The 115,343-nt window shown below is 56.7% G+C and carries 107 protein-coding genes (1 of these 107 cut by a window edge); 76 read left to right on the top strand and 31 right to left on the bottom strand.

All coding sequences use genetic code 11. The features are described 5' to 3' along the window. Positions 1-270, top strand: the 3' portion of a protein-coding gene (gene sixA / locus ACE3MN_RS07405) for a phosphohistidine phosphatase SixA (protein WP_004870849.1). 216 nt of this gene lie to the left of the window's left edge; the window shows 270 of its 486 coding nt (coding positions 217-486); its start codon lies beyond the left edge, outside the window; the stop codon is at positions 268-270. A 20-nt stretch (positions 271-290) separates the two neighbouring features. Here sixA and smrB read toward each other — a convergent pair whose 3' ends face one another. Continuing rightward, on the bottom strand, positions 291-842 hold the full coding sequence (gene smrB, locus ACE3MN_RS07410; protein WP_004870851.1) for an endonuclease SmrB: 552 nt from the start codon (positions 840-842) through the stop codon (positions 291-293). Between the two features lie 167 nt (positions 843-1,009). Between smrB and prmB the strand changes: the two genes are divergently transcribed. The 6 genes from prmB to ACE3MN_RS07440 are packed head-to-tail and all read left to right on the top strand — an operon-like array spanning position 1,010 to position 5,560. Next, complete coding sequence (gene prmB / locus ACE3MN_RS07415; protein ID WP_024359294.1) at positions 1,010-1,942, top strand: 50S ribosomal protein L3 N(5)-glutamine methyltransferase; 933 nt, start codon at positions 1,010-1,012, stop codon at positions 1,940-1,942. A 37-nt stretch (positions 1,943-1,979) separates the two neighbouring features. Continuing rightward, complete coding sequence (gene aroC / locus ACE3MN_RS07420) at positions 1,980-3,065, top strand: chorismate synthase (protein ID WP_004852905.1); 1,086 nt, start codon at positions 1,980-1,982, stop codon at positions 3,063-3,065. Between the two features lie 3 nt (positions 3,066-3,068). Beyond that, positions 3,069-3,893: a penicillin-insensitive murein endopeptidase gene (gene mepA / locus ACE3MN_RS07425; RefSeq protein WP_004870856.1), complete on the top strand. Its 825-nt coding sequence runs from the start codon at positions 3,069-3,071 to the stop codon at positions 3,891-3,893. Then, complete coding sequence (locus tag ACE3MN_RS07430) at positions 3,893-4,702, top strand: sulfite exporter TauE/SafE family protein (RefSeq protein ID WP_024359293.1); 810 nt, start codon at positions 3,893-3,895, stop codon at positions 4,700-4,702. Before mepA ends, ACE3MN_RS07430 begins: the two co-directional genes overlap by 1 nt. Continuing rightward, positions 4,702-5,250: an elongation factor P hydroxylase gene (locus tag ACE3MN_RS07435; protein WP_004870863.1), complete on the top strand. Its 549-nt coding sequence runs from the start codon at positions 4,702-4,704 to the stop codon at positions 5,248-5,250. Before ACE3MN_RS07430 ends, ACE3MN_RS07435 begins: the two co-directional genes overlap by 1 nt. 31 nt (positions 5,251-5,281) lie before the next feature. Next, complete coding sequence (locus tag ACE3MN_RS07440) at positions 5,282-5,560, top strand: YfcL family protein (protein WP_004870865.1); 279 nt, start codon at positions 5,282-5,284, stop codon at positions 5,558-5,560. A gap of 55 nt (positions 5,561-5,615) precedes the next feature. On the opposite strand, the gene mnmC is transcribed toward ACE3MN_RS07440, so the two are convergent. Beyond that, complete coding sequence (mnmC, locus tag ACE3MN_RS07445) at positions 5,616-7,604, bottom strand: bifunctional tRNA (5-methylaminomethyl-2-thiouridine)(34)-methyltransferase MnmD/FAD-dependent 5-carboxymethylaminomethyl-2-thiouridine(34) oxidoreductase MnmC (RefSeq protein WP_064343416.1); 1,989 nt, start codon at positions 7,602-7,604, stop codon at positions 5,616-5,618. Between the two features lie 158 nt (positions 7,605-7,762). On the opposite strand from mnmC, the gene fabB reads away from it, so the two are divergent. Further along, the gene (gene fabB, locus ACE3MN_RS07450) at positions 7,763-8,980 is read left to right on the top strand and encodes a beta-ketoacyl-ACP synthase I (RefSeq protein ID WP_004123236.1); all 1,218 of its coding nucleotides are present in this window, start codon (positions 7,763-7,765) and stop codon (positions 8,978-8,980) included. Positions 8,981-9,186: 206 nt separating this feature from the next. After that, complete coding sequence (locus ACE3MN_RS07455) at positions 9,187-10,362, top strand: MFS transporter (RefSeq protein ID WP_064343076.1); 1,176 nt, start codon at positions 9,187-9,189, stop codon at positions 10,360-10,362. Positions 10,363-10,402: 40 nt separating this feature from the next. On the opposite strand, the gene flk is transcribed toward ACE3MN_RS07455, so the two are convergent. Then, positions 10,403-11,362 carry a flagella biosynthesis regulator Flk gene (gene flk, locus ACE3MN_RS07460; RefSeq protein WP_004870874.1) on the bottom strand — a complete coding sequence of 320 codons (960 nt, stop codon included), beginning with the start codon at positions 11,360-11,362 and terminating at the stop codon, positions 10,403-10,405. Positions 11,363-11,472: 110 nt separating this feature from the next. Between flk and pdxB the strand changes: the two genes are divergently transcribed. The 15 genes from pdxB (at position 11,473) to hisP (ending at position 25,618) form a co-directional block, all read left to right on the top strand. Further along, a complete protein-coding gene (pdxB, locus tag ACE3MN_RS07465; RefSeq protein ID WP_004870875.1) occupies positions 11,473-12,609 on the top strand; it encodes a 4-phosphoerythronate dehydrogenase PdxB in 1,137 nt (378 codons plus the stop codon). Positions 12,610-12,671: 62 nt separating this feature from the next. Further along, a complete protein-coding gene (locus tag ACE3MN_RS07470) occupies positions 12,672-13,685 on the top strand; it encodes an aspartate-semialdehyde dehydrogenase (protein ID WP_024359288.1) in 1,014 nt (337 codons plus the stop codon). Continuing rightward, complete coding sequence (gene truA, locus ACE3MN_RS07475; protein WP_004870879.1) at positions 13,685-14,497, top strand: tRNA pseudouridine(38-40) synthase TruA; 813 nt, start codon at positions 13,685-13,687, stop codon at positions 14,495-14,497. The genes ACE3MN_RS07470 and truA overlap by 1 nt, the downstream gene beginning before the upstream one ends. A 27-nt stretch (positions 14,498-14,524) precedes the next feature. After that, a complete protein-coding gene (locus tag ACE3MN_RS07480) occupies positions 14,525-15,184 on the top strand; it encodes a DedA family protein (protein ID WP_004123217.1) in 660 nt (219 codons plus the stop codon). A 194-nt stretch (positions 15,185-15,378) separates the two neighbouring features. After that, positions 15,379-16,293: an acetyl-CoA carboxylase, carboxyltransferase subunit beta gene (accD, locus tag ACE3MN_RS07485; protein WP_004870882.1), complete on the top strand. Its 915-nt coding sequence runs from the start codon at positions 15,379-15,381 to the stop codon at positions 16,291-16,293. Between the two features lie 71 nt (positions 16,294-16,364). Continuing rightward, positions 16,365-17,633, top strand: a complete 1,269-nt coding sequence (folC, locus tag ACE3MN_RS07490; RefSeq protein ID WP_024359287.1) for a bifunctional tetrahydrofolate synthase/dihydrofolate synthase — start codon at positions 16,365-16,367, stop codon at positions 17,631-17,633. After that, a complete protein-coding gene (gene dedD, locus ACE3MN_RS07495) occupies positions 17,623-18,312 on the top strand; it encodes a cell division protein DedD (RefSeq protein WP_004870885.1) in 690 nt (229 codons plus the stop codon). Before folC ends, dedD begins: the two co-directional genes overlap by 11 nt. A gap of 199 nt (positions 18,313-18,511) precedes the next feature. Then, complete coding sequence (gene cvpA / locus ACE3MN_RS07500; RefSeq protein ID WP_004104143.1) at positions 18,512-19,000, top strand: colicin V production protein; 489 nt, start codon at positions 18,512-18,514, stop codon at positions 18,998-19,000. Between the two features lie 33 nt (positions 19,001-19,033). Beyond that, entirely contained in the window at positions 19,034-20,551 is a 1,518-nt protein-coding gene (purF, locus tag ACE3MN_RS07505) for an amidophosphoribosyltransferase (protein ID WP_004123211.1), read from the top strand. Positions 20,552-20,687: 136 nt separating this feature from the next. Next, on the top strand, positions 20,688-21,257 hold the full coding sequence (locus tag ACE3MN_RS07510) for a UbiX family flavin prenyltransferase (RefSeq protein ID WP_049088439.1): 570 nt from the start codon (positions 20,688-20,690) through the stop codon (positions 21,255-21,257). Positions 21,258-21,548: 291 nt separating this feature from the next. Further along, positions 21,549-22,331 carry a lysine/arginine/ornithine ABC transporter substrate-binding protein ArgT gene (argT, locus tag ACE3MN_RS07515; protein ID WP_049131203.1) on the top strand — a complete coding sequence of 261 codons (783 nt, stop codon included), beginning with the start codon at positions 21,549-21,551 and terminating at the stop codon, positions 22,329-22,331. A gap of 257 nt (positions 22,332-22,588) precedes the next feature. Next, complete coding sequence (gene hisJ / locus ACE3MN_RS07520; protein WP_004123203.1) at positions 22,589-23,371, top strand: histidine ABC transporter substrate-binding protein HisJ; 783 nt, start codon at positions 22,589-22,591, stop codon at positions 23,369-23,371. A gap of 66 nt (positions 23,372-23,437) precedes the next feature. Next, positions 23,438-24,124 carry a histidine ABC transporter permease HisQ gene (locus tag ACE3MN_RS07525; protein ID WP_004123199.1) on the top strand — a complete coding sequence of 229 codons (687 nt, stop codon included), beginning with the start codon at positions 23,438-23,440 and terminating at the stop codon, positions 24,122-24,124. Beyond that, complete coding sequence (gene hisM, locus ACE3MN_RS07530; protein ID WP_004870894.1) at positions 24,121-24,837, top strand: histidine ABC transporter permease HisM; 717 nt, start codon at positions 24,121-24,123, stop codon at positions 24,835-24,837. The genes ACE3MN_RS07525 and hisM overlap by 4 nt, the downstream gene beginning before the upstream one ends. Positions 24,838-24,844: 7 nt before the next feature. Beyond that, positions 24,845-25,618, top strand: coding sequence for a histidine ABC transporter ATP-binding protein HisP (gene hisP / locus ACE3MN_RS07535; RefSeq protein ID WP_004123193.1), 774 nt, complete (start codon positions 24,845-24,847; stop codon positions 25,616-25,618). 41 nt (positions 25,619-25,659) lie between these two features. Here hisP and ACE3MN_RS07540 read toward each other — a convergent pair whose 3' ends face one another. From ACE3MN_RS07540 to yfcG, 6 genes are all read right to left on the bottom strand, one after another. Next, positions 25,660-26,157 carry a GNAT family N-acetyltransferase gene (locus ACE3MN_RS07540; RefSeq protein WP_074192168.1) on the bottom strand — a complete coding sequence of 166 codons (498 nt, stop codon included), beginning with the start codon at positions 26,155-26,157 and terminating at the stop codon, positions 25,660-25,662. Positions 26,158-26,213: 56 nt separating this feature from the next. Further along, entirely contained in the window at positions 26,214-26,780 is a 567-nt protein-coding gene (locus ACE3MN_RS07545; protein WP_049088443.1) for a hypothetical protein, read from the bottom strand. A gap of 3 nt (positions 26,781-26,783) precedes the next feature. Further along, entirely contained in the window at positions 26,784-27,038 is a 255-nt protein-coding gene (locus tag ACE3MN_RS07550) for a hypothetical protein (protein WP_024359276.1), read from the bottom strand. A 217-nt stretch (positions 27,039-27,255) separates the two neighbouring features. After that, positions 27,256-28,149 carry a TIGR01777 family oxidoreductase gene (locus ACE3MN_RS07555; RefSeq protein WP_024359275.1) on the bottom strand — a complete coding sequence of 298 codons (894 nt, stop codon included), beginning with the start codon at positions 28,147-28,149 and terminating at the stop codon, positions 27,256-27,258. A gap of 23 nt (positions 28,150-28,172) precedes the next feature. Further along, positions 28,173-28,535: a dihydroneopterin triphosphate 2'-epimerase gene (gene folX / locus ACE3MN_RS07560; RefSeq protein ID WP_004104107.1), complete on the bottom strand. Its 363-nt coding sequence runs from the start codon at positions 28,533-28,535 to the stop codon at positions 28,173-28,175. A 65-nt stretch (positions 28,536-28,600) separates the two neighbouring features. Continuing rightward, positions 28,601-29,230 carry a GSH-dependent disulfide bond oxidoreductase gene (gene yfcG / locus ACE3MN_RS07565; protein ID WP_049087139.1) on the bottom strand — a complete coding sequence of 210 codons (630 nt, stop codon included), beginning with the start codon at positions 29,228-29,230 and terminating at the stop codon, positions 28,601-28,603. 208 nt (positions 29,231-29,438) lie between these two features. On the opposite strand from yfcG, the gene yfcF reads away from it, so the two are divergent. The 3 genes from yfcF to yfcD are packed head-to-tail and all read left to right on the top strand — an operon-like array spanning position 29,439 to position 31,304. Continuing rightward, a complete protein-coding gene (gene yfcF, locus ACE3MN_RS07570) occupies positions 29,439-30,083 on the top strand; it encodes a glutathione transferase (protein WP_049087140.1) in 645 nt (214 codons plus the stop codon). A gap of 56 nt (positions 30,084-30,139) precedes the next feature. After that, positions 30,140-30,691 carry a phosphodiesterase gene (gene yfcE, locus ACE3MN_RS07575; protein WP_004123174.1) on the top strand — a complete coding sequence of 184 codons (552 nt, stop codon included), beginning with the start codon at positions 30,140-30,142 and terminating at the stop codon, positions 30,689-30,691. A 58-nt stretch (positions 30,692-30,749) separates the two neighbouring features. Further along, a complete protein-coding gene (gene yfcD, locus ACE3MN_RS07580; RefSeq protein WP_004852867.1) occupies positions 30,750-31,304 on the top strand; it encodes an NUDIX hydrolase YfcD in 555 nt (184 codons plus the stop codon). A 2-nt stretch (positions 31,305-31,306) separates the two neighbouring features. Here yfcD and ACE3MN_RS07585 read toward each other — a convergent pair whose 3' ends face one another. Next, positions 31,307-32,326, bottom strand: coding sequence for a LacI family DNA-binding transcriptional regulator (locus ACE3MN_RS07585; protein WP_004870912.1), 1,020 nt, complete (start codon positions 32,324-32,326; stop codon positions 31,307-31,309). A 236-nt stretch (positions 32,327-32,562) separates the two neighbouring features. Here ACE3MN_RS07585 and ACE3MN_RS07590 point away from each other — a divergent pair, with 236 nt between their 5' ends. The 5 genes from ACE3MN_RS07590 to ACE3MN_RS07610 all read left to right on the top strand — a co-directional run bounded on the left by ACE3MN_RS07590 (position 32,563) and on the right by ACE3MN_RS07610 (position 36,544). Continuing rightward, positions 32,563-33,006 carry a PTS sugar transporter subunit IIA gene (locus ACE3MN_RS07590; protein ID WP_004870914.1) on the top strand — a complete coding sequence of 148 codons (444 nt, stop codon included), beginning with the start codon at positions 32,563-32,565 and terminating at the stop codon, positions 33,004-33,006. Positions 33,007-33,086: 80 nt separating this feature from the next. Then, on the top strand, positions 33,087-33,359 hold the full coding sequence (locus ACE3MN_RS07595; protein ID WP_004870916.1) for a PTS sugar transporter subunit IIB: 273 nt from the start codon (positions 33,087-33,089) through the stop codon (positions 33,357-33,359). Between the two features lie 20 nt (positions 33,360-33,379). Further along, on the top strand, positions 33,380-34,771 hold the full coding sequence (locus ACE3MN_RS07600; RefSeq protein WP_024359272.1) for a PTS ascorbate transporter subunit IIC: 1,392 nt from the start codon (positions 33,380-33,382) through the stop codon (positions 34,769-34,771). Beyond that, positions 34,768-35,598 (top strand): transketolase, encoded by an 831-nt coding sequence (locus ACE3MN_RS07605; RefSeq protein ID WP_004870920.1) that lies wholly within the window; start codon positions 34,768-34,770, stop codon positions 35,596-35,598. Before ACE3MN_RS07600 ends, ACE3MN_RS07605 begins: the two co-directional genes overlap by 4 nt. Next, positions 35,591-36,544, top strand: coding sequence for a transketolase family protein (locus ACE3MN_RS07610; RefSeq protein ID WP_004870922.1), 954 nt, complete (start codon positions 35,591-35,593; stop codon positions 36,542-36,544). Before ACE3MN_RS07605 ends, ACE3MN_RS07610 begins: the two co-directional genes overlap by 8 nt. Positions 36,545-36,590: 46 nt before the next feature. Here ACE3MN_RS07610 and pta read toward each other — a convergent pair whose 3' ends face one another. Both pta and ackA read right to left on the bottom strand, forming a co-directional pair. Beyond that, positions 36,591-38,735, bottom strand: coding sequence for a phosphate acetyltransferase (gene pta / locus ACE3MN_RS07615; RefSeq protein WP_049100290.1), 2,145 nt, complete (start codon positions 38,733-38,735; stop codon positions 36,591-36,593). A gap of 76 nt (positions 38,736-38,811) precedes the next feature. Beyond that, positions 38,812-40,014 carry an acetate kinase gene (gene ackA / locus ACE3MN_RS07620; RefSeq protein WP_004123156.1) on the bottom strand — a complete coding sequence of 401 codons (1,203 nt, stop codon included), beginning with the start codon at positions 40,012-40,014 and terminating at the stop codon, positions 38,812-38,814. Positions 40,015-40,350: 336 nt separating this feature from the next. Between ackA and yfbV the strand changes: the two genes are divergently transcribed. From yfbV to ACE3MN_RS07640, 4 genes are all read left to right on the top strand, one after another. Beyond that, positions 40,351-40,806, top strand: coding sequence for a terminus macrodomain insulation protein YfbV (gene yfbV, locus ACE3MN_RS07625; protein ID WP_024359269.1), 456 nt, complete (start codon positions 40,351-40,353; stop codon positions 40,804-40,806). A gap of 86 nt (positions 40,807-40,892) precedes the next feature. Further along, positions 40,893-41,387 carry a YfbU family protein gene (locus ACE3MN_RS07630; protein WP_004123152.1) on the top strand — a complete coding sequence of 165 codons (495 nt, stop codon included), beginning with the start codon at positions 40,893-40,895 and terminating at the stop codon, positions 41,385-41,387. Positions 41,388-41,398: 11 nt separating this feature from the next. Beyond that, positions 41,399-42,058: a sugar phosphatase gene (locus ACE3MN_RS07635; protein ID WP_024359268.1), complete on the top strand. Its 660-nt coding sequence runs from the start codon at positions 41,399-41,401 to the stop codon at positions 42,056-42,058. A 76-nt stretch (positions 42,059-42,134) separates the two neighbouring features. Then, positions 42,135-43,967 carry an SLC13 family permease gene (locus ACE3MN_RS07640; RefSeq protein WP_004870932.1) on the top strand — a complete coding sequence of 611 codons (1,833 nt, stop codon included), beginning with the start codon at positions 42,135-42,137 and terminating at the stop codon, positions 43,965-43,967. 53 nt (positions 43,968-44,020) lie between these two features. Here the strand turns inward: ACE3MN_RS07640 and yfbR are convergent, their stop codons facing one another. Together yfbR and alaA are read right to left on the bottom strand one after the other, a co-directional pair. Beyond that, on the bottom strand, positions 44,021-44,620 hold the full coding sequence (gene yfbR / locus ACE3MN_RS07645) for a 5'-deoxynucleotidase (RefSeq protein WP_004870934.1): 600 nt from the start codon (positions 44,618-44,620) through the stop codon (positions 44,021-44,023). Between the two features lie 87 nt (positions 44,621-44,707). Beyond that, positions 44,708-45,925: an alanine transaminase AlaA gene (gene alaA, locus ACE3MN_RS07650; protein ID WP_024359267.1), complete on the bottom strand. Its 1,218-nt coding sequence runs from the start codon at positions 45,923-45,925 to the stop codon at positions 44,708-44,710. A gap of 889 nt (positions 45,926-46,814) precedes the next feature. Between alaA and ACE3MN_RS07655 the strand changes: the two genes are divergently transcribed. The 21 genes from ACE3MN_RS07655 (at position 46,815) to ACE3MN_RS07755 (ending at position 70,566) form a co-directional block, all read left to right on the top strand. Then, entirely contained in the window at positions 46,815-47,741 is a 927-nt protein-coding gene (locus tag ACE3MN_RS07655) for a LysR family transcriptional regulator (protein WP_131930686.1), read from the top strand. A 652-nt stretch (positions 47,742-48,393) separates the two neighbouring features. Further along, positions 48,394-48,840, top strand: coding sequence for an NADH-quinone oxidoreductase subunit NuoA (gene nuoA, locus ACE3MN_RS07660; protein WP_004870939.1), 447 nt, complete (start codon positions 48,394-48,396; stop codon positions 48,838-48,840). 15 nt (positions 48,841-48,855) lie between these two features. Further along, positions 48,856-49,530, top strand: coding sequence for an NADH-quinone oxidoreductase subunit NuoB (nuoB, locus tag ACE3MN_RS07665; RefSeq protein WP_002913178.1), 675 nt, complete (start codon positions 48,856-48,858; stop codon positions 49,528-49,530). 86 nt (positions 49,531-49,616) lie between these two features. After that, a complete protein-coding gene (gene nuoC / locus ACE3MN_RS07670; RefSeq protein ID WP_004104077.1) occupies positions 49,617-51,425 on the top strand; it encodes an NADH-quinone oxidoreductase subunit C/D in 1,809 nt (602 codons plus the stop codon). 2 nt (positions 51,426-51,427) lie between these two features. Next, on the top strand, positions 51,428-51,928 hold the full coding sequence (gene nuoE, locus ACE3MN_RS07675; RefSeq protein ID WP_004104075.1) for an NADH-quinone oxidoreductase subunit NuoE: 501 nt from the start codon (positions 51,428-51,430) through the stop codon (positions 51,926-51,928). After that, positions 51,925-53,262 carry an NADH-quinone oxidoreductase subunit NuoF gene (nuoF, locus tag ACE3MN_RS07680; RefSeq protein ID WP_004870941.1) on the top strand — a complete coding sequence of 446 codons (1,338 nt, stop codon included), beginning with the start codon at positions 51,925-51,927 and terminating at the stop codon, positions 53,260-53,262. Before nuoE ends, nuoF begins: the two co-directional genes overlap by 4 nt. A 32-nt stretch (positions 53,263-53,294) precedes the next feature. Continuing rightward, positions 53,295-56,021 (top strand): NADH-quinone oxidoreductase subunit NuoG, encoded by a 2,727-nt coding sequence (gene nuoG / locus ACE3MN_RS07685; RefSeq protein ID WP_375364326.1) that lies wholly within the window; start codon positions 53,295-53,297, stop codon positions 56,019-56,021. Next, the gene (gene nuoH, locus ACE3MN_RS07690; protein ID WP_004870946.1) at positions 56,018-56,995 is read left to right on the top strand and encodes an NADH-quinone oxidoreductase subunit NuoH; all 978 of its coding nucleotides are present in this window, start codon (positions 56,018-56,020) and stop codon (positions 56,993-56,995) included. Before nuoG ends, nuoH begins: the two co-directional genes overlap by 4 nt. 14 nt (positions 56,996-57,009) lie before the next feature. Continuing rightward, a complete protein-coding gene (nuoI, locus tag ACE3MN_RS07695) occupies positions 57,010-57,552 on the top strand; it encodes an NADH-quinone oxidoreductase subunit NuoI (RefSeq protein ID WP_004104066.1) in 543 nt (180 codons plus the stop codon). 10 nt (positions 57,553-57,562) lie between these two features. Further along, the gene (gene nuoJ, locus ACE3MN_RS07700) at positions 57,563-58,117 is read left to right on the top strand and encodes an NADH-quinone oxidoreductase subunit J (protein ID WP_004123127.1); all 555 of its coding nucleotides are present in this window, start codon (positions 57,563-57,565) and stop codon (positions 58,115-58,117) included. Continuing rightward, on the top strand, positions 58,114-58,416 hold the full coding sequence (nuoK, locus tag ACE3MN_RS07705) for an NADH-quinone oxidoreductase subunit NuoK (RefSeq protein ID WP_004104062.1): 303 nt from the start codon (positions 58,114-58,116) through the stop codon (positions 58,414-58,416). Before nuoJ ends, nuoK begins: the two co-directional genes overlap by 4 nt. Beyond that, positions 58,413-60,254, top strand: coding sequence for an NADH-quinone oxidoreductase subunit L (gene nuoL / locus ACE3MN_RS07710; protein WP_004870951.1), 1,842 nt, complete (start codon positions 58,413-58,415; stop codon positions 60,252-60,254). The genes nuoK and nuoL overlap by 4 nt, the downstream gene beginning before the upstream one ends. A 157-nt stretch (positions 60,255-60,411) precedes the next feature. Continuing rightward, complete coding sequence (gene nuoM, locus ACE3MN_RS07715; protein WP_004870953.1) at positions 60,412-61,941, top strand: NADH-quinone oxidoreductase subunit M; 1,530 nt, start codon at positions 60,412-60,414, stop codon at positions 61,939-61,941. Between the two features lie 6 nt (positions 61,942-61,947). Continuing rightward, positions 61,948-63,405, top strand: coding sequence for an NADH-quinone oxidoreductase subunit NuoN (gene nuoN / locus ACE3MN_RS07720; RefSeq protein WP_024359263.1), 1,458 nt, complete (start codon positions 61,948-61,950; stop codon positions 63,403-63,405). Between the two features lie 202 nt (positions 63,406-63,607). Then, the gene (locus ACE3MN_RS07725; RefSeq protein WP_024359262.1) at positions 63,608-64,159 is read left to right on the top strand and encodes a tyrosine-type DNA invertase; all 552 of its coding nucleotides are present in this window, start codon (positions 63,608-63,610) and stop codon (positions 64,157-64,159) included. Positions 64,160-64,583: 424 nt separating this feature from the next. Next, the gene (locus ACE3MN_RS07730; RefSeq protein ID WP_024359261.1) at positions 64,584-65,111 is read left to right on the top strand and encodes a fimbrial protein; all 528 of its coding nucleotides are present in this window, start codon (positions 64,584-64,586) and stop codon (positions 65,109-65,111) included. 62 nt (positions 65,112-65,173) lie between these two features. Continuing rightward, positions 65,174-65,836, top strand: a complete 663-nt coding sequence (locus tag ACE3MN_RS07735) for a molecular chaperone (protein WP_024359260.1) — start codon at positions 65,174-65,176, stop codon at positions 65,834-65,836. Between the two features lie 30 nt (positions 65,837-65,866). After that, positions 65,867-68,416 carry a fimbria/pilus outer membrane usher protein gene (locus ACE3MN_RS07740; RefSeq protein WP_049100295.1) on the top strand — a complete coding sequence of 850 codons (2,550 nt, stop codon included), beginning with the start codon at positions 65,867-65,869 and terminating at the stop codon, positions 68,414-68,416. Between the two features lie 19 nt (positions 68,417-68,435). Next, positions 68,436-69,479, top strand: coding sequence for a fimbrial protein (locus tag ACE3MN_RS07745; protein WP_024359258.1), 1,044 nt, complete (start codon positions 68,436-68,438; stop codon positions 69,477-69,479). A 12-nt stretch (positions 69,480-69,491) separates the two neighbouring features. Then, positions 69,492-70,001 carry a fimbrial protein gene (locus ACE3MN_RS07750; RefSeq protein ID WP_004870973.1) on the top strand — a complete coding sequence of 170 codons (510 nt, stop codon included), beginning with the start codon at positions 69,492-69,494 and terminating at the stop codon, positions 69,999-70,001. Between the two features lie 34 nt (positions 70,002-70,035). Next, the gene (locus ACE3MN_RS07755) at positions 70,036-70,566 is read left to right on the top strand and encodes a tyrosine-type recombinase/integrase (protein WP_004870975.1); all 531 of its coding nucleotides are present in this window, start codon (positions 70,036-70,038) and stop codon (positions 70,564-70,566) included. A 48-nt stretch (positions 70,567-70,614) separates the two neighbouring features. On the opposite strand, the gene rnz is transcribed toward ACE3MN_RS07755, so the two are convergent. Next, positions 70,615-71,532 (bottom strand): ribonuclease Z, encoded by a 918-nt coding sequence (rnz, locus tag ACE3MN_RS07760; protein WP_024359257.1) that lies wholly within the window; start codon positions 71,530-71,532, stop codon positions 70,615-70,617. 60 nt (positions 71,533-71,592) lie between these two features. Here rnz and ACE3MN_RS07765 point away from each other — a divergent pair, with 60 nt between their 5' ends. The 7 genes from ACE3MN_RS07765 (at position 71,593) to menE (ending at position 79,175) form a co-directional block, all read left to right on the top strand. After that, positions 71,593-72,054, top strand: coding sequence for a GNAT family N-acetyltransferase (locus tag ACE3MN_RS07765; protein ID WP_004870979.1), 462 nt, complete (start codon positions 71,593-71,595; stop codon positions 72,052-72,054). A 97-nt stretch (positions 72,055-72,151) separates the two neighbouring features. Further along, complete coding sequence (menF, locus tag ACE3MN_RS07770; RefSeq protein ID WP_049100302.1) at positions 72,152-73,447, top strand: isochorismate synthase MenF; 1,296 nt, start codon at positions 72,152-72,154, stop codon at positions 73,445-73,447. Positions 73,448-73,524: 77 nt separating this feature from the next. Then, positions 73,525-75,195: a 2-succinyl-5-enolpyruvyl-6-hydroxy-3-cyclohexene-1-carboxylic-acid synthase gene (menD, locus tag ACE3MN_RS07775; protein WP_049100297.1), complete on the top strand. Its 1,671-nt coding sequence runs from the start codon at positions 73,525-73,527 to the stop codon at positions 75,193-75,195. Beyond that, positions 75,192-75,950, top strand: coding sequence for a 2-succinyl-6-hydroxy-2,4-cyclohexadiene-1-carboxylate synthase (menH, locus tag ACE3MN_RS07780; RefSeq protein WP_049100298.1), 759 nt, complete (start codon positions 75,192-75,194; stop codon positions 75,948-75,950). Before menD ends, menH begins: the two co-directional genes overlap by 4 nt. Before the next feature lie 14 nt (positions 75,951-75,964). Next, on the top strand, positions 75,965-76,822 hold the full coding sequence (gene menB / locus ACE3MN_RS07785; RefSeq protein WP_004123101.1) for a 1,4-dihydroxy-2-naphthoyl-CoA synthase: 858 nt from the start codon (positions 75,965-75,967) through the stop codon (positions 76,820-76,822). Continuing rightward, on the top strand, positions 76,822-77,787 hold the full coding sequence (gene menC / locus ACE3MN_RS07790; protein ID WP_024359253.1) for an o-succinylbenzoate synthase: 966 nt from the start codon (positions 76,822-76,824) through the stop codon (positions 77,785-77,787). Before menB ends, menC begins: the two co-directional genes overlap by 1 nt. Next, complete coding sequence (gene menE, locus ACE3MN_RS07795; RefSeq protein ID WP_375364327.1) at positions 77,784-79,175, top strand: o-succinylbenzoate--CoA ligase; 1,392 nt, start codon at positions 77,784-77,786, stop codon at positions 79,173-79,175. The genes menC and menE overlap by 4 nt, the downstream gene beginning before the upstream one ends. Here menE and ACE3MN_RS07800 read toward each other — a convergent pair. From ACE3MN_RS07800 to ACE3MN_RS07815, 4 genes are all read right to left on the bottom strand, one after another. After that, complete coding sequence (locus ACE3MN_RS07800) at positions 79,152-79,775, bottom strand: DUF2238 domain-containing protein (protein ID WP_004133986.1); 624 nt, start codon at positions 79,773-79,775, stop codon at positions 79,152-79,154. The genes menE and ACE3MN_RS07800 overlap by 24 nt on opposite strands. A gap of 105 nt (positions 79,776-79,880) precedes the next feature. Next, the gene (locus ACE3MN_RS07805) at positions 79,881-81,401 is read right to left on the bottom strand and encodes a tripartite tricarboxylate transporter permease (protein ID WP_049087151.1); all 1,521 of its coding nucleotides are present in this window, start codon (positions 81,399-81,401) and stop codon (positions 79,881-79,883) included. 11 nt (positions 81,402-81,412) lie between these two features. Further along, a complete protein-coding gene (locus ACE3MN_RS07810; RefSeq protein ID WP_004133992.1) occupies positions 81,413-81,844 on the bottom strand; it encodes a tripartite tricarboxylate transporter TctB family protein in 432 nt (143 codons plus the stop codon). Between the two features lie 15 nt (positions 81,845-81,859). Beyond that, positions 81,860-82,840: a tripartite tricarboxylate transporter substrate binding protein gene (locus tag ACE3MN_RS07815; protein ID WP_024359250.1), complete on the bottom strand. Its 981-nt coding sequence runs from the start codon at positions 82,838-82,840 to the stop codon at positions 81,860-81,862. 134 nt (positions 82,841-82,974) lie between these two features. Between ACE3MN_RS07815 and tctD the strand changes: the two genes are divergently transcribed. After that, the gene (gene tctD, locus ACE3MN_RS07820; protein WP_024359249.1) at positions 82,975-83,652 is read left to right on the top strand and encodes a transcriptional regulator TctD; all 678 of its coding nucleotides are present in this window, start codon (positions 82,975-82,977) and stop codon (positions 83,650-83,652) included. After that, entirely contained in the window at positions 83,639-85,054 is a 1,416-nt protein-coding gene (locus ACE3MN_RS07825) for a sensor histidine kinase (RefSeq protein ID WP_024359248.1), read from the top strand. The genes tctD and ACE3MN_RS07825 overlap by 14 nt, the downstream gene beginning before the upstream one ends. Here the strand turns inward: ACE3MN_RS07825 and nudI are convergent. After that, a complete protein-coding gene (nudI, locus tag ACE3MN_RS07830) occupies positions 85,046-85,471 on the bottom strand; it encodes a nucleoside triphosphatase NudI (RefSeq protein WP_024359247.1) in 426 nt (141 codons plus the stop codon). The genes ACE3MN_RS07825 and nudI overlap by 9 nt on opposite strands. A gap of 137 nt (positions 85,472-85,608) precedes the next feature. Between nudI and ACE3MN_RS07835 the strand changes: the two genes are divergently transcribed. Continuing rightward, on the top strand, positions 85,609-86,637 hold the full coding sequence (locus ACE3MN_RS07835) for an Rpn family recombination-promoting nuclease/putative transposase (protein WP_082236915.1): 1,029 nt from the start codon (positions 85,609-85,611) through the stop codon (positions 86,635-86,637). Between the two features lie 49 nt (positions 86,638-86,686). Here ACE3MN_RS07835 and ACE3MN_RS07840 read toward each other — a convergent pair whose 3' ends face one another. Then, the gene (locus tag ACE3MN_RS07840) at positions 86,687-88,135 is read right to left on the bottom strand and encodes a catalase (RefSeq protein WP_375364328.1); all 1,449 of its coding nucleotides are present in this window, start codon (positions 88,133-88,135) and stop codon (positions 86,687-86,689) included. Positions 88,136-88,404: 269 nt separating this feature from the next. Between ACE3MN_RS07840 and ACE3MN_RS07845 the strand changes: the two genes are divergently transcribed. From ACE3MN_RS07845 to yfaU, 6 genes are all read left to right on the top strand, one after another. Then, positions 88,405-88,947: a YfaZ family outer membrane protein gene (locus tag ACE3MN_RS07845; RefSeq protein WP_004123076.1), complete on the top strand. Its 543-nt coding sequence runs from the start codon at positions 88,405-88,407 to the stop codon at positions 88,945-88,947. A 96-nt stretch (positions 88,948-89,043) separates the two neighbouring features. Beyond that, complete coding sequence (locus ACE3MN_RS07850; protein WP_154954858.1) at positions 89,044-90,240, top strand: nicotinamide mononucleotide deamidase-related protein YfaY; 1,197 nt, start codon at positions 89,044-89,046, stop codon at positions 90,238-90,240. Between the two features lie 204 nt (positions 90,241-90,444). Then, complete coding sequence (locus ACE3MN_RS07855; RefSeq protein ID WP_004123072.1) at positions 90,445-91,227, top strand: IclR family transcriptional regulator; 783 nt, start codon at positions 90,445-90,447, stop codon at positions 91,225-91,227. A gap of 13 nt (positions 91,228-91,240) precedes the next feature. Continuing rightward, positions 91,241-92,446, top strand: coding sequence for an L-rhamnonate dehydratase (gene rhmD / locus ACE3MN_RS07860; RefSeq protein WP_004134009.1), 1,206 nt, complete (start codon positions 91,241-91,243; stop codon positions 92,444-92,446). Positions 92,447-92,498: 52 nt separating this feature from the next. After that, positions 92,499-93,788, top strand: a complete 1,290-nt coding sequence (locus ACE3MN_RS07865) for an MFS transporter (protein WP_024359242.1) — start codon at positions 92,499-92,501, stop codon at positions 93,786-93,788. A gap of 14 nt (positions 93,789-93,802) precedes the next feature. Then, on the top strand, positions 93,803-94,606 hold the full coding sequence (gene yfaU / locus ACE3MN_RS07870) for a 2-keto-3-deoxy-L-rhamnonate aldolase (protein ID WP_082236918.1): 804 nt from the start codon (positions 93,803-93,805) through the stop codon (positions 94,604-94,606). A 23-nt stretch (positions 94,607-94,629) separates the two neighbouring features. Here yfaU and glpC read toward each other — a convergent pair whose 3' ends face one another. The 4 genes from glpC to ACE3MN_RS07890 all read right to left on the bottom strand — a co-directional run bounded on the left by glpC (position 94,630) and on the right by ACE3MN_RS07890 (position 99,677). Then, on the bottom strand, positions 94,630-95,808 hold the full coding sequence (glpC, locus tag ACE3MN_RS07875) for an anaerobic glycerol-3-phosphate dehydrogenase subunit GlpC (protein WP_024359240.1): 1,179 nt from the start codon (positions 95,806-95,808) through the stop codon (positions 94,630-94,632). Next, positions 95,805-97,064: a glycerol-3-phosphate dehydrogenase subunit GlpB gene (glpB, locus tag ACE3MN_RS07880; RefSeq protein ID WP_102649896.1), complete on the bottom strand. Its 1,260-nt coding sequence runs from the start codon at positions 97,062-97,064 to the stop codon at positions 95,805-95,807. Before glpB ends, glpC begins: the two co-directional genes overlap by 4 nt. Continuing rightward, the gene (gene glpA, locus ACE3MN_RS07885; RefSeq protein WP_102649895.1) at positions 97,054-98,679 is read right to left on the bottom strand and encodes an anaerobic glycerol-3-phosphate dehydrogenase subunit A; all 1,626 of its coding nucleotides are present in this window, start codon (positions 98,677-98,679) and stop codon (positions 97,054-97,056) included. The genes glpB and glpA overlap by 11 nt, the downstream gene beginning before the upstream one ends. A gap of 119 nt (positions 98,680-98,798) precedes the next feature. Beyond that, the gene (locus ACE3MN_RS07890) at positions 98,799-99,677 is read right to left on the bottom strand and encodes a LysR family transcriptional regulator (RefSeq protein WP_024359237.1); all 879 of its coding nucleotides are present in this window, start codon (positions 99,675-99,677) and stop codon (positions 98,799-98,801) included. A gap of 184 nt (positions 99,678-99,861) precedes the next feature. On the opposite strand from ACE3MN_RS07890, the gene ACE3MN_RS07895 reads away from it, so the two are divergent. Continuing rightward, positions 99,862-101,052: an MFS transporter gene (locus tag ACE3MN_RS07895; RefSeq protein ID WP_049131221.1), complete on the top strand. Its 1,191-nt coding sequence runs from the start codon at positions 99,862-99,864 to the stop codon at positions 101,050-101,052. 3 nt (positions 101,053-101,055) lie between these two features. On the opposite strand, the gene yfaE is transcribed toward ACE3MN_RS07895, so the two are convergent. The 4 genes from yfaE to ubiG form a co-directional block, all read right to left on the bottom strand. Then, positions 101,056-101,310 (bottom strand): class I ribonucleotide reductase maintenance protein YfaE, encoded by a 255-nt coding sequence (yfaE, locus tag ACE3MN_RS07900; protein WP_004104002.1) that lies wholly within the window; start codon positions 101,308-101,310, stop codon positions 101,056-101,058. Beyond that, positions 101,310-102,440, bottom strand: coding sequence for a class Ia ribonucleoside-diphosphate reductase subunit beta (nrdB, locus tag ACE3MN_RS07905; protein WP_154954855.1), 1,131 nt, complete (start codon positions 102,438-102,440; stop codon positions 101,310-101,312). Before nrdB ends, yfaE begins: the two co-directional genes overlap by 1 nt. A 103-nt stretch (positions 102,441-102,543) precedes the next feature. Further along, on the bottom strand, positions 102,544-104,829 hold the full coding sequence (nrdA, locus tag ACE3MN_RS07910) for a class 1a ribonucleoside-diphosphate reductase subunit alpha (RefSeq protein ID WP_004123055.1): 2,286 nt from the start codon (positions 104,827-104,829) through the stop codon (positions 102,544-102,546). Positions 104,830-105,173: 344 nt separating this feature from the next. Further along, positions 105,174-105,902, bottom strand: coding sequence for a bifunctional 2-polyprenyl-6-hydroxyphenol methylase/3-demethylubiquinol 3-O-methyltransferase UbiG (gene ubiG, locus ACE3MN_RS07915; RefSeq protein WP_024359235.1), 729 nt, complete (start codon positions 105,900-105,902; stop codon positions 105,174-105,176). 185 nt (positions 105,903-106,087) lie between these two features. On the opposite strand from ubiG, the gene gyrA reads away from it, so the two are divergent. After that, a complete protein-coding gene (gene gyrA / locus ACE3MN_RS07920; protein ID WP_004123050.1) occupies positions 106,088-108,721 on the top strand; it encodes a DNA topoisomerase (ATP-hydrolyzing) subunit A in 2,634 nt (877 codons plus the stop codon). A gap of 131 nt (positions 108,722-108,852) precedes the next feature. Further along, entirely contained in the window at positions 108,853-111,699 is a 2,847-nt protein-coding gene (rcsC, locus tag ACE3MN_RS07925; protein WP_102649894.1) for a two-component system sensor histidine kinase RcsC, read from the top strand. A gap of 43 nt (positions 111,700-111,742) precedes the next feature. Here rcsC and rcsB read toward each other — a convergent pair whose 3' ends face one another. Together rcsB and rcsD are read right to left on the bottom strand one after the other, a co-directional pair. Further along, positions 111,743-112,393: a response regulator transcription factor RcsB gene (rcsB, locus tag ACE3MN_RS07930; RefSeq protein WP_004103995.1), complete on the bottom strand. Its 651-nt coding sequence runs from the start codon at positions 112,391-112,393 to the stop codon at positions 111,743-111,745. A 16-nt stretch (positions 112,394-112,409) separates the two neighbouring features. Beyond that, on the bottom strand, positions 112,410-115,070 hold the full coding sequence (gene rcsD / locus ACE3MN_RS07935) for a phosphotransferase RcsD (protein ID WP_375364329.1): 2,661 nt from the start codon (positions 115,068-115,070) through the stop codon (positions 112,410-112,412). Positions 115,071-115,343: the final 273 nt, after the last annotated feature.

Below are 115,343 nucleotides of genomic sequence, written 5' to 3' on the forward strand. Positions count from 1 at the left end.
GTCGACGTGATGCCGGAACTCACGCCGTGCGGCGATGTTGGCATGGTTAGCGCTTATCTGCAGGCGCTGGCGAATGAAGGTGTGGCGACGGCGCTGGTCGTGTCCCACCTCCCTCTGGTGGGGTACCTCGTCTCAGAGCTGTGCCCGGGGGAAACGCCCCCGATGTTCACCACTTCGGCGATTGCCTGCGTTACGCTTGATGCCAGCGGCAAAGGCGAATTCAACTGGCAAATGAGCCCCTGCAATTTGAAGATGGCGAAAGCTATCTGATCCCCTCCGGGGCTGACGTTTTACGGAAGCTCCGGCGGTTGCCACTCTTCAACTTCAATCAGTACCAGCAGTGCGGCGTCGCCGCCGTACTCTTTTGGTGCCTGATGAAACGCCATAATATGCGGGTGCTGAGCCAGCCACAGCGGCGTCTGCTGTTTGAGAATATGCTTCCCGTGCCCGTGCATCACGCAAGCGCAGAATACATGCTCGCGACGACAGGCGGCAATCAAGGCTCCCAGCTCCTGCTTGGCCTGCTGCTGGGTTAACCCGTGCAGGTCGAGAAACAGCTCCGGCGAATAATCACCCCGACGCAGCTTCTTCAGCTCAAAGTGGCTGACGTCCGAGCGCACGTACTTCACCGAGCCTTCAGTATTCAGCAGCGGCTGAAACTCATCGGAAAAGTAGTGGCTATTGTCAGCCTGTTCCTGAAGCAGCCGCTTGGGTGGGACCTCAGCGATTTTTTTGCGTAGCGGGCGATGAACGATAGTGTCCTGCTTAATCTGACGCGTGCCGGTCATCAGCTGCCGGAACAATGCCTGATCCTCCTCGCTTAGCGATGTTTTCTTTTTCATTACCTGATCTCATTTTTTCTTTGTCGGTAGTTTACCCGACTCGCCACGCATCCAGGCAAGGAAAACCTATTTTTCCCCTTCAGCCTGACGTAAGAATGCTGATTTATCCCCGTCTTCGTGGCAAACTAGCCGCCGAATTTATAGCAGAGCGTGCCCTGGGGGATAGCGTGGATAAAATTTTTGTTGATGAAGCCGTTAATGAGCTTCATACCATTCAGGACATGCTGCGTTGGGCGGTAAGCCGCTTCAGCGCTGCAAATATCTGGTACGGACACGGCACTGATAACCCGTGGGATGAAGCCGTACAGCTGGTGATGCCGTCGCTGTATCTGCCGCTTGATATTCCGGAAGATATGCGTACCGCGCGTCTGACTTCCAGCGAAAAACATCGCATCGTTGAGCGCGTCATTCGCCGTATTAACGAGCGCATTCCGGTCGCTTATCTGACCAACAAAGCCTGGTTCTGCGGCCATGAGTTTTACGTTGATGAGCGCGTGCTGGTGCCGCGCTCGCCGATTGGCGAACTCATTAATAACCATTTTTCCGGCCTGATTGACCACTATCCGCAGCACATCCTCGATATGTGCACCGGCAGCGGCTGTATCGCCATCGCCTGCGCATACGCTTTCCCGGAAGCGGAAGTCGATGCGGTGGATATTTCTCTTGACGCGCTGGCCGTGACCGAGCAGAACGTGGAAGATCACGGCTTAATTCATAACGTGACGCCGATTCGCTCCGATCTATTCCGCGATCTGCCGAAGGTGCAATACGATCTGATCGTGACCAATCCACCGTACGTTGATGAAGAAGATATGTCCGACCTGCCGGGCGAATATCGCCATGAACCGGTTCTGGGATTGGCTTCCGGCAGCGATGGCCTGAAGTTGACCCGCCGGATCCTGGCCTGCGCGCCGGATTATCTCAGCGATGACGGTATCCTGATTTGTGAAGTCGGTAACAGCATGGTACATCTGATGGAGCAATATCCTGACGTGCCGTTTACCTGGCTGGAGTTTGAAAACGGCGGCGATGGCGTCTTTATGCTGACCAAACCGCAGCTGATTGCCGCCCGCGCGCATTTCGGCATCTATAAAGACTAAAACAACACGCAAACATAACGACAAAAACGGAGCCGTGATGGCAGGAAACACAATTGGACAACTCTTTCGCGTCACGACGTTCGGCGAATCGCATGGCCTGGCGCTGGGCTGCATCGTTGACGGCGTGCCGCCAGGCATTCCGCTAACCGAAGCCGATCTCCAGCACGATCTCGATCGCCGTCGTCCGGGAACCTCGCGCTATACCACCCAGCGCCGCGAGCCGGACCAGGTGAAGATCCTCTCCGGCGTATTCGAGGGCGTAACCACCGGGACCAGCATTGGCCTGCTGATTGAGAATACCGACCAGCGTTCTCAGGACTACGGCGCCATTAAGGACGTTTTCCGCCCGGGCCACGCTGACTACACCTACGAGCAGAAATATGGTCTGCGTGACTATCGCGGCGGCGGTCGTTCCTCTGCACGTGAAACCGCCATGCGCGTGGCCGCCGGGGCGATTGCCAAGAAATTCCTCGCCGCGAAATTCGGTATTGTGATTCGCGGTTGCCTGACCCAGATGGGCGATATCCCGCTGGCGATAAAAGCGTGGGATCAGGTAGAGCAGAACCCGTTCTTCTGCCCGGATCCGGACAAAATCGAAGCGCTTGATGAACTGATGCGCGGCCTGAAAAAAGAGGGCGACTCCATCGGGGCGAAGGTTACCGTGGTGGCCGATGGCGTACCGCCGGGGCTGGGCGAGCCGGTATTCGACCGCCTGGATGCCGATATCGCGCACGCGCTGATGAGCATCAATGCGGTGAAGGGCGTGGAAATTGGCGATGGTTTTGAGGTGGTGAAACTGCGCGGCAGCGAAAACCGCGATGAAATTACCAAAGCGGGCTTCCAGAGCAACCACGCGGGCGGCATTCTCGGCGGCATCAGCAGCGGTCAGCAGATCGTGGCGAATATCGCGCTGAAGCCGACCTCAAGCATCACCGTACCTGGACACACGATCAATCGCTTTGGCGAAGAAGTCGAGATGATCACCAAAGGGCGTCACGATCCATGCGTCGGTATTCGTGCGGTACCTATTGCCGAAGCGATGCTGGCGATCGTGTTAATGGATCACTTTATGCGTCAGCGCGCGCAAAACGGCGACGTGACGACATCAATTCCACGCTGGTAATAGATGAAAAAAACCGTTATCGCACTGCTGGCGCTCCTCGCCAGCGCTACCAGCCTGGCGGCAACGCCGTGGCAGAAAATCACGCAGCCCGTTAGCGGCAGCCCGCAGTCCATTGGCGCCTTTGCCAATGGCTGTATCGTTGGCGCCCAGGCGCTGCCGTTAAACGCCACCGGCTATCAGGTGATGCGTACCGATCAGAACCGCTACTTCGGCCATCCGGACCTCGTGCAGTTTATTCAACGTCTGAGCAATCAGGCGCACAATAAAGGCATGGGGACGGTGCTGATTGGCGACATGGGTATGCCGGCCGGGGGACGCTTTAACGGCGGCCACGCCAGCCATCAGTCCGGGCTGGACGTCGATATTTTTCTTCAGTTGCCGCAGGCGCGCTGGAGTTCAGCTCAGCTGCTGAAACCACAGGCTCTGGATCTGGTGGCCCGCGACGGCAAGCGCGTGGTACCGTCGCTATGGAGCCCGCAAATCAGCCAGCTGATTAAGATGGCGGCGGAAGATAGCGAAGTCACGCGTATTTTCGTCAACCCGGCGATTAAGCAGCAACTGTGCCTGGATGCCGGTAACGATCGCGACTGGCTACGCAAGGTCCGCCCGTGGTTCCAGCACCGCGCGCATATGCACGTACGCTTGCGCTGCCCGGCCGGCAGCCTCGAGTGTGAAGATCAGGCCCCGCCTCCGGCTGGCGATGGCTGCGGCGCGGAATTGCAAAGCTGGTTTGAACCCCCTAAACCCGGATCAACCCCTCCTGTGAAGAAGACGCCGCCTCCGCTGCCGCCTTCCTGCCAGGCGCTACTGGATGAGCATATTCTTTAATGGATAGTTTTATCGACGTTTTTATGGTGTCACCGACGGTACTGGTCGTACTGTTCTTCGTGGCCATTCTGGCGGGTTTCATCGATTCTCTGGCGGGCGGCGGCGGGTTATTGACCGTTCCGGCCCTGATGGCGGCGGGTCTTCCCCCTGCGCAGGCGCTGGCCACCAACAAGCTGCAGGCCTGCGGCGGGTCGCTGTCCGCTTCGCTGTATTTCATTCGCCGCAAGGTGGTGAATCTGGCCGATCAGAAGCTGAATATTCTGATGACCTTTCTCGGCTCGACCGGCGGCGCGCTGCTGGTTCAGCACGTTCAGTCCGACGTTCTTAAGCAAATACTGCCCATTCTGGTTATCGGTATCGGCCTCTATTTTCTGTTGATGCCGAAGCTCGGCGAAGAGGACCGGCAGCGCCGTCTGTATGGCCTGCCGTTTGCCCTGATCGCCGGCGGCTGCGTTGGCTTTTACGACGGTTTCTTTGGCCCGGGCGCCGGATCTTTTTACGCGCTGGCGTTCGTCACGCTGGCCGGGTTCAACCTGGCGAAATCGACCGCACATGCGAAATTGCTGAACGCGACGTCTAACGTTGGCGGCCTGCTGCTGTTCATCATCGGCGGCAAGGTCATTTGGGCTACCGGCTTTGTGATGATGGCCGGGCAATTTATCGGCGCTCGCGCGGGATCGCGGCTGGTGCTGAGCAAAGGACAGTCACTGATTCGACCGATGATCGTCGTGGTGTCGGCGGTGATGAGTGCAAAACTGCTTTATGACAGCCATGGACAGGAGATCCTCCACTGGCTGGGGATGAACTAATGAACAGCACGCATAAATACGAACAGCTGATCGCGATCTTCGACGGCTGTTTTGCTGACGATTTTAATACCCGTCTGATTAAAGGCGATGACGAACCGATCTATCTTCCGGCAGATGATGACGTGCCTTACAACCGCATCGTCTTTGCCCACGGCTTTTATGCCAGCGGACTGCACGAGATATCGCACTGGTGCATTGCCGGAAAGGCGCGCCGCGAGCAGGTTGATTTCGGTTACTGGTACTGCCCGGACGGTCGCGACGCGATGACTCAGTCTAAATTTGAAGACGTCGAGGTGAAGCCTCAGGCATTCGATTGGCTGTTTTGCGTGGCGGCGGGATATCCATTTAACGTCAGCTGCGACAACCTGGAGGGGGATTTTGAACCCGACCGCATCGCTTTTCAGCGGCGTGTGCATGCCCAGGTGATGACCTATCTGGAGCAGGGGATCCCCGAGCGTCCCGCGCGTTTCATTAAGGCGCTGCAAGAATATTACCAAACGCCGCCCTTGACGGCAGAACAGTTCCCGTGGCCGGAAGACCTGCATTAAGGCCACGCTTTACATACTATGAGGAAAGAAGATGATCGCGGAGTTTGAATCACGCATTCTGGCGTTAATTGATAATATGGTCGACCACGCCAGTGATGACGAACTGTTTGCCGGCGGTTATCTGCGCGGCCACCTGACGCTGGCGGTGGCCGAGCTGGAAGGAGAGGGCGAGCATACTGCGCAAGCGGTGCATGACAAAGTCGCCCAGAGCCTTGAAAAAGCCATCAGCGCGGGCGAACTGTCGCCGCCGGATCAGATTCTGGTGCAGGAAATGTGGAACAGTCTGTATCAGAAGGCGATGCAGAAATAGTTCTGCTTTCTGCCAAAGCCCGGCGATCGCTCCGCCGGGCCCGATTTTCCCTCGATTATTTCACCGCTTTCCCTTTCAGCAGCTTTCTGACCCATAGCCGGTTAGGGTTCAGCGCCGCCAGCGTTTCTTTATCCATCGGTAATGGCTCATTGCTCATTTGCGACGCCAGAATTTCAGCCGCCAGCGGCGCGGAGCACAGGCCGCGTGAACCCAGCGCGCCCAACATATACAGGTTGCGGTAAACCGGCGCTTCTCCGGCCTGCTCCTGGCGTTCAGCCAGCGAGGCATATGCGCTTAAGGTAGCGTCATAATCAGGCACGTTGCCGACCATCGGCAAATGATCGCGGGTTGCGCAGCGCACGCCGCTGCGTGACTGATTCGCGCTCACGTCTACTTCCCGCGTCCATTCCGCCTGCGGGAAGCAGTCAATCAGGCGCTGCCGATTCTGCTGCTGATCGTCGGCGCTAAACGCGGCATCTGCCTGTCCTCGGTGGTAGCTTGCGCCAATGCAGTGCTGCTGATTATGCGGGTTTTGCGGCGTCAGGTAGCCGTTGTAGCACAGGACCTGGCGCAATTTCGATAGCCCTGGCGTTGTCGGAATATGGCTGACCTGACCGGCAACCGGGTACATGGGAAGATGCTCCGTCTGGCTGAAGCGGGTCAACCGATGGCCGTTGGCCAGTATCACGACCTCGTGGTACTGGCGCTGGTTTAACTGCCAGCCGCTATTGTCTGCGCTGAGAGCCTCTACCGGGTAATCGTAGTGAACGCGGAGTCCGCGAGTCGCGGCGAGGGCCAGCAGCTCAGCGGTTAACTGCTGCGGACAAAGCCAGCCGCCTGCCGGATAGGCGATGCCCCCGCAGCCGGTTTCGACACCGGTTTGTTGCTCTGCGGCCTCGGCGTCCACGGCGACGGCGATTTCCGGCGGCAGATTAAGCTCAATCATCTGAGCGATTTTCTGCGCGCTTTTGACATCCCAGCCCAGCTGCGTCACGCCGCACCATTCATGATCGAACATCACCGGCAGCGTGTCGTACAGACGGCGGGCGAAAGTAAACGCCGCCGGGAAGAAGCGGGCCAGGGCGGGATCGTGCTGGCTGAGCAGCGGATAGAGCGCGCCCTGGCGGTTTCCGGAGGCGCCTTCGGCCGGCGCGCTGTCGGCGCAGTATAACGTCACCTGCCATCCGCGGCGCAGCAGCGCCAGCGCGAGCAGGGCGCTGGCGATCCCCCCGCCGATGATTGCCGCATCGCGCTGTTCCGTACCGCTGCGGGCAAACCACGGCGCGCGTGCGGGGATCTCCAGCGTCTGAAGCATTTCACCGGTGAGCATTTCGCGCTTGCGGCCAAAACCCTTGCGCTTGTGCATGTTGAAGCCGGCTTCCTGCAGCCCGCGGCGCACAAAACCGGCGGAAGTGAAGGTCGCCAGGGTGCCGCCGGGTCTGGCCAGACGGGCCATCGCCGCAAACAGCTCCGCCGTCCACATGTCCGGGTTTTTTGCGGGGGCAAAGCCGTCGAGAAACCAGGCATCCACCTGCCGATTAAGCGAATCATCGAGCTCGTTGGTCAGCTCATTAATATCGCCAAACCACAAGTCCAGCGTGACCCGGCCCTCGTCCAGCAGCAGACGATGGCAGCCCGCGATGGGCAGAGGCCACTGCGCCTGCAGCTGCTCGGCCCAGCTTGCAAGCTCCGGCCAGCGCTGGTGAGCGAGGCGCAGGTCGTCCGCTTTCAGCGGAAATTTTTCGAAACTGATGAAATGTAATCTTTGCAGGGTAGCTTGTGGATTCTCGCGGTGAAAAACGTCAAACGCCTGCCACAGCGTGAGGAAATTGAGGCCGGTACCGAACCCGCTTTCGGCAACCACAAAAAACGGGCGGGGATGCCCTGGAAAGCGTTCATTGAGCCGATTGCCGCCGAGGAAGACGTAGCGCGTCTCTTCCAGACCGTTGTCATTGGAAAAGTACACATCATCAAAATCTCGGGAAACAGGTGTACCCTCAGCGTTGAATTCCAGGTTGGCAGGTTGTATGGCGTTTTGTTTCACGTAAGTTACTCGAATCACAAGGCGTAGAACGATCTTAACGATGTGTGCCTGAGGGCGCAAATTTATACACAAATTGGCTGATCGGACTTGTTCGGCGTACAAGTGTACGCTATTGTGCGACTCGAAACTTACTATAGTGCGACTTACAGAGGTATTGAATGAAACGTGCAGTGATTACTGGCCTGGGCATCGTTTCCAGTATTGGTAATAACCAGCAGGAAGTCCTGGCATCTCTGCGTGAAGGACGCTCCGGGATCACTTTCTCTGAAGAGTTTAAAGATTCGGGAATGCGCAGCCACGTATGGGGCAACGTCAAACTGGACACCACCGGCTTGATCGACCGTAAAGTGGTTCGTTTCATGAACGATGCCTCAATCTATTCCTATCTCTCTATGCAGCAGGCTATTGAAGATGCTGGCCTGAAAGATGAAGTCTATCAGCAAAACCCGCGCGTGGGTCTGATCGCCGGTTCCGGCGGTTCTTCTAAATCTCAGGTTTTCGGCGCTGACGCCATGCGTAGCCCGCGCGGCCTGAAAGCGGTTGGCCCTTACGTGGTGACCAAAGCGATGGCGTCAGCGGTATCCGCTTGCCTCGCAACACCGTTCAAAATCTACGGCGTGAACTACTCCATCAGCTCCGCCTGCGCGACTTCTGCCCACTGCATCGGTAACGCCGTTGAACAAATCCAGCTGGGCAAACAGGATATCGTGTTTGCCGGCGGCGGCGAAGAGCTGTGCTGGGAAATGGCGTGTGAATTCGACGCGATGGGCGCGCTGTCCACCAAATACAACGAAACGCCGGAAAAAGCGTCTCGTACCTATGACACCCACCGTGATGGTTTCGTTATCGCGGGCGGCGGCGGCATGGTTGTGGTTGAAGAACTGGAACATGCCCTGGCGCGCGGCGCGCACATCTATGCTGAAATCGTTGGCTACGGCGCAACGTCCGATGGCGCAGACATGGTTGCCCCGTCCGGTGAAGGCGCGGTTCGCTGCATGAAGATGGCGATGGACGGCGTTGATACGCCGATTGACTACCTGAACTCCCACGGCACCTCTACCCCGGTAGGCGATGTGAAGGAGCTGGGGGCGATTCGTGAAGTCTTTGGCGATAACAGCCCGGCTATCTCCGCGACCAAAGCGATGACCGGCCACTCCCTGGGCGCCGCTGGCGTACAGGAAGCTATCTACTCCCTGCTGATGCTGGAACACGGCTTTATTGCCCCGAGCATCAACATTGAAGAGATGGATGAGCAGGCGGCTGGCCTGAATATCGTGACCGAGCCGACTGAACGCGCGCTGAAGACCGTGATGTCTAACAGCTTCGGCTTTGGCGGGACTAACGCCACGCTGGTGATGCGCAAATACAGCGCATAACGAGCACGCTTTACCAGGGGAGCCCGTTGGCTCCCCTTTTTTGTATTCTTGACAGACCCCTGCGCGAAAAGGCAAACTCCTGCCACAACATTAGTCTCTCAGATAATGCGTAAGCGTTTAACGTCATCCAACGCGCCTTAACCCTGATAATCAGGTGGAGGGGGCGTGGCTATCACCTCGCCTTACTCTGCGAACTGGAGTAAAGCATGTCCGCAGTCACTGAAACAAAACATACCCCTTCAGCGAATGGTTCGCTGTTTCGCATCACTTTCGCCGTTTTTCTGACCTATATGACCGTCGGCCTGCCGCTACCGGTTATCCCCTTGTTTGTCCATCAGGAGCTGGGATTCGGCAACACCATGGTTGGCATCGCTGTCGGTATTCAGTTTCTGGCGACCGTATTAACCCGCGGCTATGCCGGCCGCCTTGCCGACCAGTACGGCGCCAAACGCTCTGTCCTGCAGGGGATGCTGGCCTGCGCGCTGGCGGGGGGCGCCTGGCTGTGCGCCGCGCTGCTGCCAGTGCCGGTGATAGCGAAGTTTGGCCTGCTGGTGCTTGGCCGCCTGATCCTGGGGTTTGGGGAAAGCCAGCTGCTCACCGGGAATTTAAGCTGGGGGATGGGGCTGGTGGGTCCCATGCGATCCGGTAAAGTCATGTCATGGAACGGCATGGCGATCTACGGCTCGCTGGCGGCCGGGGCCCCGCTGGGGCTGCTAATCTACAGCCATTACGGCGTCGCGGCGCTGGCCTGCGTCACCATGGTACTGCCGTTAGTGGCCTGGGCGATTAACGGCACGGTGCGTAAAATTCCTGCTCACGGCGGCGAGCGCCCGTCGCTGTGGAGCGTGGTTGGGATGATCTGGCGGCCCGGTATCGGTCTTGGCCTTCAGGGCGTTGGCTTCGCGGTAATTGGCACCTTTGTCTCTTTGTATTTCGCCAGCAACGGCTGGGCGATGGCCGGCTTTACGCTGACCGCGTTTGGCGGGGCATTCGTGCTGATGCGCGTGCTGTTTGGCTGGATGCCGGATCGCTTCGGCGGGGTAAAAGTGGCCATCGTTTCGCTGCTGATTGAAGCGATAGGCCTGGCGCTGCTTTGGCAGGCGCCCGATGCCTGGATCGCGCTGGCGGGCGCGGCGCTAACCGGCTGCGGATGCTCGCTTATCTTCCCGGCGCTGGGCGTCGAGGTCGTGAAGCGGGTACCGCCGCAGGTACGGGGAACGGCGCTTGGCGGCTATGCCGCGTTTCAGGATATCTCCTACGGCGTCACCGGCCCGCTTACCGGGCTGCTCGCGACTTCGTTGGGCTACTCTTCGGTCTTCCTGACCGCGGCAATATGCGCCGTGCTGGGGATCCTGGTTACCCTGGTGTCGCTGCGTAAGTAGCGCTTTCATTCGGCCCGCGATGCGGGCCGATGAGATGTCTTTAAATCACCAGCCACAGCAGGCCAAGCGCCACGATAGCTGCCAGCGCGATAACCCACGGTTTTTTCAATGCCAGCCACGGTGAGGCGGAAGGCGCCTGAACCGGCGGGATCGCCAGCGTCTCCTGGGCTCTGGCGACCCTGAGCACGAAAATTTTGTTAAGCAGCGTCAGCAGCTGAGCCGCGCTGAGCGGCGTTTGCGCCGTCGCGTGCCAGTGGGTTTGGGCAAAATCCATCACTCTTTGCCATTCCGCGGCTTCAAGCGGCTGTTTTAATGCGGCCTGCAGCGAGGTCAGCGTCGGCGCAGCCTGAGAACTGAGCGTTTGCCGCGCGTGGAGCCAGTAGGAGAGGGGCGTAAAGTGGGTCGCCGGGATCAGCTCTCCGCTCTTGACGCCGCTTAGCTCCAGCATGGATTGCCAGATAAGCTTGCTGGACTCGCCGGTGGCCGCGGCGAGTTTGGTCACCTGCTGATTGAGCGTGTTGTGTTCCGCTGGCAGCAGCGGACGATGCGTTGGCGGGCGCTGCTGCGGCTGAGGAATCGACAGCTGGCCGCTTTGCAGGAGTTGCAGAACATTCTCCAGCTGCGGCTGGGTCAATGCATGCAGCGCGGTTTGACCGTCATGCTGACGAATATAATCGCTGACCGCCTGGCGATTGTTGCCCTGGTTCAGCAGTTCGCTCAGCTGCGCCAGGATTTGCCGACGGTGATGATTTTGCTGGGCGAGGATTAAGCGCTGGTTCAGGCTGTGCTCGGCGGCGGCAAAATGGCTTGCCAGCAGCGGCGCATCGTTTTTCAGGCTAAGATCGTGTTTTACGCAGGCCCACACTTCCGCATTTTGCTGCGAGGTTAAGGCCACCAGGCGCGTAATGAGCCGCTCAAGCGCGGTACGCTGCTGAGTGGTGAGCGGAGGTTCGCCCGATCCCGGAGGGCGTTCGGACATACCTGAAACGGGTTGCGTCATGATTAATCCTTTGCGTATTGCTGTACTAAGGGCCGGGTGATGATGTTCCTGGCGGCCAGATTATGGCACACTTCCCCGGTTTACTCTCGCTCTCAGACAGGTACTGAACCGTGAAAATCCTCGTTGATGAAAATATGCCCTATGCGCGCGAGCTTTTTAGCCGCCTGGGGGAAGTCAAGGCAGTTGCTGGCCGCCCTGTCCCGGTCGATGCGTTGAATGACGCCGATGCGCTGATGGTGCGATCCGTCACCAAAGTTAACGAAGCGCTGCTTTCCGGCAAGGCGATCAAATTTGTTGGCACCGCGACGGCGGGTACCGATCATGTCGATCAGGCGTGGCTGCAGCAGGCGGGAATCGGCTTTTCCGCTGCCCCGGGCTGCAACGCTATCGCGGTGGTGGAATATGTGTTTTCGGCGCTGTTGATACTGGCCGAGCGCGATGGTTTTGCGCTTAGCGACCGTACCGTCGGGATCGTGGGCGTCGGTAACGTGGGCGGGCGCCTGCAAAAGCGCCTTGAGGCGCTGGGAATAAAAACCCTGCTTTGCGATCCGCCGCGCGCCGATCGTGGCGATGAGGGCGATTTTCACACCCTCGACGAGCTGGTGCAGGAAGCGGACATTCTGACTTTCCATACGCCGCTCTATAAGGAAGGGCAGTACAAAACGCTGCACCTGGCGGATGAGGCGCTGATTCGCCGCCTGAAGCCGGGGACGATTTTAATCAACGCCTGCCGTGGGCCAGTGGTGGATAACGCCGCGCTGCTGCAGCGGCTGCAGGCCAATCAGTCGTTAAGCGTGGTACTGGATGTCTGGGAGCCGGAGCCGGACCTGAATACCGAATTGCTCAAGCGGGTGGATATTGGTACGCCGCATATTGCCGGTTATACCCTTGAAGGAAAAGCGCGCGGCACGACGCAGGTTTTTGAGGCCTACAGCGCGTTTATTGGTCATCCGCAGCAGGTGGCGCTGGACACATTGCTGCCGGCGCCGGAATTTGGCCGCATTACGCTGCACGGGCCGCTCGATCAGGCAACGCTAAAACGGCTGGCGCATTTGGTGTATGATGTGCGCCGCGATGATGCGCCGCTGCGAAAAGTCGCGGGCGTTGCGGGTGAATTCGACAAACTGCGTAAAAATTATCAGGAACGCCGTGAATGGTCTTCGCTGTACGTGCAGTGCAGCGATGCGCAGGCGGCGACGCTGTTGCGCCAGCTGGGCTTCAACGCCGTACATCATCCTGTTCGTTAATATCATCTTAATGCTCCTGCTGGATAATCCGGCAGGGCCGCTTTTTTCTGGAGTACACCACCATGTCTGAAGGCTGGAATATTGCCGTACTGGGCGCAACGGGCGCCGTAGGCGAAGCCCTGTTCGAAACGCTTGCCGATCGTCAGTTCCCGGTGGGGGATATTTATGCCCTGGCTCGAAGCGATAGCGCTGGGGAACATCTGCGCTTTTCGGGCAAGTCGGTTGTCGTACAGGATGCGACCGAATTCGACTGGACCCAGGTCCAGCTGGCCTTTTTTGCCGCCGGCGTCGAAGCGACCGCGGCGTATATCGACGACGCTACAAACGCGGGCTGCCTGGTGATTGATTTAAGCGGTCTGTTTGCGCTGGAGCCGGACGTGCCGCTGGTGGTGCCGGATGTCAACCCGTTCGTGCTGGCGGATTACCGCAATCGTAACGTTATTGCGGTACCGAATAGCCTGACCAGCCAGCTGCTGTCGGCGTTAAAACCGCTGATCGATCAGGGCGGCCTGTCGCGCATCAGCGTGACCAACCTGCTGTCCGCCTCCGCCCACGGTAAAAAAGCGGTCGATGCGCTGGCGGGGCAGAGCGCCAAACTGCTTAACGGTGTTCCGATCGATGAGGACGACTTCTTCGGCCGCCAGCTGGCGTTCAATATGCTGCCGCTGCTGCCCGATCGGGAAGGAAGCGTGCGCGAAGAGCGTCGTATCGTCGATGAAGTCCGAAAAATTCTGCAGGATGACGGCCTGATGATCTCCGCAAGCGTCGTTCAGTCGCCGGTATTCTACGGTCATGCACAGATGGTCAGCTTTGAAGCGCAGCGCCCGCTGGCGGCGGAAGAGGCGCGCGATGCCCTTAGCCGCGGCGAAGATATCGAGCTGTCAGAAGAGGGCGAGTTCCCGACGCAGGTCGGCGATGCTTCCGGTAATGGCCGCCTTTCCGTCGGCTGCGTGCATAACGATTACGGGATGCCGGAGCAGGTGCAGTTCTGGTCCGTTGCCGATAACGTCCGTTTTGGCGGCGCGCTGATGGCGGTGAAAATCGCTGAGAAGCTGGTTCAGGAGTATCTGTACTGATGTCTGAGATGGAGCAGCCGCCGGTCTACAAAATTGCGCTGGGCATCGAATATGATGGCAGCAAGTACTACGGCTGGCAGCGGCAGAATGAAGTTCGCAGCGTGCAGGAGAAGCTGGAAAAGGCGCTTTCGCAGGTGGCGAACGAGCCTGTTAACGTTTTTTGCGCCGGCCGTACGGACGCCGGCGTTCACGGCACCGGTCAGGTGGTGCATTTTGAAACGCGCGCGCAGCGTCAGGATGCCGCATGGACGCTGGGCGTGAATGCCAATTTACCCGGCGACATTGCGGTGCGCTGGGTGAAGCCGGTTCCGCAAGATTTTCACGCCCGCTTCAGCGCCACGGCGCGTCGCTATCGTTATGTTATCTATAATCATCGTCTGCGGCCGGCGGTATTGAGCCGCGGCGTAACCCATTATTATCTGCCGCTGGATGCGGAGCGGATGCAGCGCGCCGCTCAGTGTCTGCTGGGAGAGAATGATTTCACCTCGTTTCGTGCGGTACAGTGCCAGTCGCGCACGCCGTGGCGCAACGTGATGCACATCAACGTCACCCGTTATGGTGCATATGTGGTGGTGGACATCAAAGCGAATGCCTTTGTACATCATATGGTAAGGAACATTGTCGGCAGTCTGATGGAAGTAGGTGCCGGTAACCAGCCAGAGAGCTGGATTGCAGAACTTCTGGCGGCAAAAGACAGGACGCTTGCCGCCGCAACGGCAAAGGCGGAAGGATTGTATCTGGTGTCGGTGGACTACCCGGCCCGCTACGACCTCCCGGTCATGCCGATGGGCCCGCTGTTTCTGGCGGACTAACCGGGTTATTAAGGGCTAACGCAAACTATGGACCTGATTCACTTTTTAATTGATTTTATCCTGCATATTGATGTGCATCTGGCTGAGCTGGTCGCGGAGTACGGTATTTGGGTATACGCGATTTTATTTTTGATTCTGTTCTGCGAAACCGGTCTGGTGGTCACGCCGTTCCTGCCGGGGGATTCTCTGCTGTTTGTGGCGGGCGCGCTCTCCGCGCTGCCGACCAACGATCTCAACGTGCATTTAATGGTGCTGCTGATGGTCATTGCCGCGATTGTTGGCGATGCGCTGAACTACACGATTGGCCGGCTGTTTGGTGAAAAGCTTTTCAGCAATCCCAATTCGAAAATTTTCCGCCGCAGCTACCTGGATAAGACCCATAGCTTCTACGAACGCCACGGCGGTAAAACTATCATTCTGGCGCGTTTCGTGCCGATCGTCCGAACGTTTGCGCCGTTTGTGGCGGGAATGGGGCATATGTCCTATCGTCATTTTGCGATGTATAACGTTGTTGGCGCGCTGCTGTGGGTGCTGTTATTTACCTATGCGGGTTATCTGTTCGGCGATTTGCCGATCGTACAGGAAAACCTTAAGCTGCTGATTGTGGCGATTATCGTCCTCTCCGTATTGCCTGGCGTGATTGAAGTCATCCGCCACAAGCGGGCGGCGGCGAAACAGGCGAAATAACGCGGCGACGATCTTCGGGCGGTATGCCGCCGTCCGTAGAGTGAAGTGTGAGCGGTTCGACCACTTTTTTATCCCATGTTACGGGATGTTATGATTTAATGTGCAACATTCATGGTCTGTAAGGGGCAAAAATGGCATTATGCGCCCCTTGCGACAAAACTGGCATCGACCAGGTTCAGGTAGAAAGGTTATCAATGAGCTGGATTGAACGAATTAAAAGCAATATAACCCCCACCCGTAAGGCAAGTATTCCTGAAGGTGTATGGACCAAGTGCGACAGCTGCGGACAGGTATTGTACCGCGCAGAGCTGGAGCGCAACCTGGAGGTTTGCCCTAAGTGCGATCACCACATGCGTATGTCGGCGCGCAACCGCCTGCATAGTCTGCTGGACGAAGGTTCCCTCGTGGAGCTGGGTAGCGAGCTCGAGCCGAAAGATGTGCTGAAGTTCCGCGATTCGAAAAAGTATAAAGACCGTCTGGCGTCCGCCCAGAAAGAGACCGGCGAAAAAGACGCGCTGGTGGTCATGAAAGGCACCCTGCACGATATGCCGGTTGTTGCCGCCGCTTTCGAATTCTCCTTTATGGGCGGGTCAATGGGCTCCGTGGTCGGTGCGCGCTTTGTTCGCGCGGTTGAGCAGGCTCTGGAAGACAACTGCCCGCTGATTTGCTTCTCCGCATCCGGCGGCGCGCGTATGCAGGAAGCGCTGATGTCGCTGATGCAGATGGCGAAAACCTCCGCTGCGCTGGCGAAAATGCAGGAGCGCGGCTTGCCGTATATCTCCGTGCTGACCGACCCAACCATGGGCGGCGTCTCGGCGAGTTTTGCAATGCTGGGCGATCTCAACATCGCTGAGCCAAAAGCGCTGATCGGCTTTGCCGGTCCCCGCGTTATCGAGCAGACCGTTCGCGAGAAGCTGCCGCCGGGGTTCCAGCGCAGCGAGTTCCTGATTGAGAAAGGGGCGATCGACATGATCGTACGCCGCCCGGAAATGCGTCTGAAGCTGGCCAGTATCCTGGCGAAGCTGATGAACCTTCCGGCGCCAAATCCGGAACCCGCTCACGAAGGCGAGGTGGTGCCGCCGGTACCGGATCAGGAACCAGAGGCCTGATAATGGAGAGGGCAGGCCTGACGGCGCTGCCCTTTTTTATACGCGTAGCGATTTAACTCTTGCCGGACATCATGGAAAAACAACCTATTCCTCAGGCCGCGTCGCCCCTGGCTACGTGGCTTTCTTATCTGGAGCATCTGCACAGCAAAACTATCGATCTCGGCCTGGCGCGCGTCAGCGAGGTCGCGAAGCGGATGGCGGTATTAAAACCGGCGCCGTTTGTCTTCACGGTGGCGGGAACCAACGGTAAAGGCACTACCTGCCGTACCCTGGAGTCGGCGCTGATGGCGGCGGGCTACAAGGTTGGAGTTTACAGTTCGCCGCATCTGGTACGCTACACCGAGCGGGTGCGCGTGCAGGGCGAGGAGCTGACGGAGCTGGCGCACACTACCTCTTTTGCCGAAATTGAAGCCGCGCGCGGTGAGATTTCCCTGAGCTATTTTGAGTTCGGCACGCTTTCCGCGCTGTGGCTGTTTCAGCAGGCGCGGCTGGATGTGGTGATTCTTGAGGTGGGCCTGGGCGGCCGCCTGGATGCGACCAATATCGTCGATGCCGACGTGGCGGTGGTGACCAGTATCGCCCTCGATCATACTGACTGGCTGGGGCCGGATCGCGAAAGCATCGGCCGCGAAAAGGCGGGTATTTTCCGCGCCGGCAAAGCGGCCATCGTCGGTGAACCCGATATGCCGTTGACCATGGCTCAGGTGGCGGATGAAAAAGGGGCGCGGCTCCTGCGCCGTGACGTTGACTGGCGGTACGAGGCCGGGGAACAAGGCTGGTCTTTCTACGATCGGCAGGGGGCGTTGACCGACCTGCCGCTGCCGCAGGTTCCGATGCCGAATGCGGCTACGGCGATTGCGGCCTTGCGCGCCAGCGGGCTTAAGGTTAGCGAGCAGGCGATTCGCGACGGCGTACAACACGCGATGCTGCCGGGGCGATTCCAGATAATCAGCGAGGCTCCCCGGACGATCCTTGATGTTGCCCATAACCCGCATGCGGCGGCATATCTCGCGGGGCGTCTCAGAACCTTATCGAAAACGGGGCGCGTGCTGGCGGTTATTGGTATGCTGCATGACAAGGATATCGCAGGTACGCTGGCAAATCTGCAGACGGAAGTTGACGACTGGTACTGCGCGCCGCTGGAAGGGCCGCGTGGAGCCACGGCGGAGCAGCTGCTGGAACATTTGCGCACAGGCAAAGTCTATATTAGCGTCGCGCAGGCGTGGCATGCCGCGATGGCGGACGCCAGACCTGAAGATACGGTGCTGGTATGTGGTTCATTCCACACGGTGGCGCATGTAATGGAAGAAATAGACGCGGGGAGAATCGGTGGCGAGTAAGTTTCAGAACCGTTTAGTCGGGACGATTGTGCTGGTGGCGCTGGGGGTGATTATCCTGCCAGGGCTGCTGGATGGTCAGAAAAAACATTATCAGGATGAGTTTGCCGCGATCCCGCTGGTGCCAAAGCCGGGGGATCGCGATGAGCCGGATATGTTACCTGCAGCGACTCAGGCGCTGCCTTCGCAGCCTCCGGAAGGGGCGGCGGAAGAGGTGCGAGCAGGCGATGCCGCTGCGCCATCGCTGGATCCGTCGCGAATACCGGTGAACAACAACAGTTTTGATGTGGTCCAGGAGCCGGTTGTGACGCCGAAGCCGCAGCCGAAACCTCAGCCGAAGCCTCAGCCTAAGCCGGTAGAGAAACCGCAGACGCAGCAGGTTACGGCGCAGACGCCGCCGCCTAAACCGCAGCAGCAGGCTGAAATTCCGGCACCGACCGGCAAAGCTTATGTTGTGCAGCTGGGCGCGCTGAAGAACGCCGATAAGGTCAACGAAATTGTTGGTAAGCTGCGCGCTTCCGGCTTTAAAGTTTACACGTCGCCTTCGACGCCGGTGCAGGGTAAAATCACCCGTATCCTCGTGGGGCCGGATACTTCGAAGGATAAGCTGAAAGGCCAGCTTGGCGAGCTGAAGCAGATTTCAGGACTTAGCGGCGTGGTCATGGGCTACAGCCCGAACTAACTCTCTCTTTTTTAAAGGAGTAGAGGGCCGGAACCCCTGTCTGACGCGCCCTGAAGAGGCGAAAGGCAGTATGGCGTTGAATGTTTTTTCAGCGCCATTTTTATTTCTGTAGGGCATGGAAATCCCTACGCAAACGTTTTCTTTTTCTGTTAGAATGCGCCCCGAACCGGACGACAGGGCATAAAATCGTGGGACGTATATGGTCTGGATTGATTACGCCATAATTGCGGTGATTGGTTTTTCCTCACTGGTTAGCCTGATCCGCGGCTTTGTTCGTGAAGCTTTATCGCTGGTAACCTGGGGATGCGCTTTCTTTGTTGCCAGTCATTACTACACTTACCTGGCTGTCTGGTTCACGGGCTTTGAAGACGAACTGGTCCGAAATGGGATTGCTATCGCGATACTGTTTATCGCAACGCTTATCGTCGGCGCTATCGTTAACTTTGTGATAGGTCAGCTGGTGGAAAAAACCGGCCTGTCGGGAACCGACAGGGTGTTAGGGATCTGCTTTGGCGCCCTGCGCGGGGTGTTAATCGTCTCAGCGATTCTGTTCTTTCTCGATAGCTTTACCGGTATGGCGAAAAGCGAAGACTGGCAAAAGTCTGAGCTTATCCCGCAGTTCAGTTTCGTTATCAGATGGTTTTTTGACTATCTGCAGAGCTCGTCAAGTTTCTTGCCCAAAGCATAAGCGTTGGGATGTAGCTTAACGAGGAAAAGACGTATGTGCGGTATTGTCGGTATCGCCGGTGTTATGCCGGTAAACCAGTCGATTTATGACGCGTTAACGGTGCTTCAGCATCGTGGCCAGGATGCCGCAGGCATCATCACTATTGATGCGAACAACTGTTTCCGTTTGCGTAAGGCGAACGGACTGGTGAGCGACGTTTTTGAAGCTCGCCATATGCAGCGTATGCAGGGCAATATGGGTATTGGTCACGTTCGTTACCCGACGGCGGGCAGCTCCAGCGCCTCCGAGGCACAGCCTTTTTACGTCAACTCGCCGTATGGCATCACGTTAGCGCACAACGGTAACCTGACTAACGCTCACGAGCTGCGTAAAAAGCTGTTTGAAGAAAAACGCCGCCATATCAACACCACCTCCGATTCTGAAATCCTGCTGAATATCTTCGCCAGCGAGCTGGACAACTTCCGCCACTATCCGCTGGAAGCAGACAACATTTTTGCGGCGATCGCTGCCACCAACCGCCAGATTCGAGGCGCTTACGCCTGCGTGGCGATGATTATCGGCCACGGCATGGTCGCCTTCCGCGACCCGAACGGCATCCGTCCGCTGGTGCTGGGCAAGCGCGATATCGGTGATGGCCGCACCGAGTATATGGTGGCTTCGGAAAGCGTGGCGCTGGATACGCTGGGCTTTGAGTTCCTGCGCGACGTGGCGCCTGGCGAAGCGGTGTACATCACCGAAAAAGGTCAGCTGTTCACTCGTCAATGCGCGGAGAACCCGGTCAGCAACCCGTGCCTGTTCGAATACGTCTACTTTGCGCGTCCGGACTCCTTCATCGATAAAATCTCCGTCTACAGCGCGCGCGTTAATATGGGCACCAAGCTGGGCGAGAAAATTGCCCGCGAGTGGGAAGATCTGGATATCGACGTGGTCATTCCTATCCCGGAAACCTCCTGCGATATCGCGCTGGAAATTGCCCGTATTCTCGACAAACCTTACCGCCAGGGGTTTGTTAAAAACCGCTACGTTGGCCGCACCTTTATCATGCCGGGCCAGCAGCTGCGCCGTAAGTCCGTGCGCCGTAAGCTTAACGCCAACCGCGCCGAGTTCCGCGATAAGAACGTGCTGCTGGTGGATGACTCCATCGTGCGCGGCACCACCTCTGAGCAGATTATTGAGATGGCGCGCGAAGCCGGGGCGAAGAAAGTGTATCTGGCCTCCGCGGCGCCGGAAATTCGCTTCCCGAACGTGTATGGCATCGATATGCCTACCGCCAACGAGCTGATTGCTCACGGGCGTGAAGTGGATGAGATTCGCCAGATCATCGGCGCCGATGGCCTGATTTTCCAGGATCTGGACGATCTGATTGACGCGGTGCGCGCTGAGAATCCGGATATTCAGCAGTTCGAATGCTCGGTGTTCAACGGTATCTACGTCACCAAAGATGTTGATCAGCAATATCTGGACTATCTCGATTCCCTGCGTAACGACGATGCGAAAGCGGTTCAGCTGCAAAACGAAGTTGAAAACTTAGAGATGCATAACGAAGGGTAATCCTTTGATTTGCTGAAAGCCCGCGGTCCGGAGACTGCGGGCTTTTTTATTTTCTCGCGCCAATTGCGGGTCCGCGGTTGCGTCGGGGGCTATAATCCGGCAAAGTCTGCGCCATCGTGGGAAAGGGGCAATCATCGTGAAGCGACTCATTATCGGCATTTCTGGCGCCAGCGGCGCAATCTACGGCGTGCGTTTGCTCCAGGTCTTGCGCGAGGTGCCTGATGTCGAAACCCATCTTATTTTAAGCCAGGCCGCGCGGCAGACGCTGGCGCTGGAGACGGATTTCTCCCTGCGGGAGGTGCAGGCGTTAGCCGATGTGGTGCACGATGCCCGCGATATCGCCGCCAGCATCTCTTCCGGCTCTTTTAAAACCGCGGGAATGGTCATTTTGCCGTGTTCGATGAAGACCCTTTCCGGCATTGTTCATAGCTATACCGATGGGCTATTGACCAGGGCGGCAGACGTGGTGCTCAAAGAGCGTCGCCCGCTGGTGCTGTGCGTAAGGGAAACGCCGTTCCACCTTGGCCACCTGCGTCTGCTGGTCCAGGCGGCGGAAATGGGCGCGGTGATTATGCCGCCGGTTCCCGCGTTTTATCATCGGCCAAAGACCCTTGATGACGTGATAAACCAAACGGTCAACCGCGTTATCGATCAGTTTGATATTTCTCTTCCTGAAGACCTCTTTACCCGCTGGCAGGGAGCGTAAAGCGCACTAAGATAGTGCGCTTTATTCACATCTGCATTGCCGCAGTGCAATTTTGTCGCCTCGATCAAATCCTCAACATTTAATTTGTTTTTTTGCGCTGTGACACTGCGGTTTATCCGTTATTGCTGGTATCTTCCCTTTTAAGACAAACTTGCAACCTTTATTTAACAAATTTAACGCCATTTCCAGCACGCACTGAGAAAATGGCATAAAACGTGCAAGATTTTGTCGGCAGCACAAATAACAAAATAACGCATCGCATAACAACATCACGACACTTAAGGGTAACCTATGAAGAAGACGGTCCTGGCTCTTTCTTTAATGATGGGCATTTGCAGCGCCTCCAGCGCGTTCGCCGCGCTGCCGCAGAGTATTCGCATTGGCACCGATGCCACCTACGCGCCTTTCTCTTCTAAGGATGCGAAAGGGGATTTCGTGGGTTTTGACATTGATTTGGGCAATGAGCTCTGTTCGCGTATTAAAGTAAAATGTAGCTGGGTTGGCAGCGATTTCGACTCCCTGATCCCGTCGCTGAAGGCCAAGAAAATCGACGCTATCATCTCTTCGTTGTCGATTACGGAAAAACGCCAACAGGAAATCGCCTTCTCTGACAAGCTCTACGCCGCCGACTCGCGCCTGATTGCCGCCAAAGGCTCGCCGATTCAGCCGACGCTGGAATCGCTGAAAGGCAAGCATGTCGGCGTGCTTCAGGGCTCTACCCAGGAGGCCTATGGTAATGAACGCTGGCGCAGCCACGGCGTCGATGTCGTGGCTTATCAGAACCAGGATTTGATTTACTCAGACCTCTCCGCTGGCCGCCTTGACGCCGCACTGCAGGATGAAGTGGCCGCGAGCGAAGGTTTCCTCAAGCAACCCGCCGGTAAAGATTTTGCGTTTGCCGGTCCTTCCGTTAAAGACAAAAAATTCTTCGGTGATGGTACCGGCATCGGCCTGCGTAAGGACGATAGCGAGCTGAAGGCCGCGTTTGATAAAGCGCTGGCTGACATGCGTAAAGACGGTACCTACGACAAAATGGCGAAGAAGTACTTCGACTTCAACGTTTACGGTGAGTAAGACGCCCGCTGGCCCGGACTCCGGGCCACGCGTATCTATTTCTGCCCATTATTGGTGCAACTGCGCTTTTTGCGGATCGCTTTGGTGCAAAGAATTCCGCACGGGATGTTAATAAGTGCATAGTTAAGCGTTTCTGATGCGAAAAAATTTGCTTCCCGGCGCGGAATGTTTTGCCTTACCGGGGCGAATAATGGCACGATAACTGCCGTAAGTACTTCTAATAAATCCGTTAGAATGACAGTCTGTTGAGGATAGTTATGAAAAAACTGGCGTTGTCTCTCTCTTTAGCGCTGGCCCTTTCCAGCGTTTCCACTGTATTCGCAGCCATTCCGCAAAAAGTCCGCATCGGCACCGATCCTACTTATGCCCCGTTCGAATCCAAGAATGCACAGGGTGAATTGGTTGGTTTTGACATCGATCTGGCAAAAGAGCTCTGTAAGCGCATCAATACGCAATGTACCTTCATTGAGAACCCGCTGGACGCGCTGATCCCGTCTTTAAAAGCGAAGAAAATCGATGCCATTATGTCTTCGCTTTCAATCACCGAAAAACGTCAGCAGGAAATTGCCTTCACCGACAAGCTTTACGCGGCGGATTCGCGCCTGGTCGTGAAAAAAGGCAGCGATATTACGCCAGACCTCGCGAAGCTGAAAGGTAAACGCGTTGGCGTTCTGCAGGGTACCACTCAGGAAACCTACGGCAACGAGCACTGGGCGCCGAAGGGTATTGAAATCGTTTCCTACCAGGGGCAGGACAATATTTATTCTGACCTGACCGCTGGACGTATCGATGCTGCGTTCCAGGATGAAGTCGCCGCCAGCGAAGGCTTCCTCAAACAGCCTATCGGCAAGGATTATCAGTTCGGCGGCCCGTCGATTAAAGACGAGAAGCTGTTCGGCGTCGGCACCGGTATGGGGCTGCGTAAAGAGGACAACGAACTGCGTGAAGCATTGAATAAAGCCTTTGCCGAGATGCGCCAGGACGGCACCTACGACAAGCTGGCGAAGAAATATTTCGATTTTAACGTGTACGGCGACTAATCATCCCGCGTACCCCATCGCGCGTGATTTCACGCGCGATGGTTGATGACAGACAGGGCAGACAGCATGCTGTACGGGTTTTCACAGGTTATATTTCAGGGCGCGCTGGTCACCCTTGAGCTGGCGTTAAGCTCGGTCGTTCTGGCGGTGCTTATCGGCCTGGCGGGCGCTGGGGCGAAACTTTCTAACAATCGTCCATTAGCGCTGATTTTTGAAGGCTATACCACTTTAATCCGTGGTGTACCCGATCTGGTGCTGATGCTGCTGATTTTCTACGGGCTGCAGATCGCGCTTAACAGCGTGACCGATGCGCTTGGCCTGGCGCAGTTTGATATTGACCCAATGGTGGCGGGTATCATCACGCTGGGCTTTATTTACGGCGCCTACTTTACCGAAACTTTTCGCGGCGCCTTCCTGGCGGTGCCGACGGGGCATATTGAAGCGGCGACGGCTTTCGGCTTTAGCGGCGGGCAAACTTTTCGTCGCATTCTGTTCCCGGCAATGATGCGCTATGCGCTGCCTGGAATAGGCAACAACTGGCAGGTGATCCTCAAAGCGACCGCGCTGGTCTCGCTGCTGGGGCTGGAGGATGTGGTCAAGGCAACCCAGCTGGCGGGTAAAAGCACCTGGGAGCCGTTCTACTTCGCCATCGTCTGCGGCCTGATTTATCTTGTATTTACAACGGTTTCCAATGGTGTGCTGCTGATGCTCGAACGCCGTTACTCTGTGGGCGTGAAGAGGGCTGACCTGTGATTGACATTATTCAGGAGTACTGGAAATCCCTGCTGTGGACCGATGGCTACCGCTTTACCGGCGTCGCGATTACGCTCTGGCTGCTGATCTCTTCCGTGGTGATGGGCGGCATCCTGGCGGTTTTCCTCGCGATAGGGCGAGTGTCGAGCAACAAATTTATCCAGTTCCCCATCTGGCTATTCACCTATATCTTTCGCGGCACGCCGCTGTACGTTCAGCTGCTGGTGTTCTATTCCGGGATGTATACGCTGGAAATCGTCAAAGGCACTGAACTACTGAACGCCTTCTTTCGCAGCGGGCTGAACTGTACGGTGCTAGCGCTGACGCTGAATACCTGCGCCTATACCACGGAGATTTTCGCCGGGGCGATTCGTTCAGTGCCGGCAGGCGAGATAGAGGCCGCCCGGGCGTACGGTTTTTCCTCGGTTAAAATGTATCGCTGCATTATCCTGCCTTCCGCGCTGCGTATCGCTCTGCCTGCGTACAGCAACGAAGTGATTCTGATGCTGCATTCCACCGCGCTGGCTTTTACCGCCACGGTGCCGGATCTGCTGAAAATTGCCCGCGATATTAACTCGGCAACCTACCAGCCGTTTACCGCCTTTGGTATTGCCGCAGTACTGTATTTAATTATCTCGTATGTGCTGATTAGCCTGTTCCGCAGGGCGGAAAAGCGCTGGCTCCAGCACATCAAACCTTCTTCGACGCACTGAGAACGCCATGTCCGACAATAAATTAAATGTAATCGATCTGCATAAACGTTACGGCGAGCATGAGGTACTGAAAGGCGTCTCACTGCGGGCGAAAGCCGGAGATGTGATCAGTATTATTGGTTCATCCGGCTCCGGTAAAAGTACCTTTTTGCGCTGCATTAACTTTCTTGAAAAGCCCAGCGAAGGGACGATCGTCGTTAACGGGCAAAACATTGGCCTGGTTCGCGATAAAGACGGTCAGTTAAAGGTTTCGGATAAGAACCAGCTGCGCCTGCTGCGTACCCGCCTGACGATGGTGTTCCAGCACTTCAATTTGTGGAGCCATATGACGGTGCTGGAAAACGTGATGGAAGCGCCGATTCAGGTGCTGGGCCTGAGCAAACAGGAAGCCCGCGATCGGGCGGTCAAATATCTGGCAAAAGTCGGTATTGACGAACGCCAGCAGATTAAATATCCGGTGCACCTCTCCGGCGGCCAGCAGCAGCGCGTTTCCATTGCCCGCGCGCTGGCGATGGAGCCCGACGTACTGCTGTTTGATGAACCGACGTCGGCGCTTGACCCTGAACTGGTGGGCGAAGTACTGCGTATTATGCAGCAGCTGGCGGAAGAGGGGAAAACCATGGTCGTGGTAACGCATGAAATGGGCTTTGCGCGCCATGTATCTTCGCATGTGATTTTCCTGCATCAGGGCAAGATTGAAGAAGAAGGGCACCCTGACGATGTTTTCGGCAATCCGAAAAGCCCGCGCCTGCAGCAGTTCCTGAAGGGCTCGTTAAAGTAATACTGTCTATGCCCCCGGCGGAATCTCCTCCGCCGGGACGGCTAGCGTTCCAGCCGATACACCCAGTCATCGTAATCCATTCCGTTCAAATGATACGCTTTTTCGAGCACCTGAATGCGGATAAAACCGTGTTTTTCCAGCAGGCGGGAAGAGCCAGCGTTATTGCCCAGCACCCAGGCATTTATCGCGTGAACGCCGAGCTGGTTAAAGCCGTAGTCGCAAATCGCTTTTAACGCTTCGCTGGCGTATCCCTTTCCCTGAGCATCGGGCAGGAGAGCGTATCCGACATCCGCTTCGTGCGGATTTTTACCGCTGATGCGCAGGCCGATATCGCCAACCGCCGCGCCGCTGGCGTCGCGCAGTACGAATACGCCAGGGTCAGCGCAGCGGGATTCAAACAGCGTCCGCAGCGCTGGCTCTTCAAGAACCTCGCCCATATAGCGCATCACTTCCGGGTCTCGCCGTAAGCGCAGGAAAAATGGCCAGTCGGATGCGTGAAACGGCGAGAGGCGCAGGCGCGGCGTAGTGAGTATTATCATCATGCAGTCCATAGAGGTGGATTATTCCGCCACCTTAACATCATAAAGCGCTGAGTCTAACCGACCCTCGGTGAAGCCCGGCGCTGATTTTCGAGCCCGCCGAGATAGCGCAGCACGGTGTTGCTCTCTTGCGTCGCCCTCAACTGCAGCGCCAGGTTGAGGTTGTCCAGCACCTCGGCGTGGGCGACCAGCGGTGAATCCCCGGCAAGCCGTCCCTCCATCACCAGCCAGCCGACGACGGTTTTCCAGCGCCACAGCGGCGAATTGCCTTTCACCCGCTGTACCGGCCCTGGAAACTGGCCCGAGCCTCGTGCGCCATCTTTCAATAAGGCGATGGCCTGTCGCGTCAGGCCGGTGAGTTCAGCAATATCGCTTAATCCAACCAGCGCGGAATCGACGGATTCGACCCGCGCATTCAGGGCCGGGGCGGATTCGATATTGGCAATCGCTGACAAAATGGCCTGTTCGAGAGAATCGCATTCGCGGTCGAACTCCAGATAGACCGCCGTTCCGTAAAAGCAGACCAGGGCATCAGCGCAGCCTGCCGCATGCAGCGCATCCTCTAGTCCCACGGTATGCGCGGTGACGCCGGAGAGGGTGAGCGTAAAGTTATACAGCGCCATGGTTTAATCCTTCTTGTGGTTAATCTGACCCGATACGGGTACCAGACAGCGATCGACCATGCGGATGATTTGCCTGGCATGGTGCATGGGCGCCGCCGGCGTTGACCAGATGCTCATCATGTGTTCCCGATGGTGGGCTGTTCCGCACATCAGTCGCCCAAAACAGTGCGCGCTTTTGCCGCCAGGGAGAAAAATCCAGCCGCGCGCCAGCGCGTAGTCAATAGCGGCTCTGATATGTTTATCCGGATGTTCCTTCATCAATGTGTCCTGCTAATACTGAATATAATGTTGACGGATGTCAACGGCTGGGTAAAGTTAAATCACACGCAGGGGTTATGACAGAGTGAAGGGGAGATCGCTGGAATGAGATTCACAGTTAAGACGCGACAGACGCGGTGGTTTTTACGCGTTGCGAGGAGGGTTCCACAAATAACAGAGCAGGGAGATCGCCGAGACCTCCCTGAAGGCCCCTGAACTATTTCAGGACATCGGCAAGGGCCTCTTCCAGATCGTACCAACGAAAGCCAAATCCGGCGGCTTCCAGGCGTTTTGGCAGCGCGCGCTGGCCGCCGAGTACCAGAACGGAAGATTCTCCCATCAGCAGGCGAATCGCCGCCGCCGGGACGCGGAAAATGGCGGGCCGATTCAACGCATGGCCCAGCGCGTGGGCGAACTGCTCGTTACGCACCGGGTAAGGGGAAACCATATTAAACGGCCCCCGCAGGTCGTTATCCAGCAGCCAGAGGATACCGTTGACCATGTCGTCAATGTGGATCCACGCCAGATATTGCCTTCCGCTACCGATAGGGCCGCCGAGGCCAAGTTTAAAAGCCGGCGTCATTTTGGCCAGAATGCCGCCGCGCGGCGCCAGCACCACGCCGGTACGCAGCAGGCAGACGCGGGTGCGATCGCTCTGTGCTTCACAGGCGATTTGCTCCCAGCGGGCGCAAAGCTTATGGGTAAACTCGTTGTGCGGCGGCTCTTCTTCGGTAACCACGACTTCACCGAGGTCGCCATAGTAACCGGTGGCGGAACCGCTTATCAGCACCGTGGGTGGCGTATCGCTGGCGTTGCACAGCTTGACCAGCTTTTGCGTGATATCCCAGCGGCTGTGGCAGAGACGTTGTTTCTGCTCCGCCGTCCAGCGTTTATCGGCGATCGGCTCGCCTGCCAGATTAATGACGGCATCAATGCCGTTGAGGTTCGCCTGATGCTCGAAATCGCGCCACAGGGTGACGCGTGGGTCGAGGCGGCTTTTGGCCTTTTCCGGGCTGCGCGTTGAAACCGTTACGTGATGCCCCAGCTCCAGTAGCCGGGGGATCAGATGTCGGCCTATCAGGCCGGTACCGCCAGTAAGCAGAACGTTCATAGCGCCTCCCTAAGATGATGCGCCTAACGCCGCCAGCTCATCGTCATGGATACCGAATCGGCGTAGCGCAGCGCATGCAGTTTATCGATCTCTACTTCAGCATAAGTGACCCAGTGATGTTCGCGTGCGATATCGAGCACATCCTGAGTTAATTTTTCCAGCAGAGAGAAGCGGTTATTCTCAATATGGCTAATAATACGCTTGGTGATGGTGCGGTAGTTCAGCGCATCGTTAATGTCTTCGCTGTTGCGTGATTTCTCCGCCGGATAATGGATAGCGACGTTAACCACCACGTCCTGGCGGTTGGCGATCTCTTCCTCTTTAATTCCGATAAAAGTACGCAGGCGCAGGTTCTTAATTCGAATAATGGCGTCTGGTTGAGACATTGCAGGCTTCCTCCGTGTAGTAATTTCCGCCATCATACATCAAAGCTTCCCGGGCGAGCAGGGGGTTAATGGGCTTCTGTTTTCAGCAGCGCTTCAACGGTGGCCGGGCGCTGGCGAATGCGCTCGAACCAGTTATGCACCGCCGGAAAACTGGCGAGGTCGATACGCTGGCGCTGATGGGCATTCACCCACGGCCAGCAGGCGATATCGGCGATGCTGTAGTGATTGCCGCCAAGCCAGGGGCTCTCGCCAAGGCGCCGATTGAGCACGCCATACAGACGCTGCGTTTCCACCTGATAGCGTTCAATGGCGTAGGGCACCGCCTGCGGAGCAAAGTGGTTGAAATGATGATTTTGCCCGAGCATCGGCCCTAACCCACCGACCTGCCAGAATAACCACTGTAGCGTAACGTGGCGTTCGCGGAGTTCGCCGCTCAGTAATTTGCCGGTTTTTTCAGCCAGATAAAGCAGGATCTCGCCGGACTCAAACAGGCTTAACGGGGCGCCGCCGTCGGCGGGAGCATCGTCAACGATCGCCGGGATCTTGTTGTTCGGTGAAATCGCCAGAAACGACGGTTGAAACTGCTCCCCCTTACTGATATCCACCCGGATCAGGCGGTAAGGCAGCTGCGCTTCTTCAAGGAAGAGCGTGATTTTGTGGCCATTGGGGGTGGGTGCGTAGTAAAGATCGATCATGAGAGTCCCTCGCCGTCACAGGTCGCAAACTTTTCGAGTATAGGTGAACTGGCATCATCCGGCAGGTTTGCCTCATTCTGGATGACTTTCGCCGATAGCGTACACCTCAGAGAAGTATGTAAGATCCTGAGGCTAGCGGTCAGTGACATCCTCTGAAAGACAGGATATGTTGGCGTATCGCCCCATTACATTAGCCATTGAGGATGCTATGAGCCAGCCCGCGATTACCCTGTGGTCCGACGCCGATTTTTTCTCGCCATATGTGATGTCCGTCTACGTTGCCCTGCAGGAAAAGAGCCTGCCTTTTACCCTAAAAACCGTCAACCTCGACAGCGGCGAGCATCTGCAAAGCGGCTGGAAAGGCTACAGCGCGACGCGACGCGTACCGCTGCTGGAGATCGGCGAGTTTTTTCTGAGCGAATCCTCCGCGATTACCGAATATCTGGACGAGCGCTTTGCGCCCCCGGAATGGGAGCGGCTTTATCCGCATGACCTGCAAAAGCGCGCGCGGGCGCGTCAGGTACAGGCCTGGCTGCGCAGCGATTTAATGCCGATCCGTGAAGAACGCTCAACGGACGTGGTCTTTGGCGGTGCAAAGAAGCCTCCGCTCAGCGACGCCGGGCAAAAAAGCGCCGCTAAGCTGTTTGAAACGGCTGGCGTACTGCTGTCCCACGGCGGGCAGAATCTATTTGGCGAGTGGTCCATTGCCGATACCGACCTGGCGCTGATGCTCAATCGACTGGTCCTTAACGGCGATGAGGTCCCCGCCGCGCTGGCGGATTACGCCGTCTTCCAGTGGCAGCGGGCGTCGGTACAGCGCTACGTCGCACTCTCAGCCAAACGCGCGGGCTGATAAGCTTCAGCGGTTCCGTTATCATAGACGCATCGTCATGCGTGGAGATAAATTGTATGAAGCTGATGTTTGCCTCGGATATCCACGGCTCTCTGCCTGCCGCTGAACGCGTGCTTGAGCTGTTCGCGCGCAGTGGGGCGCAGTGGCTGGTTATCCTCGGCGATGTGCTTAATCACGGGCCGCGTAACGCTCTTCCAGAAGGCTATGCCCCGGCCCAGGTCGCGGAAGCGCTCAATAGCGTGGCGGAGCGGGTGATTGCCGTACGCGGCAACTGCGACAGCGAAGTCGATCAGATGCTGCTCCATTTCCCCATTACCGCCCCCTGGCAGCAGGTTTTGAGCGAGCGAACCCGCCTGTTTCTGACCCATGGACATCTGTATAGCCCCGATAATTTGCCTCCCCTCGCCGCTGGCGATGTGCTGGCTTATGGTCATACTCATATTCCGGTTGCCGAGAAACGCGGTGAGATTTTCCTCTTCAACCCCGGCTCGGTCAGCATCCCTAAAGGGGGATTTACCGCCAGCTACGGTCTGCTGAACGAGGGGCAATTGCAGGTTTTAGCACTCGATGATAATCAGGTTATTGCAGAGGTCGCAATTTACCCGTAATTTACCCCTCAACCGTATAGACGCGCCGCAAGAGCGCTTTAAAAAGTAAGGTTTCCTGATGGCGGAACAGAATCATTTGGCAAGCACAGAATGGGTCGATATTGTTAATGAAAACAATGAGGTGATAGCACAGTCCAGCCGCGAACAAATGCGTGCGGAGTGTTTGCGTCATCGTGCGACCTACATTGTTGTTCATGATGGGATGGGCAAAATCCTGGTACAGCGCCGTACCGAAACAAAAGATTTCCAGCCTGGCATGCTGGACGCTACCGCCGGCGGCGTGGTGCAGGCTGACGAGCAAATGCTGGAGTCCGCGCGCCGGGAGGCGGAAGAAGAGCTCGGTATTGCCGGCGTGCCTTTTGCTGACCACGGGCAGTTTTACTACGAAGATAAACACTGCCGCGTCTGGGGCGGCCTGTTTAGCTGCGTCTCGCACGGGCCGTTCGCCCTGCAGGAAGAAGAAGTGAGCGAAGTGTGCTGGCTGACGCCGGAAGAGATCACCGCCCGCTGCGATGAGTTCACCCCGGATTCATTAAAAGCGCTGGCGCTGTGGATGACCCGCAATGCCAATAATGAGTCAGCAAAAAGCGAAAAGCAGGAAGAGGCCGAGTAGTTTTAACAGCTATCCCTCATGCATAAACTGGATGCGATGGGTCTTCTGTCGCTCCAGTTTCCCTCGCTAAGCCGCTCCAGAAGAGCACGGCCGGCTTCGATGCCAATCTTGTGATGCGGTACCGCCATCGTCGTTAACGGTGGCTGGCAGACCCGACTTACGTCACTATCCCCAAAGCCGACGACGGCTAAATCATCAGGAACTTTGATGCGCCGACGCTGGCATTCATACAGCGCTCCGCATGCCAGCTCATCGGAAACGCAGACCAGCGCATCGAGTTCCGGCCATGCCAGCAAAAACTCCGGCAGCTGTGAAGCGCCGGTGGAAAAGTTGGCGGGCAGCGCGGCGTTAATCACCCGGTTTGGCGACATGTGATGGCGCAGCATGGCTTTATACCATCCCTGTAAATGCTGCTGAAAAATCCACTGTTCCTGATTGGCGCACAGCAGACCGATATTCTGATAGCCGCGGTGGATAAGCATCTCCGTCAGCTCGAACATCGCCGCCACGTTATCAATGCCGATATTCATGTCGATAGGATCGGCGCGCATTGCGCCCATCTCCACCACCGGAATCGAGGCGTTCTGCAGCCAGTGGCGTACGGTATCGCTGTGCTCAACGCTCAGTAGAATGGCGGCGGCGATATTAGAAGCCAGCAGCGTTTCCAGTAGTTTCTCTTCCTGCTCCAGACGGTGCTGCGATTCCGCCAGCATGATTTGATATCCTGCCGGCTGTAATATCTGCTGAAGCCCGGCAAACATCGCCGAGCAGCCCGCTTCCGCAAGATTTGGCACCACCATGGCGATGGTTCGTGAGGAGGCTGACGCCAGCGCGCTGGCGGCAAGATTAGGCATGTACCCCAGCTCCTGCACCGCCGCTTCGATTTTTTCACGTAGCTTATCGGAAACTTGTTCCGGCGTGCGAAGGGCGCGGGACACGGTCATCGTTCCTACGCCAGCCAGTTGCGCAACGTCGGCGATCGTGACTTTACCGGTACTACGCCGTTTTCGGGTTAGAGACATACACATTCCTGCTAAACAGACGTTTTTTATTATCATCCATTACTTCACGTGTCAGGAGTATACGCCTTAAACGGGCCTTTTTGCTGCGTTTTGATGGGATGATTGCGAATTGATAGCGCTATCACAAATCTGAATGTTCAACGTTGGTAGCGCTATCTTTGTGATCGCTCTCGCAGATAACTCTTGGCTGCTTGCATAAAGTTTGCCCATCTTTTGCTAAAAGTGGGGGTGACAAAATGCTCAAAACATGGCTCTCGGATGCCACCATCATGCTGCGGCAGAGCGTGGAAACCTGGCCACAGGCGCTGGACATCTGTGCCCAACCGCTGCTCAAGGCCGGTGTGATAGAACCTGCGTACGTAAAGGCCATCGTGGAGCAGCATCAAAGGTTGGGGCCCTACTATGTACTGGCTCCGGGTCTGGCGATGCCGCACGCGCGACCGGAGGAGGGAGCGAAAGGCTTAGGTCTGTCGCTGCTGAAGCTGGGGCAGGGCGTGTCCTTTGGCTCGGAAGAGTTCGACCCGGTTGATATTGTCATTATGCTTGCGGCCCCGGATAAGCATAGCCATATCGAAACAATCTCTGCGCTGGCGGAATTATTTTCCAGCGATGAAGATATGAATAAATTACATCAGGCAACCAACCTGGAGGAGATAAAAACTATCATCGCGCGTTTCTGATTTAATTTTATTATCCGACTTATAACCCATTACGCACCTGCGTGATGCGGACGTACTCTACCCAAAAAAAGGTGATAACAATGAAAATTATGGCAATTTGCGGTTCTGGCCTGGGCAGTAGTTTTATGGTTGAGATGAATATTAAAAAGGTGCTGAAAAAGCTCGATATCGAGGCTGAGGTTGAGCACTCCGATCTGTCGTCGGCAACGCCGGGCGCGGCAGATTTATTCGTGATGGCAAAAGATATTGCCGCCAGCGCCAGCGTCCCGGAAAGCCAGCTGGTGGTGATTACCAACATCATCGATATTAACGAACTCGAAGCGCAGCTGCGCGCGTGGTTCGCCAGACAATAACTATTTATAGCGAGGTGGATATGTTTATCCTTGAAACGCTGAATTTTGTTGTTGATATACTCAAAGTACCCTCGGTACTGGTCGGTTTAATTGCCTTAATTGGTCTGGTAGCGCAAAAGAAATCTTTCTCCGATGTCGTCAAGGGAACCATTAAAACTATTCTGGGTTTTATTGTTCTCGGCGGCGGCGCGACGGTATTAGTCGGTTCGCTGAATCCGCTGGGGGGCATGTTTGAACACGCATTTAATATTCAGGGCATTATTCCTAATAACGAGGCGATTGTTTCTATTGCGCTGGAAAAATACGGTGCTTCAACCGCGCTTATAATGGCGTTCGGGATGGTAGCGAATATTGTAGTCGCCCGGTTTACGCGTCTGAAGTATATCTTCCTGACCGGCCACCACACCTTCTATATGGCCTGTATGATCGGCGTGATTCTTACCGTGGCGGGTTTTGAAGGTATCGGGCTGGTCTTTACCGGTTCCCTGATCCTCGGCCTGGTGATGGCGTTCTTCCCGGCGCTGGCCCAGCGCTATATGAAGCGTATTACCGGCACGGATGACATCGCTTTCGGCCACTTCGGCACCCTGGGCTATGTCCTTTCGGGATGGATCGGTAGCGTCTGCGGTAAAGGCTCGCGTTCAACCGAAGAGATGAACCTACCGAAAAACCTGAGCTTCCTGCGCGACAGCTCCATCTCCATTTCGCTGACCATGATGATTATCTATTTGATTATGGCGGTGAGCGCGGGGCGTGAATATGTTGAAAACACCTTCAGCGGCGGCCAGAACTACCTGGTATACGCCATCATCATGGCGATTACCTTCGCCGCCGGGGTGTTCATCATCCTGCAAGGGGTACGTCTGATCCTGGCGGAAATCGTCCCGGCCTTTACCGGATTTTCGGAGAAGCTGGTGCCTAATGCCCGTCCGGCGCTGGACTGCCCGGTGGTCTATCCCTATGCGCCCAATGCGGTACTGATTGGCTTCCTGTTCAGCTTCCTCGGCGGCCTGGTCGGGCTGTTCCTCTGCGGGCAGTTCAAGTGGGTGCTGATTCTGCCCGGCGTGGTGCCGCATTTCTTTACCGGCGCGACCGCCGGCGTATTTGGCAACGCCACCGGTGGGCGGCGCGGGGCGATGATCGGGGCGTTTGCCAACGGCCTGCTGATCACCTTCCTGCCGGTACTGCTGCTGCCGGTGCTGGGCGCGATTGGCTTTGCCAACACCACTTTCTCGGATGCGGATTTCGGCGCCGTCGGTATCGTGCTGGGTAACCTGGCCCGCTATTTGTCGCCGTTTGCCATTACCGGACTTGTGGTGGCGTTGTTCGTACTGCTGGTGGTGTACAACGTTTTTGCGAAAAAGAGATCTGCGGGCGGCGGCGCGCAGGAGAACAGCGGAGCTAAATCATGAATGTGAAAGAAGTGACCCAACTGGCGCGGGATATTCGCGTCGCCACCCTTAAATCGCTGACGGATCTCGGTTTCGGCCACTACGGCGGCAGTATGTCGGTTGTTGAGACGCTGGCGGTACTGTACGGCGCGGTGATGAAAATCGACCCCGCCGATCCGGACTGGCCCGAGCGCGACTACTTTGTGCTGTCGAAAGGTCATGCCGGCCCGGCGCTATACAGCACGTTAGCGATTAAGGGATATTTTCCGCTAGAGGAGCTGAGTACGCTAAACCAGAACGGTACGCGGCTGCCAAGCCACCCGGACCGGCTGAAAACGCGCGGGGTGGACGCCACTACCGGCTCGCTGGGACAGGGGATTTCCATCGCCGGCGGAATGGCGCTGTCGCATAAGCTGGCGGGGCGGGCGAATCGGGTGTTCTGCATCGTTGGCGACGGCGAGCTGAATGAAGGCCAGTGCTGGGAAGCGTTCCAGTTTATTGCCCATCATCGCCTGAATAATCTGACCGTGTTTGTTGACTGGAACAAGCTACAGCTTGACGGCAGGCTGGACGAGATCATTCGCGCCTTCAATCTGGAAGATAAATTCCGCGCCTTTGGTTTTGACGTCGTTACCGTCAAAGGCGATGACATCCCCGGACTGCTGGCGGCGGTGCAGCCCGTTCCTCCCGTCGATGCGCGCCCGCGGGTAGTCATTCTCGATAGCGTGAAAGGCCAGGGCGTGCCGTATCTCGAGAATCTCAGTAACAACCATCACTTGCGCCTGACGGACGAGATGAAAGAGACGCTAAACGAGACGATTCGCCAGCTGGAGGCCGAACATGATTAAAGTTGCACCTGCAGGACAAAAAGATGCCGTAGAGATGCGTAAAGTCTATGCCGGGTTTGTCGCGCAGCAGATTGAAGCCCATAGCCCGATTATCGCCCTGGAAGCGGATCTGATGAGCTCTATGGCGATGGACGGCGTTGCGCGGCAGCATCCACAGCACGTCATCAATTGCGGCATTATGGAAGCGAACGTGATCGGCACCGCAGCCGGGCTATCGTTGACCGGGCGCAAGCCGTTTGTCCATACCTTTACCGCTTTCGCCAGTCGCCGCTGCTTCGACCAGCTGTTTATGGCGCTGGACTATCAGCGGAATAACGTCAAAGTGATTGCCTCTGACGCGGGGGTGACCGCCTGTCATAACGGCGGAACCCATATGTCATTTGAAGATATGGGGATTGTGCGCGGCCTCGCGCATTCGGTGGTGCTGGAAGTGACCGATGCGGTGATGTTCGAGGATATCCTGCGGCAGCTTATCGATCTCGACGGTTTTTACTGGGTACGCACGATCCGCAAACAGGCGCCGAGCGTCTACGCGCCGGGTTCGACGTTCACGATTGGCAAAGGTAATGTGCTGCGCGAAGGTGACGACATCACCCTGATAGCCAACGGGATCATGGTGGCGGAAGCCCTTGAGGCAGCGCGTCAGCTTGAGCAGGAAGGGGTCAGCGCTGCGGTGATTGATATGTTTACCCTGAAGCCCATCGACCGCATGCTGGTGAAAAATTACGCCGAAAAAACCGGGCGTATCGTGACCTGTGAAAATCACAGTATTCATAACGGGCTGGGATCGGCGGTGGCGGAAGTGCTGGTGGAGACCTGCCCGGTTCCGATGCGTCGTGTGGGGGTGAAGGAGCGCTATGGCCAGGTGGGAACGCAGGACTTTCTGCAGAAGGAGTATGGCCTGACGGCGCATGATATTGTCTCGGCGGCGCGAGAGCTGCTGTAAATAAAAAGGCGACCGTGAGGTCGCCTTTTTTCATCCAGCGGGCAGATTATGCTTGCTGCTGGGACGACTGAATCGCGGTCAGGGCGATGGTATAGACGATATCGTCAACCAGCGCGCCACGGGACAGGTCGTTCACCGGCTTACGCATCCCCTGCAGCATCGGCCCAATAGAGATCAGGTCGGCAGAACGCTGTACGGCTTTGTAAGTGGTGTTACCGGTGTTCAGGTCCGGGAAGATGAACACGGTAGCGCGGCCGGCAACCGGAGAGTTCGGCGCTTTGGATTTCGCTACGTCAGCCATGACCGCAGCATCGTACTGCAGCGGGCCGTCGATCATCAGGTCAGGACGTTTTTCCTGCGCCAGACGCGTCGCTTCGCGTACTTTCTCTACATCGCTGCCGGCGCCAGAGGTACCGGTGGAGTAGGAGAGCATGGCTACGCGTGGTTCGATGCCGAAGGCAATCGCGGAGTCTGCGGACTGGATAGCGATTTCAGCCAGCTGTTCAGCGGTCGGATCCGGGTTGATCGCGCAGTCGCCGTAAACGTACACCTGTTCCGGCAGCAGCATAAAGAATACGGAAGAGACCAGAGAGCTACCCGGCGCAGTTTTGATCAGCTGCAGCGGCGGACGGATGGTGTTGGCGGTGGTGTGAACCGCGCCGGATACCAGGCCGTCGACTTCGTCTTGTTCCAGCATCAGGGTGCCGAGAACCACGTTGTCTTCCAGCTGCTCGCGGGCAACCGCTTCGGTCATGCCTTTGCTCTTACGCAGCTCGACCAGGCGAGCAACGTAGCTTTCGCGAACCACTTCCGGGTCAACGATTTCAATACCGGCGCCCAGCTCTACGCCCTGAGAAGCGGCAACGCGGGTGATTTCATCCGGGTTACCCAGCAGTACGCAGGTCGCGATACCGCGCTCGGCGCAGATAGCCGCGGCTTTAACGGTACGCGGTTCGTTGCCTTCCGGCAGCACAACACGCTTGCCTGCTTTACGCGCCAGCTCGGTGAGCTGATAGCGGAAGGCTGGCGGAGAGAGACGACGGCTGCGCTCGGAAGTCGCGGTCAGGGATTCAATCCAGTCGGCGTTGATATAGTTAGCCACGTATTCCTGAACTTTCTCGATGCGCTCGTGATCGTCAACCGGCACTTCCAGGTTGAAGCTCTGCAGGCTCAGAGAGGTCTGCCAGGTGTTGGTGTTAACCATGAATACCGGCAGGCCGGTAGCAAACGCGCGTTCGCACAGCTTGCTGACGCGCGGGTCCATTTCATAGGCCCCGGTCAGCAGAATGGCGCCGATTTCCACGCCGTTCATCGCGGCCAGGCAGGCGGCGACCAGTACGTCAGGACGGTCCGCGGAAGTGACCAGCAGAGAACCTGCGCGGAAGTGTTCCAGCATGTGCGGAATGCTACGCGCACAGAAGGTGACGGACTTCACGCGGCGGGTATTGATGTCGCCTTCGTTGATGATGGTGGCGTTCAGGTGATGCGCCATATCAATCGCGCGGGTGGCGATCAGATCGAAGCTCCACGGCACCGCGCCCAGAACCGGTAATGGGCTACCGTCCTGCAGCTGAGCCGGATCGATCTTCACGACTTTTGCTTTGGAAGAGTCGTCGAAGATTTCCGACAGGTCCGGGCGAGTACGGCCCTGTTCGTCAACCGGCGCATTCAGCTTGTTGACGATGACGCCGGTGATGCTGGTGTTTTTCGCGCCGCCGAAGCTGCTGCGGGTGAGCTCAATGCGCTCTTTCAGCTGTTCCGGGGTATCGGTACCCTGGGACATCACAAAGACGATTTCAGCGTTCAGCGTTTTCGCGATTTCGTAGTTCAGAGACTGGGCAAACTGATGTTTGCGGGTCGGGACCAGACCTTCAACCAGCACCACTTCAGCATCCTGCGTGTTGGCGTGGTAGTTGGCGATGATCTCTTCCATCAGCACGTCTTTCTGGTTGCTGGAGAGCAGCGACTCAACGTGGCTCATTTTCAACGGCTCTGCGGCCGGAAGGTCGGAGTTCGCGCGAATGATGGTGGTGGTCTGGTCTGGCGCATCGCCACCGGCACGCGGTTGAGCGATAGGTTTAAAGACGCTCAGGCGAACGCCTTTACGTTCCATAGCACGGATAACACCGAGGCTGACGCTGGTCAGGCCTACGCTGGTTCCGGTAGGGATCAGCATGATTGTACGGGACACGATATATCCTCTTTCGTTACCGCCAGTATCAGGCGGGATACAAAACAGCACCGCCAGCTAGGCTGGCGGTGTGGAATCAGGCGGTCAGACGGTTGGCGTCCTGCGCGATGACCAGCTCTTCGTTGGTCGGAATGACGATAGCCGGGCGAGTGCCTTCTTTGTTGATGAAGCCAGACTTGCCAAAACGGGCAGCCAGGTTACGCTCGTGATCAACTTCAAAGCCCAGTACGCCCAGTTTGCCCAGAGACAGTTCGCGAACCATCGCGGCGTTTTCACCGATACCACCGGTGAACACAACGGCGTCCAGACGACCGTCCATCAGCGCGGTGTAGGAGCCGATGTATTTTGCCAGGCGGTGGCAGTAAACGTCCATTGCACGTTTAGCGTCAGCTTTTTCCTGGTAGTTGTCTTCAACATAGCGACAGTCGCTGGTCACTTCGGTCAAACCGAGCAGGCCGGACTCTTTAGTCAGCATTTTGTTGATGGCGTCTACGCTCATGCCCAGGGCATCGTGCAGATGGAAAATGATTGCCGGGTCGATATCGCCAGAACGCGTACCCATCACCAGGCCTTCCAGCGGAGTCAGACCCATGGAAGTGTCAACGCATTTACCGTTGCGGATAGCGGAAACGGAACCACCGTTGCCCAGATGGCAGGTGATGATGTTCAGCTCTTCAACCGGTTTGTTCAGAACTTTCGCGGCTTCCTGAGTCACATAGAAGTGGCTGGTGCCGTGCGCGCCGTAGCGACGTACGCCGTGTTCTTTGTACAGGCTGTACGGCAGGGCATAGAGGTAAGATTCTTCCGGCATGGTCTGATGGAACGCGGTGTCGAACACGGCAACGTTCTTGTCTTTCAGATTAGGGAAGGATTTCAGGGCTTCTGCGATACCGATCAGGTGCGCCGGGTTGTGCAGCGGGGCGAAAGACGCGGAGTCTTTAATTCCCTGAATAACGGAGTCATCGATAACGACGGAGCTGGTGTATTTTTCACCACCGTGAACGATGCGGTGGCCGATTGCGGTCAGCTGAGCAGACAGTTCTGGTTTTTGTGCCAGAATAGTGTTAACGATAAAGTTCAGCGCTTCACTGTGAGCAGCGCCAGCGCCTAATTCGGCTTCTTGCTTGCTGCCATCCATTTTCCATTTGATACGGGCTTCAGGAAGATGGAAACATTCTGCTAAACCAGACAGGTATTCGTCACCGTTGACGGCATCAAGGATAGCGAATTTCAGAGAGGAGCTACCGCAGTTCAGAACCAGTACTAACTTACTCGACATGGAAGTACCTTTTATGATACGTGGCTAAAAAAACGTCAGTGTGTCACAAAGCGTAGCGCAGGATGACATTGACATTTATGATTAACATCATGCCTTGTACTGTTTTCGGGCACGATGAGAGAAGTACATTTGATTTTATGTCATTTTGCATAATTTTCAGCCAGTGGCAGAATATGCGATAATTTGACTAACCTGGTAAAAGGGTCTAACCGCCCCTCAGGTGCGCACAGAATACCTGATTGAGTGCGCCATTGCCAAAATCTTTTGAACGTTGTCATGCACAGTTGGTGTTTTGCACAAATTTTTTAAGTTTTATATGTAAAGTTGAGGTAAGCCATGTCCGGTCCCGAGAATCGCTCTGTGAGTTTTTTTGGCTTGTTTCGCCACGGGCAGCATTATGCAAAGACCTGGCCTCTGGATAAGCGCCTTGCTCCGGTGTTTATTGAAAACCGCATTATTCGCGCCACGCGTTATGCGATTCGTATCATGCCGCCGGTGGCGATTTTCACGCTGTGTTGGCAAATCGCCCTCGGTGGCCAGCTGGGCCCGGCCGTCGCCACCGCGCTGTTTGCGCTGAGCCTGCCGATGCAGGGTTTATGGTGGTTGGGCAAGCGTTCAGTGACGCCGCTGCCGCCGTCGATACTGAGCTGGTTTTATGAAGTGCGCGGTAAACTGCAGGAGGCCGGGCAGGCGTTAACGCCGGTAGACGGAAAGCCTGATTATCAGGCTTTAGCTGACACGCTTAAGCGCGCCTTCAAACAACTGGATAAAACTTTCCTTGATGATTTGTAATTGCATCGGGAAAACGCATATAAAAGAAGGCGCATAATTCATGCGCCTTCTTTTTTCACGCCGTAAAAGTGCAACAGGAGTCAAAAATGGAAATGACCAATGCGCAGCGTCTGATTCTGTCGAATCAATACAAAATGATGACGATGCTCGATCCGGACAACGCTGAACGCTACCGCCGCCTGCAGACCATCATTGAGCGTGGATACGGGCTGCAGATGCGCGAGCTGGACCGCGAGTTTGGCCAGCTTACCGAAGAAACGTGTCGCACCATCATTGATATCATGGAGATGTATCACGCGCTGCATGTCTCCTGGACGAACCTGAAGGACGCCAGCGGGATTGACGAGCGTCGGGTCACCTTCCTCGGATTTGACGTGGCGACCGAGGCCCGCTACCTCGGCTATGTCCGCTTTATGGTTAACGTTGAAGGGCGCTACAGCCACTTTGACGCCGGGACTCACGGCTTTAACTCCCAGACCCCAATGTGGGAAAAATACCAGCGCATGCTGAGCACCTGGCACTCCTGCCCGCGCCAGTATCATTTAAGCAGTAACGAAATTAATCAAATTATCAACGCCTGATGGAGGTTCCCGTGCAGTGTAAAGGTTTCCTGTTTGATCTTGACGGGACATTGGTCGATTCGTTGCCGGTTGTGGAGCGTTCGTGGTGCAAATGGGCGGATCGATTCAGTATCCCTCATGATGAAGTGTTGAACTTTATTCATGGCAAACAGGCGATAACCTCATTACGTCATTTTCTTCCCGGCCGCAGCGAAGAAGAGATTCAGTCCGAGTTCGTCTGGCTGGAAAAGGTCGAAGCAGCGGATACGGATGGCGTAACGGCGCTGCCGGGAGCGGTGGCGCTGCTCAGGACGCTTGATGACGCGGGGATCCCTTGGGCGATCGTGACGTCAGGTTCGATTCCCGTCGCCCACGCCCGTCACCGCGCCGCGGGGCTGCCTGAGGCGAAGGTTTTCGTCACCGCCGAGCGCGTAAAGCACGGGAAACCCGCTCCGGATGCCTATCTGCTTGGGGCCGAGCTGTTAGGGCTGGCGCCGGGAGATTGCGCCGTGGTGGAGGATGCCCCTGCCGGGTTGCTCTCTGGGCTGAATGCCGGTTGTCGGACCATCGCGGTCAATGTGCCCGCCGATGCGCCGCGTCTTGATGAAGCTGATTTGGTGTTAACAACGCTTGAAAATCTGCTGGTTGAGCGCCTGCCTGACGGCAATGTGAATGTTAGCCTTAAAGATTAATCTCATGATTTAGCCCCGCGCCGGCGGGGCTTTTTTATGCCAAACTTCCAACTCCATCTTCTGACAAGGATAAGTTGTGAACGGTGAACTGATTTGGGTGTTATCTCTTCTTGCCGTAGCCGTCGTACTCTTTGCCACCGGAAAAGTGCGCATGGATGCTATCGCATTGCTGGTGATTGTCGCTTTTGTCCTTAGCGGCACCTTAACGCTCAGCGAGGCCTTCTCGGGATTTAGCGATCCCAACGTTATCCTTATCGCCGCGCTTTTCATTATTGGCGATGGGCTGGTGCGCACCGGGGTCGCCACCAAAATGGGCTCCTGGCTGGTGAAGGTTGCCGGTAACAGCGAAACCAAAATGCTGGTCTATTTAATGCTAACCGTTGCCGGACTAGGCGCTTTTATGAGCTCGACCGGCGTGGTGGCCATTTTTATTCCCGTGGTGCTCAGCGTGTCAATGCGCATGAACACGTCACCTTCGCGGTTGATGATGCCGCTCAGTTTTGCCGGACTTATTAGCGGAATGATGACTCTGGTGGCCACACCGCCCAATCTGGTCGTCAACAGCGAGCTGTTACGCGAAGGGCTGCAAGGATTCAGCTTTTTTAGCGTCACGCCGATAGGCCTGGTGGTGCTGGTACTGGGCGTTTTCTATATGCTGGTGATGCGCTTTATGCTTAAGGGAGACGAAGGCGAACAGGTCCGCGATGGTCGTAAGCGAAGCACCTTCCGCGATCTTATCAAAGATTATCATCTCACAGGGCGCGCGCGCCGCCTGGCCATTCGCCCTGGCTCGCCGATGATTGGTCAGCGCCTGGACGACCTGAAACTGCGCGAGCGCTATGGGGCGAACGTCATCGGCGTTGAGCGCTGGCGGCGCTTCCGGCGGGTTATCGTTAACGTTAACGGCGTATCGGAGTTCCGCGCCCGCGACGTTTTGCTGATCGATATGTCGGCCTCCGATGTGGATTTACGTCAGTTCTGCGGCGAGCAAATGCTGGAGCCCATGGTGCTGCGCGGCGAATACTTTTCCGATCAGGCGCTGGACGTAGGGATGGCGGAAGTCTCCCTGATCCCGGATTCCGAACTGATTGGCAAGACGGTGCGCGAAATCGCCTTTCGTACCCGTTTCGATTTGAACATCGTGGGTCTGAAACGCGATGGCAAAGCTCTTGACGGCGCGGTCACCGATGAAGCTTTGCAGCTTGGCGATATCATGCTGGTGGTGGGGAACTGGCGGCAGATAGCGCTGCTGGCCAAGCGGGGTCGTGACTTTGTGGTGCTGAATATGCCCATTGAGGTTAATGACGCCTCGCCGGCGCACAGCCAGGCGCCGCACGCAATTTTCTGTCTGGTGTTGATGGTCGCGCTGATGCTGACTGACGAAATTCCGAACCCCATAGCGGCGATCGTTGCCTGCCTGCTGATGGGGAAATTCCGCTGTATTAACGCCGAAAGCGCCTATAAAGCCATTCACTGGCCGAGCATTATTTTGATCGTCGGGATGATGCCTTTTGCTCTGGCGCTGCAGAAAACCGGCGGCGTGGATCTGGTGGTGCAGGGATTAATGGACGTGGCGGGAAGTAAAGGACCGTACCTGATGCTTGGCTGCCTGTTTGTGATGTGCGCGGCTATCGGCCTGTTTATATCCAATACGGCCACCGCGGTACTGATGGCGCCCATTGCGCTGGCCGCGGCAAAGTCGATGGGCGTTTCGCCTTATCCTTTTGCGATGGTGGTCGCCATGGCGGCCTCGGCGGCGTTTATGACGCCGGTATCGTCGCCGGTGAACACCCTGGTACTGGGGCCGGGTAAATACTCATTCAGCGATTTTGTCAAAATCGGCGTGCCGTTTACTATCCTGGTGATGGTGGTGTGCGTTCTGCTGATCCCGGTGCTGTTTCCGTTCTGATTCAGCAGCGTTCTTTCCCCGGTCAGGCTGCGGCTGGCCGGGGAGCGGTTATTTTATAAAGGCGAATCCTGGCTGATTTCATCAAGCGAAAGGTGGAAGCTCGGCACGAAAACCTGCATAAAGTAGTCCATCTCTGCGCTGCGGCGCGATTCCAGCGTTTTCTCAAGGCGGCCTTTGGCCAGCAGAAATTCATTATTCCCCGCCGATAGCTCTTCCAGACACTTCAGGTAGGCGCAAAGCGCATCTGCCTGCTTGACAAGGAATTTTTCCTCGTCGCTGTAGTGCTGTTCGTCGATGAGCGGCTCAAAAATATCGCGCAGTTCATCAGGAACCATATCGACCAGTTTCTGCTGGGCGATTTTCTCGATGGCCTTGTATTCTTGCGCGATCTGCGAGTTGAAATATTTTACCGGCGTCGGCAGGTCGCCGGTCAGAACTTCCGAGGCATCGTGATACATCGCCAGCAGGGCAATGCGCTCGGCGTTAACCTGACCGCCAAATTTACGATTTTTGATCGCCGCCAGCGCATGGGCCACCATCGCGACCTGTAAGCTGTGTTCGGAGACATTTTCGGTGCGCACATTACGCATCAGCGGCCAGCGGTTGATCAGTTTCAGGCGGGAGAGGTGGGCAAAGAAATGACTCTGACTCATAGGAACCCTTAATCAGTTACGACGTCGGGTGACATTGTGCGCAGGGATTGCCGCCGGATGCAAATCCCGGCGGCTGGACAGATGAAGTCAGAGCTGGTGGTAGCCGGAAAGGAAACGCCCGAAACGGGTAATCGCCATTTCAAGATCGTCTTCGCGCGGAAGGGTCACGATACGCACGTGATCCGGCCACGGCCAGTTAAAGGCGGTACCCTGAACCAGCAGGACTTTTTCCTGCAGCAGAAAATCGAGCACCATCTTCTGGTCATCGTGAATATTAAAGCGCTTAGCGTCGATTTTCGGGAACATATATAGCGCGCCTTTCGGCTTGGTGCACGATACGCCCGGAATGTCATTAATCAGCTCCCAGGCGCGATTGCGCTGCTCATATAAGCGCCCGCCGGGAACAATAAATTCGCTGATGCTCTGATAGCCACCGAGAGCGGTTTGGATCGCATGCTGGGCCGGGACGTTGGCGCACAGGCGCATAGAGGCCAGCATCTCCAGACCTTCGATATAGCCTTTTGCGTGTTTCTTCGGCCCGTTAAGCACCATCCAGCCCTGGCGGAAGCCGGCAACGCGGTAGGTTTTTGACAGACCGTTGAAGGTGATCGTGAGGAGATCCGGGGCCAGCGGCGCAATAGAGTGGTGCTGCGCCTCATCGTAGAGGATTTTGTCGTAGATCTCATCGGCGAAAATAATCAGATTATGCTGGCGGGCGATCTCGACGATCTCCATCAGCAGCTCTTTTGAGTACACCGCGCCGGTTGGGTTATTCGGGTTGATAATCACGATGCCGCGGGTACGCGGGGTGATTTTCGCGCGGATATCGTCGAGGTCCGGGAACCAGTCGGACGACTCATCGCAGAGATAATGCACCGCTTTACCGCTGGAAAGCGCGACTGCGGCGGTCCAGAGCGGATAATCCGGCGCCGGAACCAGCATTTCATCGCCGCTATTCAGCAGCGCCTGCATGGCCTGAACGATAAGTTCGGAAACGCCGTTGCCGATATAAATATCTTCGACCGTCACATCACGCATGCCGCGAGCCTGGTAATGCTGCATGATGGCCTTACGTGCGGAATAGAGGCCCTTTGAATCGCTATAGCCCTGGGAAGTCGGGAGGTTGCGGATGACGTCAACGAGGATTTCGTCAGGCGCGTCAAAGCCAAACGGCGCTGGGTTGCCGATGTTCAGCTTCAGGACTTTGTTGCCTTCTTCTTCAAGGCGTTTCGCCTCTTTCAGAACCGGGCCGCGGATGTCGTAACAGACGTTATCTAACTTGCTGGATTTTTCGATGGGGGACATGAACCTTGACCTTTTAGCTGTTATCGCCACTCCCTGCCGTGGAAGTCAGCACGGAATAATGTACTCCGCATCCCCGCTGTTTTGAAGGGTTAACAGGAGAAGATTTTGCTATTCATGTTTTTTTGGTTTAATTGATTTCTCTGGTGGGTGGGTGTTTTGTTTATACAATAAACCTTTAATACTTTCATTGGTGGTCATATATTGCGTTATCTACTGATTCTGTAAACGTTTATCTGGCTTGTTGATTTAACGGAAATAAGTGCTTATTTTTTGCGCAAAAACCGCGTCGCTTTCATATGTACGTTTAATTCACAATACACAGAATGTTTTAACAACTTTGCCAGATATTTTTAATGAAAAGCATTTAATTGATAAATGAGTTTTATTTTATGCAAGGAATATTCTTAGATTTTTAATTTAATTAAAGCGCGGGTCAGCATTTAAAATTGCCTGAGATAATACTGATTAACGCTTATAAATATTGTGGTTTTCGGTTAGAATAACGTCGTTAATACCGATATAAGGCTATGCCAGGTAGCCTGTTTCTTTATTAATACATTGTTATTGCAGGTTTTTGTTATCTTCCTGAGCGCGATGGCAAAGTTTGTCGCTGGTGCGGATGCAGGCAATGGTCATTGACGGCTATTTTTTGCGTCTCATCACAAAAAACAAAGCGCCGTAATTAAAAGCGCTCAGGCATACGAGCAAAATATTACTCTGAAATTCCGCGCATTTGCTGCGGATGAGTGCTTTCTAATGCAATAACGTTCGTCCAGTTGTTCATCCGTCTGTCCGTGGCGGGTCACGCGAAGCTTAAGGAATAGCCGGAAACCTGGAGCACAGCATCAACAAGGCAGGTCAGCATTAGCCGCCTGAATGTGAAGCAAATATGATAAATGAAAATCGTTCGATACTAAATTTAGACCTCGACCTCTTGAGAACCTTTGTTGCCGTCGCCGATCTCAATACATTTGCCGCTGCCGCCGTTGCGGTATGCCGGACTCAGTCAGCGGTAAGTCAGCAGATGCAGCGGCTGGAGCAACTGGTCGGCAAAGAACTTTTTGCTCGCCAAGGACGCAATAAACTTCTGACCGAGCAGGGCATTCAGCTGTTGGGCTATGCGCGGAAAATTCTGCGTTTTAATGATGAAGCCTGCATGTCGCTCATGTTCGGTAGCCTGCAGGGAACGCTGACCGTTGGTGCGTCAGATGAGACAGCGGATACTATTTTACCGTGTTTATTAAATCGGATTGGCAGTTTTTATCCGCGGCTGACGCTTGAAATCAAAGTTCTCAATCATATTGATATCGTCGATCGGCTGAAGAAGGGAGCTATCGATCTTGCGCTGACCACCCGACCCACGAAGGGTTTTGACATGCTGACGCTACGCGCTTCGCCAACGTTGTGGTACTGCGCAGCGGACTACGTCCTCCCTCAGGGCGAGTCTGTCCCGCTTGTTCTGCTGGATGCCCCGGATCCGTTTCGGGAAGAGATCGTTGCGGTGCTCAACGCCGCTCGCGTCCCCTGGCATCTTTCCCACGCGGCAACCTCAATGGCCGGGGTGAAGGCGGCGGTGAAGGCCGGGCTCGGGGTGACCGCGCAGCCGGTAGAGATGATGAGCCCTGAATTCCGCGTTCCGGGGCGGTGTGACGGCTTACCCGTGCTGCCGGATACCCACTATATGCTGAACTGCGATTCTCAGCAGGCAAGCGAACTGACGCAGGCTATTTTTCAGTCGCTGAGCGCGGAGTACCAGCCGTGGTCCACGCAACGTATTTATACCCCCGAAGGGGGAGATAATTCCCTTATTTCCTGAGTGGGAAAAGCTAACAAACATCACAAAAACTGGTAACAAAATGTAAGTGTAAAAACGAACCCCCGACGTGTGAAATCGCCGCTGCGGTTCGTTTTTTTCAAATTTTATTGATTAATAGAATGTTTTGTTGATTTGTTTTGATGTAAATCAGTGAGTTAGATCTGCTCTTCCTCTCATTTCTCGACTTTTCTCTGCACTTTCAATACTTCCTGCTAATGTTAAAAAACCGGATAGTTTGTTGCCGTTTTCTTGGTTGAATTAACAAAAGCGTGTCACAGATCAAGAAAATACCCCTCTTTAGGGGGAGGAATCGTGGCTAAATCCTGTCAAAATAGGCGGGTAATTTTGATTTACGGCGGAAACGGACACGATTCAACAGCACTAAATCCGAAGAGTATGCAAGGTTATTCCGCATAAAAGGGCATTTAATGTTAATGAAAAAAATCCAATGTAAATTAATGTTGTGAAAACTTTTGTTAAAGTTGACAAAAGGTTAATGAAAGGAGTAAAAAGCCACCGCAACTGGCCTTCCACATCACCCAGGGACGCTTTTTTGCACGGCTATTTTTTTTATTCCTCCCCGTGAAACGCTGTGGCGTTCATCTGCCAGTAAGAGCAGAGGGTTTTAGCGCTACACTTTTTTGGTTAAGCAATGCGTATGTCAACATCCACTGAAGTCATCGCTCATCATTGGGCATTCGCTATATTTCTCATCATCGCTATCGGCCTGTGCTGCCTGATGCTTATCGGCGGTTGGTACCTTGGCGGACGCGCGCGCGCGCGTAGCAAGAACACGCCGTTTGAATCCGGGATCGACTCCGTCGGTTCGGCTCGCTTACGTCTTTCTGCGAAGTTTTATCTGGTTGCCATGTTCTTCGTTATCTTCGACGTGGAAGCCCTGTATCTCTACGCATGGTCGACTTCTATCCGTGAAAGCGGCTGGGTCGGCTTTGTGGAAGCCGCAATTTTCATTTTAGTGCTACTGGCTGGTCTGGTTTACCTCGTTCGTATTGGCGCTCTGGACTGGACGCCTGCGCGCTCCCGTCGCACGCTGGTTAACCCGGAAACAGACAGTCCCACTAACCGTCATACGCAGTAAAAGCGAGGCAATAAGATGGATTATACGCTCACCCGCATCGATCCTAACGGTGAGAACGACCGTTACCCCCTGCAAAAACAGGAGATCGTAACCGACCCCCTGGAGCAAGAAGTCAACAAAAGCGTGTATATGGGGAAACTCGAACACGCTTTGCATGACATGGTGAACTGGGGCCGTAAGAACTCAATCTGGCCTTACAACTTTGGCCTTTCTTGCTGCTACGTGGAAATGGTGACGTCATTCACTGCGGTGCATGACGTTGCGCGTTTTGGTGCAGAAGTATTGCGTGCCTCCCCGCGTCAGGCTGACCTGATGGTGGTCGCGGGCACCTGCTTTACCAAAATGGCGCCGGTCATTCAGCGTCTTTATGACCAGATGCTGGAGCCGAAGTGGGTTATCTCGATGGGCGCATGCGCCAACTCCGGCGGTATGTACGATATTTACTCTGTCGTGCAGGGCGTGGATAAGTTTATTCCGGTTGATGTTTACATCCCGGGCTGTCCGCCGCGTCCGGAAGCGTATATGCAGGCGCTGATGCTGCTGCAGGAATCCATTGGTAAAGAACGTCGTCCGCTCTCTTGGGTGGTAGGCGATCAGGGCGTTTATCGCGCCAATATGCAGTCGGAACGCGAGCGTAAACGCGGCGAACGTATTGCAGTGACCAATCTGCGGACTCCGGACGAGATTTAACTTGCGCCTGCGGGCGGGATGAAAACTTCGCAAATCAATCTACTACAGCGCGAAGTCTCGCCGGCAGTCACCACGGACCTTTTGCAATGGTGAACAATATGACCGATTTAACCGCGCATGACGCCGCACCAGCCTGGCAAACCCGCGATCACCTTGATGACCCGGTGATCGGCGAACTGCGCAACCGTTTTGGGCCGGATGCCTTTACCGTTCAGCCAACCCGCACCGGCGTTCCGGTGGTTTGGGTGAAGCGTGAACAGCTGCTTGAGGTGGGTGATTTCCTGAAGAAGTTGCCGAAGCCTTACGTGATGCTGTTTGACCTGCATGGCATGGACGAACGTCTGCGCACGCACCGCGACGGTTTACCCGCCGCGGATTTTTCCGTTTTCTATCACCTGATTTCAATCGACCGCAATCGCGACATCATGCTCAAGGTCGCATTGTCTGAAAACGATCTGCATCTGCCGACCTTCACCAAACTGTTCCCGAACGCCAACTGGTATGAGCGTGAAACCTGGGAGATGTTTGGCGTGACCTTCGATGGTCACCCGAATCTGCGCCGCATCATGATGCCGCCGACCTGGGAAGGCCACCCGCTGCGTAAAGACTACCCGGCGCGCGCAACCGAATTTGACCCGTTTGAGCTGACCAAAGCCAAACAGGATCTGGAAATGGAAGCGCTGACCTTCAAACCGGAAGAGTGGGGCATGAAGCGCGGGACCGAAAACGAGGACTTTATGTTCCTTAACCTCGGCCCTAACCACCCCTCCGCGCACGGTGCGTTCCGTATTATTTTGCAGCTTGATGGCGAAGAGATCATCGACTGCGTTCCTGATATCGGCTACCACCACCGCGGCGCTGAGAAGATGGGCGAGCGCCAGTCCTGGCACAGCTACATTCCGTATACCGACCGTATTGAGTACCTCGGCGGCTGCGTTAATGAGATGCCGTACGTGCTGGCGGTGGAGAAACTGGCGGGAATAACCGTGCCGGATCGCGTCAACGTCATCCGCGTAATGCTCTCCGAGCTGTTCCGTATCAACAGCCATCTGCTGTACATCTCCACCTTTATCCAGGACGTCGGGGCGATGACGCCGGTGTTCTTTGCCTTTACCGACCGCCAAAAGATCTACGATCTGGTGGAAGCAATTACCGGCTTCCGTATGCACCCGGCCTGGTTCCGTATCGGCGGCGTCGCGCACGACCTGCCCCGCGGTTGGGATCGCCTGCTGCGTGAATTCCTCGAGTGGATGCCGAAGCGTCTGGATTCCTATGAAAAGGCCGCGCTGCGCAACACCATCCTGATCGGTCGTTCGAAAGGGGTTGCCGCCTACAACGCCAAAGAAGCGCTGGAGTGGGGCACCACCGGCGCGGGCCTGCGCGCGACCGGCATCGGCTTCGACGTACGTAAATGGCGTCCTTATTCTGGCTATGAAAACTTCGACTTTGAAATCCCGACCGGCGGTGGCGTCTCCGACTGCTACACCCGCGTGATGCTGAAAGTGGAAGAGCTGCGCCAGAGCCTGCGCATTCTTCAGCAGTGCCTCGATAACATGCCGGAAGGCCCGTTCAAGGCGGATCACCCGCTGACGACGCCGCCGCCGAAAGAGCGCACGCTGCAGCATATCGAAACCCTGATTACGCACTTCCTGCAGGTTTCCTGGGGGCCGGTCATGCCGGCGCAAGAATCCTTCCAGATGATTGAAGCGACCAAGGGTATTAACAGTTACTACCTGACCAGCGACGGCAGCACTATGAGCTACCGTACCCGCGTGCGCACGCCAAGCTTCGCGCACCTGCAGCAGATCCCGGCCGCTATTCGCGGCAGTCTGGTCTCCGACCTGATTGTCTATCTGGGTAGTATCGATTTTGTTATGTCAGACGTGGACCGCTAATTATGCACGAGAATCAACAACCACAAACCGAGGCTTTTGAGCTGAGTGCGGCAGAGCGTGAGGCGATTGAGCACGAAAAGCACCACTACGAAGACCCGCGTGCGGCGTCCATTGAAGCGCTGAAAATCGTTCAGAAGCAGCGCGGTTGGGTGCCGGACGGCGCAATCTACGCTATCGCCGATGTGCTGGGGATCCCGGCCAGCGACGTAGAAGGCGTGGCGACCTTCTACAGCCAGATTTTCCGCCAGCCGGTGGGTCGTCACGTGATTCGCTACTGCGACAGCGTGGTGTGCCATATCACCGGGTTCCAGGGCATTCAGTCGGCGATCGAGAAGAAGCTGGATATCAAACCGGGTCAAACCACCTTTGATGGCCGTTTCACTCTGCTGCCGACCTGCTGCCTGGGCAACTGCGACAAGGGGCCGACCATGATGATTGATGAGGACACTCACAGTTATCTGACGCCGGAAGCGATTCCTGACCTCCTGGAGCGGTATAAATGAAAACCATTATTCGTACCGCCGAAACCCATCCGTTAACCTGGCGTCTGCGCGACGACAAACAGCCGGTATGGCTGGATGAATACCAGAGTAAAAACGGCTACGCCGGGGCGCGTAAAGCGCTCTCCGGCATGGCGCCGGATGAAATCGTCACTGCGGTAAAAGACGCCGGCCTGAAAGGGCGCGGCGGCGCGGGCTTTTCCACCGGTCTGAAGTGGAGCCTGATGCCGAAAGACGAGTCCATGAACATCCGTTACCTGCTGTGTAACGCCGATGAAATGGAGCCGGGCACCTATAAAGACCGCCTGCTGATGGAACAGCTGCCGCACCTGCTGGTGGAAGGCATGCTGATCTCCGCGTTCGCGCTGAAAGCCTACCGCGGCTATATCTTCCTGCGCGGCGAATATATCGAAGCGGCACAGCACCTGCGCCGGGCAATCGCCGAAGCGACCGAAGCGGGCCTGTTGGGGAAAAATATCCTTGGCACCGGTTTTGACTTCGAACTGTTTGTGCACACTGGGGCAGGGCGCTATATCTGCGGCGAAGAAACCGCGCTGATTAACTCCCTCGAAGGCCGCCGCGCCAATCCACGTTCGAAGCCGCCGTTCCCGGCCAGCTCCGGCGTATGGGGGAAACCGACCTGCGTGAACAACGTTGAAACCCTGTGCAACGTTCCGGCGATTCTGGCCAACGGCGTCGAGTGGTATCAGAACATTTCTACCAGTAAAGACGCCGGCACCAAGCTGATGGGCTTCTCTGGACGGGTGAAGAACCCGGGCGTCTGGGAACTGCCGTTCGGCACCACCGCGCGCGAGATCCTCGAAGATTACGCGGGCGGCATGCGCGATGGTCTGAAGTTTAAAGCCTGGCAGCCGGGCGGCGCGGGCACCGACTTCCTGACCGAAGCGCACCTCGATTTGCCGATGGAGTTCGAAAGCATTGGTAAAGCGGGTAGCCGTTTGGGTACCGCGCTGGCGATGGCCGTCGACCACGAGATCGGCATGGTTCCGCTGGTGCGCAACCTCGAAGAATTTTTTGCCCGCGAATCCTGCGGCTGGTGTACGCCCTGCCGCGACGGCCTGCCGTGGAGCGTGAAGATCCTGCGCGCCCTGGAGCGCGGCGAAGGCCAGCCGGGGGATATCGAGACGCTTGAGCAACTGTGTCGATTCCTCGGTCCGGGTAAAACCTTCTGCGCGCACGCGCCGGGCGCGGTTGAACCGCTGCAGAGCGCGATCAAATATTTCCGCGAAGAATTCGAGGCTGGCATTAAGCAGCAGTTCAGCAATACCCATGCAATTAACGGTATTCAGCCGAACCTGCTTAAGACGCGCTGGTAATCTAAAGGTTTTTTATTTTTGGAAGCACGCAAATGGCTACGATTCATGTAGACGGCAAAGAATACGAGGTCAACGGAGCGGACAACCTGCTAGAAGCTTGTCTCTCTCTGGGCCTTGATATTCCATACTTTTGCTGGCATCCGGCGCTAGGGAGCGTCGGTGCTTGCCGCCAGTGTGCGGTGAAGCAATATCAGAACGCGGAAGACACGCGTGGCCGCCTGGTGATGTCCTGTATGACTCCGGCATCCGACGGCACTTTTATTTCCATCGACGACGCAGAAGCGAAGCAGTTCCGCGAAAGCGTAGTTGAGTGGCTGATGACCAACCACCCGCATGACTGTCCGGTGTGCGAAGAGGGCGGCAACTGTCACTTGCAGGATATGACCGTGATGACCGGTCATAGCTTCCGTCGCTACCGCTTTACCAAGCGTACCCACCGCAACCAGGATCTGGGGCCGTTCATCTCGCACGAAATGAACCGCTGCATCGCCTGCTACCGCTGCGTCCGCTACTACAAAGATTATGCCGACGGCACCGACCTTGGCGTTTACGGCGCTCACGACAACGTCTACTTTGGGCGCCCGGAAGACGGCACGCTGGAAAGCGAGTTCTCCGGCAACCTGGTGGAAGTCTGTCCGACCGGCGTGTTTACCGATAAAACGCACTCCGAGCGTTATAACCGTAAATGGGACATGCAGTTTGCGCCAAGCATCTGTCAGCAGTGTTCCATCGGCTGTAACATCAGCCCCGGCGAACGCTATGGCGAACTGCGTCGTATCGAAAACCGCTATAACGGTACCGTTAACCGCTACTTCCTCTGCGACCGCGGTCGTTTCGGCTACGGCTATGTGAATCTCAAAGACCGTCCGCGTCAGCCGGTTCAACGCCGCGGTGACGATCTGATTACCCTTAACGCCGAGCAGGCGATGCAGGGGGCGGCGGATATTCTGCGCCAGTCGAAGAAAGTGATCGGTATCGGCTCCCCGCGCGCCAGCCTCGAAAGCAACTTCGCGCTGCGCGAACTGGTCGGCGCCGGGAACTTCTATACCGGCATCGCGAAGGGCGAACAAGAGCGCCTGCAGATGATGCTGAAAGTGCTGCGCGAAGGCGGTATCCATACCCCGGCGCTGCGCGAAATCGAATCCTACGATGCGGTGCTGATCCTCGGCGAAGACATCACCCAGACCGGCGCGCGTATCGCGCTGGCGGTGCGTCAGGCGGTGAAAGGCAAAGCGCGCGAAATGGCGGCGGCGCAGAAAGTCGCCGACTGGCAGATCGCCGCGATCCTTAACATCGGCCAGCGCGCGAAGCATCCGCTGTTTGTCACCAATATTGATGACACCCGCCTCGATGACATCGCCGCATGGACCTACCGCGCGCCGGTGGAAGATCAGGCGCGCCTCGGCTTTGCCATCGCCCATGCGCTGGATGAAAGCGCCCCGGCGGTCGAAGGGTTGAGCGGCGAGCTGAAAGGCAAAATCGACGTGATCGTTCAGGCGTTAGCCGGAGCGAAAAAACCGCTGATTGTCTCCGGAACCAACGCCGGCAGCATTGAAGTGATTCAGGCGGCGGCCAACGTGGCGAAAGCCCTGAAAGGCCGCGGCGCCGATGTCGGCGTGACGATGGTCGCCCGCGCGGTCAACAGCGTTGGCCTCGGCATGATCAGCGGCGGCTCGCTTGAAGAGGCGCTGAGCGAACTGGAAACCGGCGCAGCCGATGCGGTTATCGTGCTGGAAAACGACCTGCACCGCCACGCTTCAGCCGCCCGCGTTGATGCGGCGCTGGCGAAAGCGCCGCTGGTAATGGTGGTTGACCATCAGCGTACGGCGATTATGGAAAAAGCGCATCTGGTGCTCTCCGCGGCAAGCTTTGCGGAAAGCGACGGTACCGTGGTCAACAACGAAGGTCGCGCCCAGCGCTTCTTCCAGGTTTACGACCCGGCCTACTACGACGCGAAAACCGTAATGCTGGAGAGCTGGCGCTGGCTGCACTCATTGCACAGCACCGTGAACAATCGTCAGGTTGACTGGACCCAGCTGGACCACGTGATTGACGCTGCCGTTGCCGCACTGCCGCAGCTGGCCGGTATCAAAGACGCCGCGCCGGATGCGACCTTCCGCATTCGCGGCCAGAAGCTGGCCCGTGAACCGCATCGCTACAGCGGTCGTACGGCGATGCGCGCCAACATCAGCGTGCATGAACCGCGTCAGCCGCAGGATAAAGACACCATGTTCGCCTTCTCCATGGAAGGGAACAACCAGCCGTCCGCGCCGCGCTCGCAAATTCCGTTTGCCTGGGCTCCGGGCTGGAACTCCCCGCAGGCGTGGAACAAGTTCCAGGATGAAGTGGGCGGTAAACTGCGCCACGGCGATCCGGGCGTGCGTCTGTTTGAAGCTTCCGCTAGCGGTCTTGAGTACTTTACCGCAGTACCGGCAAGCTTCCAGGCAGAGGACGGGAAATGGCGTATCGCGCCTTACTATCACCTGTTCGGCAGCGACGAGCTGTCGCAGCGTTCTCCGGTATTCCAGAGCCGCATGCCGCAGCCGTACGTTAAGCTGAACCCGGCAGATGCCGCGAAGCTTGGGGTGAACGAAGGCGCAATGGTCTCTTTGCGCGTTGATGGCCAGGCGCTTAGCCTGCCGCTGATGATTTCGGCGGGGCTGACGGCAGGGCAGGTTGGCTTACCGATGGGCATGCCAGGGATTGCGCCGGTACTGACCGGAGCGCGTATTGATACTCTGCAGGAGGCGAAAGCATGAGTTGGTTAACTCCCGATCTCATCGACATTCTGTTAAGCATCCTTAAAGCGGTGGTGATTCTGCTGGTCGTGGTGACCTGCGGCGCGTTTATGAGCTTCGGCGAACGTCGTCTGCTGGGCCTGTTCCAGAACCGTTATGGACCTAACCGCGTGGGCTGGGGCGGTTCGCTGCAGCTCGTCGCCGACATGATCAAAATGTTCTTTAAAGAGGACTGGGTTCCGCGCTTCTCGGATCGCGTGATCTTTACTCTGGCGCCGGTTATCGCCTTTACTTCGCTGCTGCTGGCCTTCGCCATTGTGCCGGTCAGCCCGACGTGGGTAGTGGCCGATTTAAACATCGGGATTCTGTTCTTTCTGATGATGGCAGGCCTGGCGGTCTATGCGGTGCTGTTCGCCGGTTGGTCGAGCAACAACAAATACTCGCTGCTTGGCGCGATGCGTGCTTCCGCCCAGACCCTGAGCTACGAAGTGTTCCTCGGGCTTTCCCTGATGGGCGTAGTGGCGCAGGCCGGTTCGTTCAACATGACCGATATCGTCAACAACCAGGCGCATCTGTGGAACGTCATCCCGCAGTTCTTTGGTTTCGTGACCTTTGCGATTGCGGGCGTGGCGGTATGTCACCGTCACCCGTTTGACCAACCGGAAGCGGAGCAGGAGCTGGCCGACGGTTACCACATCGAATATTCCGGCATGAAGTTCGGTCTGTTCTTCGTCGGTGAATATATCGGCATTGTTACCGTATCGGCGCTGATCGTGACGCTGTTCTTCGGTGGCTGGAATGGCCCATGGTTACCTCCTTTCATCTGGTTCGCGCTGAAAACCGCGTTCTTTATGATGATGTTCATTTTGATCCGCGCATCATTACCGCGTCCGCGCTATGACCAGGTAATGTCCTTTGGCTGGAAGGTATGCCTGCCGTTAACGCTGATCAACCTGTTGGTAACGGCGGCTGTCATTCTCTGGCAGGCGCAATAAGGGGTGAATTGACCATGACCTTAAAAGAATTATTGGTAGGGTTTGGCACCCAGGTCCGCAGTATCTGCATGATCGGGATGCACGCCTTTGCCAAACGAGAAACTCGGATGTACCCGGAAGAGCCGGTATATCTGCCGCCGCGCTACCGTGGCCGTATCGTGCTGACGCGCGATCCGGACGGCGAAGAGCGCTGCGTTGCCTGTAACCTGTGTGCGGTAGCCTGTCCGGTAGGCTGTATCTCTCTGCAAAAAGCGGAGACCAAAGACGGCCGCTGGTACCCGGAGTTTTTCCGCATCAACTTTTCACGCTGTATTTTCTGCGGCCTGTGCGAAGAAGCGTGCCCGACCACGGCGATTCAGTTGACCCCGGACTTTGAGCTGGGCGAATACAAACGTCAGGATCTGGTGTACGAAAAAGAGGATCTGCTGATTTCCGGTCCGGGTAAATACCCGGAATATAACTTCTACCGGATGGCGGGTATGGCAATCGACGGCAAAGATAAGGGCGAAGCAGAGAACGAAGCCAAGCCTATCGACGTCAAGAGCCTGTTACCGTAAGGAGAGGGCAATGGAATTCGCTTTTTATATCTGTGGCCTGATAGCCATCCTCGCAACCCTGCGGGTGATCACCCACACAAATCCGGTGCACGCGCTGCTGTACCTGATCATTTCGCTGTTGGCGATTGCCGGGGTGTTCTTCTCGCTGGGGGCTTACTTCGCCGGCGCGCTGGAAATTATCGTTTATGCGGGCGCCATTATGGTGCTGTTCGTGTTCGTGGTGATGATGCTCAACCTGGGCGGCAGCGAAATCGAACAGGAACGTCAGTGGCTGAAACCCGGGATCTGGATTGGTCCGGCCATTCTTTCCGCGGTGCTGCTGGTGGTGATCGTTTACGCCATTCTCGGCGTTAACGATCAGGGTATCGACGGCGCGGCGATTAACGCCAAAGAGGTGGGTATCGCGCTGTTTGGGCCGTACGTTCTGGCGGTGGAGCTGGCCTCCATGCTGCTGCTCGCGGGTCTGGTTGTCGCCTTCCATATCGGTCGCGAAGAACGCGCCGGGGAAGTGCTGAGCAATCGTCCGAACGACAGCGATAAAAGAAAAACGGAGGAACACGCATGATCCCCTTAACACATGGACTGATCCTCGCCTCTGTCCTGTTTGTCCTCGGCCTGACGGGGCTGGTTATCCGCCGCAATCTGCTGTTTATGCTGATTAGCCTGGAGATCATGATCAATGCCGCCGCGCTGGCTTTCGTGGTTGCAGGGAGCTACTGGGGCCAGACCGATGGCCAGATAATGTATATCCTCGCCATCACCCTCGCCGCCGCGGAAGCGAGTATCGGCCTGGCGCTGCTGCTGCAGCTCCATCGTCGTCGCCAGAACCTGAACATCGATTCAGTAAGTGAGTTGCGCGGATGAACATGCTTGCCTTAACCATTCTTTTGCCATTGATTGGCTTTGTTTTGCTGGCCTTCTCCCGCGGCCGCTGGTCGGAAAATTTATCCGCCACCGTAGGCGTTGGCTCGGTAGGCCTGGCGGCGCTGGTGACGGCGTTTGTCGGCGTCGACTTCTTTGCCAACGGCAAACAGGCGCTCAGCGTACCGCTGTGGACCTGGATGTCGGTCGGCGACTTCAACATTGGCTTCAACCTGGTGCTGGACGGCCTCTCTCTGACCATGCTCTCCGTGGTCACCGGCGTCGGCTTCCTGATCCACATGTTCGCCTCCTGGTATATGCGCGGTGAAGAGGGCTACTCCCGCTTCTTCGCCTATACCAACCTGTTTATCGCCAGCATGGTCGTTCTGGTGCTCGCGGATAACCTGCTGCTGATGTACCTCGGCTGGGAAGGCGTGGGCCTGTGCTCCTATCTGCTGATCGGCTTCTACTACACCGATCCGAAGAACGGCGCGGCGGCGATGAAAGCGTTTGTGGTGACCCGCGTCGGCGATGTGTTCCTGGCGTTCGCGCTGTTCATTCTCTACAACGAACTGGGCACCCTGAACTTCCGCGAAATGGTCGAACTGGCGCCTGCGCACTTTGAGGCCGGCAACAACATGCTGATGTGGGCTACCCTGATGCTGCTGGGCGGCGCGGTGGGTAAATCCGCGCAGCTGCCGTTGCAGACCTGGCTTGCGGACGCGATGGCGGGCCCAACGCCGGTTTCCGCGCTAATCCACGCCGCGACCATGGTCACCGCCGGTGTCTATCTGATTGCGCGCACGCATGGCCTGTTCCTGATGACCCCGGAAGTCCTGCATCTGGTGGGGATCGTCGGGGCGGTAACGCTGGTGCTGGCAGGCTTCGCCGCGCTGGTGCAGACCGATATCAAACGCGTGCTCGCTTACTCCACCATGAGCCAGATTGGCTACATGTTCCTCGCGCTCGGCGTGCAGGCGTGGGACGCGGCCATTTTCCATCTGATGACCCATGCGTTCTTTAAAGCGCTGCTGTTCCTGGCGTCCGGCTCGGTGATCCTCGCCTGCCACCACGAACAGAACATCTTCAAGATGGGCGGCCTGCGTAAGTCAATTCCGCTGGTATACGTCTGCTTCCTGGTCGGGGGCGCGGCGCTGTCCGCGCTGCCGCTGGTGACTGCCGGCTTCTTCAGTAAGGATGAGATTCTGGCGGGCGCGATGGCGAACGGTCATCTTAATCTGATGGTCGCCGGTCTGGTCGGGGCGTTTATGACCTCCCTGTACACCTTCCGTATGATTTTCATCGTGTTCCACGGTAAAGAACAAATTCACGCTCACGCAGGGAAGGGGATTACCCATCATCTGCCGCTGATTGTGCTGCTGGTGCTCTCGACCTTCGTTGGCGCGCTGATTGTGCCGCCGCTGGAAGGCGTGCTGCCGCAGACCACCGAGCTTGAACACGGACGCGTCATGACGCTGGAAATCGCCTCCGGGGTGATTGCCATCGCGGGCATTCTGATTGCCGCCTGGCTGTGGCTGGGTAAACGCACGCTGGTGACGTCGATTGCCAACAGCGCGCCGGGTCGTCTGCTCGGTACCTGGTGGTACAACGCCTGGGGCTTTGACTGGCTGTATGACAAAGTATTCGTCAAGCCGTTCCTCGGCGTGGCGTGGCTGCTGAAGAGCGATCCGCTGAATGCGCTGATGAACATTCCGGCAATCCTTTCCCGCTTCGCAGGCAAAGGCCTGGTGGTGAGTGAGAACGGCTATCTGCGCTGGTATGTGGCTTCAATGGGCATCGGCGCGGTCGTGGTGCTGGCGCTGCTGATGGTATTGCGTTGAGTTTGCGGAGGGCGGGCGTTGTCGGGTAGCGCTTACCCGTAGGCCCGGCGGGCAGAGCGCCGCCGGGCAACAAAACCCGCAATTCGAAGTGAATTTTCTGTGAGAATTCGTTGAAAATCGGTCCTGAACGGGACTTTAACAAGGAATAAAGATCGCCATGTTATTACCCTGGCTAATATTAATTCCCTTTATCGGCGGCTTCCTGTGCTGGCAGACTGAACGCTTTGGCGTGAAGATGCCGCGCTGGATCGCGCTGATCACTATGGGATTGACGTTTCTGCTTGGCCTGCAGTTGTGGATGCAGGGCGGCTATTCTCTCACGCAATCAACCGGTATTCCGCAGTGGCAGTCGGAATTCGTGATGCCGTGGATCCCGCGATTCGGTATCAGCATCCATCTGGCTATCGACGGCCTGTCGCTGCTAATGGTGGTGCTGACCGGGCTGCTCGGCGTGCTGGCGGTGCTCTGTTCATGGCGCGAAATCGAGAAATATCAGGGCTTTTTCCATCTTAACCTGATGTGGATCCTCGGTGGCGTGATCGGCGTATTCCTGGCTATCGACCTGTTCCTGTTCTTCTTCTTCTGGGAAATGATGCTGGTGCCGATGTACTTCCTGATCGCGCTGTGGGGCCATAAAGCCTCTGACGGTAAAACGCGTATCACGGCGGCAACCAAGTTCTTCATTTATACCCAGGCGAGCGGGCTGGTGATGCTGATTGCCATCCTGGCGCTGGCGTTTGTCCACTTCAACGCTACCGGCGTGTGGACCTTCAACTATGAAGAACTGCTGAAAACCCCGATGTCCCACGGCGTGGAATACATGCTAATGCTGGGCTTCTTTATCGCTTTCGCGGTAAAAATGCCGGTGGTTCCGCTGCACGGCTGGCTGCCGGACGCGCACTCTCAGGCGCCGACCGCCGGTTCCGTTGACCTCGCGGGGATTCTGTTGAAAACCGCGGCCTACGGCCTGCTGCGCTTTGCGCTGCCGCTGTTCCCGAACGCTTCCGCCGAATTTGCCCCTATCGCCATGTGGCTGGGCGTCATCGGTATTTTCTACGGCGCGTGGATGGCCTTCAGCCAGTACGATATCAAGCGTCTGATTGCTTACACCTCCGTTTCCCACATGGGCTTTGTGCTGATTGCTATCTATACCGGCAGCCAGCTGGCTTACCAGGGCGCGGTGATTCAGATGATTGCCCACGGCCTGTCCGCTGCCGGCCTGTTTATCCTTTGCGGCCAGCTGTACGAGCGCCTGCATACGCGCGATATGCGTCAGATGGGCGGTCTGTGGAGCAAAATCAAGTGGCTGCCGGCGCTGTCGATGTTCTTTGCGGTCGCGACCCTCGGGATGCCGGGTACCGGTAACTTCGTCGGCGAATTTATGATTCTGTTCGGCAGCTATAAAACCGTACCGGTGATTACGATTATTTCTACCTTCGGTCTGGTGTTCGCTTCCGTGTACTCGCTGTCGATGCTGCATCGCGCGTACTTTGGTAAAGCAAAAAGCGAAATCGCCGCGAAAGCATTGCCGGGAATGTCCCTGCGTGAACTGTCGATCATCCTGCTGCTGGTTGTTCTGCTGGTGCTGCTGGGCTTCTTCCCACAGCCGATTCTGGACACCTCGCACTCTGCGATGAGCAACATTCAGCAGTGGTTTGTTAATTCTGTTTCTACTACAAGGCCGTAATTCGCCATGACAATAACTCCACAACAACTGATCGCACTGCTACCGCTGCTGATCGTCGGCTTGACGGTGGTGGTTGTGATGCTCTCCATTGCGTGGCGACGCAATCATTTCCTCAATGCCACGCTGTCGGTTCTCGGCCTGAACGCCGCGCTGATATCACTCTGGTTCGTGGGTCAGAACGGAGCGATGGACGTCACGCCGATGATTCGCGTAGACGGCTATTCGATGCTCTACACCGGGCTGGTGCTGCTGGCGAGCCTCGCCACCTGTACTTTCGCCTACCCATGGCTTGAGGGTTACAAGGACAATAAAGAAGAGTTCTATCTGCTGGTGCTGATCGCCGCGCTGGGCGGCATTCTGCTGGCGGGCGCTAACCATCTGGCGGCGCTGTTCCTCGGTATCGAACTGATTTCGCTGCCGCTGTTCGGCCTGGTCGGCTACGCCTTCCGCCAGAAACGTTCGCTGGAAGCCAGCATCAAGTACACGATTCTGTCCGCCGTTGCCTCTTCGTTCCTGCTGTTCGGTATGGCGCTGGTATATGCCAATTCCGGCAACCTTTCGTTCCTGGCGCTCGGTAAGAGCCTGACGGATGGCATGCTGCACGAGCCGCTGCTGCTGGCCGGTCTCGGTTTGATGATTGTCGGCCTCGGCTTTAAGCTGTCGCTGGTGCCGTTCCACCTGTGGACGCCGGACGTTTACCAGGGGGCGCCTGCGCCGGTCTCCACCTTCCTGGCGACCGCCAGCAAGATCGCCATCTTCGGCGTGGTGATGCGTCTGTTCCTCTATATGCCGGTTGGCGGCAGTGAGGCGGTACGCGTGGTGCTGGGTCTTATCGCCTTTGCGTCGATTATCTTCGGTAACCTGATGGCGCTGAGCCAGACCAATATTAAACGTCTGCTCGGCTACTCATCCATTTCTCATCTTGGCTACCTGCTGGTGGCGCTGATTGCCCTGCAGAGCGGCGAGATGTCGATGGAAGCGGTGGGGGTTTACCTGGCGGGTTACCTGTTCAGCAGCCTCGGCGCGTTCGGCGTGGTGAGCCTGATGTCCAGCCCGTACCGCGGCCCTGATGCCGATTCGCTCTACTCCTACCGAGGCCTGTTCTGGCATCGTCCGATTCTGTCGGCGGTGATGACGGTGATGATGCTGTCTCTTGCCGGTATCCCAATGACGCTGGGCTTTATCGGTAAGTTTTACGTGCTGGCGGTAGGCGTGCACGCGCACCTGTGGTGGCTGGTCGGGGCGGTAGTGCTGGGTTCAGCGATTGGCCTCTACTACTATCTGCGCGTGGCGGTGAGCCTCTATCTGAGCGCGCCAGAGAAACTGAATCGCGATGCGCCGTCTAACTGGCAGTACAGCGCCGGGGGCATCGTGGTGCTGATCTCCGCGCTGCTGGTGCTGGTACTGGGCGTATGGCCGCAGCCGTTAATCAGCATCGTACAGTTGGCTACGCCGCTGATGTAATCATATCCGTCGTGGGTAAAAAGGATCGCTTCGGCGGTCCTTTTTTTATCTACGCGAAAGCGGTGGGACCTTTGCTTTAATATTTTTTGTAATATTCATGCTTTTTATCATATTAATCTCACTTTACATTTCCACTCATCCTCTTATTTTCCGTACTATTATTACTACGCACACTGTTGTGTTTTGTAGATGGAGAAAGTGAATGAAAACAAGGCGTAAGCATTTGACCATCGGGGAGGTTCAGCGTTTGGTTGAAGCGGCCAGGCGGGGGGCAAATCCGGAACGCGATGTCTGTTTACTGTGGATGTGTTTTAATCATGGGTGTCGGGTGAGCGAAATTCGTCACTGGAAGCTCTCTGATATCGATATTCAAAGCGGGGTCATTTATATTCGTCGGCTGAAAAACGGCTTTTCAACCACGCATCCTATTTATAAACAAGAGGTAAAGGTACTCAACGAGTGGCTGCGTGTGCGTAATAATTACCCCGGCAATAATTCCGGCTGGCTCTTTTTATCACGTAATGGCCAGCCTTTATCCCGCCAGAGAATATATCAAATGATGAAAAATCTGAGCCTTGTTGCCCAGTTGGAAATTAATGCGCATCCGCATATGCTGCGCCACGCGTGTGGTTTCGCGCTGGCGAATAACGGTGTGGATACGCGATTAATTCAGGATTTTCTTGGGCACCGGAATATTCAGCATACGGTTATTTATACGGCAAGTAATGATGCAAGATTTAGAGAGGTTTGGTAAATGAAATAGTCATTTTGTATCAAACTGACTCCTATGCTATCCACAGGTGGTAACAATGTCAATTTATGATTAACAATGTTTTTTGTTATTATTTTCATGTGGTTACATTAAATATAGACGTCATTTATTTTTCGGTTTTTTTAATTGGCTTCACGTATGGTTTGTACCTCTTCCACTCTTTAGTTTTTTATCGTGTTTATTAGGCTTTTTCCTGGTAAATACGAAATAAAAAATGCCCTCCCTGGCAATATATATTTCAATTAATTGAAGTGGTCAAATTGATACAAAATGACCACTTCAGAATATTATATCCATTTCATGGGTCAATGTTTTGTTGTGTTATTAATATCAAACGTAAATAAAAGGATGCGCACGGTATTGCGCTTTTAAGTTAATGCATTGACTGCATTGAAAAGGACAAATCATGAAAAAAACATTACTTGCTGCTGTTGTTGCCGCCTGCGCGACGATCTCTGGTGCTGCGCTGGCAGATGACGGTCAGGTGAAGTTTATTGGCGACATCATTGATGCTGGTTGCGACGTGGTCAACGACCTGTCTAACCCGCTGGAAGTCCAAATGGGACAGATCGCCAAGACGGCGTTTACCGGTACCGGTTCTACTGCGGCTGAGCAAGGTTTTGATATCCAACTGAAAAACTGCCCGACTACGGTTACTAAAGCATCGGTACTGTTCTCCGGCACTAACGTCGGCGGCGACAATAGCAAACTGCAGCTGACCGCAGAACCTAATGTCGCTACAGGCGTGGCTCTGCAGCTGGTTGATGGCAGCACTAACAGTACCCTGCCGCTGTTCACCCGTTCTACCAGCCTGACCATCCCATCTACCGGTGATATCGATCTGCCGTTCCGCGTTCGTTATATCCAGACCGACACAACTGTTGTTGCTGGTAAAGCTAACGGTAGCGCTAACTTCACTATCAGCTACAACTGATCCTCCGTCTATTAGACCGTGCTAGCGAGCCGAAATCGGCTCGCTTTTCCAGGGAGCTGGAGATGAAACGATACCTGAAAGTGTTGATGGCTGGATGGCTGTTGGTGGGCGCTACGGCACATGCGGGCGTCGTGACCGGCGGTACTCGCCTGATTTATCCGGGCGGTAAAAAAGAGGCCACGCTGAGCGTAACCAACAATGATGCTACACCCTATCTTATTCAGAGCTGGGTGGAGAATGATAAAGGGGCCGCGCCCTTTCTGTTAACGCCGCCGTTATTTCGCCTGGACGGTGAGCAGCAGACCCGCCTGCGGGTGATTTATAGCGGCGGATTGCCCGAAAACAAAGAAAGTATGTTCTGGATGAATATCAAAGCGATTCCATCCTCACAGGCCAAAGCTGGCGCCAACACATTACAGATCGCTATTAAAACCCGTATCAAATTAATTTATCGGCCGAAATCCGTCGAGGGAACGCCGGAAACAGTGACGGATCAGCTTCGCTGGACGCGCAGCGGCAATACGCTACAGGTCACTAATCCCACCGCGTTTTATATGAATTTCGCCGAGGTGAAAATCGGTGGCGCGGAAGTCAAAGAAGCCAACTGGGTGGCGCCTGGCGCGACGGCGCGTTTTGATTTGCCGCGCGGCAGTACAGGCTCTTTGCAGTGGAAACTGATTAATGATTACGGCGGTATTGGCGCGCAGCACAGCGCTAATTTGTAAAGGCTATCAGGCCAGGGAGTTCCAGAGACAATGAACAATAATCATAACAAATGGCGGCTTAACCGGATAGCCGGAGCTCTGGCCGTTGCCTTGATACCGTGGTGTGATACTGCGCTGGCGCGGGATGTGTTTAACCCGGCGTTATTGGAAATGGATGGCCCGCAGACGGGGGTCAGGGATTTATCGGCTTATGAACACGCTGGAGGGCAGCAGCCGGGAACCTATCGGGTCGATATTTACCTCAACAATATCTTTATGGAGACCCGGGATGTCACTTTTCAGCAAAGCCGGATCCCGGGGGAAACGGCCCTGCAGCCGTGTCTGAACGTTGAAGAGCTTGCCGAATGGGGCGTGCGCGTTAAGCAATTCCCTGAATTAGGCCGTAAATCGGCGGACTGCGCGGATTTGGGCGTTATACCACAGGCAACGGCTGACTTTCGTTTTAGTCAGCAACGCCTGTTATTAAGTTTCCCTCAGGCGGCGGTTACCAGCGCGGCGCGGGGCTGGGTCGACCCGAAGCAGTGGGATGACGGCATAGCGGCCCTTCTGCTGAACTACTCCGTAAGCGGGGCGAATAACTGGTCGCGCAAGAATGACATGCCGGATAGTGACAACCAATACGTTAACCTGCGTCCCGGTATCAACATGGGTCCGTGGCGTTTGCGCAACTACACTACCTGGTCACGTAACAGCAGCGAAGGCGAGTCCAGTAACAGCTGGGATACGGTTTATACCTATGCCCAGCGTAATATTAATGCCCTGCAAGGGGTGATGACGTTGGGCGATAGCAGCACCGACGCCGACATTTTCGAAGGCATCCCTTTTCGCGGGGCGATGCTGGCTTCCGATGACGATATGCTGCCGGAAAGCCTGCGCGGCTATGCGCCGGTGGTTCGCGGGATTGCGCGTACCAATGCCCAGGTCATTATTCGCCAGAACGGCTATGAGATTTACCAGACCTATGTCTCCCCCGGCGCGTTCGAAATCACCGATCTGTATCCGACCGGTGGCTCGGGCGATTTAGCGGTCACTATTAAAGAATCCGATGGCAGCGAGCAAAACCTGATCGTGCCTTATGCTTCACTGCCTGTCCTGCAGCGCGAGGGCCGCCTCAAATATAGCGTGACCTCCGGCGTATACCGGGCCTACGACAATAGCATTGATGAAACGCCCCTTACTCAGGGGACGGCTATTTACGGTCTACCGTTGGGGATAACCCTGTACGGCGGCGGTCAGTTTAGCAGCAAATATCAGTCCCTGGCGCTGGGGGTGGGGAAAAACCTTGGCGATCTTGGCGCCGTATCGACCGATGTCACCCAGGCCTGGTCGAACCGACAGGATCAAGACAAAGAGAGCGGGCAGTCGGTGCGTATTCGTTATAGCAAAGATCTTCCAGGCTTAGGGACTAACATTTCCCTGGCGGGATATCGCTATGCTACCAGCGGCTACTGGGATATGCAGGAGGTGCTGGATACCTATCGGGACGATAATTATACCCCTTCAATCGAACGGCGGCGCAATCGCGGGGAAGTGACGCTCAGCCAGAGCCTTGGCGAAGAAATGGGGTCTCTCTCGCTAAACTATATCCGCGAAGATTACTGGAACACCGGGCGCACGATGGAGTCCGTCGGCGTGGGATACAACAATAGCTGGCGCGGCGTCAGCTACAGCATGAACTACAGCTATAACCGTAATACCACCGACCAGAATACCGGAACGCGCAATGATGAAGACCACCTTTTCGCTCTGAGCATCAGCGTGCCGCTGGGGGAATGGCTGCCGAAACCAGTTTATGCCAGCTACTCCCTGAACAGCAGTAAGAATGGCTCCACCAGCAACAACCTGGGCCTTTCCGGCACTTTGCTTGAGCGTGATAACCTGAGCTGGAGCGTACAGGAAGGATACACCAGCCAGGGACGAGGGGAGAGCGGCAGCATTAATGCCGACTGGCGCGCGACCTATGGCGAGCTTACCGGCGGCTACAGCCATGATAAATACAGCCATCGCCTGAACTACGCCCTGCGCGGTGGAGTCCTGGCGCATGAAAATGGCCTGACGCTGGGGCAGCCTTTTGGCGAAACCCTCGCTTTAGTTAAAGCGCCCGGCGCTTCCGGGGTTGGGATCAATAACCAGACCGGCGTCAGAACCGACTGGCGGGGCTACGCCGTGGTGCCTTACGCCTCGCCGTATCGCAAGAATATCTTGACCCTTGACACCAGCACGATGCCGGACGATGTCGATCTCGAGCTAACCACTCAAACGGTGGTGCCAACCCGCGGGGCGGTGGTTCGCGCAAACTACTCCACCAGCGTCGGTAGCCGGGTTCTGATGACGGTTCGTCGGGCGAATGGTCAGCCGGTACCTTTCGGCGCGATGGTCAGCGTACCCGGAGCCGCGGCGTCAGAGCAGGCATTTATCGTTGGCGAGGGCGGACAAGTTTATCTGACCGGGCTGGAGTCTAATGGAGCGCTTAACGTGAAATGGGGAGCGGCCGCACAGGAGCGCTGCCGGATTCAGTACGCGCTGCCGTCAGGTAAAACTCTCACCGGCATTATTGTAGCCCCGGGGCTATGCCGCTAATCGAAAGGATGCAGAAATAATGAAACGATTTTTATGGGCAATATTAGCAGGCCTGTCGGCGCTGGCGCTATCGCCGCAGGCGATGGCGGCAACCGGGTGGTGTGAGACGACTTCGGCTGGTCACGCTCCATTTCGCAATACATTCTCATTTATTGAAACCTTTACTAATCCCTCGCAAAACCAGGCTGGGATGACGTTTCCTCGCCTGTACCGTTGGAATACCGGGGGAAATTATAATGCAAAATGTGATTGTGGCAGCTATATCACTGGGCCTACATATTTTAAAGCCACGGTCCCTGGGATGGCTGCGACGCAAAGTCGAGGCGGGGTGAATTATTATCAGCTTAATAAATATCTGGAAATTGCCAGCGAGCTATATATTGCCGGGGGCGTGAATGACTATTTCCCAACACCTATCGACAATAAAAGCAATAACAATAACCAGGGCTTTGCTTGCAATGCGGGCGGTTCAACTTTTCAGAGTGGTTCAGTGGGATACGTTTCGCTCTATTTTACTCGACCATTTGTTGGTCAGGTGACTATCCCTCCGACGGTTATCCTTAATGTCTATGGAACAAGAATCTCTGGAAGCTACGGTGCAAATCCATTAACGCAGATCTCAATGAGCGGCTCGGTTACGGTACCGCAGTCCTGCGAAATAAATACCGGTCAGCCAATTAACATTGATTTTGGCGATATTGCTGGCAATAACTTCAAAACGGCCAACCAGATGCCGACGGGCTTCACTCCTTACGAGGTAAATATGACCGTGGCCTGCACCAATATTTCGGCAGGGGTTAAAATTGCTCTCTCATTCCAGGGCACGGCTGACTCCCATGACAACACTGCGCTGGTGACGACCAATAGCGATATTGCGGTGCGGATTGAAAGTATTACCGGAACCAAAATTCCAGTGATTTCAGGGCTGCTGCCGGTCGATCTGAACTATTCGACCCAGACCGGGGATACCACTATGAAAGTCTATCCGATAAATACCACCGGTAATTTACCCGCTGGCGGTGGGTTTACCGCCACGGCAACCATTCAGGCTGAAATTGAATAGCAGGAGTCAATAATGAAAAAGGCGCTATGGTTGGCATTGTTGCTGCCTGTTTTTTCATCCTGGGGCGGAATACCCTTAAATATAAAAGGCACGATTTATTATTATCCCTGCGATGTGAGCACTGATACAAAATATCAAGAGGTGAATTTCGGTACGCTGGTGAAAACAAATTTTCAGGCGGCCGGCTCCGCTTCGGAGTGGAAAACCTTTACCTTAAATGTTGAAAACTGCCCGGCAGGAACCACTAAAGCGACGGTGAAGTTTGACGGCGTGACGGACGGCGATGACGCCACGCATTTCGCCAATGTGGCGGCCAGCGATGCGGCGCAGCGTATTGCGCTGCAAATAACCAATAGCGACCATTCCACGACCTATAAAAATCAGGACAAGATGACGGTTGCGATTAACAGCAGTACGCAAAAGGGCGTTTTTCCGCTGGCTGCCCGTTTATATTCAACTCAGGGCGGAGCGACGGCGGGTAACTTTGAATCGGTGGTGCAGTTAACATTTACCTATCAATGACCTGATGAGCTAACTGGATGAAAAGGAATGGCGTATGCAGGAAGATACGGAATATCTGAGCGTAAAGGATGTTGAGCGACTGGTACTTGCCGCAAACTATTGTGCTCACCCGGAAAGAAATAGCTGCATGATTCAAATGTGCTTTTTGCACGGCTGCCGGATTAACGAAATTACCGCATTAACTTTGCGAGATATCGACCTGCCGGGAAAACGAGTTTATATTCGCCGGGCGCGTCACGGTATTTCTGGGTATCATCCATTACAACCGAAAGAGGTTCTCTCACTGCAGCGCTGGTTGCTGGCCAGAGAGTGTTATCCGGCGCAAAATGATTTATTATTTATCTCCTCTCGCGGTAATAAAATGACCCGTCAGCGTTTTTACCAGATTATTCGTGAATGCTGCGAGCTGGCAAAATTGAAGCAAAATATTCACCCGCGGATGCTGCGCCATGCCTGCGGCTATGAACTGGGAAAAAAAGGCATTGATGACGACTCTATCCAGGATTACCTGGGTTATCGGAATTTGAAATCTATCCTGCGTTATAACAGCTACGTTGAAGAGTAGCTGGCGGCGTATTCGCGGCTTTTGTCTCTGCCGCGTTACGCCTCTTTTTTATTCTACGGTATAGACCATGAAATCTTCCGCCAGCACGGTCGACGGGAATATCTCTCGGCACTCTGCCAGCAGGCGCTGGCAGCCTTCAGCGTCATAGCGAGAACTAAAATGCGTGGCGATAAGCGTACCGACGTCGGCGTCGTGCGCCAGCGCGGCGGTTTGCTGGCTGGTTGAATGGCCACGGCTATTCGCTTTTTCCGCCATCGCCTGTTCGAGCGTCACCTCATGGACCATAACATCCACGCCGCGGGCCAGTTCCAGCGCCGCCGGGCAGGGGGCGGTATCGCCGAAAATCGCCAGCTTCTTACCCGGCGTTGCCGGGCCGAGGTAGCGGCTGCCGTCAATCACCCGACCATCCAGCTCAACCGTCAGCCCCTGCTTTAAACGGTGGAACAGCGGGCCGGGAGGCACGCCTTCGGCGATAAGCCGGGCGGCATCGAGGGTGCCCGGCTTATCATGCTGTTCGATACGATAGCCATAGCACTCGACCGGATGGTTTAACGGCCAGGCGGTGACCCGGAAGCCGGCTTCATCAAACACCAGCCCCGGTTCGACTTCGACGATAGTGAGCGGATAATCGGTCCAGGAGCCGCTCAGGCGCAGCGCGGTTTCCACAAACTCTTTAAGCCCCTTTGGCCCGTACAGCGTCAGCGGCAGAGTATTGCCCTGCATCGAGCGGCTGCACAGCAGGCCGGGGAGGCCGAAAAGGTGATCGCCATGTAAATGGGTGATAAAAATCTTGTTCAGTTTGCCGGGGTGACAGGCGGTGCGCAGAAACTGATGCTGAGTTCCCTCTCCGCAGTCGAACAGCCACATCTCCGCCATTGTTGGCTGTTGCAAATTCAGCACTATCGACGTCATATTACGCGTACGGGTCGGCACGCCAGCGGATGTCCCCAAAAAGAGTAATTCCATCGTCCAGTATCCTCAGGGCGTGGGTCAAAAAAACAAAGTATACCAACTAAGGAACCGCAGATGATGACATGGCAGGATCTTCACCACGCCGAACTGACCGTCCCCCAGCTATATGCCGTGCTGAAATTACGCTGTGCAGTGTTTGTTGTCGAACAATCCTGCGTCTATCAGGACATCGACGGCGACGATCTGGTGGGAGAGAACCGCCATCTTCTCGGCTGGCGCGGCGATGAACTGGTGGCCTACGCGCGCATTCTCAAGAGCGATGACGAGTTTGAACCGGTAGTGATTGGCCGGGTGATTATCAGCCCGGCGGCGCGCGGCGAGAAGCTGGGTTATCAGCTGATGGAACAGGCGCTGGCCAGCTGCCGTCAACACTGGCCGCAAAAGGCCATCTATCTTGGCGCCCAGGCGCACCTGCAAAAATTCTACGCCAGCTTCGGTTTTGTACCGGTGACCGAAGTTTACGACGAGGACGGCATCGACCATATCGGCATGGCGTACGAAATCGCCACTCACTGACCGTCGCGCGAATTAAAAGCCGCTCCCTCATCGTGGGTACTGCTATTCCTCAGTAGTACCCCGTATAATGTGGGGTTTTTACTCCGTGGAGGTTCGCGTGCTGTCTGTTTCCACCGCGCTGGAAAGCCTATACCGCTGCCTGGATGAAGCGTTCCCGCCATCGCCCGGCACGCGAATTTACGATATCTCCTTTGCGCTGAATGACGCTTTTGATCCGCTGCTGTGGTGCAACCATCAGCGGCAGTGGCCGCAGTTTTACTGGCAGCAGCGCAGCGGCGATGAAGAGCTGGCGGCGCTGGGAGCGGTAAAAACCTTTGCTTCCCTGACGCTGGCGCACGATTTTTTGCGCCAGCAGGGGCGTGATGACCTGCGAATTTGCGGCCTTAACGCCTTTGATCCTCAGCAGGGCCTGTTGCTATTGCCGAGGCTGGAGTGGCGTCGCCTGGGCGGCAGCGCCACGCTACGTCTGGTGCTGTCCAGCGAGAGCTCGCTCCGCGACGATGCCCGCGCGGCGCGTGAATTTCTCGATTCGCTGACGGCGAAACAGGCGCAGGCCACCGCGATGCCCTCTCTGCTTAGCGAACAGCATTTCCCGGCTTATCCGCAGTGGCGAGCGCTGATTACGCAGGCGACGCAGGCGATAGCGGCGGGGGAGATGGATAAAGTAGTGCTGGCTCGCGCCACCGATTTGCATTTCGCCGCGCCGTTAAACGCCGGATCGATTATGGCCGCCAGCCGTCGCAGCAATCTTAACTGCTTCCACTTCCTGATGGCCTTTACCCCGCGAGAGGCATTCGTGGGTTCAACGCCGGAACGGCTGTGGCGGCGGCGCGGCGCGCTATTGCGTACCGAAGCGCTGGCGGGAACCGTCGCCAGCCATGCGGACGATCGTCAGGCCCAGCGTTTGGGCAACTGGTTGATGGGCGACGATAAAAATCAGCGCGAAAATATGCTGGTGGTGGAGGATATCTGCCAGCGGCTGCAAGGGGAGACGCGCGCGCTGGAAGTGCTGCCGCCGCAGATTGTTCGTTTGCGGAAAGTTCAGCATTTGCGGCGCTGTATATGGGCCGAGCTGGATAAACCCGATGATGCCCGCTGTCTTCATCTGCTTCAGCCCACGGCGGCGGTCGCGGGTTTGCCGCGTCAGGTGGCGCTGGATTTTATCACCCGTAATGAGCTTTTTACCCGCGGCTGGTATGCAGGCTCTGCTGGCTATCTGTCGCTGGCGCAAAGCGAATTTTGCGTTTCTCTGCGTTCGGCGAAAGTCGAAAACCATACGCTCAGACTGTATGCCGGGGCGGGGATCGTCAGCGGCTCTTACCCTGAGCAGGAGTGGCAGGAAATTGAAAATAAAGCCGCGGGATTGCGTTCGTTACTGCTTACAGAAACATAGATAAAACGATGCATATCAAAACGGCAACAGTCTGCTTTATCTATACTTAGCCTCAATATTTGATACTGGACAAATTCATGTCAGTAAGCGCATTTAACCGACGCTGGGCGGCGGTGATCCTTGAAGCTTTGACCCGCCACGGCGTGCAGCACATCTGCATTGCGCCCGGATCGCGTTCGACGCCTTTAACCCTGGCGGCGGCGGAAAACCACGCGTTTATTCACCATACCCACTTTGACGAACGCGGTCTTGGCCATCTGGCGTTAGGGCTGGCGAAAGCCAGCGGCCAGCCGGTGGCGGTAATTGTGACCTCCGGTACCGCGGCGGCTAACCTCTATCCGGCGCTGATTGAAGCCGGGTTGACCGGCGAAAAACTCATTTTGCTGACCGCCGACCGGCCGCCGGAGCTGATCGACTGCGGCGCGAATCAGGCTATACGCCAGCCGGGCATGTTCGCCTCGCATCCGTCGCACACAATATCCCTTCCGCGCCCGTCGCAGGATATCTCCTCCCGCTGGCTGGTCTCGACCCTCGACCAGGCGCTCGGCGCGCTGCACGTCGGCGGCGTTCATATTAACTGCCCGTTTGCCGAACCGCTGTATGGCGATATGGACGACACCGGCGCCGAATGGCAGCAGCAGCTCGGCGACTGGTGGCAGAGCGATAAGCCCTGGCTGCGTCAGTCTCTGCAGACCTCAAGCGAAAAGCAGCGTGACTGGTTTTTCTGGCGCCAAAAACGCGGCGTAGTGGTCGCCGGACGGATGAGCGCGGAAGAGGGCCAGAAGGTTGCCGAGTGGGCGAAAACGCTCGGTTGGCCGCTGATTGGCGATGTGCTCTCGCAAACCGGGCAGCCGCTTCCCTGCGCCGATCTGTGGCTCGGCAACGCAAAAGCGGTCAGCGAACTGGCGCAGGCGCAAATCATTGTTCAACTGGGCAGCAGCCTGACCAGCAAACGCGTTTTGCAGTGGCAGGCTAACTGCGAACCCGAAGAGTACTGGCTGGTGGACAACCTGCCGGGGCGTCTGGATCCTGCCCAGCATCGCGGTCGTCGCCTGGTCTGCGCCATCGACCGCTGGCTTGAGCAGCACCCGGCGGAAAAACGCCAGCCGTGGGCCGTCGTTATTCCTGAACTGGCGCGCCAGGCCTGGCAGGCGGCGGTCGCCAGCAGCGAGGCGTTCGGCGAGGCCCAGCTGGCGCAGCGAATCCGGCGCTATCTGCCGGATCAAGGGCAGCTGTTTGTCGGCAACAGCCTGGCGGTACGTTTAATTGACGCGCTGTCGCAGCTACCGGCGGGTTACCCGGTCTACAGCAATCGCGGGGCCAGCGGAATCGACGGCCTGCTGGCGACGGCGGCCGGGGTGCAGCGCGCCAGCGCGCGCCCTACGCTGGCTATCGTCGGCGATCTGTCGGCGCTTTACGATCTCAACTCGCTGGCGCTCCTGCGTCAGGCTTCAGCGCCGATGGTGCTGATTGTCGTCAACAATAACGGCGGGCAGATTTTTTCCCTGCTGCCCACGCCGCAGGCGCAGCGAAGCCAGTTCTATCTGATGCCGCAGAATATCCATTTCGCCCATGCGGCGGCGATGTTCGATCTGACCTATCATCGCCCTGCGGACTGGAATGAACTGGAACAGGCGCTGGACGTTGCCTGGCGAGCGCCCGGCGCGACGCTGATTGAGCTGGTGGTCAACGAAACCGACGGTACGCAAACTTTGCAGCGGCTGCTGGCGCAGGTGAGTCAGCTATGATCCTCCACGCGCTGGCCGAACGCGGCCAGCCGGGCCATCCCTGGCTGGTCTTTTTGCACGGTTTTTCCGGCGATTGTCACGAATGGCTGACGGTCGGCCAGGCGTTTGGCGCGTATTCGCGTCTCTATATTGACCTGCCGGGCCACGGCGGTTCAGCGAATATTGCGGCAAACAGCCTGGCCGAGGTTGGTTATCTTGTTGAGAAAACGCTTAATAGTTACAACATACTTAAGTACTGGCTGGTGGGTTACTCCCTTGGCGGACGGGTGGCCATGTACTTTGCCTGCCAGCCGCGCGAAGGGCTCTGCGGGCTGGTGGTGGAGGGGGGGCATCCGGGGTTAACGGATGAAAACCAACGTTTGCTGCGCCGCCATGGCGATGCCGCCTGGGCTGAACGCTTTCGCCGCGAGCCGCTGACCCAGGTGTTTGCCGACTGGTATCAGCAGCCGGTCTTTGCTTCCCTTGATGCCGCGCAGCGGGCGGCGCTGATTGCGCTACGCAGCCGCAATAACGGCGGTGCGCTGGCGGCAATGCTGCAGGCCAGCTCGCTGGCGGAACAGCCCGATCTCCGCGAACCGTTACGGGCTCGCGAGTTCCCTTTTCATTACCTTTGCGGCGAACGCGACGGCAAGTTTCGCGCCATCGCCGATGAGCTATCGGCCACCACGCACGTGATTAATCATGCCGGACACAATGCGCATCGGGAAAACCCCGATGCTGTCGTGGCTTGTCTGGCGCAGTTTTTAGCGAGTTAACTGAAGGACACTTTATGATCTCTCTTGATGAAGCAATGCTTTACGCCCCGATTGAATGGCAGGACTGCTCCGAAGGCTACACCGACATTCGTTACCAAAAATCGGCGGACGGAATTGCCAAAATCACCATCAACCGCCCGCAGGTACGCAACGCATTTCGTCCGCTGACCGTCAAAGAGATGATTCAGGCGCTGGCGGATGCCCGCTATGACGACAATATCGGCGTCATCGTGCTGACCGGTGAAGGCGACAAAGCGTTTTGCGCCGGCGGCGATCAGAAGGTCCGCGGCGACTACGGCGGCTATCAGGATGATTCCGGCGTTCATCACCTCAACGTTCTCGATTTCCAGCGGCAGATCCGCACCTGCCCGAAACCGGTGGTGGCGATGGTGGCGGGTTATTCCATTGGCGGCGGCCATGTCCTGCATATGATGTGCGATCTGACCATCGCGGCGGAAAACGCTATCTTTGGCCAGACCGGTCCGAAAGTCGGCTCCTTCGACGGCGGCTGGGGCGCCTCGTATATGGCGCGCATCGTCGGGCAGAAAAAAGCCCGTGAGATCTGGTTCCTGTGCCGCCAGTACGACGCGCAGCAGGCGTTGGATATGGGCCTGGTCAATACCGTGGTGCCGCTGGCGGATCTGGAAAAAGAGACCGTGCGTTGGTGCCGGGAAATGCTGCAAAACAGCCCGATGGCGCTGCGCTGCCTGAAGGCGGCGCTGAACGCCGACTGCGACGGCCAGGCGGGACTGCAGGAGCTGGCGGGTAACGCCACCATGCTATTTTACATGACCGAAGAGGGTCAGGAAGGGCGCAATGCTTTCAACCAGAAGCGCCAGCCGGACTTCAGCAAATTTAAACGGAATCCGTAATGCGACAGGCGCAGGTCTACCGCTGGCAGCTACCGATGGACGCGGGTGTGGTGCTGCGTGAACGGCGGTTAAAAACCCGCGATGGTTTGCTTCTGCGCCTGCGCGACGGCGAGCGCGAAGGCTGGGGGGAAATCTCTCCCCTGCCGGGATTCAGCCTGGAAACGCTGGATGACGCGCGGACGGCGCTGCTGGCGTGGGCAAGCGCCTGGCGAGATGGCGAAGACGGCGCGCTGCCGGCCCCGCCGTCGGCGGCTTTCGGGGCGAGCTGCGCACTGGCGGAACTGTGCGGCGAGCTGCCGCAGGCGGCGGATTATCGTGCGGCGCCGCTCTGTTCCGGCGACCCGGACGAGCTGTTCGCCAGGCTTTCGCTGATGCCCGGCGAGAAGGTCGCCAAGGTCAAAGTTGGCCTGTATGAGGCGGTGCGCGACGGTATGGTGGTCAATCTGCTGCTGGAGGCGATTCCCGATCTGACGCTGCGCCTCGACGCTAACCGCGCCTGGACGCCGCTGAAAGCCCAGCAGTTCGCTAAATATGTTAATCCGCACTATCGCAGCCGCATCGCCTTTCTCGAAGAGCCTTGTAAAAATCGCGACGATTCGCGCGCTTTTACGAAAGAAACGGGTATCGCTATCGCCTGGGATGAGAGCCTGCGCGAGGCGGACTTTAGCTTTGCCGCCGAGCCGGGGCTGCGGGCGGTGGTGATTAAACCGACCTTGACCGGCAGCCTGCAAAAGGTACGCCAGCAGGTGGCGCAGGCGCATGCGCTGGGGCTGACGGCGGTGATCAGCTCATCCATTGAGTCGAGCCTTGGACTGACGCAGCTGGCGCGAATCGCCGCCTGGCTTACCCCGGACACGATACCCGGTCTGGACACCCTGAGCCTGATGCGCGGCCAGCTGGTGCGCCGTTGGCCGGATAGCGAGCTGCCGTGTCTGAGCGTTGATGAGCTGGAGCCGCTGCTGTGACCTTTAGCGACTGGCCCTGGCGTCACTGGCGGCAACGGCGGGAAGAGGCCCGGGCGCTGCGCTTGAATGAGCGGCGGCTAAGCTGGCGAGAACTGTGCGCACGCATTGATGCGCTGGCGGCGGGATTTCACGCCCAGGGGGTCAGCGACGGCGATGGCGTGCTGCTTCGCGCTTACAACCAGCCCGATGCTTTGCTGGCATGGCTGGCCCTGCTGCAGTGCGGCGCGCGCGTTCTGCCGCTGAATCCGCAGCTGCCGGCTCCTCTGTTGGCGGAACTGCTGCCGTCCCTTGGCCTGCGCCACGCGCTGGCGCTGAACGGCGGCGACCTTCCGGTAGCGCTTAATGCCTTAGTTTTGCGCGTTGGCGACGGCGCGTACGCGGCGGCCTGGCGAGAAGATCGTATCGCTTCCATGACGCTCACCTCGGGGTCGACGGGGCTGCCGAAAGCGGCGGTGCACGCTTTTCGCGCCCATCTTGCCAGCTCAGAGGGCGTGCTGGCGATGATACCCTTTGCGCCACACGATGACTGGCTGCTGTCGCTGCCGCTGTTTCACGTTTCCGGTCAGGGCATTCTCTGGCGCTGGCTATTTGCTGGCGCAGGCCTGACGGTACGCGACAAGCAGCCGCTGGAACAGGCGTTACGCGGCTGTACCCACGCCTCCCTGGTGCCGACTCAGCTATGGCGCCTGCTTAACGGCGACGCCGGGGTGTCGTTAAAAGCGGTTCTGCTCGGCGGCGCGGCGATTCCGGTGGCGCTCACCGAACAGGCCCGCAGGCGCGGTATCCGCTGCTGGTGCGGCTACGGGCTAACCGAGTTTGCCTCCACGGTATGCGCCAAGGAGGCGGACGGCCTGGCGGATGTCGGGCGGCCGCTGCCGGGGCGCGAAGTGCGGATTGTCGATGGCGAGGTCTGGCTGCGCTCGGACAGCATGGCGGAAGGCTACTGGCGCGATGGGCAAACGGTCCCCATTGCTGATGCCGACGGCTGGTTCGCCACCCGCGATCGGGGACAGCTGGAGCACGGCAGGCTGACTATCCTCGGAAGAGTGGATAACCTCTTTTTTAGCGGCGGAGAAGGTATTCAGCCGGAAGAGGTGGAGCGGGTTATCGGCGCACACCCATTGATTGGGCAAGTTTTTATCGTGCCGCAGGATGACGCGGAGTTTGGCCAGCGGCCGGTGGCGGTGGTGGAATGCAGCGCGCATTGCGAACCGTCCGAGCTGGCAGGCTGGTGCGCCGATAAGCTGGCGCGGTTTCAGCAGCCGGTGCGCTGGCTGCGGCTGCCTGAATCGCTGAAAACCGGCGGAATTAAAATTTCCCGCCGGGCGCTACGCGACTGGGTCAACCAGCAGGAGAGCTCCGCCTCAGAAGCGCTGGACGTGCAGTAGCTGCTGCGTATGCCAGCGGCCCAGCGCAAAAACGGTGGTCAGCGCGCCGAGCAGGGCGCAGAACATATCGGACTGAGTATCCCAGGGATCGCCCTGGGTGCCGAGAAATTCATCGGCGCCCTGTCCCAGCGCCAGCGCCGCCCACCATTCGATCAGCTCGTAGACGGCGCTAATCGCCAGCGCAATGCAGCAGACCACGAAACCGAGCATTTTACGCCCGTGAACGTAGCCGCCGCGCAGCAAAATCTCCCGCGCCGCCAGCGCCGGGACCAGCCCCTGGAAAAAGTGTCCCAGCTTATCGTAGGGGTTGCGGCTCAGCCCCAGCCATTCCTGTACGTCAAAGCCGATGGGCACTTTGGCGTAGGTGTACATACCGCCGACCATCAAAATGATGGCATGGAAGAAAACCAGCGTGTAAAGCAGCGGCGTCAACGGATAACGCGAGCGCGTGGCCAGCAAAAGCGGAACGAGGATAATGACCGGCGTGACTTCCATCAGCCAGGTGAGTTTGTCCCCTGCGCTGATACCGGTGTAAGCGAGGATCAGGGCCAGCGCCAGCGCGGCGAATGTTAACCCCGAACGGGATGCTGCGACGGTCATAACGGATCACCAGAAAGTTAAAACGATAACTATCAGGCAGATGCAGGAGAAATTCAATCGATACCGTCATTGGCGGCGGTTGACGACCGCCAATGACGTTGTCTATCAGGAGGAGGGAATATCGCCGGGCGTTTTTTGCTGACGTTTACGCATATATCGCAGCAGCGGGGGCACAACAATCACCGCGATGGCCAGCAGCAGGAGCGTTTTGGTCACGCCGCTTTGCCATAGAATCGCCACGTTGCCGTTGCTGATGGAGAGCGCGCGGCGCAGGTTCTGCTCCAGCATCTCCCCCAGCACGAAGCCTAAGATCAGCGGCGACATCGGGAAGTGCATCTTACGCATGATGTAGCCGAGCACGCCCAACCCAACCATCAATAGCAGGTCGAAGGTGGTGCTGTGCACCGCGTAGACGCCGACCGCGGACACGGCGGCGATAGCCGGGACCAGAAACCACAGCGGGATGGTCAGCATGCGGGTGAACAGACCGATCAGCGGAATGTTCATAATCAGCAGCATCACGTTGGCGATGAGCAGCGCGGCGATTAACCCCCAGACGATATCCGGCTGTTCGGTAAACATCGCCGGCCCCGGGGTAATATTGTAGAGGGTCAGCGCGCCCATCATCACCGCGGTGGTCCCGGAACCGGGGACGCCGAGCGTGAGCATCGGAATAAACGAGCCGCAGGCGGAAGCGTTATTCGCCGCTTCCGGCGCCGCGACGCCGCGAATATCGCCTTTCCCGAAGGTGTCGCTGTTGCCGCTGAGCTTTTTCTCGGTCATATAGGTGATGGCGCTGGCAATGGTCGCCCCCGCGCCCGGCAGAATGCCGACAAAAAAACCCACCACCGATGAGCGCAGGGTCGCGCCGACGCACTGTCCCGCCTCTTTAGCGTTAAACAGCATACGGCCGGTTTTGCGCACCAGCTTCTGCCCGCCGCTGGTGCTCTCCAGCATCAGCAAGATCTCCGAAACCGAAAAGAGGCCAATCACCACCACGATAAACTGCACGCCGTCGGAGAGATGAACGCTGTCGAAAGTGAAACGATACACCCCGGTATTGGCATCAACGCCCACCGTCGCCAACCCCAAACCGATCAACGCGGCGAGGAACGACTTGAGCGGATTTTGCGCCATCATGCTGCCGAGGCAGGCGATGGCGAAAACCATCAGGGCGAAATATTCCGCCGGGCCGAACGCCAGCGACCACTGCGCCAGTATGGGGGCGAACAGAATCATCCCGCCGATAGCGATCATTGAACCGACGAAGGAGCTGACGGCGGAGATCGACAGGGCCACGCCGCCGCGCCCCTGCTGCGCCATAGGATAACCGTCGATGGCGGTCATAATGGCGGCGGCATCGCCGGGCACGTTAAGCAAGATCGATGAAATACGTCCGCCGTATTCACAACCTATATAGACCGTGGCCAGCAGAATGAGCGCCGATTCAGCGGGCAGATGCAGGGCAAAGGCCAGCGGCAGTAGGATCGCCACGCCGTTAATTGGGCCCAGGCCCGGCAGCAGGCCGACGATGGTGCCAACGAAGCAGCCAATCAGCGCGATCAGCAGGTTGGTCGGCGTCATGGCGACGGCGAAGCCCTGCGACAGATAAATCCAGATATCCATAAACTCCTCCGTTAACTCAACCAGACGCCGAGCGGCAGGGTGACATCGAGCAGGGCGTCAAAGACGTACCACAGCGCGATGCCCATCGCCACGCCGGCTACCCCGGCAGCGGGCAGGGTGGCGCCAAACAGCAGGCCAAAAACGGCGGTCAGCAGCGCGGTGGCCAGAGGAAAACCCAGCCATTCAAAACCCCACGCGTAGACCACCAGCGCCACCACCATCGTCAATAAACGTTGTAAAACCAGACGCCCAGGCCAGGTGATGGCATCGGGCCGACGCAGAAGCAGTAAAACAGAGCACAGCAGCATCAGGCCGATAATGCCTACCGGGAAAGGGCGCGGGCCGACGGGTTCATAGGCGTATTCGCTGTGGATTTGCCAGGCGATAAACATTCCCCCCGCGCAGAGCAGCAGCCACACACCGGCAAAAATACGATCGCTCATCGCAACCTCCGTTAATTATTTTGCCAGGCCAAAGGATTTCGCCTGCTGGCGATACGCTTCCACCTGCTTTTTGACATAGGCGTCCAGTTCCTTGCCGTTCATGTTGAATTCAAACAGGCCGCGCAGCTCGCGCTGCTTTTTGAACGCGTCGGTCTGCTGCAATTTAGTGAACTCATCCACCCACCACTGATAGTCGGCGTCGCTGACTTTCGGGCCCACGAAGAAGCCGCGAATAATCGGCCATACCAGGTCATAGCCCTGCTCTTTGGCGGTGGGGACATCGGCGAGCGCGCCCGGTAGCCTTTCGTTAGCGAAGACCGCCAGCACGCGGATTTTATTGCCCTGTAGATAAGGCACCATTTCGCTGAGATCGCCGGAGACTGCCTGCACGTGATTGCCCAGCAGCGCGGTGACCGGTTCGCCGCCGCCCTCGAAGGCCACGTAACGCATTTTGTGCGGATCGACGTTCGCTTTTTGCGCCAACAGCGCCGCTTTCATCCAGTCCTGGCTACCGATTGAGGCGCCGGCGCCGATGACGATACTGGCGGGGTTTTTTTCCATCGCCGCCATGAACGACGGCAGGTCTTTCCACGGCGAGTCGGTGCGTACCGCGATCATGCCGTAATCGGTGCCGACGCTGGCCAGCCAGCGGACATCATCCACGCCGTAGCGGCCAAACTTGCCCTGCGCCAGGTTGAGCAGCGAGCCGCCGGAAAAGGCGACCACGGTACCGGGTTCGCCGGGACGCTGGGCGACGATCGCATTGTAGGCCACTGCCCCTACGCCGCCGGGCATGTAGGTGACGCGCATTGGTTTTTTGATGGCGCCGGTTTCCATCAGGCTGACCTGAATCAGTTTGCAGGTGAGATCGAAGCCGCCGCCGGGCTTGGCGGGCGCGATACATTCGGTACGGGAAGGCGCCTCGACGGCCCAGGCGGAGGCGGTACAAAGGCATAGCGCGAGGGCGCTAAGATGGCGCAGGAATGGAATATTCATAGGCTTCCTCAGTCAGTTACAGGGTACGTTTTTTTGATTATGTGAACCGGCATGTGGCTATTCGGTTGCATGATTGTTAAAACAATTACCTTTCATTTCCCTTTCAACGCGGCAGCAACTTTTCAGGATGTGATATGCGTCTCTTACTGGCAGAAGATAACCGTGAGCTGGCTCACTGGCTGGAGAAAGCGCTGGTACAGGGCGGGTTTGCCGTGGACTGCGTATTTGATGGCCGGGCGGCCGATCATCTGCTGCAAAGCGAAAAATATGCGCTGGCGGTGCTGGATATCGGCATGCCGGGACTCGACGGTCTGGAGGTGGTGCAGCGCCTGCGAAAGCGCGGGCAGACTCTTCCCGTCCTGCTGTTAACCGCCCGCAGCGCGGTGGCGGATCGGGTTAAAGGGCTGAACGTCGGCGCCGATGACTATTTGCCAAAACCTTTTGAGCTCGAAGAGCTGGATGCCAGGCTGCGCGCGCTGCTGCGGCGTAGCGAAGGCCAGGTGCATGAGGTGCAACAGATTGGCGCGCTGGAATATCGCGATGAAGGCTATTTTTTACTGCGCGGGCAGACGCTGTCGTTGACGCCGCGCGAGCAGGCGCTGCTGACGGTGCTGATGTTCCGCCGTACGCGGCCGGTGTCGCGCCAGCAGCTGTTTGAACAGGTTTTCAGCCTCAGCGATGACGTCAGCCCGGAAAGCATTGAGCTGTATATTCATCGTCTGCGTAAGAAACTTCAGGAGAGCAACGTGCGTATCGTGACCCTGCGCGGCCTGGGCTACGTGCTGGAGCTCGCTCATCATGAGGTGGGGTAAACCGCAGTCGTTATTCGCCCAGCTGCTGCTGTTTCTCGGCCTGCCGCTGGTTTTGCTGTGGGGGCTGTCGGCGTTCAATAGCTACGTCAGCGCCCTGCAGGCGGCGACCCAGGCTTACGATCGTACGCTGCTCTCCTCCGCCCGCACGGTGGCGGAGCGTCTGGTGGTACGCCACGGCAGGCTGGAAGTGAATGTTCCCTGGGTGGTGCTTGATAGCTTTGAGCTGAATATGAACGATCGCCTGTACTATAAAGTTCTCGATCCCGAGAGGCGGGTGATTTCCGGTTTTGACGACCTGCCGCCAATGCCGCCATCAACCTCTCGTACCGATCTCTATCCGGCGCTGGCGTGGTTTTATCATACCGAATATCGCGGCCAGGCCATTCGCGTGGCGCGGCTGCTGCAGCCGGTTAACGAAGGCGGCGTTGTCGGCATGGCGGAAATCTATATCGCCGAAACGCTGCAGTCGCGGCGCTGGCTGGCGGGACAGCTGCTGTTTTCATCATGGATCTCGCAGGGGCTATTAGTGCTGCTGACGCTGGTTCTCGCCGGCTGGCTGCTGCGCCGCGTGCTGCGGCCAATGCGCCAGCTTTCGGCGCTGATGGTACGGCGCGAACCCGGCCTGTTGACGCCGCTGCCGGAGCTGCTGCCGTGGTCGGAAACCCGGCTGCTGATCGTCGCCTTTAACCGCTATATCGACCGGCTGCGGGTGATGATTTCCCGCCAGGAGCGGTTTAGCGCCGACGCGTCTCATCAGCTCAAAACGCCGCTAGCGGTGTTGAAAACTCAGGCTTCGGTGGCGCTGGCGAGCGGCGATCCCCGACTGTGGCGCGAGAGCCTGGCGGCGATGAGCGGCACGCTTAATAGCACGATCCTGCTCACCGAGCGCCTGCTGCAGCTGGCTACCATCAAACGGAAAGAGCAGGGGGAACAGGCGTTCCCGCCGGTAGACCTTCAGGAGATCGTTCACCATAGCTGCTTTTCCCGTCTTCAGCAGGCGCGGAGCAAAGCTATCGATCTCGGTTATGAGGGGGAAACCTCGACGGTGACCATCGCCGGAGACGGCGTTTTGTTGAGCGAGCTGTGCGCGAATCTGCTGGATAACGCGATTCGCTATACGCCGCAGGGGGGGATCGTCACCGTCAGCCTGCATCGTGACGGAGAGGCGGTGCTGCTGGACGTCGAAGATAGCGGGCCGGGGATCGATGATGCGCAGATTCAGCAGGCGCTCATGCCGTTTCATCGTCTGGAAAACGTGGGGGATAACCCCGGCGCCGGGCTTGGCCTGGCGCTGGTTAGCGATATTGCGCGCCTGCACCGCAGCCATCCGCAGCTGCTGCGGAGCGAAACGCTGGGCGGGCTGAAGGTCAGGCTGCGCTTTTTGCGCGCGCGTTCAGAGTAAGCCTTTCAGGGTGAGGGTCCGGCGGGTCGCCACGTTCAAATCATAGTGAGGAAGATCCTCGACTTTCACCCAGGCGTAGTCCTGAAACTCTTCGTTGATCGTCACGTCGCGATTGGCGCTGATGCAGTCGAAGATCAGGTAAATCATATAAATTTCTTCCCGGCGGCCATCGGCGTAGGTTTTAACCCGGACGTCGTCGCGAAAGGTCCACGGGGTGACGTTGGTCAGCTGCAGTTTTTCGCCCAGCTCTTCACGAATTTCTCGCCGCAGCGCCTCTTCAATGCGCTCGCCTGGCTCGACGCCGCCGCCGGAGAGCGCCCACTGGCCGGGAAACACGCCGCGATCGTCGGCCATTTTACACAGCAGATAGTGGCCTTCATGTTGAATGAGCGGGCAGACGATAGTCCTTTGACGCATGATTTCTCCTTAATGATGATGCGGATAAAAATTGTAATGGCCCAGTTTGCGAGCCGCCTCGGCAAACCGCAAGCGAAAACGCGCGGTGAATGCGAGTGGTGGTAGGGTGAGCGCAAGTTAATTGGTCAGGGGCCATCATGGAACAGATAGCAAGCCACTCGCCGCACGATGCGGTCTTTAAACATCTTTTGTCCCAACGGGCAACGGCGCGCGATTTTTTGCATATTCATTTGCCGAAGCATTTGCGGGAACAGTGCGATCTGCGGACGCTGCAGCTGGAGTCCGGCAGTTTTATTGAAGAGGACTTACGCGCCAGCCATTCGGATATCCTTTATTCGCTAAAAACCCATGGCGGAGAGGGGTATATCTACATTCTTATTGAGCATCAAAGCTCTCCCGACAGGCATATGGCGTTTCGCCTGATGCGATACGCCATCGCGGCGATGCAGCGTCATCTTGATAAAGGGCATCATCAGCTGCCGCTGGTGATTCCTCTGCTCTTTTATCACGGCAGGACCAGCCCCTACCCGTATTCAACGCGCTGGCTGGATGGCTTTCCACAGCCAGAGATGGCCGAGCGGCTGTATAGCCGGAGTTTTCCTCTGATAGACGTCACTGAGATCCCTGACGATCGGCTTGTACAGCACCGCCGGGTCGCTATGCTTGAGCTACTGCAAAAACATATCCGCCAGCGGGACCTGATGGACATCTCTGAGCAACTGGTCAGAATATTATCCTTGGGATACACTACGCGTCGGCAGTTTAAAACGTTGCTGAATTATATGCTTCAGGCGGGTAACGCCGCCGATCCGGTGGCCTTTTTACGCAAGCTCGCGCAAAAGACGCCGCTCAAGCCGCATAAGGAGACGCTGATGAATATTGCTCATTTTCTGGAAGAGCGTGGCCGTAAAGAGGGGATCCTTCAGGGAATGAAGGCGGGGATAGAAAAGGGCTTACAAAAGGGCCGACGTGAAGGTCGCAATGAAGGCCGACGTGAAGGTCGCAATGAAGGCCGAAATGAAGGCCGAAATGAAGGCCGACATCAAGGTCTGCAGGAGGCGACGCAACGCATTGCCCTGGCGATGCTGGATGAGGGGCTTGAGCCTTCTCAGGTCGCAAAGCTGACCGGTTTATCGCAGCAGCAGCTCGCTAAGCTCCGGCACTAAAATCGTTTAAAAAGCGCAAAATGGCAGCCTTAAGGGCTGCCATCAGTACTTATTCCCCGTGCTTTAAGGCCTGTAACGCCGCTGCAACACCCGCGCCGTAGTCGGGGTGGACTTCGCTGAACAGGCCAATTTGTCGCTGCTGAATAAACTCAGGAATATCCCGCATATCATTGGCGATACGCTGGAACATACGCTGATGCTCATCTTCGCCTAATAGCTCAAACAGTCTGCGCGGCTGGCTAAAGTAGTCGCTATCTTCCCGGTGATCCCAGTGCGCCGCCGCGCCTTCAAGGCTTAAAGGCGGCTCGCTAAAGTCTGGTTGTTCCTGAAACACGCCAAAGCTGTTGGGCTCATAGGTGACGCTGTTGCCGCTATTGCCGTCAACGCGCATCGCGCCGTCGCGGTGATAGTTATGGAACGGGCAGCGCGGAGCATTGACCGGAATTTGATGATGGTTAACGCCCAGACGATAGCGCTGGGTATCGCCGTAGGAAAACAGCCGTCCCTGCAGCATCCGGTCCGGAGAGAAGCCCACGCCAGGCACCACGTTCGCCGGATTCATCGCGACCTGCTCAACCTCAGCGAAGTAGTTATCCGGGTTGCGGTTAAGCTCCAGTACCCCGACTTCAATCAGCGGATAATCGCCGTGCGGCCAGATTTTGGTCAGATCGAAGGGGTTGTAAGGGACCCGGCTGGCGTCCGCTTCCAGCATTATCTGCACGTAGAAGGTCCAGCGCGGGAAATCGCCTCTTTCAATCGACTCATAGAGATCGCGCTGCGAACTCTCGCGATCTTCTGCTACCAGGCGTTTCGCTTCATCATCCATCAGGTTGGCGATCCCCTGCTGGGATTTGAAGTGGAATTTCACCCAAAAACGTTCATTTTCAGCGTTAATAAAGCTGAACGCGTGGCTGCCGAAACCGTGCATATGGCGATATGAGCGCGGGATGCCGCGGTCGCTAAAGTCGATGGTTAACTGATGCAGCGTTTCGGGAAGCAGGGAGAAAAAATCCCATTTCCAGGTTGGATTACGCAGGTTGGTGCGCGGGTCGCGTTTGACAACGTGGTTAAGGTCGGGAAATTTCAGCGGGTCGCGAAGGTAGAAAATCGGCGTATTGTTGCCCACCAGATCCCAGTTGCCCTCTTCGGTATAGAACTTGATAGAAAAGCCGCGAATATCGCGCTCGGCGTCAGCGGCGCCGCGTTCTCCGGCGACGGTTGAGAAACGCAGGAACAGGTCGGTGGTTTTACCGACTTCGGAAAAAAGCTTTGCTCGGGTATAGCGGGTGATATCGTGGGTAACGGTCAGTTTGCCGTATGCCCCGGAGCCTTTAGCGTGCATTCGGCGTTCCGGGATAACCTCACGGTCAAAGTGGGCCAGTTTTTCCAGAAACCAGACATCCTGCAGCAGCATCGGGCCGCGAGGACCTGCAGTCACGACATTATTATTATCGACAACCGGCGCGCCGGCACCGGTGGTTAGTCCTTTCTTGCTCATCTTTATCTCCTGACAAAGTTTTATGTAACTTATTCATCTCCCTGAAGGAAAAAAATAAGCTGAGCACACTTTGTAGAATAAATAGCCAGCACGGACAATCTGGCTCTGGCTATCGAATTGATACCCGGAGCCGTTGGCAAAATTCCGGTAGCAACTGGTTACAATCACAATGGCAAACGTCGCTTTAGTTCATTGATTCCTTAGCATTCGGCAGTACAATTTCGCGGTTTTTTGGGATTTTCTTATTATTATTTTCTGGATAGATAAAAATGAAAAAAAGCATATTTATGGCCCTCGCCGGCATGATGTTCGTCTCGACGGCGGCAAATGCGATCAGCGTCAGCGGGCAGGCCGGTGAGCACTACACCAATCTCGGCGTCGGATTCGGCACCGAATCGACCGGCCTGGCGGTAACCGGCAACTGGCTGCACAATGATGACGACGGCGATGCGGCGGGTCTGGGATTGGGCCTGAACATCCCCCTTGGGCCATTCCTGGCCACCGTGGGCGGCAAAGGCGTTTACACCAATCCGAACAACGGCGATGAGGGCTACGCGGCGGCGGTCGGCGGCGGTCTGCAGTGGAAAATCGGCGACAGCTTCCGTCTGTTCGGCGAATACTATTACTCTCCGGATTCACTCTCCAGCGGCATCGACAGCTATCAGGAAGCCAATGCCGGCGCGCGCTTTACCATTATGCGTCCTCTGAGCATCGAAGCCGGCTACCGCTACCTCAACCTGGCGGGTAAAGACGGCAACCGCGATAACGCGGTCGCTGACGGTCCGTACGTCGGCGTCAACGCCAGCTTCTAATCTCTCCGGCGCGGTATTCCGCCGCGCCTGATTTTCAGGCTTTTTCGCCAGCCGCTTTGCGATATAGTATTTCTACTTATCAGGCTGGAGTTCACAATGTTAAACGTGGAAATGCTGTCCACCGGCGATGAAGTACTGCATGGGCAAATCATCGATACCAATGCCGCGTGGCTGGCGGATTTCTTTTTTAATCAAGGATTACCCTTAAAGCGTCGCCATACCGTTGGTGACGATCTCGACTCCCTGGTGGCGATTTTACGCGAGCGCAGCGAGCATGCCGATGTGCTGATCGTCAACGGCGGTCTGGGGCCGACCAGCGACGACCTGAGCGCGCTGGCCGCCGCGACGGCCAAAGGCGAAGGGTTGATTCTGCACGAAGCGTGGCTGGAAACCATGACCCGTTTCTTTGCCGAGCGCGGCAGGCCCATGGCCGCCAGCAATCGTAAACAGGCGGAAATTCCGCAAAGCGCCGAGATGATCGATAACCCGGTTGGAACCGCCTGCGGTTTTGCCGTGCAGCTAAACCGCTGCCTGATGTTTTTTACCCCCGGCGTGCCTTCCGAATTTAAGGTGATGGTCGAGCAGGAAATCTTACCGCGCCTGCGCGAGCGTTTCCCGCTGCCTGCTGCGCCGCTGTGCCTGCGTCTGACCACCTTCGGCCGTTCCGAAAGCGAACTGGCGCAGAGCCTCGATCATCTGCAGCTGCCGCCGGGAGTGGTGATGGGCTATCGCTCCTCGATGCCGATTATCGAACTGAAGCTGACCGGGCCCGCTGAACAGCGCGAGGCGATGCTGGCGCTATGGCCGGAAGTGCGGAAAGTGGCCGGAGAGAGCATGATTTTCGAAGGCACAGAAGGCCTGCCCGCGCAGATCGCCCGTCGTCTGCAGGAGCGTCAGCTAAGCCTGACGCTGAGCGAGCAGTTTACCGGCGGCCTGCTGGCGCTACAGCTTTCACGCGTCAATGCGCCGCTGTTGGTCAGTGAAGTCATTCCGTCGCAGGAAGAGACTCTGGCGCAGTCCGCGCGCTGGGCGGCTGAGCGGCGCGAGAAACATTTTGCCGGCCTGGCGCTGGCGGTCAGCGGCCAGGAGAGCGATCACCTGAATTTTGCGCTTTCTACGCCGGACGGCACCCACGCGCTGCGGGTGAAATTCACCACCAGCCGCCACAGCGTGCAGGTGCGTCAGGAGGTGTGCGCGATGATGGCCCTGAACATGCTGCGCCGCTGGCTGAACGGCCAGCCGGTGGCCGGCGAACACGGCTGGATTAACGTCGTCGAATCTCTCACGGTGTAAACAAACCTCCGCGTCGGGAGTCTTTCCCGACGCGCGATGAGTCCAGCCAGCTGTACTTGCTTTTAAATATTCTGTGTACTACCTCGCATTTTTATCCTTCCGAACGTCCACCTTGCTGGAATAGCGTCGTCATTTGAAGCCGCTCACAATTTATCCGCCTGACAACCGCAACACTGATTCCAGTATTCAGGATTGGAGTCCAGTATGTTGGAATCAAGCAAAGTCCCGGCGCTGACCCGCGCCATTGATATTCTCAATTTGATCGCCCGCATCGGTCCCTGCAGCGCGGCGACCATTATTGACGAACTGGGTATTCCGAAAAGTACCGCCTATCTGCTGCTGGGAGAGCTGAAAAAACAGCGCTTCCTCAGCATGGATAATCAGGATAACTACTGCCTGTGGACCAAGCTGGTTGAGCTGGCCGGGCAGGCGCTGAGCAAAATGGACCTGCGCGAGCTGGCGCGTCCGCGCCTGACGCAGCTGATGGATCAGTGTGGGCTGCTCTGCCACCTGGGCATTATCGACAGCGGCAACGCCTACTACATTCTGAAGATTGAGTCCCCGGCCACCATCAGCGTGCGCTCGCATGAGGGGAAGAGCCTGTCGCTGTATCGCTCCGGTATCGGTAAATGCCTGCTGGCCTGGCAGCCCGAGCGGGTTCAGGAGTCGATTATCAGCGAGCTGCGGTGGGAACGGGCGACGCCAACCACTATCACCAGCGCCCAGCAGCTTCGCGATGAGCTGGGGCGTATTCGCGCCCGCGGCTGGAGCTTCGATAACGGCGAAGACTATCCCGACGTTCGCTGCGTGGCCGCCCCGGTGTTTAACGCCAATAACGAGCTGACCGCCGCCATTTCCGTGGTGGGTACCCGTCTGCAAATCAATGAAGACAATCGCGATTACCTCGCCGGTAGGGCGATTGCCTGCGCCAAAGATATTTCCCGTCTGCTGGGGTGGAAGAGCCCCTTCGAACAACAAGCCTCATAATAAGGAGAAGATCATGACCCTACCGAAAATTAAACACGTCCGCGCCTGGTTTATCGGCGGCGCTACCGCAGAGAAAGGCGCTGGCGGCGGCGATTATCATGACCAGGGGGCAAATCACTGGATTGACGATCATATCGCCACGCCGATGAGCAAATATAAACAGTATGAACAGTCTCGCCAGTCGTTTGGCATCAACGTTCTCGGTACGCTGATCGTTGAAGTGGAAGCCGAAAACGGGCAGACCGGCTTTGCGGTGTCGACCGCGGGCGAGATGGGTTGCTTTATCGTGGAAAAACATCTGAACCGCTTTATTGAAGGTAAGTGCGTCAGCGATATCAAACTGATCCATGACCAGATGCTCAACGCTACCATGTATTACTCCGGATCCGGCGGTCTGGTGATGAATACTATCTCCTGTATCGACCTGGCGCTGTGGGATCTGTTCGGCAAAGTGGTTGGGCTGCCGGTTTATAAACTGCTGGGCGGCGCGGTGCGCGATGAAATTCAGTTCTACGCCACCGGGGCGCGCCCGGATCTGGCGAAGGAGATGGGCTTTATTGGCGGCAAGATGCCGACCCACTGGGGGCCGCACGATGGCGACGCGGGGATCCGCAAAGATGCCGCGATGGTGGCCGATATGCGCGAAAAATGCGGGCCGGACTTCTGGCTGATGCTGGACTGCTGGATGAGCCAGGACGTGAATTACGCCACTAAACTGGCCCACGCCTGCGCGCCCTCTAACCTTAAGTGGATCGAAGAGTGCCTGCCGCCGCAGCAGTACGAAGGCTACCGCGAGCTGAAACGCAATGCGCCAGCCGGAATGATGGTCACCAGCGGCGAGCACCACGGCACGCTGCAATCTTTCCGCACGCTGTCGGAAACCGGCATCGATATTATGCAGCCTGATGTGGGCTGGTGCGGCGGCCTGACCACGCTGGTGGAGATTGCGGCGATCGCCAAATCGCGCGGCCAGCTGGTGGTGCCGCACGGCTCGTCGGTCTATTCGCACCACGCGGTCATTACCTTTACCAATACGCCGTTCAGCGAGTTCCTGATGACCAGCCCGGATTGCTCAACGATGCGTCCGCAGTTTGACCCGATTCTGGTTGACGAGCCGGTGCCGGTAAACGGGCGCATTCATAAAAGCGTGCTGGATAAACCGGGCTTCGGCGTCGAGCTGAACCGCGACTGCAACCTGAAACGTCCTTATAGCCACTGATCCCGTCGTGCCGCACAGCGCAGATGTGCGGCCCATTGTTGAGGATATTACGATGAGCAACACCTTGCTTGAAAGCGTGGTGAAGAAAAACCGCGCCCGTTTGATCCCTTTTATGCTGGCGCTGTACGTGCTGGCGTTTCTTGACCGTTCGAATATCGGCTTTGCCAAAGAGACCTATCAGCTGGATACCGGCCTGAGCAACGAGGCCTATGCGCTGGGGGCGGGGATTTTCTTTGTGGTGTACGCCTTTCTCGGGGTGCCCGCCAACCTGCTGATGCGCAAATTCGGCGCAAGAAAATGGATCGGCTGCACCACCTTGCTGTGGGGGCTTCTCTCCGCGGCGATGGCGTGGGCGGACACCGAAGCGAAGTTTCTGCTGGTGCGTACCCTGCTGGGCGCCGCCGAGGCGGGCTTCTTCCCGGGTATGATCTACCTGACTTCCCAGTGGTTCCCGCAGCAGAACCGCGCCAGCATTATGGGGCTGTTTTATATGGGCGCGCCGCTGGCGCTGACCCTCGGGTCGCCGCTCTCCGGCGCGCTGCTGGAAATGCACGGCTTTATGGGCCATCCCGGCTGGTTCTGGATGTTTATCATTGAGGGGCTGCTGGCGGTCGGCGCCGGGTTCTTCACCTTCTTCTGGCTTGACGATACGCCGCAAAAGGCGCGTTTCCTGAGCGCTGCCGAAAAACAGGCGTTAATCAGCGAGCTGGCCAGCGAAGAGCAGAAAAAGGTGACTTCGCGTTTGTCCGATGCGCTGCGCAACGGCCGCGTCTGGCAGCTGGCCATTATTTATCTGACCATTCAGGTAGCGGTTTACGGTCTGATCTTCTTCCTGCCGACCCAGGTTGCCGCGCTGCTCGGCACCAAGGTGGGGTTTGTGGCTTCGGTGGTGACCGCTATTCCTTGGGTAGCGGCGCTGTTCGGGACCTGGCTGATTCCGCGCTACTCCGACCGTACCGGCGAGCGGCGTAATATTGCCGCATTCACCCTGCTGGCGGCGGCGATTGGCATTGCGGTCTCCGGGCTGGTGTCGCCAGTGCTGGCGATTATCGCGCTGTGCGTTGCCGCCGTGGGCGTCATTGCCGTACAGCCGGTGTTCTGGACCATGCCGACGCAGCTGTTGTCCGGCACGGCGCTGGCCGCGGGCATCGGTTTCGTCAACCTGTTTGGCGCCATCGGCGGTTTTCTGGCGCCGATTATCCGCGTCCAGGCTGAAACAATGTTCGCGAGTGATTCTGCCGGATTAGTGACGCTCGCCTGCGTGGCGATTGTCGGAGTTGTTATTATCTTTTCACTGCGCGTCAATCGTACGGTGCCGCAGGCTGACAGCGTACAGCATTAATGTAAGGGAGAACTATGAACGCAATTTTATCGAACCCATTTAAAGCGGGATTGTTGCAAGGGGAAGCGCAAATTGGCTTGTGGCTGAGCTCGACCTCTTCGTATATGGCTGAGATTGCCGCCACCTCGGGTTACGACTGGCTGCTGATTGACGGCGAACATGCGCCCAATACCATTCAGGACCTGTATCATCAGCTGCAGGCCATCGCGCCCTACGCCAGCCAGCCGGTGATTCGCCCGGTGGAGGGCAATCGTAGCCTGATTAAACAGGTACTGGATATCGGCGCCAGAACGCTGCTGATCCCGATGGTCGATACCGCTGAACAGGCGCGGGAGATCGTCTCGGCTACCCGCTATCCGCCGGTGGGCACCCGCGGCGTCGGGGCCGGGGTGGCCCGCGCCGCGCGCTGGGGGCGGGTAGAGAACTATATGGCGCAGGCCAACGATGAACTGTGCCTGCTGATTCAGGTGGAGAGCAAAACCGCCCTCGATAATCTGGATGCGATCCTCGAAGTGGAGGGGATTGACGGCGTCTTTATCGGCCCGGCTGACCTATCGGCTTCGCTGGGCTACCCGGACAACGCCGGGCATCCGGACGTTCAGCGCATTATCGAACAGAGCATCCGCCGCATTCGCGCGGCGGGAAAAGCCGCCGGTTTCCTCGCCGTTGACCCGGAGATGGCGCACAAAGCGCTGGCGTGGGGGGCCAATTTTGTCGCCGTGGGCGTTGATACCAACCTCTATACCCGCGCGCTGGATAAACGGCTGGCGATGTTCAAGCCGATAGCCGAACAGGCGAAGGGAAAGGGGAGCTATTAGTCCCCCCGCAGCCGGTGCTGGTATCAGGCCAGCGCCTGCGCCAGCAGAGAGATGGGATGTTCGCAGCGTTTGCTGGTGGACATCTCAATCTGCCATTTGCAGGTTTCACAATCGGTCACCACCAGGTCGGCGCCGCTCTCCTCAATTTGCCGGAACAGCGGCGCGCCAATGGCCTGCGATGAGTCGTAGTTCTCCGACTTAAACCCGTAGGTGCCGGCAATGCCGCAGCATTGAGAGTCGAGCACCTCCAACTGCAGTCCGGGGATCAGCCGTAAGAGTTCAAGGGTATACAGCGACCAGCCCATTTTCTCCATATGACAGGGGGTGTGATAGACCACCTTCAGCGGCAGCGGTTTTAGCTGCAGAGGCCGCCCATCATCCAACTGACGCCAGATCCAGCGGGTTGCCAGCTCAATACGATCGCGAACGTCGCGGTTCTCAATATCGAGTACGTGCGGGTATTCATCGCGTAGGGTAAAGGTGCAGGTTGATGAGGTCGCAATAACAGGGAGGCTATTTTCCCGCATCGCGGTGACGTTGCTCTGCGCCTGCTTGCGCGCCCTGGCAAAAAAACCGTTGGCAATTAGCGGCACGCCGCAGCACTGCTCCTTACTGAATAACTGCACGCCGATGCCCATGGCGTTCAGCACCCGGATAAGATCTTTGCCCAGCTGTGGGTGGTTGTAGTTGACATAGCAGCCGTGAAAAAACGCCACCTGTTCGGCGTATTGCGCCTGCTGAGCAGACAGCTGACGATACGCGCGGCGAAAGGTGCCAAAGCCATATTTCGGCAGCGTACGGCGGTGATCGATTTTAAGCGCGGCGTCGAGGAGTCGCCGTACCGGCTTCAGCCCGGTGGTGGCGTTCACCAGCGGGGCAAACGGCGTGGAGAGGGTGCCCATCAGGTCGGTATGGCTGAGGATCGCATCGCGCAGCGTGGGCTTTTGCCGACCATACTCCATGCGCGCGCGCTGGATAATATCGCCGATTTTGACGTCTGAGGGGCAGGCGACTTCGCAGCGTTTGCAGTTAATGCAGTATTTTAACGCCTCGTCGTAGAGCGTGCCGTCTTTCAGGCGCAGGCGCTCGCCGTCCGGCCCGGCCTGTTTTGGCCCAGGGTAGCGCGGGTTAACCCGGCTGACCGGGCAGGCGGTGGTGCAAACGGTGCATTTAATGCAGTGTTCAAAACGCGTGTCGTTCATGACTCACCTCCGGCAAGCTCGCCGATTAACCTTGCGGCGTGCAGCGCGGTGACCGCGCAGACGCCGCCGCCGCATCCCAGCGCGATGGCATCAAAACCGCCGAGAATAGAACCTACGGCGAACAGATTCTCCAGCGTCTGCCCCTGAAGCTGCGGACGCAGGGCCGCATCGGTTTTCAGGCCGAAACGCTGCCAGGGCTGGGAAGCAAAAAAGTCCTGCTGATACCAGCGCTCGCGCGGTAGCGTCTGCTGCAGATCAAGGCCAAGAATAGGCTCGCGCACGCCGCTGCGTTCGGCGACCAGCCCATTGCTGAAAAAGCTGCCGCTGGCCAGCACCGCGAAGCGCGGGCGCAGCGGGATATCGCCGTGGTTGCGCGTCCAGATAGCGTTAACGATACCGTTCTGCTGGCTAATATTGATGACTTCGTCGCCGGTAAGCCAGGTGCCGCCGCCGCGGATAAAATGCCGCTGGAGCTGGGCGTGCATGCGCATCCCCGGCACCGACGGCGGCAGCGTAGGCAGCAGGCGCAGCGGGCAGGGAAGGCGCTGCTGTAGCCACTGATACAGACGATCGTCGGCGAGGCCGAAGCAGGCGGGCATGATAATGAAACGGTGCCGCTGCGCCAGCGGACGCAGCGCCGCCAGCAGCGCCGGCCACTGCGTTTCATCGTCCAGACGGCGGGCGATATTGGCGGCGCGAAATTCGGATGGGCTATCGCGCAGAACATCAAGGAGCGGTAAATCTATCTCCTGCGCTTCGGCGTGAACGCCATGCTGGTTCAGCGAGGCGGCGGCAAGATGCGGCTGGAAGTCGCCGAATCCGCTGATGCCGACCACGCAGACGCCGTTGGCGGGCAGCGGCGCGGTGGCAATCTCCTGCGGCGAAAGCCAGGCCGCGCGTAAGGTTCCCAGCGGCGTCACGCGCAGATGCGGCTGGCTGGCCTCACCCTGCATGGCGATACCGCAGTCGGCAAACAGAGCCTGCGCCTGGCTGGCGTAACCCATTACCCGTTCGACGCCGAGTCTGGCATAAGGATGCTCGGGAAGCTGGCGGGCCAGTTGGCCGATGCCGTGAGCAACATCGGTGACGGTTTCGCCATTCGGCAACGTCGAGAGCAGATCCAGCGAGGCGGAAGAGAAGTGCAGGGCGCTTTGGCCGCGGCTGATAATCACGCTGCGCAGGCCGCGCTGATTGAGCGCCAGCCCGCAGAGCAGCCCGGCAAGGCCGCCGCCGATAATGGCGCAATCAAACTTCATCCTGATGCTCCTTTTGTAATCCGCACAGGCCGAGATAGACCCAGCGGGTGAACTCGCTTTCGCGCAGCGCGTCTCCCCAGGCCACCGGCTGGACGCCTTTCCAGCGCTCGTTCAGAAATTCAGACAGCTGGGTAAGGGAGCGCGCGGAGGTGGTGACGTTAAAACGCGCGAGCAGCCCGGCGGCCCGGCAGGCGCACAGCTCGCCCTGACAGGTGCCCATGCCGACGCGGGTGCGCCGGCGCAGGTCGAGCAGGTTTTTCACCGCCAGATTTTCGACCGCGTACTGAACCTCGCCGGCGGTGACCGCTTCGCATTCGCAGACCAGGCTGCGGTGCTGGCGGCTATCGCCAAGCCAGGCGGGGGTACGATCGCCGTGGCGATAAATGGCCGACCCGCGCAGCGATGCTGGTAAAGCGATGATTTTGCGTAACGTGGTTTCCGTCGGCTCCTGCGAGCCGGGAAGCGGCGCATCGGCGGTTGTACAGGGGGCGGTATTGCCGAGCTTGCGGCATACCGCATCCGTAGCCCATTCCGCCATCAGGCGGTAGGTCATCAGCTTACCGCCGGTGATGGTGATAAAACCTTCCATGCCGTCGCGCTGGGCGTGGTCGAGCAGCACGATGCCGCGGCTGACGCTGCGTCCACTGGGATCGTCATCGCTGGCGACCAGCGGACGTACGCCGGAGTAGGCGCGCAGTATCCGGGTCCGCCCCATGATCGGCGCCAGCTTTTCCCCCTCGCGTAGTAGCGTATCGACTTCCCCGGCCGTCACCCGGTTGTCGTCAATTTCGTCATAGGGAATGTGCATCGAGGTGGTGCCAATCAACGAAATGGTATCGCCGGGTACCAGGATATCGGCGTCAGCCGGTTTGCGGCAGCGGTTGATAACCTGACGGTTAATGCGGTGGTCGAGGATCAGCAGCGATCCTTTTGCCGGAAACATCGCGATGCGCAGGTCGGCATACTCTGCGATACGCTGCCCCCAGATCCCGGCGGCGTTGACCACCACCTGCGCGCGCAGGCTGAGCGGTTCACGGCGCTGACGATCGTAGAGCGCTACCCCCTGGACGCGATCGCCCTCGCGCAGCAGGCCGGTGACTTCGCAGCCGGTGAGGATCGTGGCGCCATGTTCGCGGGCATCGAGCATATTCGCGGCGGTGAGGCGGAACGGATCGACGGTGCCGTCCGGTACCTGCACGGCGCCAAGCAGCGCGGGATTCACGGCAGGCTCCAGGCGCAGCGTTTCGGCGGGCGTCAGAGGCTGGGCTTCAATACCCGCCTGCTGGCAGGCGGTGATAAAGGTGTGCTGATACGCCGGGTCATCTTCCGGCAGGGTAATAAAGAGTCCGCTGGTGGGCTCAATGCAGTGGCGGGCGATACGGCGTAAGATGCGGTTTTCGCTGATGCACTCGCGCGCCGATTCGCTATCGGTGACCGCATAGCGCGCGCCGCTATGCAGCAGGCCGTGGTTACGCCCGGTCGCGCCGGTGGCGATATCGTAGCGCTCAACCAACGCCGTCTTCAGCCCGCGCAGCGCGCAGTCGCGCGCGATCCCGGCGCCGGTTGCGCCGCCGCCAATAATAATGACGTCGAAGTCTGAGTTGGCAGAATTCATTCTGTGCCCTCGATGTTCGTTTTACATCATTAAGGCACGTATTTATTTATTTTTGTTTGATATCGAGCATATTAGAACTTAAAACGAAAGTTTTATTGCCGTTTTGTGCAGCGGATCGTTTAAATTTTACCTTCTGTGACCAGTTGATGGAGGCACTCATTGAGTATCTGCAAGGGGCTGCCCGTCACTGGAGGGTGGTTGGCAATGAGAGAAATATGTCGATAAAAGGCTGGCTCCAGGGCCACGGAACGCAGCGGATGCTCCAGCGCTTTGAGCGTCAGTTCGGGGAGCAGCGCGATGCCCAGTCCCTGGCGGATAAAACTGATGGCCGTTGCCGGGTGGTTGAATTCATATTTAATCTCGGGCGTAATATTGTGCTCTTTAAATAACGTCATAATACTTAGCTCATAGCGGCCTGTACTGGTAATTAACGGCTCGCTGAAGAGCTCTTCAAGCTTTACGGAGTCGCGCTGTGCAAACGGGTGGTTTTCCGGAACCACGACGGTGAATTTATCTTTGTAGACCGGGAGGGAATACATATTGGGTACCGGAGAGTGGACAAAACCAATATCAATTTTATCCTGGCGCAGGGATTCAATAATTTCCGTACTGTTGGCTTCGTGGGGAATAATTTTAATCTGCGGGTAGTATGTTTCAAAATAGCGCACTACCTGCGGTAAAATGCAGGCGCAAATACTGGGGAAGCAGCCAATACGCAGTAATCGTAACGGCGACTGTTTTTCCTGCTCGGCGATTTCTTTCACCGCGTTGACCTCATGCGCCAGCCGTCGCAGATGGGAGACAATCCGTTCACCGACTGCCGTTAGCGTGATGGCCTTTCGCCGCTCGCGTACCAAAATCACGACCCCTAGCTCCTCTTCCAGTGCATTAATTGCCTGACTGACGGCTGATTGTGTCATGTACAGGCGTTTTCCCGCCTCGGTAAACCCGCCGCATTCAAGCACCATGAGTAGAGCGTTTATCTGTGTTAGCGTCATTAGTGATTTCTAATCAAAGCCATTAATAGGATTAATTTTACTAATGTTATGTATTTTCATATAATTTTTCAACAGGCTTAATCACAAAATCACGTACGCAATCATCTGTGTCGATAGTCTACTTATTCGTTAGATATCGATGATGAATGTGATGCTACGCGCCGTATAAACAAGGTGCTTATTGATGAAAGAGAAATTATGGACTAAGGATTTTTGGGCAATAACTATTATTAGTTTTATTATCTTCTTTGTTTTCTATGTGCAGCTAACGCTGCTCCCTATTTATATTGCCGATAATTTGCATGCCACCGCTGACAAAGCCGGGCTGCTGGTAACCTGTTTTCTGATCGCGGCGATTATTATTCGTCCGTTTGCCGGGCAGTGGGTAGGGAAATATTCGAATAAAACGGTTCTGATGCTTTCTTCTCTGGCCTTTTTGGTAGTGACTGCGTTATATCCGCTTTGCCATTCTATCGAAGCATTGCTATTTATTCGCGTGCTTCATGGGATCACTTTTGGGGTGATAACAACGGTGAAGGGAACGATTTCTGCGCGGTTAATACCGGCCTCCCGACGTGGAGAGGGCATCAGTTTTTTCTCATTAGCGATGGGGCTGGCGATGGTGGTGGGACCGTGGATCGGTCTGAATATGGCGCGGCATAGCGCGTATATTGAAGCGTTCTGGTTGTGCACCGGCGTCTCGATTGTCAGCATCGTGCTGGCGCTGATTGTGGCCGTGCCGCCGGTAATTCGCCATGCAGACGGTTCAAAACCGAAGCTGGGTTTTGCTGCTATGTTCGATCGCGCAGCCATGCCGTTTGCCCTGGTCACCTTCTTTATGACCTTTGCCTACGCTGGCGTTTCTGCTTTCCTTGCCCTGTATGCCCGCGAATTAGATCTAATGGCCGCCGCGAGTAATTTTCTGCTGTGCTATGCCATATTTCTGATGATCTGCCGTGCCTTCACCGGTAACGTCTGTGATAAAAAGGGGCCGAAGTATGTGGTTTATCCCTGCCTGCTCGCCTTCACTGTCGGCCTGGTGGTGCTGGGCTATACCCACGGCAGCATCACCATGGTTTTATCTGGTGCGCTGATCGGCATTGGCTACGGTTCCGTTACGCCAATATTCCAGACGCAGATCATCAGTTCGGTAGAGCCGCATAAAATCGGCGTGGCGAACTCACTGTTTTTTAATGCAATGGATGCGGGACTGGCGTTGGGCGCTTTCGTTATGGGCTTGATGGTGGATGGCGTGGGCTATCGTTCAATTTATCTGATGGGGGCGGTACTGGTGGTACTTGCCGGCGCGCTGTATATCCTACAGATGAAAAAACGCGGCGACGTTAAGCTGGTCTCCGCGCACGAAGTACATTAAGCATTACATCTCAATTTCGATATCGCCTTTCGCCCGGCAGCAGCAGGGCAAAATCTCTCCCGGCTGGACAAACGCCAGCGGCTCGGTGAGCCAGTCAACCTGGCCCGAAACCAGCCGTAGACGGCAGGAGCCGCAGTAGCCTTCGCGGCACTGATACTCCACGTCGATATTGTGCGATTCCAGAGCCGCCAGCAGGGAGGGATGTTCATCCTGACACTCAAGGCGAGTGTCAGAAATCTTCAAAAAAATGCGTTTCATCAGAGCTGGAAGTTGCTCAGATCGTCGGCGTCGACTTCGGAATCGATCTGCCCGACGAGATAGGAACTGACTTCCACTTCCTGCGGCGCCACCTGCACGTTATCGGACACCAGCCAGGTGTTGATCCACGGGATCGGGTTGGAGCGGGTCTGGAACGGCAGATCGAGACCCACCGCCTGCATGCGGATGTTGGTAATGTACTCAACGTACTGGCAGAGAATATCTTTGTTCAGGCCGATCATCGAGCCGTCGCGAAACAGATAATCCGCCCACTCTTTTTCCTGCTGCGCCGCCTGCACGAACAGGTCGTAGCACGCCTGTTTGCACTCTTCGGCGATTGAAGCCATCTCCGGATCGTCGACGCCGGAACGCAGCAGGTTCAGCATGTGCTGAGTACCGGTCAGGTGCAGCGCTTCATCGCGGGCGATCAGACGGATAATCTTGGCGTTACCTTCCATCAGCTTGCGCTCGGCAAAGGCGAAGGAGCAGGCGAAGCTGACGTAAAAACGGATGGCTTCCAGCGCGTTCACGCTCATCAGGCACAGGTAGAGTTTCTTTTTCAGCTCGCGCAGGTTCACGGTGATGGTTTTACCGTTCACGCTGTGGGTGCCTTCGCCCAGCAGATGCCAGTAGCTGGTCAGCTCAATCAATTCATCGTAATAGCTGGAAATCCCTTCCGCGCGTTTCTGAATCTGCTCGTTGGTGACGATATCGTCAAACACTATCGCCGGATCGTTAACGATATTGCGGATGATATGGGTGTAGGAGCGCGAGTGAATGGTCTCTGAGAACGCCCAGGTTTCAACCCAGGTTTCCAGCTCCGGAATTGAAATCAGCGGCAGCAGGGCGACGTTCGGGCTGCGTCCCTGGATCGAGTCGAGCAGCGTCTGATATTTCAGGTTGCTGATAAAAATGTGTTTTTCGTGTTCCGGCAGCGCCTGGTAGTCGATGCGGTCGCGGGAAACGTCAACTTCTTCCGGACGCCAGAAGAAGGAGAGCTGTTTTTCAATCAGCTTTTCGAAGATGTCATATTTTTGCTGATCGTAGCGGGCGACGTTCACCGGCTGACCAAAAAACATCGGCTCAAGCAGCTGATCGTTTTTGGTCTGAGAAAAAGTGGTATATGCCATGAGTGGGGATCCTGTCCTGGAATTACAAGCCGGGTGGCGCTTCGCTAACCCGGCCTACAATATACCGTAGGCCCGGCAAGCGACGCGCCGCCGGGCAATATTATCAAATCTTACATGCGCCGCTTTCGCAGCCGTCGTCCTGGATGGACGGCGCCAGATCGTCCTGGGCATCTTCCGCGCCATCGCGAGTGTTGTGATAGTACAGCGTTTTGACGCCGAACTTATAGGCGTTGAGCAAGTCTTTCAGCAATTGCTGCATCGGCACTTTACCTGACGGGAAGCGGGTCGGGTCGTAGTTGGTGTTGGCGGAAATCGACTGGTCGATAAACTTCTGCATAATACCGACCAGCTGCAAGTAACCGTCGTTGTTCGGCATTTCCCACAGCAGCTCGTAGCCGTTCTGCAGTTTTTCGTAATCCGGCACCACCTGGCGCAGGATCCCGTCTTTCGACGCTTTGATGCTGACGTGGCCGCGCGGCGGCTCAATGCCGTTGGTGGCGTTGGAGATCTGCGAAGAGGTCTCGGACGGCATCAGCGCGGAGAGCGTGGAGTTACGCAGGCCGTGCGTTTTGATCGATTCGCGCAACGCTTCCCAGTCGTAATGCAGGGATTCATTGACGATCGCATCCAGGTCTTTTTTATAGGTATCGATCGGCAGAATGCCTTTGGCATAGGTGGTTTCGTTAAACCACGGGCACGCGCCCTGCTCGATAGCCAGTTCGTTAGAGGCTTTCAGCAGGTAGTACTGAATCGCTTCGAACGTTTTATGCGTCAGGTTGTTGGCGCTGCCGTCGGAGTAGCGTTTACCGTGCTTCGCCAGATAGTAGGCAAAGTTGATTACGCCAATGCCCAGCGTACGACGGCCCATGGCGCCGCGTTTGGCTGCCGGGATCGGGTAGTCCTGATAATCCAGCAGGGCATCCAGCGCGCGAACCGCCAGCACCGCCAGTTCTTCCAGCTCATCAAGGCTATCGATAACGCCGAGGTTGAAAGCGGAGAGGGTGCACAGCGCAATTTCACCGTTTTCGTCGTTCACATCTTCCAGCGGCTTGGTCGGCAGGGCGATTTCCAGGCACAGGTTGGACTGGCGCACCGGCGCGACCACCGGGTCAAACGGGCTGTGGGTGTTGCAGTGGTCGACGTTCTGGATGTAGATACGGCCGGTGGAGGCGCGCTCCTGCATCATCAGCGAGAACAGCTCTACCGCTTTAATGCGCTGCTTGCGAATGCTGTCGTCCTGCTCGTATTTGGTGTACAGGCGCTCAAACTCGTCCTGATCGGCGAAGAACGCATCGTACAGGCCCGGGACGTCTGACGGGCTGAACAGGGTGATATCGCCGCCTTTCAGCAGACGGGTGTACATCAGCTTGTTGATCTGTACGCCGTAGTCCATGTGACGAACGCGGTTGGCATCGGTGCCACGGTTATTTTTCAGCACCAGCAGGCTTTCGACTTCCAGATGCCACATCGGGTAGAAGAGGGTCGCCGCACCGCCGCGCACGCCGCCCTGCGAGCAGGATTTCACTGCGGTCTGGAAGTGCTTATAGAACGGAATACAGCCGGTGTGGAACGCTTCACCGCCGCGAATCGGGCTACCCAGCGCGCGGATGCGACCGGCGTTGATGCCGATACCGGCGCGCTGAGAGACGTATTTAACAATGGCGCTGGAGGTGGCGTTAATCGAATCCAGGCTGTCGCCGCACTCGATCAGCACGCAGGAGCTGAACTGGCGGGTCGGGGTGCGCACGCCGGACATAATCGGCGTCGGCAGGGAGATTTTAAACGTCGACACCGCGTCATAGAAACGCTTGATGTAGTCCAGACGCGTCTCGCGCGGGTAGTTGGAGAACAGGCACGCGGCGACCAGAATGTACAGGAACTGGGCGCTTTCATAGATCTCGCCGGTGACGCGGTTCTGCACCAGATATTTGCCTTCGAGCTGCTTAACCGCCGCGTAGGAGAAGGTCATATCGCGATCGTGCTCGATGAACGAATCCATCTGCTTGAACTCTTCTTCCGTGTAGTCTTCCAGCAGATGAGTATCGTATTTGCCGTTTTTCACCATTTTCGACACGTGGTCGAACAGCGCTGGCGGCTCAAACTGGCCGTAGGCTTTTTTACGCAGGTGGAAAATCGCCAGGCGGGCGGCAAGATACTGGTAATCCGGCGCATCGCGGGAAATAAGGTCCGCGGCGGCTTTGATAATGGTTTCGTGAATGTCGGCGGTTTTGATGCCGTCATAGAACTGAATGTGGGAACGCAGTTCTACCTGGGAGATGGAAACGTTATTCAGTCCTTCTGCCGCCCAATCCAGCACGCGGTGGATTTTATCGAGATTGATGCGCTCGGTGCTACCGTCGCGCTTTGTCACCAGCAGACTCTGATTCATGTGGATTATACCTGTCCGTGAAAGAAAATATCCCCCACTTATCCACAGATCGCCGTTGTGACTAACTCTGTGGATAAATACTATATGTAGGGGGTTGTCGATAAAAGAAACGCTATATGGTGAGTATTCTAGTAAGGATTCTTTTGAGTACAAGAGTTGATTTTGAGGTTAAATTGAGGTTGCGGAAGGGTAATAATCGCCAAGTCCACGCCACATAAGGCCTGGAGAAGATGTCAATAAATCAGAAAAAAAAATGAAAATTTGATCGAGTGCTGATTTCTTCATCGGAAGAAAAAATCACGCGGCTTGATGCCGCGCAATCATCATAGGAAATACAGCTGACGTTATGCTTTTTTCGCCGTTGTATGCAACATATAGTTAACATCAACCCCTGGCGCCAGCTTGAAGGTATTGGTCAACGGATTGTAGTGGAGACCGGTAATATGCTGCTCTTTCAGAATAGTCTCATCAACCCAGCCGATCAGCTCCGCCGGTTTAATGAATTTCTTCACGTCATGGGTACCTTTTGGCACCATCTTCATAACGTATTCGGCGCCCACGACCGCCATCAGCCACGCTTTACCGTTACGGTTAATAGTCGAGAAGAAGACCTGGCCGCCGGGTTTGACCAGCCGCGCGCAGGCGTGGACCACCGACTGCGGGTCCGGGACGTGCTCCAGCATCTCCATGCAGGTGACGACGTCATACTGCCGGGCATGCTTCGCCGCGTGCTCTTCAACGGTTTCCTGGACGTATTCGACCTGAATACCGCTCTCCAGGGCATGCAGCCTGGCCACCTGTAGCGGTTCGAAACCCATATCCAGACCGGTCACCGTTGCGCCTTCTCGAGCCATGCTTTCAGCCAGAATGCCGCCGCCGCAGCCGACATCGAGCACCTTTTTGCCAAACAGGCCGCCGGAGCGCTCCGCGATATAGCCAAGACGTAGAGGGTTGATGCGATGTAACGGCTTGAATTCGCCTTCTAAATCCCACCAGCGCGAGGCGACGGCTTCAAATTTAGCGATTTCATTATGATCAACATTGTGGGCCACCGACGGTTTTTCGGCATTCATGGGCGCTTTTACTCCTGTTCAGTTCAGACCCGCGAGTATATCAGGCCTCAGGGATGAATAAACCGTCTATCCCTGTCGCCTTCCGCCGCGCGAAAATCATTGGGTATAGGTTTACCCGTATCACTACGGGTGTGTTATAATTTGCGACCTTTGAATCCGGGATACAGTAGAGGGATAGCGGTTAGATGAGCGACCTTGCGAGAGAAATTACACCGGTCAACATTGAGGAAGAGCTGAAGAGCTCGTATCTGGATTACGCGATGTCGGTCATTGTTGGCCGTGCGCTGCCGGATGTCCGAGATGGCCTGAAGCCGGTACACCGTCGCGTACTATACGCCATGAACGTATTGGGCAATGACTGGAACAAAGCCTATAAAAAATCTGCCCGTGTCGTTGGTGACGTAATCGGTAAATACCACCCTCATGGTGATACTGCCGTGTATGACACCATTGTACGTATGGCGCAGCCATTCTCCCTGCGTTACATGCTGGTAGATGGCCAGGGTAACTTCGGTTCTGTCGACGGCGACTCCGCCGCAGCGATGCGTTATACGGAAATCCGTATGTCGAAGATCGCCCATGAACTGATGGCCGACCTGGAAAAAGAGACGGTGGATTTCGTCGATAACTATGACGGCACGGAAAAGATCCCTGACGTTATGCCGACCAAAATCCCGAACCTGTTAGTCAACGGTTCGTCCGGTATCGCGGTAGGTATGGCGACCAACATTCCGCCGCACAACCTGACCGAAGTGATCAACGGCTGTCTGGCCTACGTTGAAAACGAAGACATCAGCATTGAAGGGCTGATGGAACATATTCCGGGCCCGGACTTCCCGACCGCCGCGATCATCAACGGTCGCCGCGGCATTGAAGAGGCCTATCGTACCGGTCGCGGTAAAGTGTACATTCGCGCCCGCGCGGAAGTGGAAGCTGACGCGAAAACCGGTCGCGAAACCATCATCGTGCATGAAATTCCGTATCAGGTGAACAAAGCGCGCCTGATTGAGAAAATCGCTGAGCTGGTCAAAGACAAACGCGTCGAAGGCATCAGCGCGCTGCGCGACGAGTCTGATAAAGACGGCATGCGTATCGTGATTGAAGTGAAGCGCGATGCGGTGGGTGAGGTGGTGCTGAACAACCTCTATTCGCAGACTCAGCTGCAGGTCTCCTTCGGTATCAACATGGTTGCCCTGCACCATGGTCAGCCGAAGATCATGAATCTGAAAGAAATTATTGCCGCGTTCGTGCGCCACCGCCGCGAAGTGGTGACCCGCCGTACGATTTTCGAACTGCGTAAAGCCCGCGATCGCGCGCACATCCTCGAAGCGCTGGCGATTGCCCTGGCCAACATCGATCCGATTATTGAGCTGATTCGCCGCGCGCCGACGCCGGCGGAAGCGAAAGCTGGCTTAATCGCCCGTTCCTGGGATCTGGGCAACGTTTCTGCGATGCTGGAACGCGCAGGCGATGACGCCGCGCGTCCGGAATGGCTGGAACCTGAATTCGGCGTGCGCGACGGCCAGTACTACCTGACCGAACAGCAGGCACAGGCGATTCTGGATCTGCGTTTGCAGAAACTGACCGGCCTTGAGCATGAAAAACTGCTCGACGAATACAAAGAGCTGCTGGAACAGATTGCGGAACTGCTGCATATTCTGGGCAGCGCCGATCGCCTGATGGAAGTTATCCGCGAAGAGCTGGAGCTGGTCCGTGAACAGTTCGGCGACGCGCGCCGTACCGAGATCACCGCTAACAGCGCCGATATCAACATCGAAGACCTGATCAACCAGGAAGATGTTGTCGTGACCCTTTCGCATCAGGGCTACGTGAAGTATCAGCCGTTAACCGACTACGAAGCGCAGCGTCGCGGCGGTAAAGGCAAATCTGCGGCGCGTATCAAAGAAGAAGACTTTATCGACCGTCTGCTGGTGGCCAACACCCACGACACGATCCTCTGCTTCTCCAGTCGCGGTCGTCTCTACTGGATGAAAGTGTATCAGCTGCCGGAAGCCAGCCGCGGCGCGCGCGGTCGTCCGATCGTCAACCTGCTGCCGCTGGAAGCCAACGAGCGCATCACCGCGATCCTGCCGGTCCGCGAATACGAAGAGGGCGTGAACGTCTTTATGGCCACCGCCAGCGGTACCGTGAAGAAAACGGCGCTGACCGAATTCAGCCGTCCGCGTTCCGCCGGTATTATCGCGGTTAACCTTAACGAAGGCGACGAACTGATAGGTGTCGATCTGACCTCCGGTCAGGACGAAGTCATGCTGTTCTCCGCCGCCGGTAAAGTGGTGCGCTTTAAAGAGGATGCCGTCCGCGCGATGGGCCGTACCGCCACCGGCGTGCGCGGCATCAAGCTGGCCGGCGAGGACAAGGTGGTCTCGCTGATCGTTCCGCGCGGCGAAGGCGCCATCCTGACCGTCACGCAGAACGGCTACGGTAAACGTACCGCGGCGGAAGAGTATCCCACCAAGTCGCGTGCGACCCAGGGCGTTATCTCTATCAAAGTCACCGAACGCAACGGTTCCGTTGTGGGCGCGGTGCAGGTAGATGACTGCGACCAGATTATGATGATCACCGATGCGGGCACGCTGGTACGAACCCGCGTTTCTGAAGTGAGCATTGTCGGTCGTAACACTCAGGGCGTGATTCTGATCCGCACCGCGGAAGATGAAAACGTGGTTGGCCTGCAGCGCGTTGCTGAGCCGGTTGATGACGAAGAGCTGGATGCCATCGACGGCAGCGCGGCGGAAGGCGATGAGGATATCGCGCCGGAAGCGGATACTGACGATGATATTGCCGAAGACGAAGAGTAATTCTCTGCGGTAATTGTTCTGAAAGGGTCGGGGCTATCCCCGACCCTTTTTGTTTTCCCGTTGCGGGACCGTTGTTTTATCGTTACCTTAACGCCATTCTGTTGAGCCCCTGACGGCCGAGCATCGCCACATTGAAATATCTAGCTTCTTTCCATAACACGTTAAAGGTTTCACGCTATCTGTTCAGAGCGCTGGCGGTACTGCTGTGGGTGCTGGTCGCTTTTGTGTCGGTGTTTTACATCGTCAACGCTTTGCACGATCGCGAATCGGAAATTCGCCAGGAATTTAACCTCAATGCCGATCAGGCGCAGCGCTATATCCAACGTACGGCCGACGTGATCAAAGAGCTGAAGTACGTTGCGGGCAACCGGCCGATGGACGGCGGCGAAGGCGGCGATATGCCGGTTCAGCGCGGCGATATCGCGATACCTAATTTTGAACCGCTCTACCCGGATTCCGACTGCGCGCTGATGAGTACGACCTGGCGTAATTCGCTACAGTCACTGGCGTGGTTTATGCGCTACTGGCGCGACAATTTCTCAACGGCCTACGACCTCAATCGTATTTTTTTGATTGGCAGCGACAATCTGTGTATGGCCAACTTCGGCCTGCGTGATATTCCGCTGGAGCGGGACCATGCGTTAAAAGTACTGCATCAGCGGATTGAGCAGTATCGCGACGCTCCGCAAAACGAGCGCGGTAACAATCTGTTCTGGATAAGCCAGGGCGTGCGTCCGGGCGTGGGCTATTTCTATGCGCTGACCCCAATCTATGTGGCGAATCGCCTGCAGGCGATGCTCGGCGTTGAGCAAACCATCCGTATGGAAAGCTTCTTTACCCCCGGCAGTCTGCCGATGAACGTCACTATCCTCGACGATAACGGTCAGTCGCTGATTTCGCTTGCCGGGTCGGACAGCAATATTAAACCGGATGCGAAGTGGATGCAGGAGCGTCTGTGGTTCGGCTATACCGCCGGTTTTCGCGAGCTGGCGATGAAAAAAAACCTGCCGCCATCATCCCTGAGCATTGTCTATTCGGTGCCGGTGGATCAGGTGCTGGAACGCATCCGGATGCTGATACTGAACGCCGTGGTGCTCAATCTGCTGACCGGCGTCCTCCTTTTTGTCCTCGCCCGCATGTATGAACGGCGGATTTTTATTCCGGCAGAAAATGACGCCCAGCGGCTGGAAGAGCATGAGCAGTTCAACCGAAAAATTGTTGCCTCCGCGCCGGTGGGGATCTGTATTTTACGTACGCTCGACGGCACCAACATCCTGAGTAACGAGCTGGCGCATAACTATCTCAACATGTTAACCCACGAGGACAGGCAGCGGCTGACGCAAATTATCTGCGGCCAGCAGGTGAACTTTGTCGATGTGCTGACCAGCAATAACACCAACCTGCAAATCAGCTTTGTCCACTCGCGCTATCGTAATGAGAATGTGGCGATTTGCGTGCTGGTGGATGTCTCGGCGCGCGTCAAAATGGAGGAGTCGCTGCAGGAGATGGCCCAGGCCGCAGAGCAGGCCAGCCAGTCGAAATCAATGTTCCTCGCCACCGTTAGTCACGAACTGCGCACGCCGCTGTACGGAATTATCGGTAACCTTGATTTATTGCAGACCAAAGAGCTGCCGAAGGGCGTCGATCGCCTGGTGACGGCGATGAACAACTCTTCCAGCCTGCTGTTGAAAATTATTAGCGATATCCTCGACTTCTCAAAAATTGAGTCCGAGCAGCTCAAAATTGAGCCGCGGGAGTTTTCGCCGCGCGAGGTCATGAACCATATTTCCGCCAACTATCTGCCGCTGGTGGTGCGTAAGCAGCTGGGGCTGTACTGCTTTATTGAGCCTGACGTACCGCAGCTGATGTCCGGCGATCCCATGCGCCTGCAGCAGGTTATTTCCAACCTGCTAAGTAATGCGATTAAGTTTACCGATACCGGCTGCATTATTCTGCACGTGGAACGGGCGGGCGACTATCTGCAAATCAGCGTCAGAGATACTGGGGAAGGGATCCCGGCGAAAGAGGTGGTACGCCTGTTCGATCCGTTCTTCCAGGTCGGCACCGGCGTGCAGCGCAACTTCCAGGGGACGGGACTCGGTCTGGCGATCTGTGAAAAGCTTATCAGCATGATGGATGGCGATATTGCCGTTGAAACCGAGCCCGGGATGGGCAGCCGGTTCACCATTCGTATCCCACTGTATGGCGTACAAAATACGCCGCCGCTGCTGATTGACGGCCTGGCTGAAAAATGTTGCTGGCTGGCGATTGATAATAGCTCGCTGGCGCTGTTCGTCGAGCAGTTGCTGAATTACCACGGTATCCCGGTCCGCCGCTATGCGGGGCAAGCGCCGGGAGCGGAAGATATTTTATTGACCGATAGCGAGGCGCGTGAAGCCTGGCCCGGCGGCGCGATGGTGATCTTCTGTCGACGCCATATCGGTATTCCGCAGGAGCGGGCGCCCGGCGAATGGCTGCATAGCGTGGCCACGCCGCATGAACTGCTGCCGCTGCTGGGACGCATCTTCCATATCGCCGTGGCCAGCGCGGAAAACGGGCCCGCGCTATCCGCGGCGGATGCGCAAACCACCAGCAATGATGACATGATGATCCTGGTGGTGGACGATCATCCCATTAACCGACGTCTGCTGGCCGATCAGCTGGGATCGCTGGGCTATCAGTGCGTAACGGCAAATGATGGGGTCGATGCGCTGAATGTTCTGAGCAAGCAGCATATTGATATCGTGCTTAGCGACGTCAACATGCCGAATATGGATGGCTATCGCCTGACCCAGCGCATACGCCAGCTGGGACTCACGCTGCCGGTGATCGGGGTCACCGCCAACGCCCTGGCGGAAGAGAAGCAGCGCTGCCTGGAGTCGGGGATGGACAGCTGCCTTTCTAAGCCGGTGACTCTGGATATTATCAAGCAAACCCTGACGGTCTACGCCGCACGGGTACGTAAGGGAAGGGAGTAAGGCAGTTTCCCGGATAGCGCAGCGCTATCCGGGAAGGAAGACGTTAGTCTTTGTCCGTGGAGCTCAGGGAAACGGAAGAGAGGTAGTTCAGCAGGGCAATGTCGTTTTCCACGCCGAGCTTCATCATTGCCGATTTTTTCTGGCTACTGATGGTTTTGATACTGCGGTTGAGCTTTTTGGCAATCTCGGTGACCAGGAAGCCTTCGGCGAACAGACGCAGTACTTCACTCTCTTTAGGCGACAAACGTTTGTCGCCGTAACCGCCGGCGCTGATTTTTTCCAGCAGGCGCGAAACGCTTTCCGGGGTGAATTTTTTGCCTTTTTGCAGCGCGGCCAGCGCTTTAGGCAGATCGGTTGGCGCACCCTGTTTCAGGACGATCCCTTCGATGTCCAGATCCAGCACCGCGCTCAGGATCGCCGGGTTGTTATTCATTGTCAGGACAATGATGGACAGATCCGGGAAATGACGCTTGATGTATTTGATAAGCGTAATGCCATCGCCGTATTTATCACCGGGCATGGATAAATCGGTAATCAGGACGTGTGCGTCCAGCTTTGGCAGATTGTTGATTAAGGCCGTGGAGTCTTCAAACTCGCCAACAACGTTCACCCACTCAATTTGTTCAAGTGACTTACGAATACCGAACAGTACGATCGGATGGTCATCGGCAATAATTACGTTCATATTGTTCATGTATTAGGCTACCTTGCTACAGCAAGCTCTTGACGTAAACGTCAATGTCGCTGATATATTTTTCTATGCCTTGCGCATCTTTTTCACGAATCAGATGCTCAAGCGTTTCACATAACTGCTTGCCGGGTACCAGATTTAGCATAGCAAACGCCCCTTTGAGGCGGTGAGCGGTCTGCGCCAGCGCGGCGAAATCGCCTGTTGCCCGTTCATTATACAGCCTCTTAACATCATCTGGTACCGTGTCAGCAAACAGCGTGTAATAGCCGCTGGCATGCAGTTCGGCGTTACTTTCGCTACAGGCAGAGGAAGGGTGCTCCTCTTCCTCTGCAAGCTGCTGCTCAATCAGCTGGAGAATAGCTTCCTGCATCGCAGCGCTGATATTAAAATTCACGCGGAGCTGACCAGGACCAATCTTATGAACCCGGACCTCATCATCGCTTAAAAGCAAGCCCGAAGCAGTAAGATTAGACGGATTATCCGTTAAAAAGAGATCATATTGTTGACTTGTGATTCTGTCATCCGGCGTGATGCAGGTGGCCCCCCAGCTTTCAAGCTGGCGGGTGACGATACGGCGGACTTCATTGGCCGTCACATCAAGCAGTATCACGACCTCATCGAGCAGATGTTCCCCTGAATCACTCTCCTCTGCGCTGGCGGCCATTTTTAGATGCAGGGAGTAGCGGGTGCCCAGCGACTCGCGCGCTTTGATATTGAGCTGCCCGCCTAGCTTGCGGGTCAGGCGATCGCAGAGCCAGAAGGTGAGGGCATTGGCTTTACCGTAAAGGTCTGCCTGCGTCTCGTTGAGGAACGGGAAGTGCATATTGTCGATTTCGTTCGCCGAAACGCCGTTGCCGGTATCCAGAATACGGAAGGTCAGGCGGTCATCCGCTGATTCATCTTTACTCACTTCCAGGGTGATTTTGCCAATAGGCGTGGTGGTAACCGAGTATCGGATGAGCAGTAAAAGGGTGCGGCGCAGGGCGTCGCGATCGCCGTAGCGTTGCTCATTGGCCGGCAGCGCGTTGTTAATCAGCAGTTGAAGACCTTTACGTTTGATGATGGGCAGGACTTCAGGCACCACTTCATCTATCAATTCCTGAATGGAGAACAGACCCTGTGCGCTCTTCCAGCTATCGCTCTCCAGCAGGTTTGCCAGCTGTATTTCATCGACCAGCTGGACCAGTTCATCCGCATGCTGGGCCAGCTTGCGGCTTTCGGCTATGCCGAGCGCCGCGGCTTCTTCCGCCAGCGTTTGCGCCGGCTGCTTCAGCGCCGTACCGATATGCTGCATAAAAGCAGTGCGGCCCAGCTGGTTTTTCTCATACAGGCGCTGGGCCTGCTTGAGCTTCTTATTCACCAGCACTTCACGGTCCTGATCGCGAATAATAAAGATTTGCGTACGCGGCGAAACCTGACTGCGGAACTGACGGATTTCATACAGTTCATTGTTCACCGTCGCTTGAATTACGCCCTGATGCTGATCGGCCATGTTAATGATGTTTTGCAGGTTCAGATGTGGCAGCAGATGATCGGCAATCGGATTGCTTATCACCGTACGGTTAGCGTCCTGATCGTGCACCAGCAGCCCTAGCGGCAGCAGGGAAACAATCTCTTCGTGAATGGCGCGCTGGGCGCGCAGCTCATTATTGGCTGCCGAAGAGACCGCCGTTCCCACGATGCTTTTGCGGCCGCTGTAGTGACGGAAGGTGGTAAATCCGAACAGCGCCAGCGCCAGCAGACCAATGTTCAGCAACAGCGGCAGTAAGATACTCTGCAAGGACTCCAGAATCAGCTCGCTAAAGGGGACCATCCAGACCAGACGCATACCGGTGGTATTAATGGTGGTGAGAATTTCAATCTGCGGGCCGTTAAAGTTAATGCTGACGATGCCGGCGGCTTCTTTATCCGGATTGCTGTTGACGCTTTGCGACGGATCGGGCTCCAGCCGGAAGCTCTCCAGCGACATACTGGGAGGAATGAGATCGTTAATGGGCAGATCGAAGGCGACAACGGTCGCCAGGTGACCGGGCTGGTTGAATGTCGTGCGTAAAGTAAAGTAGTAGCCGTTTTGCCAGGCAAGGTGGCGCAGCGACGAAAAGGTCTCGCGTTCATCTAAGGTGTTGGCCTGAAGCAGCATTTCTGCCCGTCGTGATTCGACGACGCTGCTGATGGTCGACTCTTTGAAGCTGGAAGAGAGATCTTTTAAGGGCAGCGTTGAAACCAGAATCAGGCTGTTATCAAGCCCGTTCAGGTAATACATCGACCAGGGAATCGTCTCGGCGCCCCACAGGATATCGAGATAGTTGGAGATCTTTTGCGTCATTTCCAGCGTTGAGCCGTCATGCGAGCCAAAAATCAGCGCTTCCGTTTTGCGCCGGGGTTTCTCCAGGTAGTAAACATCCTGTTTTAATCGCGTTTCCTGGAGCCCTGTCTCTGAGGCTGAACTGGACGAGGTCGCGGCGATATTGTCATAAATCTGCCAGGTGGCGTAGCGCCAGGTATCGATGCGTTTATGTAAGTCGTAGCTGACATCGACCACCTGGTAGCTTTTGTCTTTTAGCCAGGTGTTAACGGCGCTTTGGATCATGACCCCCATCGTCGCCAGCAGGACAATGACCATGAGAATAAAGAAGCGAGTAATGTTGCCGGGTATCAGGGAAAATTTTTTCGGGGTCATCGTGTGAGAGTACGACTCATCAGTGTGTGTAAACGGACTGTTGCACCAAGTTAACCGGGGGCAGCGCAGATGCTACGAACAGTATAAAGGTTAACGTGCAAAATCCATACATCTGAATACCCTACAATGACTTTTTTGCCTTGAGATTTATCTCAAACCAATAAGGCGTACAAAGATGTACGCCCCGGTGGTTTTTGTACAATTATTTACGGATTCGAGAATGTAAATAGCACTAAATAACAAGAAATTATATAAATGACCCTGGGTTTAGCC

Origin of the sequence: Klebsiella grimontii (assembly GCF_042137965.1) — a bacterium.
Classification (GTDB): Bacteria; Pseudomonadota; Gammaproteobacteria; order Enterobacterales; family Enterobacteriaceae; genus Klebsiella; species Klebsiella grimontii.

Coding starts and splice junctions, on each gene's coding strand:
- smrB (WP_004870851.1), bottom strand. CDS start 842: ATGAAAAAGAAAACATCGCTAAGCGAGGAGGATCAGGCATTGTTCCGG.
- aroC (WP_004852905.1), top strand. CDS start 1,980: ATGGCAGGAAACACAATTGGACAACTCTTTCGCGTCACGACGTTCGGC.
- mepA (WP_004870856.1), top strand. CDS start 3,069: ATGAAAAAAACCGTTATCGCACTGCTGGCGCTCCTCGCCAGCGCTACC.
- ACE3MN_RS07430 (WP_024359293.1), top strand. CDS start 3,893: ATGGATAGTTTTATCGACGTTTTTATGGTGTCACCGACGGTACTGGTC.
- ACE3MN_RS07435 (WP_004870863.1), top strand. CDS start 4,702: ATGAACAGCACGCATAAATACGAACAGCTGATCGCGATCTTCGACGGC.
- ACE3MN_RS07440 (WP_004870865.1), top strand. CDS start 5,282: ATGATCGCGGAGTTTGAATCACGCATTCTGGCGTTAATTGATAATATG.
- fabB (WP_004123236.1), top strand. CDS start 7,763: ATGAAACGTGCAGTGATTACTGGCCTGGGCATCGTTTCCAGTATTGGT.
- ACE3MN_RS07455 (WP_064343076.1), top strand. CDS start 9,187: ATGTCCGCAGTCACTGAAACAAAACATACCCCTTCAGCGAATGGTTCG.
- flk (WP_004870874.1), bottom strand. CDS start 11,362: ATGACGCAACCCGTTTCAGGTATGTCCGAACGCCCTCCGGGATCGGGC.
- ACE3MN_RS07470 (WP_024359288.1), top strand. CDS start 12,672: ATGTCTGAAGGCTGGAATATTGCCGTACTGGGCGCAACGGGCGCCGTA.
- truA (WP_004870879.1), top strand. CDS start 13,685: ATGTCTGAGATGGAGCAGCCGCCGGTCTACAAAATTGCGCTGGGCATC.
- ACE3MN_RS07480 (WP_004123217.1), top strand. CDS start 14,525: ATGGACCTGATTCACTTTTTAATTGATTTTATCCTGCATATTGATGTG.
- accD (WP_004870882.1), top strand. CDS start 15,379: ATGAGCTGGATTGAACGAATTAAAAGCAATATAACCCCCACCCGTAAG.
- folC (WP_024359287.1), top strand. CDS start 16,365: ATGGAAAAACAACCTATTCCTCAGGCCGCGTCGCCCCTGGCTACGTGG.
- cvpA (WP_004104143.1), top strand. CDS start 18,512: ATGGTCTGGATTGATTACGCCATAATTGCGGTGATTGGTTTTTCCTCA.
- purF (WP_004123211.1), top strand. CDS start 19,034: ATGTGCGGTATTGTCGGTATCGCCGGTGTTATGCCGGTAAACCAGTCG.
- argT (WP_049131203.1), top strand. CDS start 21,549: ATGAAGAAGACGGTCCTGGCTCTTTCTTTAATGATGGGCATTTGCAGC.
- hisJ (WP_004123203.1), top strand. CDS start 22,589: ATGAAAAAACTGGCGTTGTCTCTCTCTTTAGCGCTGGCCCTTTCCAGC.
- ACE3MN_RS07525 (WP_004123199.1), top strand. CDS start 23,438: ATGCTGTACGGGTTTTCACAGGTTATATTTCAGGGCGCGCTGGTCACC.
- hisP (WP_004123193.1), top strand. CDS start 24,845: ATGTCCGACAATAAATTAAATGTAATCGATCTGCATAAACGTTACGGC.
- ACE3MN_RS07540 (WP_074192168.1), bottom strand. CDS start 26,157: ATGATAATACTCACTACGCCGCGCCTGCGCCTCTCGCCGTTTCACGCA.
- ACE3MN_RS07545 (WP_049088443.1), bottom strand. CDS start 26,780: ATGGCGCTGTATAACTTTACGCTCACCCTCTCCGGCGTCACCGCGCAT.
- ACE3MN_RS07550 (WP_024359276.1), bottom strand. CDS start 27,038: ATGAAGGAACATCCGGATAAACATATCAGAGCCGCTATTGACTACGCG.
- ACE3MN_RS07555 (WP_024359275.1), bottom strand. CDS start 28,149: ATGAACGTTCTGCTTACTGGCGGTACCGGCCTGATAGGCCGACATCTG.
- folX (WP_004104107.1), bottom strand. CDS start 28,535: ATGTCTCAACCAGACGCCATTATTCGAATTAAGAACCTGCGCCTGCGT.
- yfcG (WP_049087139.1), bottom strand. CDS start 29,230: ATGATCGATCTTTACTACGCACCCACCCCCAATGGCCACAAAATCACG.
- yfcF (WP_049087140.1), top strand. CDS start 29,439: ATGAGCCAGCCCGCGATTACCCTGTGGTCCGACGCCGATTTTTTCTCG.
- yfcE (WP_004123174.1), top strand. CDS start 30,140: ATGAAGCTGATGTTTGCCTCGGATATCCACGGCTCTCTGCCTGCCGCT.
- yfcD (WP_004852867.1), top strand. CDS start 30,750: ATGGCGGAACAGAATCATTTGGCAAGCACAGAATGGGTCGATATTGTT.
- ACE3MN_RS07585 (WP_004870912.1), bottom strand. CDS start 32,326: ATGTCTCTAACCCGAAAACGGCGTAGTACCGGTAAAGTCACGATCGCC.
- ACE3MN_RS07590 (WP_004870914.1), top strand. CDS start 32,563: ATGCTCAAAACATGGCTCTCGGATGCCACCATCATGCTGCGGCAGAGC.
- ACE3MN_RS07595 (WP_004870916.1), top strand. CDS start 33,087: ATGAAAATTATGGCAATTTGCGGTTCTGGCCTGGGCAGTAGTTTTATG.
- ACE3MN_RS07600 (WP_024359272.1), top strand. CDS start 33,380: ATGTTTATCCTTGAAACGCTGAATTTTGTTGTTGATATACTCAAAGTA.
- ACE3MN_RS07605 (WP_004870920.1), top strand. CDS start 34,768: ATGAATGTGAAAGAAGTGACCCAACTGGCGCGGGATATTCGCGTCGCC.
- ACE3MN_RS07610 (WP_004870922.1), top strand. CDS start 35,591: ATGATTAAAGTTGCACCTGCAGGACAAAAAGATGCCGTAGAGATGCGT.
- ackA (WP_004123156.1), bottom strand. CDS start 40,014: ATGTCGAGTAAGTTAGTACTGGTTCTGAACTGCGGTAGCTCCTCTCTG.
- yfbV (WP_024359269.1), top strand. CDS start 40,351: ATGTCCGGTCCCGAGAATCGCTCTGTGAGTTTTTTTGGCTTGTTTCGC.
- ACE3MN_RS07630 (WP_004123152.1), top strand. CDS start 40,893: ATGGAAATGACCAATGCGCAGCGTCTGATTCTGTCGAATCAATACAAA.
- yfbR (WP_004870934.1), bottom strand. CDS start 44,620: ATGAGTCAGAGTCATTTCTTTGCCCACCTCTCCCGCCTGAAACTGATC.
- alaA (WP_024359267.1), bottom strand. CDS start 45,925: ATGTCCCCCATCGAAAAATCCAGCAAGTTAGATAACGTCTGTTACGAC.
- ACE3MN_RS07655 (WP_131930686.1), top strand. CDS start 46,815: ATGATAAATGAAAATCGTTCGATACTAAATTTAGACCTCGACCTCTTG.
- nuoA (WP_004870939.1), top strand. CDS start 48,394: ATGCGTATGTCAACATCCACTGAAGTCATCGCTCATCATTGGGCATTC.
- nuoB (WP_002913178.1), top strand. CDS start 48,856: ATGGATTATACGCTCACCCGCATCGATCCTAACGGTGAGAACGACCGT.
- nuoC (WP_004104077.1), top strand. CDS start 49,617: ATGGTGAACAATATGACCGATTTAACCGCGCATGACGCCGCACCAGCC.
- nuoE (WP_004104075.1), top strand. CDS start 51,428: ATGCACGAGAATCAACAACCACAAACCGAGGCTTTTGAGCTGAGTGCG.
- nuoF (WP_004870941.1), top strand. CDS start 51,925: ATGAAAACCATTATTCGTACCGCCGAAACCCATCCGTTAACCTGGCGT.
- nuoG (WP_375364326.1), top strand. CDS start 53,295: ATGGCTACGATTCATGTAGACGGCAAAGAATACGAGGTCAACGGAGCG.
- nuoH (WP_004870946.1), top strand. CDS start 56,018: ATGAGTTGGTTAACTCCCGATCTCATCGACATTCTGTTAAGCATCCTT.
- nuoI (WP_004104066.1), top strand. CDS start 57,010: ATGACCTTAAAAGAATTATTGGTAGGGTTTGGCACCCAGGTCCGCAGT.
- nuoJ (WP_004123127.1), top strand. CDS start 57,563: ATGGAATTCGCTTTTTATATCTGTGGCCTGATAGCCATCCTCGCAACC.
- nuoK (WP_004104062.1), top strand. CDS start 58,114: ATGATCCCCTTAACACATGGACTGATCCTCGCCTCTGTCCTGTTTGTC.
- nuoL (WP_004870951.1), top strand. CDS start 58,413: ATGAACATGCTTGCCTTAACCATTCTTTTGCCATTGATTGGCTTTGTT.
- nuoM (WP_004870953.1), top strand. CDS start 60,412: ATGTTATTACCCTGGCTAATATTAATTCCCTTTATCGGCGGCTTCCTG.
- nuoN (WP_024359263.1), top strand. CDS start 61,948: ATGACAATAACTCCACAACAACTGATCGCACTGCTACCGCTGCTGATC.
- ACE3MN_RS07725 (WP_024359262.1), top strand. CDS start 63,608: ATGAAAACAAGGCGTAAGCATTTGACCATCGGGGAGGTTCAGCGTTTG.
- ACE3MN_RS07730 (WP_024359261.1), top strand. CDS start 64,584: ATGAAAAAAACATTACTTGCTGCTGTTGTTGCCGCCTGCGCGACGATC.
- ACE3MN_RS07735 (WP_024359260.1), top strand. CDS start 65,174: ATGAAACGATACCTGAAAGTGTTGATGGCTGGATGGCTGTTGGTGGGC.
- ACE3MN_RS07740 (WP_049100295.1), top strand. CDS start 65,867: ATGAACAATAATCATAACAAATGGCGGCTTAACCGGATAGCCGGAGCT.
- ACE3MN_RS07745 (WP_024359258.1), top strand. CDS start 68,436: ATGAAACGATTTTTATGGGCAATATTAGCAGGCCTGTCGGCGCTGGCG.
- ACE3MN_RS07750 (WP_004870973.1), top strand. CDS start 69,492: ATGAAAAAGGCGCTATGGTTGGCATTGTTGCTGCCTGTTTTTTCATCC.
- ACE3MN_RS07755 (WP_004870975.1), top strand. CDS start 70,036: ATGCAGGAAGATACGGAATATCTGAGCGTAAAGGATGTTGAGCGACTG.
- rnz (WP_024359257.1), bottom strand. CDS start 71,532: ATGGAATTACTCTTTTTGGGGACATCCGCTGGCGTGCCGACCCGTACG.
- ACE3MN_RS07765 (WP_004870979.1), top strand. CDS start 71,593: ATGATGACATGGCAGGATCTTCACCACGCCGAACTGACCGTCCCCCAG.
- menD (WP_049100297.1), top strand. CDS start 73,525: ATGTCAGTAAGCGCATTTAACCGACGCTGGGCGGCGGTGATCCTTGAA.
- menH (WP_049100298.1), top strand. CDS start 75,192: ATGATCCTCCACGCGCTGGCCGAACGCGGCCAGCCGGGCCATCCCTGG.
- menB (WP_004123101.1), top strand. CDS start 75,965: ATGATCTCTCTTGATGAAGCAATGCTTTACGCCCCGATTGAATGGCAG.
- menC (WP_024359253.1), top strand. CDS start 76,822: ATGCGACAGGCGCAGGTCTACCGCTGGCAGCTACCGATGGACGCGGGT.
- ACE3MN_RS07800 (WP_004133986.1), bottom strand. CDS start 79,775: ATGACCGTCGCAGCATCCCGTTCGGGGTTAACATTCGCCGCGCTGGCG.
- ACE3MN_RS07805 (WP_049087151.1), bottom strand. CDS start 81,401: ATGGATATCTGGATTTATCTGTCGCAGGGCTTCGCCGTCGCCATGACG.
- ACE3MN_RS07810 (WP_004133992.1), bottom strand. CDS start 81,844: ATGAGCGATCGTATTTTTGCCGGTGTGTGGCTGCTGCTCTGCGCGGGG.
- ACE3MN_RS07815 (WP_024359250.1), bottom strand. CDS start 82,840: ATGAATATTCCATTCCTGCGCCATCTTAGCGCCCTCGCGCTATGCCTT.
- tctD (WP_024359249.1), top strand. CDS start 82,975: ATGCGTCTCTTACTGGCAGAAGATAACCGTGAGCTGGCTCACTGGCTG.
- ACE3MN_RS07825 (WP_024359248.1), top strand. CDS start 83,639: ATGAGGTGGGGTAAACCGCAGTCGTTATTCGCCCAGCTGCTGCTGTTT.
- nudI (WP_024359247.1), bottom strand. CDS start 85,471: ATGCGTCAAAGGACTATCGTCTGCCCGCTCATTCAACATGAAGGCCAC.
- ACE3MN_RS07835 (WP_082236915.1), top strand. CDS start 85,609: ATGGAACAGATAGCAAGCCACTCGCCGCACGATGCGGTCTTTAAACAT.
- ACE3MN_RS07840 (WP_375364328.1), bottom strand. CDS start 88,135: ATGAGCAAGAAAGGACTAACCACCGGTGCCGGCGCGCCGGTTGTCGAT.
- ACE3MN_RS07845 (WP_004123076.1), top strand. CDS start 88,405: ATGAAAAAAAGCATATTTATGGCCCTCGCCGGCATGATGTTCGTCTCG.
- ACE3MN_RS07850 (WP_154954858.1), top strand. CDS start 89,044: ATGTTAAACGTGGAAATGCTGTCCACCGGCGATGAAGTACTGCATGGG.
- ACE3MN_RS07855 (WP_004123072.1), top strand. CDS start 90,445: ATGTTGGAATCAAGCAAAGTCCCGGCGCTGACCCGCGCCATTGATATT.
- rhmD (WP_004134009.1), top strand. CDS start 91,241: ATGACCCTACCGAAAATTAAACACGTCCGCGCCTGGTTTATCGGCGGC.
- ACE3MN_RS07865 (WP_024359242.1), top strand. CDS start 92,499: ATGAGCAACACCTTGCTTGAAAGCGTGGTGAAGAAAAACCGCGCCCGT.
- yfaU (WP_082236918.1), top strand. CDS start 93,803: ATGAACGCAATTTTATCGAACCCATTTAAAGCGGGATTGTTGCAAGGG.
- glpC (WP_024359240.1), bottom strand. CDS start 95,808: ATGAACGACACGCGTTTTGAACACTGCATTAAATGCACCGTTTGCACC.
- glpB (WP_102649896.1), bottom strand. CDS start 97,064: ATGAAGTTTGATTGCGCCATTATCGGCGGCGGCCTTGCCGGGCTGCTC.
- glpA (WP_102649895.1), bottom strand. CDS start 98,679: ATGAATTCTGCCAACTCAGACTTCGACGTCATTATTATTGGCGGCGGC.
- ACE3MN_RS07890 (WP_024359237.1), bottom strand. CDS start 99,677: ATGACGCTAACACAGATAAACGCTCTACTCATGGTGCTTGAATGCGGC.
- ACE3MN_RS07895 (WP_049131221.1), top strand. CDS start 99,862: ATGAAAGAGAAATTATGGACTAAGGATTTTTGGGCAATAACTATTATT.
- yfaE (WP_004104002.1), bottom strand. CDS start 101,310: ATGAAACGCATTTTTTTGAAGATTTCTGACACTCGCCTTGAGTGTCAG.
- nrdB (WP_154954855.1), bottom strand. CDS start 102,440: ATGGCATATACCACTTTTTCTCAGACCAAAAACGATCAGCTGCTTGAG.
- nrdA (WP_004123055.1), bottom strand. CDS start 104,829: ATGAATCAGAGTCTGCTGGTGACAAAGCGCGACGGTAGCACCGAGCGC.
- ubiG (WP_024359235.1), bottom strand. CDS start 105,902: ATGAATGCCGAAAAACCGTCGGTGGCCCACAATGTTGATCATAATGAA.
- gyrA (WP_004123050.1), top strand. CDS start 106,088: ATGAGCGACCTTGCGAGAGAAATTACACCGGTCAACATTGAGGAAGAG.
- rcsB (WP_004103995.1), bottom strand. CDS start 112,393: ATGAACAATATGAACGTAATTATTGCCGATGACCATCCGATCGTACTG.
- rcsD (WP_375364329.1), bottom strand. CDS start 115,070: ATGACCCCGAAAAAATTTTCCCTGATACCCGGCAACATTACTCGCTTC.